This window comes from Arthrobacter sp. 01T414 (assembly GCF_056398965.1).
Genome location: NZ_JBFTQK010000004.1, coordinates 227,213 through 338,740 on the forward strand (window position 1 = coordinate 227,213; position 111,528 = coordinate 338,740).

Consider the following 111,528-nt stretch of genomic DNA (forward strand, 5'->3'; position numbering starts at 1 on the left):
AGTCGCCGCCGGGGACACCCGCGGCACCGGAAGCTGCGCCCGAAGCAGCACCCGACATAGCGCCTGGCGCTGGGCCGGGCGCTGGGCACGAGGCACCGCAATGACCGGGCCCATGGCGGCGGCCCCAGGCCCGCTGGACCCTGCGCACGGACGGCACCTGCTGCGGCAGATGCTGCGCGTGCGCCGGCTCGAGGAGAAGTGCGTCGAGCTGTACAGCGCCGCCAAGATCCGCGGCTTCCTGCACGTCTACATCGGTGAGGAAGCGGTGGCGGCCGGGGTGCTGGAAACCCTCGCGCCGGAGGACGCCGTCGTCGCCACCTACCGGGAACACGGCCACGCGCTGTTGCGGGGCGTGTCTGCCGGGGCGATCCTGGCCGAGATGTACGGCTTCGTGGAGGGTTGCTGCCGCGGCCGCGGCGGCTCGATGCACCTGTTCGACGCTGCCACGCGTTTCTACGGCGGGAACGCGATCGTCGCCGGCGGCCTGCCGCTCGCCGTCGGGCTGGCCCTGGCGGACAAGATGGCCGGGCGTCCCCGCGTCACCGTGTGCTTCTTCGGCGAGGGCGCCGTCGCGGAGGGCGAGTTCCACGAAAGCCTCAACCTCGCCGCTCTCTGGCAGCTGCCGGTGCTGTTCTGCTGCGAAAACAACCTCTACGCGATGGGCACGGCGCTGGGCCGCTCCGAGTCGCAGACCGACATTGCGCTCAAGGCCGCCGGCTACGAGATCTCCGCCTGGGCCGTGGACGGGATGGACGTCCTCGCCGTTGAGGAGACTGCCCGCCGCGCCGTCGACGCCGTCCGGGCCGGCGGCGGCCCGCACTTCCTGGAACTGCGCACGTACCGCTTCCGGGCGCACTCGATGTTCGACCCGGAACGGTATCGGGACAAGGCCGAGGTGGCGCGGTGGCTGGAACGGGACCCGATCGCGCTGCTGCGCTCCGCGATGGAGGCCGCCGGCCAGCTCACCGAGGCGGACTGGGAGCGGCTGCAGGCGGACGCCGAGGCGGAAGTCGCGGCCGGCGTCGAGTTTGCGGAGGCCGGCACACCGGAGCCGCTGGAGGACCTCACCCGCTATGTCTACAGCGAGCCCGGCGCCCGGCAGGAAGGCGGCGGGGCATGAAATCCAGCTACCGGGAAGCGCTCCGGGCCGGGATCCGCGACGCGCTGCAACGTGACGAACGGGTTTTCCTGATGGGCGAGGATGTGGGCGCCTACGGCGGCTCCTTCGCCGTGAGCCTGGGCTTGCTGGAAGAGTTCGGACCGGAACGGATCCGCGACACTCCGCTGTCCGAGTCCGGGTTCGTCGGCGCCGGGATTGGCGCTGCGCTCGGCGGGTTGCGACCCATCGTGGAGATCATGACCGTTAATTTCAGCCTCCTCGCCCTCGACCAGCTGGTGAACAACGCCGCGTCCCTGCTGCACATGTCCGGCGGCCAGTTCCACGTGCCGTTGGTGGTCCGGATGACCACCGGGGCGGGACGCCAGCTTGGCGCCCAGCACTCGCACAGCCTCGAGGGCTGGTACGCGCACATCCCCGGGCTGCGGATCCTCACCCCTGCCACCCTGGAGGACGCCCGCGGAATGCTGTGGACCGCGCTGGAAGACCCGGACCCGGTGCTGATCTTCGAGCACGGCTCGCTCTACAACGTCCCGGGCGAGCTCGCCGAGGACGCCGACGCGGTGGACATCACCAGCGCCGCCATCCGCAGGCCCGGCACCGACGTCACGCTCATCACCTACGGCGGGACGCTTCCCCTCACGCTTGAGGCCGCGGAACAGCTCGCCGGCGCGGGGATCGACGCCGAGGTGCTGGACCTGCGCACCCTCCGGCCGCTCGACGACGCCGCCATCCTCGCCTCGGTGGCTAAGACGCACCGTGCCGTGGTGGTGGATGAAGGCTGGCGCAGCGGCAGCATCTCGGCCGAAATCAGCGCCCGGATCAGCGAACACGCGTTTTTCGAGCTCGACGCCCCCGTGGGCCGGGTCTGCAGCGCCGAGGTGCCAATCCCCTACTCCAAGCACCTGGAACTGGCCGCGCTGCCCTCCGCGGAGCGCGTGGTCGCGGCGGCGCGGGAGGCGGTCGGCGCGCGTGGGTGACTTCCTGATGCCCTCGCTCGGGGCCGACATGGAGCACGGCAAGATCGTCGAATGGCTGGTCAAGCCCGGCGACTACGTCCGGCGCGGGGACCTCGTGGCGGTGGTGGACACGGACAAGACGGTGATGGACGTCGAGTCCTTCCAGGAGGGTGTGGTCGCGGACCTCCTCGTCGAGATCGGCCAGACCGTGCCGGTGGGTACGCCGCTGGCAAGGATCACGCAGACCCCTGCCGAGGCTGGGGCACCGACGCCCGAGAAACCCCCGTCCCCGCCCGTTGCCGCGGAGCCTGCGGCTCCCCGGAAAGCCCCGCCGGTCACGCCGCCTGTACCGCGCGTGGAGGCCCCGCCGATCGCGCCGCCCGTACCGCGCGTGGAGGCGCCGCCGGTCACGCCGCCCGTCCGGCACCTCGCGCACCGGCTGGGCGTGGACACGGGACGGATCCGCGGCACCGGCAAGGACGGAGCGGTCACCCGGGCGGATGTGGAGCACGCGGTCGCCGCCCGGCCTGCGGGTACGGGACGGGTGCGGTCCTCGCCCCGGGCCAGGCGGCTCGCCGCCGAACTCGGCGTCGAGCTGCCCACCGTTCCGGGCACCGGACCGGACGGCGCCGTGACCGTCGGCGACGTGCAGGACGCCGCCGCCCGCCGGACGGAGGCCGGGCCGCGGGAGGGGGAGGCTGCGGCCGGAGCGCCCGCCGTCGGCCCCGTCGAACCGCCCGTTGAAGCCGCTGCGGTGCCGGCACAGGAGGAACGGGTCCCGGAGAAGCAGGCTGCGGAGAAGCCGTCTGAGGCCCGGGAGCGGGTGGCCGCGCTGCGCCGGGCCATCGGGGCGCTGATGACTCGCTCCAAGCAGACCATCCCGCACTACTACCTGAGCACCACGCTGGACCTGCGCGCCGCCGTCGGCTGGATGCAGGCCGTCAACGCGCAGCGGCCGGTGGCATCCCGGCTGGTGCCCTCCGCCCTGCTGCTCAAGGCGGCGGCGCTCGCGGCCAAGGAGTTTCCGGAGGTCAACGGCTTCTATCTGGACGGCTCCTTCCGGCCCAGCGATGCGGTCCATCTGGGCGTCGCCGTCGCCCTCCGCCAGGGCGGTCTGGTGGCACCCGCGATCCATGACGCCGACACCCTGGCGCTCGACGAACTGATGGAGCAGCTGCGGGACGTGGTCGTCCGCGCACGGGCCGGGCGGCTGCAACGGGCCGAGATGGCCGACCCCACCATCACCGTGACGAACCTCGGCGACCTCGGCGTGGACAGCGTCTACGGGGTGATCTACCCGCCGCAGGTGGCCATGGTGGGCTTTGGCCGCGTGCTGGAGCAGCCCTGGGCGGAAAACGGGATGCTCGGCGTCCGGTTCGCGGCCACCGCCACCCTCTCCGCCGACCACAGGGTCAGCGACGGTCTGCGCGGCGCACGCTTCCTGGCCCGGATCGAGGAACTGCTGCAGAAACCGGACGAGCTGTGAACACCAGAAGAACCGTAACGACGGAGAGACCATGAATGAACAGGATGCCCGGGCTGCGGTGCGGGCCGCGCTCGGCAAAGTCGCACCGGATGTGGAACTGGACGACGTCGGCGGCGACGCCCGGCTCCGCCAGGACCTGGAGCTGGACTCACTGGATTTCCTGCGGCTCGTCGAAACCATCGACACGGCGACCGGAGTGGACATCCCGGAGCGGGACTATCCCGCCGTCGCCACGGTCGACGGCCTGATCAGCTACCTCGCCGCGCACGGCTGAGCCCCATCCGCTGCTCCATAACTGCCGTTATGGGCGTCCAAAAGGGCCGTTTCGGAGCAATCGACGAATTCGGAGTGCTAGGGGTGGGGCTGGGGCCGGGCTTCGGAACGGCGCGCGAACGCGGGGGCGTGTTCGGGACGGGGTCCGAAGCCAATGAGCCTGGGAATGATTCTCCTCAGCGCCGGAACGTGACGCACCACGAAGAGCGCCGCGGCCGGAACTTTGGTCCGCTTTCCGGCCATGATCGGGCCAAAGACCGCGCGGTGCATGAGCCTTTGCGCGGTTTGCACCACCACGGTGGGCGGGCGCCTGCGCCGTTCAACGCGTCCGAGGTCCGCCGTCGTGACCCGGCCCCTCAGCAGCGCCGGAGCCAGGATCTCCGCCGTCGCCACCGCGTCCTGGATGGCGAGGTTGATGCCGACGCCGCCGGCGGGCGACATCGCGTGGGCGGCGTCCCCGATGCACAGCAGTCCGTTGATGTGCCAGGTCTGCAGCCGGTCCAGCCGGACGTCGAGCCAGTGCAGATCATCGAGGGACCGGATGGCGTCGACGCGGTCGGCGAGGTCCGGGCGGAGCGCCGCGATCCGGCGTCGGAAGTTTTCCACGCCTTCCGCGCGGATCCGGACGTCGGCTCCCTTCGCGGCGAGGTAGCCCATTTGGTAGTAGTCGTTGCGGGTCAGTGCCACCAGCGCTTCCCCGGGGCCGAACGCCGGCACAAGCCCCGCCACCTCGCCGCTCTCAGCGGCGTGGCGCGGCAACCGGAACCACCACGTGTCGAACGGCACCGGAAACTCCTTCGGCGCGAGCCCGGCGGCCGCTCGCAGCACGGAGTGCCGGCCGTCGGTCGCGACCACCAGGTCCGCCCGGAGTTCGTCCTGCCTGCCGTCCGGGGTGCGGAACCGGACCCCGCGGACACGGCCGCCGTCGCGGACCAGGCCGGTGGCCGTATGGCTCATCAGCAGGGTGAATCCAGGCTCCTCGGCCGCCGCCGCGGCAAGGAAGTTCAGGAAATCCCACTGCGGCATCATCGCGATGTAGTTGTACGGCGGCTTGAGGGAATCAAAGTCGCCCATGGTTACCGGCGGCCCGCCGGGGACGGGGAACACGACGCTCTTGAGGCGGCTTTGCGGCAGGCGGCGGAACTCCCGGCCGAGGCCGAGTTCGTCAATCAGCCGGATGGTGGACGGGTGCACGGTGTCGCCGCGGAAGTCGCGCAGGAAGTCCGCGTGCTTTTCCAGGACCGTCACCCGCACGCCGGCCCGGGCCAGCAGCAGGCCAAGCATCATCCCGGCCGGACCGCCGCCGGCCACCACGCATCCCGTCGTCTCCATGGCCATACGCTACGCCTGCCAGGGTGCCCGCGGGAGGGGTTTTGGCGGCACTTCCGGATTCGGGCGGCGGCACCGGAGCGGCAGCAACAGTTGAGCCCGATTGACACGGCTGGCTAGGCTTTGAGGCATGCGTGAACTCCAGGCGAAGATCATCGAAGAAATGGGCGTGCAGCCCCGGATCGACCCCGCCGGGGAGGTGCGTAAGCGCGTCACGTTCCTCAAGGACTACCTCAAGGCGAGCCACACCAAGGGCTTCGTCCTGGGCATCTCCGGCGGCCTCGACTCGTCGCTCGCCGGCCGGCTGGCCCAGCTGGCGGTCGAGGAGCTCGACGCCGAGGGCGTGGAGGCGAACTTCGTCGCGGTGCGGCTCCCGTACGGTGTGCAGCACGACGAGGACGACGCCCAGGCGGCCCTCGACTTCGTGCGCGCCAAGACGGAGTGGACCTTCAACATCTCCGCCGCGGTGGACGGCTTCGAGGACGAGTTCGAGAAGACAGTCGGCAACGGGATCTCCGATTTCCACAAGGGCAACACCAAGGCCCGGACCCGCATGATCGCGCAGTATGCCCTGGCCGGGGAGCACAACTACCTAGTGATCGGCACCGACCACGGCGCGGAATCCGTGACCGGTTTCTTCACCAAGTTCGGCGACGGCGGCGCGGACATCCTGCCGCTGTTCGGCCTGAACAAGCGGCAGAACCGTGCGCTGCTGGCCGAGCTCGGCGCCCCGGCGCGCATCTGGGAGAAGGTCCCGACGGCTGACCTGCTGGATCACAAGCCAGGCCGCACGGACGAGGAAGAACTCGGCCTGAGCTACGACACCATCGATGACTACCTCGAGGGCCGGGACGTCCCCGAGGCGGCGGCCGAGCTGATCGAGCAGAAATACCTGCGGACCCGGCACAAGCGCACCGTTCCAGTCACCATTTTCGACACCTGGTGGAAGCAGTAGCGCGCCGAGGACGCAGCCGGCCGCGGTGCCGGTTCAGGGGCCCTGCAATTGCAGGGAGATCCGGTGCGCCTCGTCCATCAGCAGGCGTCCCAGCTGTTCGCGGCGGTCTTCGCGGAAACGCGGTTCAATCCCGGTCAGGGACAGGGCCCAGGCCGGGCGGCCGCGCTGGTCGAAAACGGCGGCACCCATCCCCCAGCTGCCCTCCAGCACCAGGCCGGGGTTGACCGAGTAGCCTGCCTGCCGCGTCGCTTCCAGGTTGGCGCGGACCACCTCCTCGCTGTGCGCTGCGGCAAAGCTCCCGGCGTGGGTCGTCCAGCCGGCCAGCAGCTCTTCCTGCTCGGCCGCGGGCAGGAACGCCATGATGGCAGTGCCGGCGGAAGCGACCCCCAGCGGGAACCGGACACCCTCATGCAGCACGAAGGAGCGCACCGGGAAGCTGCCCTCCTCCCGGAGCAGGCACACCGTCTCGGCACCGCGGCGGATCGAGAAGAAGGCGCTCTCGCCGGTCTCCTCGGCCAGCCGGCGCAGGCTGGGCCGGGCAATGTCTTCCAGTGGAAAGCGTGCGGACGCGACGGATCCCATCAGCAGGATTTCCGGGCCCAGCACCCAGTTGCCGGTGTGCGGATCCTGGTCCAGCAGGCCCTCGGCGGCCAGCGAGGTGAGCAGCCGGTGGGCGGTGGGGCGCGTCAGCCCGGATTCGCGGACCAGTTCCACGAGCGGTGAGCCTTCCGGCCTCCGGCCCACGATCCTCAGCAGGGCCGCGACACGGCTTACCACCTGGGCTCCCTGAACCGGGGCAGACGTCATGCGGGCTCTCCTTGCAGCTAACTTTCCTAGCGATGTATCCACATTGTGGACAAGATCAAGCCTAGCGTCCACACTCTAGAAATGCGCCAATTTTCCCTGATTTTCTGCGTTGACAGTGCTCCACGCCACACCATAGGCTCCTTCATCAGGCAGACAGTCCACAAAGTGGATGCCGGCACCGCGGCTCAGGCCATGGCAGCCGGAGACTTCACGGCTCAATGAGGAGATCCATATGTCAAAGGTGAAATCCGGCGCGGCAGCAGCGCTGCAGGACGTGTTGCGGGACGGTCTGACGCTCGCGGTAGGCGGCTTCGGCCTCAGCGGCATCCCCGCAGACCTGATCGAGGCCGTGCGGGATTCCGGCGTCAAGGACCTGACGGTGGTCTCCAACAACATGGGCGTGGACGGCAAGGGACTGGGCGTCCTCATCGAGGCGGGCCAGGTCCGCAAGGTCATCGCATCCTATGTGGGTGAAAACAAGCTTTTCGCGGAGCAGTACCTCGCCGGCAAGCTCGAGGTCGAGTTCACCCCGCAGGGCACCCTCGCCGAGCGCCTGCGCGCCGGCGGCGCCGGCATCCCGGCTTTCTACACCAAGACCGGCGTCGGCACCCTCGTCGCCGAAGGCAAGCCGCTGGCGGAGTTCGACGGCGAGACGTATGTCCAGGAGCGTGCGATCAAGGCCGACGTCGCCCTGGTCCACGCGCACACCGCCGACACGGACGGCAACCTGATCTACCGCTACACGGCGCAGAACTTCAACCCGGTGGTCGCCACGGCCGGGGCCGTCACCGTCGCCGAAGCCGAAGTGATCGTCGAACCGGGGCAACTGGACCCGAACCACATCGTCACCCCCGGCGTCTTCGTCCAGCGGCTGGTCCAGGCCAGCGACAGGGTCAAGGACATCGAACAGCGCACAGTCCGGCCCCGCGCCGAAGCGTCCGGGACGGACAACGCCGCCGTCGCCGTCGCCGTCTAACCAGGCCTGAGCGCCGCCACCCACACTTTTCAGGAGAATCATCATGGCTTGGACCCGCAATGAAATGGCCGCCATCGCGGCCGAAGAACTCAACGACGGCGATTACGTCAACCTCGGCATCGGCATCCCCACGCTCGTCGCCAACAACCTGCGTGAGGGCGTGCGCGTGGTGCTGCAGAGCGAAAACGGCCTGCTCGGCATGGGCCCCTTCCCCTACGAGGGCGAGGAGGACGCGGACCTGATCAACGCCGGCAAGCAGACCGTTACGGTCCTGCCCGGCGGCAGCATCTTCGACTCCGCCACCTCCTTCGGCATGATCCGCGGCGGCCACGTCAAGGTCGCGATCCTCGGTGCCATGCAGGTCTCCGGCGCCGGCGACCTGGCCAACTGGACCATCCCGGGCAAGATGGTCAAGGGCATGGGCGGCGCCATGGACCTCGTGGCCGGCACCCCGCGCGTGGTGGTCCTCACCGAACACAACGCCAAGGACGGCACCGCGAAGATCGTCAAGGAATGCACCCTGCCGCTGACCGGGCTGAGCTGCGTGGACCGCATCATCAGCGACCTGGCGGTGTTCGACCTGGTGAAGCCGGAAGACGGAACGGGCAGCCGACGGCTCACCCTCACCCGGCTCGCGCCCGGCGTCAGCGTGGCGGAAATCCGCGAAAAGACCGAGGCGGAGTTCGACGTCGCCCCCTCCCTCGAAGCCGCCGGCACCGCCGACGACAGCACCGCCCGTGACGCCAGCACCCTGGAAGGGGCAACGGCATGAGCCTCAAGGACCAGTTCGGCAAGGACGTCCTGCTCACCGGCTGGGGCCACAGCCGCTTCGGCAAGCTCACGGACGAGACCCTCGAGTCCTTGATCGTGCAGGTCGCCACCGAGGCGATCGGCAACGCCGGGATCGAGCCCGGCCAGATCGACGAGATCTACGTAGGCCAGTTCAACTCGGGGATGATGCCGCTGGCGTTCCCGTCCTCGCTGGCCCTGCAGGTCTCGGAGCAACTCGCCAACGTGCCCTCGACCCGGGTCGAGAATGCGTGCGCCTCCGGATCCGCCGCGTTCCAGCAGGGCACCAAGTCGCTGCTGGCGGGGACGGCCAAGACGGTGCTGGTGATCGGCGCCGAAAAGATGACCCAGGCCGGCGCCGACGTCGTGGGCGCGGCCCTGCTCGGCGCCGACTACGACATGGCCGGCAAGCCCTCCAGCACCGGCTTCACCGGGCTGTTCGCCGAGGTGGCCAAGCACTACGAGAAGCGCTACGGCGCCGTATCGGACGTGCTCGGCACGATCGCCGCGAAGAACCACCGCAATGGCGTGGACAACCCCTACGCCCAGCTGCGCAAGGATCTCGGCGAGGAGTTCTGCCAGACGGTCTCGGACAAGAACCCGATGGTCGCCGACCCGCTGCGCCGCACCGACTGCTCCCCCGTCTCCGACGGCGCCGCCGCCGTCGTGCTGAGCGTCGGCCCCACCGGCGGCGCCACCGCCCCGGTCCGGCTCGCCGGCTTCGGCCAGGCGAACGACTTCTTCCCGACCGACCGCCGCGACCCCACCGCCTTCGCCGCGACCCGCGCCTCCTGGCAGCGCGCCATGGGCATGGCCGGCGTCGACCTGGCGGATCTGGACTTCGCGGAGGTCCACGACTGCTTCACGATCGCCGAACTGCTGATGTACGAGGCCATCGGCCTGACCGAACCGGGCCAGGGCGCCCGCGCGGTCAAGGAGGGCTGGGTCTTCAAGGACGGCAAGCTGCCCATCAACGTCTCGGGCGGCCTCAAGGCCAAGGGCCACCCAGTCGGGGCCACCGGCGTCTCACAGCACGTCATCGCGGCCATGCAGCTCACCGGCACCGCCGGGGACATGCAGCTGGCCGCGCCGCGCCGGGCCGCGGTGCAGAACATGGGTGGCGTGGGCATTGCGAACTACGTCAGCGTGCTTGAAGCAGTCTGAGGCGCCGCCCGCGGAGATGGTGTGGGTCACCAACTGGCTGGGCCTGGCGGCCGGCGCCCCCGTGATGGTGTGCCGGCCCGGCCATGTTCCCGCCCCCGCAACGGTGGAACTCGCGACCCCGGACGGAAAGATCCTCTGGGTCCGGTACTGGACCTCGGCAGAGCGCGCCATGCTGCACAAGGCCGACGGGACGCAAGTGTGGTGCGAGGCAATCCTTGGCTGAGACGAGCATCGAAAACGTGGCCGATCGCGGTATTTCGCTGGGCTTCTAAGGCAGCGTGTAGGGCACCGCGGGGTCAGGAGTAGTCGTTGTAGAAGCCGCGGCCGCTCTTGACCCCCAGCCAGCCCTTTCCGATGTAGTCCTGGAGCAGCGGGGCGGACTTGTTTTCCGTCCCGGCCAGCTCGCAGTAGTGGTTTTCGATGTCGAGGACCACGTCCAGGCCCACCTCGTCCATGAAACGGAACGGGGTGGTTTCGGACTTGAAGACGTCGGCGAACAAGGCGTCCACGTCCTGCGGCTCGGCGACGCCCTCGGCCACCACCAGGAGGGACTCCCGCTTAATCGCGGCCCAAATCCGGTTGAAGATGAAGCCGGTGCTCTGCTTGCGGACCCGGTGCGGCACCAGCGCATACTTGGGCAGCTCGGCCATCAGCAGTTCGATGAGCGCAGGGTCGGTGTGCCCGCTGGACATCAGCTCCACGGACCGGACCGCCGGGGGCATGTAGAAGTGCATGTTCAGGACCCGTTCCGGGTGCGTCACGCCGCCAATGAATTCGCCGGAGGCAAAGGACGACGAGTTGCTCGCCAGCACGGCATCCGGGTCCGCCAGCTGGTCGAGATCGGCGAAGATCGCCTGCTTCAGGCCCAGTTTCTCCGGGACCGCCTCGACCACAAGCCACGAATCCCTGAGGGCTTCGGCAAGATTATCCTTCGCCGCGAGCCGGACAGCCGATGTGCCCCCGAGCTCTTCCACGGTGCGGTGGCGCTGCGTTGCGATGTATTCGACAGCTGCCCTTGCCACGGCAAGGTCTGTGTCGTAGACGCGCACCTCTGCGCCTTGGAGCGAGAGCATCAGGCCAATGCGCCTGCCCAGCGCGCCTCCTCCGATGACGGTAATGGGCCGGTCCGCGGTGTTGGCTGGGAGCGTGTACGTCATGTCAGTTCCTTTCGGGCGGCCGCCGCTTACGCAGCAGCCACATTGATGCGATTCATACGGGGGCCCCTGGCGATCAATACAAGGGCAGGGACGGCGGCCAGCACAAGGGCTGAACCGTAAACCAATGTGGTGTTCTTCATCCCCGCAACCGGGACCAGCAGACCCGCGGCCACGGCGGGGACGCTGAAGCCGAGGTAGCAGATCAGGTAGATGCTGGAGAGCATCCCAATGCGTTCATGCGGCCCGCACAGCGGCAGCGTCATCCGCATCGCCCCGAAGTAGCCGCTGCCGAAGCCGACGCCTGCCACCATGGTGCCGGTGAAGTAGAGCGGTGCGGATCCCAGCTGGACGGCGAGCACGGTCAGGGATATTCCGGCGATGAGGGCGAGGACGCCGGTCAGGAGGGTGTTCCGGTCGGACCAGCGGCGGACGACGAGGATCGCCAAGGCACCCGGGACGAAGAGTGCGAACAGCGCCAGCCCGCCCACCAGCACGGAGCTGTCCTTCGTAATCGAATGCGCAAGGCTCGGACCGAGGGAAAGGTAGAAGCCGGCGAGCGCCCAGGTGGCGGCCGCTACGGGCATGGTCGCGGCCATCGTCTTGCGCGCGGCACCGGGAACCCTCGCCTCGGGCACCAGGGAACGGAGCCAGCCGGGGGCAATCCGGCCCGCGCTTGGCAGCCAGAGCAGGGCGGTTCCAAGCACCAGGAGCAGGGCCGCGAGGAAAAAGTACACGGTCTTGGTAGGTTCCGGCAGGAAGCGGACCAGGGATGCCGAGCCGAGCGCACCGATGGAGAGCCCCACGGGCGAGGCCGCACTGTTCACCAGGGAGCCCCGGCCGCTGCGGACGGTTCCCTCGAAGGCCAGCAGTGCCGCCCCGGCGGCGCCCATGGCCGCACCGGTAGCGACGCCCTGCAGGGCCCTCGCCGCGAGGAGCATTTCCGGACCGGGCGCGAACGCGAAGGTCATCATCGCTCCGATCTGCAGCGCCACGGCCCCGAGCAGCACGGGCCGCGTACCGAGATGGTCCGCCAGCGAGCCGACCACCAGCAGGGTCAGCAGCACGGCCACCGCGTAGACGGCAAAGATGACCGTTACGGCGGCGGAGCCGAGGCCCCATTCCCTGGCGTAGAACTCGTACAACGGCGACGGCGCCGACGAAGCCCCGATGAAGACCGTTAGGAGCGCCGCATGCAGCCAGAACGCGGTACCGGTGTTCTTCAATGCTTTCCCTGCCTACTCATGGAACGACTAAAGCACAATCTATGCATTAAGAGGTTAGCACCGGAAACTGGCGCTAAAGCAGAATTTTTGCCTTAGTATGGTGTGATGATGGCTACAGCGACTCCGCGGCCGGGCGGCCGCAGCGCACGCGTCCAGCAGGCGGTGCACCAGGCGGTCCGCACGCTGCTGGAGGAGAACGACGGCGACCGTTCGGTCCTGTCGGTGCCGCAGGTGGCGGAGCGGGCGGGGGTGAATTCCTCGACCATCTACCGGCGGTGGGGTGACCTGCCGCGGCTGCTCGCCGCCGTCGCGTCCAACCGGATGTTGCCCGAACAGGTGGAGGACACCGGTTCGCTCAGAGGCGATATGGAGGCGTGGTTCATCCCCTACGTCGAGGAATTCTCGTCGCCTCTGGGGCGGCAGGTACTGCGTGACATGCTGGCGGACGGCGCCGTGACGCGGGACTATTTCGCGCTCATGCACGGCCATCTCGAGGAGATTCGGGCGCTGGCCGAAGCCCGCGGCGAGACCGCGCCGGCCGCCCGTGAAATTGTCGACACGGTGGTGGCGCCCGTCATTTACCGCATCCTGTTCAACCACGAATCCGCCCCGGAGTTGAGGGTCCAGGACCGGATCGGCCAGTTGCTCCGCCCGGGAGCGGCTTCCACCGTCCAGGACTAGACTCTTTTCCAGCCTTTATCCACTAGACCCTTTATCCACCAAACCCTTATCCACTAAACCAGGAGCCCCCAATGCGCGCCACGATCATCCACGGCCCCGGCGACATCCGGGTAGAAGACCGCGAGTACCCCACCATCCAGCAGCCCACGGACGCGGTCGTCAAAGTCACCGCCTCCTGCGTCTGCGGTTCCGACCTCTGGCCGTACCGCGGCGTCCGGCCCACCAACGAGCCGCGCGCGATCGGCCACGAGTTCATCGGCCTGGTCGAAAGCATCGGCGACGCGGTGACGGAACTGGCCGTGGGGGACTTGGTGATCGCACCTTTCGTGGTTAGCTGCGGCAAGTGCCCGCAGTGCCTGAACGGGGTCACGGTCGCCTGCGACCACCTGGCCGGCTGGGGCGGCAAAGACGACGCCGGGTTCGCCATCGACGGAGGCCAGGGCCAGGCGGTCCGGGTTCCGCTCGCCGACGCCACCCTGGTCAAGGTTCCGGGCATCACCGAGCCGGACGAAGCGCTGCGCGCCAGCCTGCTAACCCTCTCGGACGTCATGGCGACCGGACACCACGCCGCCCTCGCGGCGCAGGTGGGCCCCGGCCGGACGGTCGTCGTGGTGGGCGACGGCGCCGTCGGCCTGTGCGGCGTCCTGGCCGCCAAGCGGCTCGGCGCCGAGCGGATCATCGCGATGTCCCGGCATGCAGACAGGCAGGCCATCGCCCGCGAGTTCGGAGCCACGGACATCGTGGCCGAACGCGGCGAGGACGGCGTGGCCAAGGTCCGCGAGCTGCTCGGCGGGGTGCTGGCCGATTCCGTACTGGAATGCGTCGGCACCAAGGAATCCATGGAGCAGGCGCTGCACAGCGTCCGCCCCGGCGGCGGCCTCGGATTCGTCGGCGTGCCGACCGGCGGCGCCGAGATCCCGCTGCGCTACCTCTTCGACACCAACATCTCGATTGGCGGGGGCATGGCTCCGGCCCGGACCTACATTCCCGAACTGCTCGCCGACGTACTCGCCGGCACCATCAACCCGGGCCGCGTGTTCGACGTCGTCATGCCGCTCGAGGAGGCTCCCGAGGCCTACCGGGCGATGGACGAGCGGCGCGCCATCAAGGTCCTGCTGACTCCCTAGCCGGACCGGCCGGGTGGAGGCCAGGACTCCTGCCTTGCCGCTCTTGCACTGCCGGGACGGCAGGTCTACCGTGAGGCGCATCAGCACCCGCACCGTCAAGGAGCCGTCATGGCCAGGTTTGTGCAGATCATCGAATACCAGTCGTCCCGGATCGAGGAAATCGAAGCCCTGGGACGGCCCTCCCGAACCGAGGGGGAAACCGCCCCGACCTTCCGCCGGATCCTGAACACCGCAGACCGCGACCGGCCCGGGACTTATCTCACCATCGTCGAGTTCGATTCCTACGAGTCGGCCATGGAGAATTCCCGGCGGCCGGAGACCTCCGATTTCGCGGCGCGGATGGCGGCCCTGTGCGACTCTCCGCCGGTGTTCCGCAACCTGGACGTCCAGTGGGAGGACACCGGCGACGCGGCTGCAGACTAGGCGCGCGTGCCATGCGTTCCGAAGCTGGCGTCGACGGGCCGGATGACGCTGCACCGGAGGGCCATGTGCTGGACGATGCGGTGCCGGACGGCTTTGTGCTGGATCTGGTCCGGGCCGGCACCGCTCCCCTGCGGCTTGTCGGCGGCAAGGCCCTCAACCTGGGGAAGCTGACCGAGGCCGGTTTTCCGGTGCCGCGTGGCTTCTGCCTGACCACCGACGCCTACCGGCAGGCGGTGCCGTCCGCGCTTGCGGCCGTGGCCGCCTTGCTGGACGGCGCCCCCGCGGGGACCGCCGACGGCGGTACCACAGGATCCGCCCCAGCGACGGGCGCGGGATCCGGCCGAATGGCCGCCCTGGAACCAGCGGACCTGGACCGCCTGGCGGCCAGCGCCCGCGAACTGATCCTTGCGGCGGCGGTCCCGGCCGGCGTCGAGGCCGCGCTGCGGACGGCCTACGCCGCCCTGGGTGCGGAGCCCGCCGTGGCGGTCCGCTCCTCGGCCACCGCCGAGGACCTGCCCTTCGCGAGCTTCGCCGGCCAGCAGGACTCGTTCACCGGCATCACCGGCGCCGAGGCCGTCATCGATGCCGTCCGGCGCTGCTGGGCCTCGCTCTGGAGCGACCGTGCCGTGGCCTACCGCTCCGCGAACGGCATCAGCCACCGCGAGGTGGGGCTCGCCGTCGTCGTCCAGATCATGGTCGACGCCGCCACCGCCGGCGTGCTGTTCACCGCCAACCCGGTAACCGGAACCCGGACCGAGACCGTCATCAACGCCAGCGTCGGAGCCGGCCAGGCAGTGGTGTCCGGTGCGGTGAATCCGGACCAGTTCACGATGGAAACCGCGACGGCGGCCGTCCTGCGCCGCGCGCGGGGAAGCGGCGATCCGGCGCCCGGGTTCAGCTTGACCGATGCAGAGCTCGGCGAACTCACCAGGCTGGGCGAGGCCGCCCAACGCCTCCTCGGCTCGCCGCAGGATGCGGAATGGGTCATCGACGCCGCGGGCAAGGCATGGCTGACGCAGTCCCGTCCCATCACCACGCTGTATCCGCTGGAGGATCCGTTCTCCGGTGACCGGACTGCCATTGCCCCGGATCCGGCCGGCGGAACGCGGGTCTACCTGTGCGGCACCCTGCTCCAGGGACTCACGCGTCCCATCACGCCAATCGGCCTCGCGGCCCTCGGCGTGATGCGGAACCGCAAAGGGCCTTGGCGCTACGTCAACCCCGGGCTGCGCATGTACGTGGATCTGACCGCAGTGGTGCAGAACAAATGGGGACGACGCTACCTGACGCGGATGCTCCCCCTGGCGGACGGCAGGTCAGCTGCGATCTTCCCCGAACTGCTGGCCGACCCGCGCTTCGCGGTCAGCGGCCGCCTGAAAATTCCGTCCAAGGCACGCTCCTCCGGAGGCGGTTCCCGGCGCCGCGTCACGGAGGCCGGAGATAGCCTCGGCCTGATCCTGGGCCTGGTCCCGGCGCTGGTCCGCGCCGCGCTTCGGCCCGCGGCGGAGCTCCGCCGCGCGGAGGCTTACGGTAAACGACTCGAAGCCGCGCTGGTGCTGCCCGAACCTGCCACCGCCCTGCAGCGGCTCGACTACGCCGAACAGATCACCAACCGGACCATTGACGGCCTCATTAGCGCAACCTTGCCGGCACCTTCCGTGGGCTACATCATGTTGGCGGTAGCCCGACGGCTGCTGCGTGGCATCGCCCAGCCCCGCGAGCTGGAAGCGGTGCTGCGCGGGCTGCCGCACAATGTGACTACGGAGATGGACCTTGAACTCTGGCAGCTGGCGGTACGTATCGGGGCCGACACCGCCTCGCGGGAGCCCTTCCTGGCGGAACCTCCGGACCGGCTGGCCGCGGCCTACCGCTCTGGGTCCCTTCCTGCGCCGGCACAGGAAGGCGTTCGGAATTTCCTGGCCCGTTACGGCCACCGCGCCGTGGCGGAGATCGATCTTGGCATGCCGCGCTGGTCGGAGGAGCCGGACCACATCCTGGGCATGATCTCCAACTACCTCCGGGTGGAGGACCCTGAGCAGGCACCGGACCGGCAGTTCCGCCGGGCCGCCGAGCACGCCGAGGAGAGAATCCGCAGCCTGGTGGAGCGCGCGGGCGCCCACGGCAAGTGGCGCGCCCGGCTGCTGGAGCTTTCCCTGCACCAGGTCCGGGAGCTGTCCGGCCTGCGGGAGCTGCCGAAATTCCACATCGTGAAGATCCTCGGCGAAATGCACCGCCAGCTGCTGCTGGTCGGAACGGAACTGGTGCGGGCAGGCGCCCTCGCCGCGGAGGACGACGTGTTCTTCCTGGACTTCGACGAACTCCACGTGGCCCTGCGGGGCGCGTCCATGCAGTCCCTTGTCGCCGAGCGCCGCCGGCTGTACGACGTCGAGCTCCGGCGCCGCCACATCCCGCGCCTGCTGCTCTCGGACGGAACGGACGTGGAGGCCGCCGTGATGGCGAAGACGCCGGCAGCCGGAGCCCTGTCCGGGACCCCTGCGTCCGCAGGAACCGCCACCGGGATGGTCCGGGTCATCCTGGATCCGGTGGGCGCCCGCCTTGAGCCCGGCGAAATCCTGGTGGCCCCCTCGACCGACCCCGGATGGACCCCGCTCTTCATGACGGCGGGCGCATTGGTCATGGAGATGGGCGGCGTCATCTCGCACGGCGCCGTGGTGGCCCGGGAATACGGGATTCCCGCGGTGGTGGGCGTGCCGGACGCGACCACACGGCTGCGGACCGGCCAGCGCGTCACCGTCGACGGCGCCTCCGGCACGGTCCGCGAACTGCCGGACTGAGCGCCACCCCGGGTCCGGGGCATGGCGTCCGGGGCACGGACCCGGCCGATGCGCCCGGGGGGGTGATAGCACAGCCGTGCCAGTTAGAATTGAGGCATGACTCCGGCGGTCCGGCCACCCCAGCAGCAGCCCGCACTGCCGCCCTCCGCGGCCCCGCGGTCGCAGTCGGCCGGGGGCGCCTTCGGACTCGCACGCCGCGCACGCAGCGTGCTGCGCCGGGTGCCGGTGTGGGCCTGGCGGGTCCTGATGCACTCGCTGGGCCCGAGCGAAAACGCCCGCTTCAACGCCGACCCCGTCACCGGCGTCGACTATTTCCATGACATCGACTTCGTGGGCGACGGCATCCGGGCGCACCGCCTTGACGTGATCAGCCCCGCCGCCGGGCGCGACGGCGGCCCGTTGCCGGTCTACGTCTACTTTCACGGCGGGGGCTGGACCTCCGGCGACAAGACCTCGCTGACGAAGTACTGCGCAAGCCAGGCCGAGGGCGGGATGGTCGCGGTCAACGTGAACTACCGTCGGGCCCCGCGCTTCCACATGGCCCACGTCCTCCAGGACGCCAACGCGGCGCTGGGCTGGGTCCGCGACAACATCGTCGGCTACGGCGGCGACCCCGCCAGGATTGTCCTCGGCGGCGACTCGGCCGGCGGCCAGATCGCAGCCCTCCTCGCCGCGGCCAGCATCCGCCCGGAACTCGCCCGACACTACGCCCTGACGCCGGCGGCCCCCGCCGCAAGCCTCCGCGGGCTGGTCCAGCACTGCAGCGTGGTGGACTTCTCCGTGTTCTTCGAAAAGGGGTTCGTCCTCAGCCTGGACTTCGTCCGGATGCTCCTGCCCCGGTCAACACGCAGCAAGGGCCGCCGCCGGATCTCGGAGCTGCGCAGCGCGGCCGGCTTCCTGTCCCCGATCGAGTGGCTCGACGCCCGGTTCCCGCCGGTCTTCGTGACCACCTCGGAACGCGACTTCTTCTACGCCGCCAACCTGAACTTCATCCAACGCTTGCGGGAGCACGAGGTGCACGTCGACACGCTGATTTACGGTTGGGACGCCCCAAACACCGAACACACCTGGCAGCAGGACTTCCGTTATCCGGAGTCGCAGGAGGTCTACCGCCGCCTGCACGCCTTCGTGCACAAGGTGGCCGGCCGCTAAGACCCGGGGCCGACGTCGGGGGCTATGTTTAGTCCATGGCGTCAACAGGCCGCAGCATTCCGGGCGCACCGGAACCGGACCCCGGAGTCTTCGGCTCGGGGCTGGTTGACGAGGCGGCCCGGCTGGACGCTGCCCTGCCCGACGTCGACTGGTTCGTCCCGCCGCCGGGCGCCGTCCGCGGCGAATTCCAGGCACCGAGCGGGGCGCTGGCGACCTTGTCCATGGGCGACCCGGCCCATCCGCGGGTCCTGCTGGTCCCGGGCGCCACCGGGTCCAAGGAAGACTTCTCGCTGATGCTGCCCCAGCTCGCGGCCGCCGGCTACTTTGTGCTTAGCTGCGACATCGCCGGCCAGTACGAGTCCGCCGACGCCGGGCCCGAGCACCTCCACCCGCCGCGGGAGCACTACGACTACCAGCTCTTCACCGACGATCTCATTGCCCTGATCGAGGCCGGGGAAGGCGCCGCCCACGTCGTCGGGTACTCCTTTGCCGCGATCGTCGCGCAGCTGGCGTTCGCGCAACGGCCCGAGCTGTTCCGCAGCCTCACACTGCTCAGCTGCCCGCCCGAGCCCGGCAACAGCTTCCGCGGCGTCCAGCGGATCGGCCGGTTCAGCGGCTGGGCCAGCGCCCGGGTGGGTGCGGCGCTGATGATCTGGGGCATCCGCAGCAACGTGGTCCGGGTTGCACCCAACCGCATCCGCTTTGTGCGGTCCCGGTTCCGCCTCACCCGTCGGAAAGCCGTGCGGGACATCTTCGGGCTGATGCAGCATGCCCCGGACCTCAGGCCGGTCCTGGCCGCGGCGGAGCTGCCGAAGTTCGTCGCCGTCGGGGAACACGACCTCTGGCCGCTGGCGCTGCACCGCCGCTTCGCGCAGGCCATCGGCGCGAAGATCGCCGTCTACCGGGGCGGCCACAGCCCCAGCGAAACGTCGCCGCACCAGATGAGCCGGGACTTGGTAGCGCTCTACGCCGGCGCGGGCCGAACGCCGCCTGCCGGCTAGCGGCGGTGGGTCCGTTCCCACCGCTTACGACGGCGGCGCCGGCGCAACGGAGGCTCGCCCCTGAACTCGACGGCGAACGTCGTCCACGCCATCCGCAGCCTGCGCCCGACGGCGTGCCGGCTCTCGAACGGCCGGGCCGAGACCCCCACCCGCAGCGCAGGCTCCCAGGTCACGGACACCTCCGGCGGGATCTGGTAGGAAATGTCGAGGTCGTCGTGGACCGCGGGCTGTCCACGGTGGACCGTTCCCCGGATCTTTTCCCAGACGGCGGCACGCAGCGCGAAATTGGAGCCAAACAGCGGCGGATGCCCCAGCAGGAGTCCGATCGCCCATGCATATCCGGGAATCCAGACGCGTCCGCCCACCCAGCGGGTAAACCATGTGCCGCCGTAGAAGTTTCCTGGTCCGCTCACCGCGGAGAGCGGCCCGGCCCGGTCCAGGATGGCTTCGACGCGTTCCAGCCAGTCGACGGGCGGGACGGAATCGGTGTCCAGGCGCGCGATGATCCCCGTGTCCGCCGCATCGAACCCGCAGGCGGTGGCCGCCGCGATCCCGGGCAGCTCCACGGCAATCCGCCGCGCTCCGGCGGCCGCGCAGACCACGGCGGTGTTGTCCGTGCTGCCGTTGTCCACCACGATCACCTCGTCGGCGCGGCGGCTCTGCCGGCTGAGTGCCTCCAGGCACACGGCGAGCAGCTGCGCATCGTTCCGGGTGGGAATTACCACCGAGATTGTTGACATGGTGAGCTGACTATAGCCTCAGCCCGGGATTAACTCCCGCACTCAGACCCTTGCACCGCGGCCCCGCGCCCCGTACGTTGGGGACAGCGGACGAATGTCTCCGCAGCCGTTGGCCTTGCGTGGCCGCCGGAGATCAGCAGCGTTTCAGAAGGATAAAGGCATGGCTACAGGCACAGTTAAATGGTTCAACGCCGAAAAGGGTTTTGGCTTCATTGCCCCGGATGACGGGTCGGCCGACGTTTTCGCCCACTACTCGGCAATCGCTTCCAGCGGCTACCGCTCGCTGGACGAGAACCAGAAGGTCGAGTTCGACGTCACCCAGGGTCCGAAGGGCCCGCAGGCCGAGAACATCCGCCCGCTCTAAGCTTTCAGGAAGGCCCGGCCTGCCGGAATACTTCTCCTAGAAGACCGCTCAGCCCCTCCGGAGTAACTCTCCGGAGGGGCTGTTTATGTTCTCGCGGCTACACTGTGATGGCACCGAAAACGGGCCGAAGATCCATTCCACCGGAAGCAGTCCTTGATCCTCGAACAGCTGATGGCCTTTGCGCTGACGTGCGTTGTTGTGGTCGTCGTCCCCGGCCCCGATTTTGCCCTGGTGCTGAAGAACGCCCACCGCTCGCCCGGATCGGCGGCGTCGACGGCGGCCGGGATCATGGTGGGCAACACGATCCTCGCCCTCCTCGCCGTCCTCGGCGTCACGGCGCTCCTCGCGGCCTCAGAAGTTCTTGGCACCGCCATCAGGGTTGCCGGTGCCGCGTATTTGCTGTTCCTGGGGATCAGCGCCCTACGTGAAGCCTTCGGCCGGCACCGCAGCCAGGGACCGGCGCCGGAACCCAGGCTGCGGTTCAAGGGCAGCTCGCCCTTCCTGCAGGGGGTGGTGAGCAACTTGCTGAACCCCAAGGTCGCCGTTTTCTACCTGTCCCTCTTCCCCCAGTTCAACCTCGGCCCGCTCCCGCCGCTGGGCCAGCACGCCCTGATGGCCTGCATCTTCCTGCTCACCGCGCTGGCGTGGTACGTCGTGCTGGTGCAGTCGCTCAAGAAGGTCTCCGCGGTCCTGGCCCGGCCCCGGGTCCACCGGGTAGTCACCGGCGGATCCGGTGCCGTCCTTGCGGGCGTGGGCGGGACCATCCTGACGAGGTCCCTAGTGTCCGCGTAACTGGCCGGCCGCCGGGTCGTGTCGCGTTAAGAGGCCGTGAATTTACCGGCCGCCGACGTATGGAACGTGTTAAGACTATTCCGCGGACGGGGCGTTAGTGGTGTGCTGGGAAGCGAGGGCCGCGGCGGACTGCCGGGCCGGAGCTGCGGAAGGACTGGACCCCATGGCCGGGAGCGCACAGACGATTCACGGATCGTCCGGAGTGGTTGCCGCGCCCGTGCGGGATTTCATCGCTGTCGATGACAGCGGGGACTTTTCGTACCACCCCACCGAGAGTGATCTGCTGAACGCCTTCGAATACACCGCTGAGGCCGCCTGCATCCTGGACCGCGAGGGAACCGCTTACCGACTGATGCTGAATCCGGATCGCCGCCTGGTGCTTGGCCACGCGCTCGGTCCGGTTGAATACCACTGGCTCAAAAAGGCGTGGTTGAGCGCCCAGACGGTGCATTCCGACGAGCACCGGATGCGAAGGTTCCCGGCCGCGTCCGTGGATGAACTGATCGCCGACCTGTTCGAGGTCGTGGCCTTGGACCAAGGGATTGCACCTGCCCACCAAAGGTGGTCCCTCCTGGTTGAGGGCTCTGCGTCCCATCCCTCCGACCTGGAAGAGATAAACCGCCGGCTTTCCCACCACAGGGCCCTCGACCAGGTTCGGGTTCAGGACCCCTTCGGACACGTCTACCGGGCAGCCCGGCACCGCAGGTATCGTCTGCTGCCTGCAGCCCCGGGTCCAATCCTGTACCTCGAGATCCATGGCTCCCTGATGCCGGACCCAGACGGTCCTCACGGTGCAACAGCCGCGGGCCGCGAACCGCCCGCGAGGCGTTAAGGAACCGTCAAGATTGGTGCAACAGACCCGGAACGACTACGGTCCGGGGCTACAGTCGACCGTGGACACGATTGCGGACATCGCGCGGAAAGGCCCTAATGACGACGATGAGCAGGCCGCCCGCGGACCCCTCGGTGCGGCCCGGAACTGCTGACAACTTCCGGCAGTGGCTGCTGTTCGGCCTGCAGGACGCCAAGGGAGTCCACCAGGGGCCCGGTGCCGCCAGCGATGCGCATTTGAAAAAGCATCCGTGGTGGCAGGTGATGTGCCTGACCGGCGTCGACTACTTCTCAACCCTTGGCTACCAGCCGGCCATTGCCGCGCTGGCCGCTGGGGCGATCTCGCCGCTGGCCACCATGGTGCTGGTGGCCGTCACGCTGCTCGGCGCCCTGCCCGTCTACCGCCGCGTTGCCGGCGAGAGCCACCGCGGCGAGGGCTCCATTGCCATGCTGGAGCGGCTGATGCCACGCTGGGGCGGAAAGCTCTTCGTGCTGGTGCTGCTCGGCTTCGCGGCCACGGACTTCATGATCACCATGACACTCTCGGCCGCAGATGCCACCGCCCACGCCATCCAAAACCCCTTCGCGCCTTCCTGGATCCAAGGCCAAAACGTCCTCGTCACCCTGTTCCTGCTGGCCATGCTGGCGGCGGTGTTTCTTCGCGGATTCAAAGAGGCAATCGGCGTGGCGGTTCTCCTTGTCGCCGTCTACCTTGGCTTGAACGTCATCGTGGTGGTCGTGAGCGTGTTTGCAACGCTGACGCACCCTGTTGCGGTCAGTGACTGGTGGCAAACCTTGACCACGTCGCATGGAAACCCGTTGCTGGCGGTCGGGATCGCTCTGCTGGTCTTCCCGAAGCTCGCCCTCGGCCTGTCCGGTTTCGAGACCGGCGTGGCTGTGATGCCCCAGATCAAGGGACGCCCCGGCGACACCGAAGAGAACCCCGTCGGCCGGATCGAGGGGGCGCGCAGACTGCTGACCACCGCCGCCGTCATTATGAGCGCTTTCCTGATCACGACCAGCTTCACTACGGTGGTTTTGATCCCGGCCCAGGAATTCCAGCCCGGGGGCCAAGCCAACGGCCGCGCTCTTGCATTCCTGGCCCACGAATACCTCGGCGCAGGCTTCGGCACCGTTTATGACATCTCCACAATCGCCATCCTCTGGTTCGCCGGCGCCTCGGCCATGGCCGGGCTGCTAAACCTCGTGCCCCGCTACCTGCCGCGCTACGGCATGGCCCCCGGCTGGGCCCGGGCGGTGCGACCCCTCGTCCTGGTCTTTACCCTCATCGGGTTCCTGATCACCTGGCTGTTCGACGCCGACGTCGACGCCCAAGGCGGCGCCTACGCCACCGGCGTACTGGTGCTGATGACTTCGGCGGCGATCGCTGTGGCACTCTCTGCCCGCCGACAAAGGCAGCACAAACGCACCATCGGGTTCGGCGTGATCGCCGTCGTCTTCATCTACACCACGGTTACCAACATCATCGAGCGGCCCGAAGGCATTCGTATTGCCGGGTTCTTCATCCTCGGCATCATCGTGATTTCGCTCCTCTCCCGGGTACGGCGCTCCTTCGAGTTGCACGCCACCCACGTCCATCTCGACCGGCAGGCGCTGGAATTCATGTCCGATGAGCTGGACGGGCCGCTGCGGATCATCGCCCACGAACCGATGCGCCTCAGCGCCGAGGCCTATCGGCAGAAGCTGGAGTCCGCCATCGAGGTCAGCCATCTGCCGCTGGACTACCAGGCCCTGTTCCTGGAGGTGGTCGTGGACGATTCCTCGGACTTCGAAACCGAACTCGAGGTCCGTGGCATCACCCGGCACGGCTACCGGATCCTGGAGGTGCACGGCCCCGTGGTCCCCAACACGATCGCCTCGGTGCTGCTGCATATCCGGGACGTAACCGGGCTGATGCCGCACATTTACTTCCGCTGGACCGAGGGAAACCCGGTCACCAACCTACTGCGTTTCCTCGCATTCGGCGAAGGGGAAATTGCGCCTGTCACCCGCGAGGTCCTACGCGAGGCCGAACCCGATGTCACCAAGCGACCGTGGGTTCACGTCGGCTAGCACCCCCGCCATCAAGCCCCACCCCCGCGACGGCGTGACCGCCGCCATTCCGCCACCCGCCGCGTAACTGGTCGCACAAACGACCGTTCGTCCGTGACCGCCTCGACCGGCTGCGTTCTGGCGGCGCTTCTCTGCTTTGGGGGCCCGCACGGCCCAGGGGTCGGCCCCACCGTTAAACCGCCGTCAAGATGAGCCGTGAAGTCGTTAAGGAATCATCAGGAACCGGAAAAATCGAACCTGAGGGGAGTTGACTGTCACTAACCCCGCAAACGGGGTGTAGATGAAAGGAAACTGCGATGGCCGACTTGGCTGTTATCGGAATCCTCATGGTGTCCATGGGGTTCGTCATGTGGATCGGCCACGTTCTGGCCGGGATGGTCGGCGGTCCCGGGGACCAGCCGGAGGGTGAACGATGAGCGCCGACGCGGTCATGTGGTTCGTGCTGTTGATCGCGGGGCTGTGTCTGTTCGGCTACCTGCTGGCTGTTCTGATTCATCCGGAAAAGTGGTGAGCGGAACATGACTTTCAACACCGCATCCTTCGTTGTCCAGGTGGCGGCTCTTCTCCTTGTCCTGGCTGCCCTGCACAAGCCTTTGGGCGCCTACCTGGTCCGGGTTTTCGAGGGCACTACCTCCAGCCGGCCAGAGCGCCTGTTCTACCGGCTTGCCGGGGTAGACGCCGGCACCGAGCAGACTTGGCCGGTCTACCTGCGCGGCGTGCTGGCGTTTTCCGCTGTCTCCATCCTGGCCGTGTTCGGCCTGCAGCGGCTGCAGGGCGTCCTGCCCGGCAACGGCTCGCTGCCCGGGGTGGACCCGTGGATCGCCATGAACACCGCCATTTCCTTTGTGACCAACACGAACTGGCAGGCATACGCACCGGAGACCACAGTTGGCATCTTCGTGCAGATGTGCCTTCTCGCGGTGCAGAACTTCCTCTCCGCCGCCGTCGGCATCGTCGTCGTCGTCGCCCTCATCCGCGGCATCGCCCGCACGAAGACGAACCGGCTGGGGAACTTCTGGGTGGACCTGGCCCGGACATCATTCCGGGTCCTGCTGCCGATTGCGTTCGTCGCGGCCGTGGTGATGGTCCTGGGCGGCGTCGTGCAGAACTTCTGGCCCACCGACGTCACCAACCAGGCCGCCGGGATCAGCCAGAACATTCCCGGCGGGCCGGTCGCTTCCCAGGAAGCCATCAAAGAGCTCGGGACCAACGGCGGCGGCTACTTCAACGCCAACTCCGCCCACCCGTTCGAGAACCCCAACGCCTTCATCAGCTTCTTCGAGGTCTTCCTGATCCTGCTCATCCCTTCCGCCCTCCCCTACGCCTTCGGCAGGATGGTCGGGGACCAGAAGCAGGGTTATACGGTCGCCGCGGTGATGGGCGCCCTTTGGCTGGCTTCGATTTCGCTGATGGGCTGGGCCGTGGCTTCCGGCCAGGGCACCGCGACGGCCGCCGCCGGAGGCCTCGGCGAAGGCTTCGAACAGCGCTTTGGTCCGGTGCCCAGCGCGATCTTCGCCACGTCCACCACCCTGACCTCCACCGGCGCCGTCAACGTCGCCCATGATTCCCTGCCTCCGCTGGCCGGCGGCGTCGCCATGGTGAATATGATGCTCGGCGAAGTCGCCCCCGGCGGAACCGGGTCCGGCCTGTACGGCATGCTGATGCTCTCCATCATTTCCGTCTTCATCGCAGGCCTCATGGTCGGGCGCACCCCGGAGTACCTGGGCAAGAAGATCGGTCCGACGGAAATGAAGTTGGCCGCGCTGCACATCCTCGTCACCCCGGCCCTGGTCCTGGCCCTGGCCGGCATTACCGTCCTGCTCCCGGACGCTATGGCCAACGCCCCCGCCACCGGCCCGCACCAGTTCAGCGAAGTGCTCTACGCCTTCACCTCCGGGGCCAACAACAACGGCTCCGCGTTCGGCGGCATCACCACCGCCGGCCCATTCCTGTCGGTCATGATGGGCCTGGCAATGCTGCTGGGCCGCTTCCTCCCGATCGTTCTGGTCCTTGCCCTGGCCGGCTCCCTCGCCCGTCAGGGCAAGGTTCCTGCCTCCGCCGGCACCGTCCCCACCCATGGCCCCCTCTTCGGCGGCCTGCTGCTCGGCGTGACAGTGATCCTGACCGCGCTGAGCTACTTCCCGGCCCTTGCCCTGGGCCCCCTCGCAGAAGGACTCCTGAAATGACACCGTCCCAGACGGACCTCGCCGCCCAGACCTACGCCGACGGCAACCCCMTCGGCACCCCCGGCGAGCACAAGCACCACACCAAGGCCCCTGCCAAACTGACCCTCAGGTCCGTCGTCGCCGCGCTGCCGCTTGCGTTCCGGAAACTCGCCCCGCGGCAGATGGTCCATTCCCCGGTTATGTTCACCGTGCTGGTGGGGGCAGCCCTGTGCACGGCGATCTCGCTGTACCGGCCGTCCGTGTTCGGCATCGCGGTCACGGTTTGGCTCTGGCTCACGGTCCTCTTCGGGACCCTGTCCGAATCCATCGCCGAGGGCCGTGGGAAAGCCCAGGCCGACAGCCTCCGCGCCAGCCGCCAGGGCGTCCAGGCCCGGCTCCGGCAGCCAGACGGCACCACCCGGGACGTCCCCGGAACGGAGCTGCGGCTGAATGACGTCGTCATCTGCGAAGCCGGGGACGTCATCCCCTCCGACGGCGAAATCATCGAAGGCCTCGCCAGCGTCGACGAATCGACCATCACCGGCGAGTCAGCACCCGTCATCCGCGAATCCGGCGGAGACCGGTCCTCCGTCACCGGCGGCACGAGGGTTCTTTCGGACCGGATCGTCATCCGCATCACCGCCGAGCCCGGACAGACATTCATCGACCGGATGATCAAGCTCGTCGAGGGCGCCGTGCGGCAGAAGACGCCCAATGAAATCGCCCTTCACGTACTGCTGGTGTCCCTGACGATCGTCTTCCTCGCCGTGACTATGACCTTGGCCCCGTTCGCGGCCCTGGCCGGCGCCACCCCATCGCCGATTGTGCTGGTCGCGCTGCTGGTCTGCCTGATCCCCACCACCATCGGGGCGCTGGTTCCCGCGATCGGCATCGCCGGCATGGACCGTCTGGTTCAGCACAACGTGTTGGCCACCTCCGGCCGCGCCGTAGAGACCGCCGGGGACATCACCACCCTTCTGCTGGACAAGACCGGCACCATCACCTTCGGCAACCGCCGCGCCGTCAACTTCTTCCCCGCCAACCACGTTGAACGGGCCCAGCTCATCGAAGCGGCCCGGGTCTGCAGCCTGGCCGACGAAACCCCCGAGGGACGTTCCATTGTGGACCTCGCCGCGGACAAGGGCGTGACCGGGTCCGATCTGGCCACCCTTGAACGCAGCTCCGGCGATTTTGCCGTGGTCCCCTTCAGCGCCACCACGCGCATGAGCGGACTTGACCTGGACGGCCGGCAAATCCGCAAAGGCGCTGCCTCCACTGTGGCGGCCTTCGTTGCCGAATACGGCGGGCACACGCCGGCGGAGGTCGACCACCGGGTCAATGAAATCTCGGCCCAGGGCGGCACTCCCCTACTTGTCGCCCAGATCGGCACAGACGGAAGCGCCGAGGTCCTGGGGACCATCCACCTCGCCGACGTCGTCAAACCCGGCATGCACGCCCGCTTCGCCGAGCTGCGGCAAATGGGCATCCGGACCGTGATGATCACAGGCGACAACCCCATCACCGCCAAGGCGATCGCCGCCGAGGCCGGAGTCGATGATTTCCTGGCCGAAGCAACCCCCGAGGACAAACTTGCCGTCATCAAGAAAGAGCAGGCCCAGGGCCGGCTTGTCGCCATGACCGGGGACGGCACCAACGACGCCCCGGCATTGGCCGCGGCAGACGTCGGCGTCGCCATGAACTCCGGCACCCCGGCCGCAAAGGACGCCGCCAACATGGTGGACCTCGATTCCGACCCCACCAAACTGATCAACATCGTTGGCATCGGCAAACAGCTGCTCATCACCCGCGGCGCTCTGACCACCTTCTCGGTAGCCAATGACGTCGCCAAGTACTTCGCCATCGTCCCGGCCCTGTTCACAGCCGCCTTCCCAGGGCTCGGACTGCTGAACATCATGGGACTCTCAACCCCGTCCTCAGCCATCCTCTCCGCGGTGATCTTCAACGCCCTGATCATCATCGCCCTCGTCCCCTTGGCCCTCCGCGGCGTCAAATACCGTGCCGTCTCCGCCAACCAAGCGCTGTCCCGGAACCTGCTGATCTTCGGGCTCGGCGGACTCATCGCCCCGTTCATCGGCATCAAAATCATCGACCTGATCATCTCCCTCATCCCCGGAATCGGCTAGGAGCACGCCCCCATGAACTCACTCACTGGCTATCTTCGCCAGGCCGGAACGGCCCTGCGCTTCCTGTTCTTCGCCACTTTGGTCCTCGGCGTGGCCTACCCCTTGGCCGTCTTCGGCATCGGACAGCTCATCGCCCCCTCCCAGGCCAATGGCTCGATCATCCGGGACGCCGGCGGCGCCCCGGCCGCGTCGGCCCTGATCGTCCAGGCTGGCGCCGACAAAGACGGCGTCCAGGATCCGCGCTGGTTCCATGCCCGGCCCTCGGCCGTGAGCTGGGACCCGACGACGTCGTCGGCCAGCAACCTCGGCCCCAATGATCCCAAGCTCCTGGCGGCTGTGAAGGCCAACCGGACCGCCGTTGCCTCTGCCGAAGGCGTCAGCGAATCCGCGGTCCCGCCCGACGCTGTCACCGCCAGCGGCTCCGGACTGGACCCGGACATTTCCCCGGAATACGCCAGGCTGCAGGTGCGACGCGTGGCGGCGGCACACGCCCTGAGCCCTGACGCTGTGGCATTGCTCGTGGAGCAGCACACCAGCAGCGGTTTAGCCGCTTTCCTTGGCCAGCCGTCGGTCAATGTGACGGCCTTGAACTTGGCAGTTACTGCCGCCTCGCCGACATCGCCGGCACAGCCCAAATGAGAGAATGACGGCATGGCACGTGGAACGCTGCGTATTTTCCTAGGGGCAGCGCCTGGGGTTGGCAAGACCTACGAGATGCTCGAAGAAGCGCACCGGCTCAGCAAGCGCGGGGCGGACGTCGTCGTTGCGTTTGCCATGGACCACGGACGCAGCGAGACCCGCGCACTGCTCCAGGGCCTCGAGGTTATTCCGCCCAGGCGGCTGCCCTACCGGGGTACAGAATTTGAGGAAATGGACCTTGACGCCGTTCTGGCCCGGGCGCCCGAAACAGCAATCGTGGATGAGTACGCCCACTCCAATGTGCCCGGCAGCCGCAACTCCAAGCGGTGGCAGGACGTGGACGAGCTGCTGGACGCGGGAATCGATGTCCTTTCCACCGTCAACATCCAGCATCTCGCGTCGCTGGGCGATGTTGTCAGCGCGATCACGGATGTCCACCAGGCGGAGACTGTGCCCGACGACGTCGTCCGCCGGGCCGATCAGATCCACCTCGTAGATATCTCCCCTGAGTTGCTGCGGCAGCGCCTGGGCGACGGCAAGATCTACGCTCCCGAAAAGATCGACGCGGCTCTCTCGAACTACTTCCGTTTGGGAAACCTCACCGCGCTGCGGGAACTGGCGCTGCTGTGGCTGGCCGATCGTGTGGATGAAGGCCTGGCCAAATACCGGGCAGAACAGGGCATAGAGGAGAGTTGGCCGGCAAGGGAAAGGATTGTGGTGGGGCTGACCGGCGGTCCTGAAGGAGAGGTCCTGATTCGCCGCGGTGCCAGGATCCTCAACCGCGTGAACGGTGGTGACCTGCTCGCGGTGCACGTCCGAGTGGCAGACGGGGTGGCCAATGAGTCCCCGCAGGCGCTCGAAGCCCAACGCCATCTGATCCAGGACCTCGGTGGAAGCTACCACATTGTGACGGGCGAGGACCCTGCAGGGGCGTTGCTGGATTTCGCCCGGAGCGTCAATGCCACCCAGATCGTCGTTGGCATCTCCCGTCGCAAGAAGGTGTCCGCCCTGCTGGAGAACCTGCTTGGCGGAGGCGTCGGCACGCGGGTGGTTCGGGATTCCGGCGACATCGACGTGCACATGGTCTCGCACCCGCTCGGCGGGCGTGGCACATTGCCGTCCCGCCAGCGCGATCTGGGCCGCGTCCGGGTGACGGTGGGATTCGTCCTAGCCGTCGCGCTGCCGGCCGTACTGCAGCTCATCCTGCTCTTCCTCAACCCGGAACGGAACGTGGCCACCGTGATGCTGGTCCAGCTGAGCGGGTCGATCGCTGTGGCCCTAGTCGGGGGTCTCTGGCCGGCCATCCTCGCCGCGCTTTGGAGCAGCCTCCTGGTGAACTACTTCTCAACCCCGCCGGTAGGGAACCTCACCATCAGCGATCCGCAGAACCTCTTGGCCCTGCTGGTGTTTGTGGGTGTTTCGGCGGCGGTGGCCGTCGTCGTCGACCTGTCCGCCCGGCGCTCCAAGGAGGCCGCGCGTGCCCGCGCGGAAGCCACCACCCTAAGCGACCTTGCCCGGAGTGCGGCCGGTTCAGATGACATGCTCCATGCCCTCCTGGCGCAATCGCTGGGCGTCTTCCAGGTCCGCGGGGCCGCCGTCTTCAGCCTCGACGATTCGGGAGGAGATGCCGGCCCGGCTGGCGCAGCTGATCGGCGGTGGCGCCTCACGGGCGCGGCCGGGGAACTTTCCGACGCCGACACCGAACGCGGCGGTGTCAACGGCGAGAACATCGAGGAGATTGATGCGTCCACACGCCTCGTACTGTACGGCCGGATCCTGCCGGCAAGCGATCGGCGCCTCCTTGGGGCCTTCGGAGTCCATCTTGCCGCCCAGCTGGAGCGCCAGCAGCTCGTCGCTAGCCGCCGGCAGATGCTTCGCCTCGCCGAAAGCAACACCATCCGCACGTCCCTTCTTCGCGCAGTTTCCCACGATCTCCGGACGCCCTTGGCCGGCATTAAACTTGCCGTGGGCGGCCTGCGACATGACGGCGCACGGTACACGCCGGACGAGCGGCAAGAGCTGCTGGCAACTATCGAGGAGTGCTCGGACCGCTTGGATGCCCTCGTCGGCAACCTCCTCGATATGTCCCGGATCAGTGCCGATGCCGCCACCCCCCAGCTCCGGCCGGTGCGCTGGTACGAGGTGATTCCGGACGCACTGCGTGCCGTGCCGAAGGGGCGCGTCCGCGTCGAATTGCCTGCCAACATGCCCGAGGTGGATGCGGACGCCGGCATGCTGGAGCGCGTCATAGCGAATATTGTCGAAAACGCAGTGAAGTATGCCCCGGATTCGGACATTGTGCTGGTTGGGGCCGGAGGCGGCCTCAGCCCAGTTGCCCTTGATGGACGTCCTGCCGGGGAACTACGCATTATTGATCACGGCCGGGGAGTCCCGGCAGAAAAGGTCGTGGAAATGTTCCGGCCGTTCCAGCGTCTGGACGACGCACCGCAGACAACAGGTATCGGCCTCGGCCTGGCCGTTGCGAAGGGCTTCACGGACGCCATGGGCGGAAGCCTGACCGCCGAGGCGACGCCGGGCGGGGGCCTGACCATGGTCATTCGGCTTCCGCTCTCCACCGGCGCGCCGTTCGAACTACGCCACCAGCAGTCGCCGCTGGAACCCCAGTCGGCCGTGTCGCGCCGGAGTCGTTCACTGCCGGCTGCGGCGTCCCGACCGGACGCCGGGTGACCGCCGTCCTGGTCGTCGACGACGACCCGCATCTGCTCAGGGCCCTGCGGATCACGCTGCAGGCGCACGGCTACGACGTGACGACTGCGGCGGACGGCCACTCGGCACTCCTGGCGGCCAGCCAGCAGCCGTTGGCACTTGTCATCCTGGACCTCGGCCTCCCGGACGTGGACGGAACCGCCGTGATCCGGGAACTGCGCACCTGGAGCCAGGTTCCGGTGCTGGTACTGTCGGCCCGCCATGGCTCGGACGACAAAGTCCAGGCGCTGGACGCCGGCGCGGACGATTACATCACGAAGCCCTTCGGGCTGGACGAAATGCTGGCCCGGATGCGCGCACTGCTGCGCCGAAGCGCCGACCCGGACCACGAGCCGGTAGTCACCACCGATGCCTTCACCGTGGACCTCGGCAAGCGGCGGGTCACGCGCGACGGCGAGGACATCCGCCTGACCCCGACGGAATGGAACATCCTGGCGGTGCTGGTCCGGAACCCGGAGAAGCTCATCACCCAGCAGCAGCTGCTCTCCGAGGTGTGGGGCCCCGCCTACGCCAAAGAAACCAACTACCTCCGCGTGTACATGGCACAGCTGCGCCGCAAGCTCGAACCAGACACCGGCAATCCCCGGCACCTGCTCACGGAAGCCGGGATCGGCTACCGTTTCCTGCCCTGACCGCGCGGGCCGGCCGGTAGGATGCCGGGCATGGACCAGAAGGAAATTCTGCACCGCTACCTGCGCCTGCGCCGAGCCGAGCTGCTGGCCAAGCTGGAYGGACTGGATGAGTACGACGTCCGCCGGCCGATGACGCCCACCGGCACCAACCTCCTGGGCCTGGTCAAGCACGTCGCCAGCGTCGAAATCGGCTACTTCGGCGAAGTGTTCGGCCGGCCCCACGGCCAGTCACTGCCCTGGCTGGAGGAGGACGCAGAAGCGGATGCCGATCTGTGGGTGGCCCCGGGCGAGACACGGGAGCAGATTGTGGAACTGCACCACGCCGCGGCTGCCCACAGCGATGCCACCATCGCGGCCCTTCCGCTGGACGCACCGGGCGAAGTTCCCTGGTGGGCCGCAGACCGCCGGCACGTCACGCTGCAGCAGATCCTGGTCCACATGTGTGTCGAAACAGCGCAGCATCTGGGCCATGCCGACATCCTCCGGGAACTCATCGACGGGGCGGCCGGAAAGGGGCCCGGGGATCCAAACCTGACGCGGCGCAATGCCGCGGATTGGGCTTCGCACCGGGCCCGCATCGAGGCGGCCGCCAAAGCAGCCTCCCCGGTTTCTCGTGAGGCGCCGCCGCAATAGATACTGGGGCAATGAATATTCACAGCGCTCTCGCCCGGGAGAACGCACGGCAGCTCCCGCTGCCTGAGGTGCCGGCGCAGATGCGCGCGGTCCTCAACGGCATTCCGGCGATGGTGGCCTACTGGGACTCCGAGCTGCGCAACCGGCTGGCCAACGACGCCTACCGTAACTATTTCGGAGTAACCCCGGAGCAATTGCACGGAATCCACATCCGCGATTTGCTCAGCCCCACCGTCCTTGAGGCCAATTCACCGTTCATTTCCAAGGTCCTCGACGGGGAGCCGCAGCTCTTTAAGCGCACGCTGACGGACGATGCCGGCGCGACGCGTTTCGCCGAGGTCTCCTACATGCCGGATGTGCGCGAGGACGGCACCGGCGACGTCCAGGGTTTCTTCGTGATGATCACGGACATCACCGAGCGGGTGCTCGCCGAACGCCGCCAGCAGCAGGACACGGACCGGTACCGGGCCCTGGCCCGCAGCGTCCCCGGCGTCTTTGTGCTGCTCTTTGATTCCGAGCTGCGCTACCTGATCGCCGAAGGCCAGGAGCTCGAATCCTTCGGCTACCGTTCCGCGGAGCTGGAGGGCCGGAACATCCACGAGGTGCTCGACGGCGCTCTCGCCAACGAGCTGGAGCCCCGCTACCGCGCCGCCCTCGCCGGCCAGGAGGTCTCCTGGCACCGGCGGATCGGCCCGCGGACGTACCGGCTGAAGGCAGGGCCCGTCCACTCCGACGACGGCACCAACGCCGGCATGGTGGTGGCCGTGGACATCACCCACCGGCTCCAGCAGGAGCAGACGTGGGCGGCGCTGCACGAGATCGCCACCGCCGTCGCCCGCAACGCCGCCCCCGCGGACATCTCGGAGCAGGTCGCCTTCATTGTGCGGGATCTGTTCAGCGTCGATTCCGCCGCCGTCGTCCGTTTCACCGGCGCTCTGTCGGCGGAAATCGTGGCAATGGCGCCGGCGCTGCCGCCCACCCTGAGCCGCGAGCATGTCTTTTCCCCCACGGACAACTCTGCCACCGTCCGCGTCGCGGTCACCGGAAAACCGGCCCTGGTGGTTTACGGCCCGGAAGGCGGTCCCGCCGCCGAGCAGATGCAGGCCGGAGGCTTCCAGTCCGCGGCTGCCGCCCCGGTCAGGGTCCACGGCAGCCTGTGGGGCGTCGTCACCCTGACCTCGAAGACCCGCACGGGCGTCAACGAGGAAATGCTGGAACGGCTGGCTCAATTCGCGGAACTAGTGGAGATCGCCATCGGCAACACCGAGGCCCGGGCGAGCCTTGAGCTGCAGGCCACCACGGACCAACTCAGCGGCCTGCCCAACCGGCGCGCCCTCGAGCAGCACCTCTCGCACGAGATCGAACTGGCGGTCTCACGCGGCACGAGCTTGAGCGCCGTCGTCCTGGACATCGACCACTTCAAGAAGGTCAATGACACCTTCGGCCATCTCATGGGCGACGAGGTGCTTGCGGATGTCGCGGCACGGCTCCGCGGCGTCGCCCGCCAGGACGAGATCGTGGCCCGCTTTGGCGGGGAGGAATTCGTCTGGCTGCTGCCGGGGACGGACGGCGCGGAGGCGCTGCTCGCGGCGGAGCGGGCGCGCAACGCCATTGAGGCGGAGCCGTTCGGCGAGGCCGGCTTCATCACGGTCTCCGCCGGCGTCTGCGAACTGCGGGACGCCGGCAGCCACAGCCTGCTGGCCTGCGCGGACCGGGCGCTGTACGCAGCCAAGCACGCCGGACGCAACCGCAGCGAGCGCTACGGCGCGGCCGGCTGAGGGATGGCGCGTCGTTAGACGAAGGCGGACTTCCCCGTCACGGCCCGGGCCACGATCAAGGAGTTAATCTCGTAGCTGCCTTCGTAGGTGTAAAGGATCTCGGCGTCGCCGAAGAGCTTGCCCATCTCGAAGTCGGTGCTGATCCCGTTTCCGCCCAGCAGCGAGCGCCCCATCGCCACGGAGGCCCGGGCCAGCCGGGTGGTGGTGGACTTCGCCATGGCTGCCTGCACCATCTCCAGCCTGCCCTCCTGCTGGATATGGGCCAGCTGCGCCATCAGCGCCAGCGAGACGCTGGCGTTGCCCAGGATCTCGGCCAGCTGCTGCTGGACGAGCTGGAAGCGGGCCAGTTCCTTGCCGAACTGCCTGCGTTCCAGCGAATACGCCCGGGCGACGTCGAAGGCGGCCAGCTGGATGCCCGCGGCCTGCCAGCCCACCCAGGCGCGCGAGTCGCGGAGCAGTTCGTTGGCACGGGAGAAGTCGGTGGCGCCGGGCAGCAGGTTGGACTCCGGGATGCGGACCTCATCCAGGACGATGTCGGCGTTCTGCATGATCCGCAGGCCGATCTTGTTCGCGATCTTGGTGGCGGTGTAGCCGGGCCGGTCGGTCTCCACGATGAAGCCCTTGATCTGCTGGTCCGCGACGTCGCGGGCCCAGACCAGGGCGAAGTCGGCGATGGTGCCGGCGCCGATCCAGCGCTTGGCCCCGTTGATCACCCATTCGCCGTCCTCCAGCCGGGCCGTGGTGGACAGCCCTCCGGCGATGTCCGAGCCGTGGTCCGGCTCAGTCAGGGCGAAGGCTCCGAGCTGGGTGAAGGCGGTGAGTCCGGGCAGCCAGCGGGCCTTCTGTTCCGCCGAACCGAGCTCATCGATCATGCCGACAATCAGCTCGTTGTGGATCCCCACGAGGGCCGAGAGGGACACATCGGCGCGGGCCACCTCGACATACATCAGCCCCTTGAAGAGCTTGGAACTGCCATCCGTCTGCAACCCGCCCAGGCCGTGCTTGCCCAGCTCGGCCAGCAGCCCGAAGGGGAACTCCTCGCGGTTCCAGAAGTCGATCGACGCTTCGCGGATCCGGGCCTGCAGGAACTCCCGGATCTCCTGGTAGCGCGCCCGCTCATCCGCGGGCAACAGGTCCACGATATGCATCAGGTCCGCATCCGGAAACGGCGGCAGTGCCGACGCCGGAGCTGAGGCACGGACAGGGCGTTCCCCGACGCTGTCCGCAGAGCCTTGCGCAGCGCCTTCCACGGCAATATCGGGGCTTGCCGCTGCCTGGGCGGCGGTCTGGCTGGCGGCACTTCCTTGTGACTGCACGGGCACGTATCCCTTCGTAATGTGCCGCGCATCGGCGGCAACATCGACTCTTCCAAACCCTTGGATGTCCTAGTATATTGCACAGTGATATTGATCACTAGGGATGTGGATCACTTGGCCAGTGGCGGCCGGCACCCGGCCGCCCGGCCGCGACCGGCTGCGAAAGGTGCACAATGACCGTCACTGAAGAATTCCGTGCCGCGAGGGACAGGCTGCTGGCGCTGCGGGGAGACTACGCCGCCGCCCGGCAGGAATTCGAATGGCCGCGCTTCAAGGAATTCAACTTCGCCTTGGACTGGTTCGACCAGATCGCGGCCGACCCCGCCAAAGCGGACAAGCCGGCCCTGGTGATCGTGGAGCAGGACGGCACAGCCACGCGGCGCAGCTTCGCCGACCTCTCCGCGCGGTCCGCCCAGGTGGCCAACTGGCTCCGGGCCCAGGGCGTGCGGCGCGGGGACCGGATGATCATCATGCTCGGCAACCAGGTGGAGCTATGGGAGCTGATGCTGGCCGGCATCAAGCTGGGCATCGTGATGATCCCCACCACCACGCTGATGGGACCCGCCGACCTGCAGGACCGGGTGGAACGCGGCGGGGCCAACTGGGCCGCCGTCGGGAGCGCCAACATCGACAAGTTCAGCGGCGTTCCGGGCGACTACACCCTGATCGAAATCGGCGCGGACGCCGACGGCGGCACCTCCGCCCTGCGCTACGCCGACGCGGCCGGGGCCCCCGCGGAGTTCACCCCGGACGCACCCACCCTGGCCGATGAAACCCTGCTGCTGTACTTCACGTCCGGCACCACGTCCAAGGCCAAGCTCGTGGAGCACACCCACACCTCCTACCCCGTGGGCCATCTGTCCACCATGTACTGGATCGGGATCGAACCGGGAGACGTGCACCTGAACGTGGCCTCGCCCGGCTGGGCCAAGCACGCCTGGTCCAACGTGTTCACGCCGTGGATCGCCGAGGCCTGCGTCTTCATCTATAACTACGAGCGCTTTGACGCGAAGGCGCTGATGGAGCAGATGGACCGCGAGCGGGTCACGAGTTTCTGCGCCCCGCCGACGGTCTGGCGGATGCTGATCCAGGCCGACCTGACACTGCTGACGAACCCGCCCACCAAGGTGGTGTCCGCCGGCGAACCGCTCAACGCCGAGGTGATCGACCAGGTCAACCGTGCCTGGGGCCAGACCATCCGGGATGGCTTCGGCCAGACCGAGTCCACGGTGCAGATCGCCAACACCCCGGGCCAGCCGATCAAGATCGGCGCGATGGGCAAGCCGCTGCCCGGCTACGACGTCGTCCTCGTGGACCCGGCCACCGGCGAGGAGGGGGACGACGGCGAGCTCTGCCTGCGCCTGGACCCTCGGCCGGTCGGACTTATGAAGGCCTACTACGGCGATCCGGACAAGACCGCCGAAGCTTTCCGCGACGGCTACTACCACACCGGCGACATGGCCAGCCGGGACGAACGCGGCATCATCACCTACGTGGGCCGGGGCGACGACGTCTTCAAGTCCTCCGACTACCGGCTCTCCCCGTTCGAGCTGGAAAGCGTGTTGATCGAGCATCCGGCGGTGGCGGAAGCCGCCGTCGTCCCCTCCCCCGACGCGCTCAAGCTGTCCGTCCCCAAGGCCTTCGTGGTCCTGGCCGCCGGCCACGAACCGGGGCCGGAGCTGGCCGAGGACATCCTTCGCTATTGCCGCGAGCACCTGGCGCCCTTCAAGCGGATCCGCCGGCTGGAGTTCGCCGAGCTGCCCAAGACCATTTCCGGCAAGATACGGCGGGTGGAACTGCGGCACAACGAAGAGCTGCGCCACGGGGCCGGCGGCGTTCCGGAGGGACTCGGCACGGAGTATTCGGAGGCGGACTTTCCCGGCCTGAAGGGGCAGGGCTAGGCATGGGCACCCCGCTGCCGCGTGATCCGATTGCCGACGCCCAGCGGAACTGGGAACGGCACGGCTGGGCCGACGTGGCCGCCCCGATGGCTGCCATCACGGCCATCATGCGGACCCAGCAGATCCTGCTGGCCCGGATCGAAACAGCGCTCAAGCCGTTCGGGCTGACGTTCGCGCGCTATGAGCTGCTGGCGTTGCTCAGCTTTGCCCGCAGCGGGGCGCTGCCGATGAACAAGGCGAGCGCACTGCTCCAAGTGCACCCGACGTCGGTGACCAACGCCGTCGACAGGCTGCAGGAGGCCGGGCTGGTGCTCCGCTCCCCGCATCCCACCGACGGGCGCACCACGCTGATCGAGCTCACCTCGGAAGGGCGGACGCTTGCCAAGCGGGCGACGGCGGTACTCAACACGGAGGTCTTCGGCCAATCCGGCTTCGAAGACCAGGAGGTGGAGCAGCTGATCCGCATCCTCGGCAACTTCCGGCGCAATGCCGGGGACTTCAGCGGCTAAGCCGTACACTTCGTTTGCGGGGCCGTCGGCCGGACGGTCCCGGAGCTGAGGAGAGTCCCATGATTCCGGAGATCAACATCTGGGCGGTACTGCTGGCCACGCTGTCCAGCATGGTGGTGGGGTCCGTCTGGTACACGCCCAGGGTGTTCGGCAACTACTGGATGCGCGTCGCCGGCGTCACCCCGAGCGGAGACGCCAAGGACGCGGTCAAGCCCATCCTGATCACCTTGTTGGTCAGCCTGGTCAGCGCCTGGGTACTGGCCGGCTCCGCCGCCATCTCGCAGCACTTCTACGGCGGGAACTTCCTCGCCAACACCCTGGTCACCGCCCTCATCCTGTGGGCCGGCTTCACTGCCTCCCGCTTCATCACGCACGACGCCTTTGAGGGCCGCCCCGCGGGCCTGACCGTGCTGAACTGCGCGCACGAACTGGTAACCCTGATGGTGATGGCCGTGATCATCGGCCTGTTCGGGATCAGCGCCGCCTAACTGCTCCCGTTCCGGGCCCCGCTCCGGCCGTGCTCCGGCCCCGGGCGCAGGGCAGAAAGGCTTGCACGTCGCCACATGCTTAAACTGGATTGGCGGCCAGGACCTCTGCCGTGACGACCCGCCCGCGAGGAGAGCCGCATGGATTTCGACGAATCGTTCTGGGACGAGCGGTACCGCCAACACGGCGAGCACGGTGCGGTGTGGAGCGGACAGCCCAACGCCCAGCTGGTCGCCGAAGCCGCCGACCTCGTGCCCGGTTCCGCGCTCGACGTCGGGGCCGGCGAAGGGGCGGACGCCGTCTGGCTCGCCCGGCACGGCTGGCGGGTAACCGCGGTGGACATCTCCTCGGTGGCGTTGGCCCGGGCAGCCGCCGCGGTCGAGGACGATCCGGCGGCCGCAGCGCGGATCACCTGGCAGCACCAGGACCTGACGGCCTCGCCGCCGCCTGCCGGAACGTTCGACTTGGTCTCCGCCCAGTACCTGCACCTGCCCGCCCCGCAGCGCGACGGCGTCTACAGCCGGCTCGCTGCATCCGTGGCGCCTGGCGGGATGCTGCTGATTGTGGGCCACCACCCCTCGGACCTGGAAACCACCGTGCGGCGGCCCTCGGCGCCGGGGCTGTTGTTCACGGCCGAACAGATCGCAGCGGAGCTGGACCCGGACGAATGGGAGATCGTCACCTGTGCCTCCAGGCCGCGGGAGACCAGTGATTCCGACGGCGCCCCGGTAACCGTCCACGATTCAGTGCTCCGCGCCCGCCGCCGGGCCTGACCGCACCCCGCGCCTGACAGGACCGCGCCGGGCCTGACCCGACGGCGGCATCACCGGCCGCCTTACCGCCGGGCTCGCAGCCGTTCGCGCAGCCCGGCGGCGAGACCGGCAATGGTCAGCAGATCGAACAGGCCCCCGCCGATCGCGACAAGCCGCCGGTGCTTTACGCCGGCGAGCCGGAGCCGCAGGTGCACCCGGGTCCCGGCCGCCGTGTCCCCGGCGTTCCCGTTCGCGCCGTTCCCGTTCGCCGGAGCCGGCCGGAGCACGATCGCCCAGATGATGGCCAACGCGCCGCGCTGCGAGCGGTGGACGAGTGCCCGTGGCGGGTCCACCTCGACGATCTCAAACGTGGCATCACGGCCGCCCCAATCCGCAATGACGTCCCCGGCGGCAAGGCCCTGAAGCGCCGGGTCAACGTGCCGGAGGGCCCGGCGGCGGGCCGGAATGAGGGCTTCCGCCCAGCCCGGCAGGTACCAGCCGGACCGTTCCTTGCCGAGCTGAACGATCCACGGCCAAACGTCGCCGGGCGGGGCGGGCAGGCCGAAGCCGCGGTCCATCACCACGTCCGGAGCCGGGACCAGCCCGTCGCCAGGGAGAACGGCCCGGACCTCCTCGGAGGTTGCGTCGACGCCGAGGAAACCCGTGCGCATGGTCGCTTTCCCGCCGGAATCGTGACGCCGCGGCACGCGGGGCCGCCTAGCGGTGGGTGAAGTCGGGCTGCCGCTTCTCGCTGAAGGCGGCCATGCCTTCCTTCTGGTCTTCGGTGGCGAAGAGCGAGTGGAAGACCCGGCGTTCGAACAGCACGCCCTGGGCCAGCCCGGTTTCAAAGGCGGCGTTGACTGCTTCCTTCGCCACCATGGCCACCGGCTTGGACTTGGAGGCGATCACCTCGGCGGCCTTGACGGCTTCCTCGATGACGTCGGCGGCCGGCACCACGCGGGACACCAGTCCGGCGCGCTCGGCTTCGGCGGCGTCCATGAAGCGGCCGGTGAGGATCATGTCCATCGCCTTTGCTTTGCCGACCGCGCGGGTGAGCCGCTGCGAGCCGCCCATGCCGGGCAGCACGCCGAGGTTGATCTCGGGCTGGCCGAACTTGGCGTTGTCCCCGGCGATGATGAAGTCGCACATCATCGCCAGTTCGCAGCCGCCGCCCAGGGCGAAGCCGGAGACTGCGGCGATCACCGGGACGCGCAGCCGGGTGAAGTCTTCCCAGCCGCGGAACCAGTCGGAGGAGTACATGTCCATGTAGCCCTTGGACTGCATTTCCTTGATGTCGGCTCCGGCGGCGAACGCCTTGGCCGAACCGGTCAGCACGACGGCGCCGACCTCCGGGTCGGTATCCATCGCGGTCACGGCGGCAACGACGTCGTCCATGGTGGCCTTGTTCAGGGCGTTCAGCGCCTCCGGCCGGTTGAGCGTCACCACGCCCACACGGCCGCGGCGCTCCACCAGAATGTTTGCGTACTCGGTCATGCCTGTCCCCTCGGCTGGTGCTCGGATTTGTCCCGGATGTCGGTGATGATGCCGGAGAAGTCCCGGCCGGCACCGCCCTCCGCGGCAAAGGTATCGTAAATTTCGGAGGCCAGCGGACCGAGCCGGGCGGCGACGCCCGTGCTCTCGAGCGCGTTCAGGGCCAGCTTTAGGTCCTTGGCCATCAGGGCGCCGGCGAATCCGGGCTGGTAGTCGCGGTTGGCCGGGCTGGTCGGAACCGGGCCGGGCACCGGGCAGTTGGTGGTCAGCGCCCAGCACTGGCCGGACGCGGCCGAGGCGACGTCGAAGAGCGCCTGGTGGGTCAGGCCGAGCTTCTCGCCGAGCACGAAGGCCTCGCTGACGGCGATCATGGAGACGCCCAGGATCATGTTGTTGCAGATCTTGGCGGCCTGGCCGGCGCCGTGGCCACCGCAGTGGACCACGCGCTTGCCCATCACTTCCAGCATTGGTTTGACGGCTTCGAAGTCCTCCTCCGTCGCGCCGACCATGAAGGTCAGCGTGCCCGCTTCGGCGCCCACTACGCCGCCGGAAACCGGAGCGTCCACGGCCTGGTGGCCGGCCGCGACGGCCAGCGCCGAGGCCTCGCGGGCCTCGTCCACGTTGATCGTCGAGCAGTCCAGGAACATGGTTCCCGGTGCCGCGACGGCGAGCAGACCCGGCTGCCCGGCGACGCCTTGGTAAGCGTCCAGCAGGTGCTTGCCGCTGGGCAGCATGGTCAGCACGACGGCGGCTCCCTCGACAGCTTCTGCTGCGGTCTCCGCGGTGGCGATCCCGTGGGCCCGCGCCGCGTCCAGGGCCGCCGGAACCACGTCGAAGCCGGTCACGGTGTAGCCGGCCTTGACCAGGTTCACGGCCATCGGGCCGCCCATGTGGCCCAGCCCGAGGAAAGCGATCGGGCCCAGCTGCGTTCCGGGCTGCGCCGGTTCAGTCGATGCTTCAGACATTGTCGCGCTCCTTCGAAAGTTTCAATTCACGCTCGCCCAGCGGGGCGAAGTAGGCCTCGACGTCCTCGCGGCTGACCTCCGCCAGGCTGGCCGGCTGCCAGTGCGGGGTGCGGTCCTTGTCCACCACCTGGGCGCGGATGCCCTCGCGGAAGTCCGGTCCGTCCAGGAACCGCAGGCCCACCCGGTACTCCTGTTCCAGGGCCTCGGCCAGGCTCAACCCGTGCGCGCGGCGCAGCGAGGCGAGCGCGACCTTCACGGCGGTCGGGGACTTGGCCGCGATGGTCTCGGCGACGTCGACGGCCTCGCCGCCCACGGTCCGCAGACGCTCCACGATTTCCTCGGCGTCATCGCTGGAGTAGCAGGCGTCGATCCACTCCTGCTGCGCGGCGAGGACGGATTGCGGGGCCGCTTCGGTGAAGCGCGCGACGGCGGCGTCCACCGGCTCGGTTTCCAGCGCCTCCGCCAGTTCGGCGAGCTGCCCGGAGGGCAGGAAAGTGTCCGCGAGGCCCAGGAACAGCGCGTCGGCGCCGCTCAGGTGTGCCCCGGTCAGGGCCGCGTGGGTGCCGGTCTCGCCGGGCGAGCGGGAGAGCAGGAGCGTCCCGCCGACGTCGGGCACGAACCCGATGGTGGTTTCCGGCATGCCCATCCGGGTGCGTTCGGTGACGATCCGGACCGAACCGTGCGCGGAGATTCCCACGCCGCCGCCCAGCACCAGCCCGTCCATGAACGCGACGTAGGGCTTGGGGTACTCGGAGATGAGCAGGTTCAGCCGGTACTCGACCGCCCAGAAGTCCGCGGTGGCGTCGCCGCCCCCGAGCATGTCCCGGTAGATGGCCACGATGTCCCCACCGGCGCACAGCCCGCGGTCGCCGGCGCCTCGGACCAGCACGGCAGCCACGGCGTCGTCGTCGGCCCAGAGCGTCAGCTGCTCCAGCATGGCGGCGGCCATGCCGGCGGTCAGTGCGTTGACGGCCTTGGGCCGGTTCAGCGTGACGACGCCGAGCCGGCCGCGGCGCTCAAACAGGACCTCAGCGGCTTCACTGGCCGCCTGCTCCGTCATCAGCTGCCTTCCGGCATCACGAAGCTGGCGCCCTGGCGGATGCCGGAGGGCCAGCGGGTGGTGACCGTCTTGGTCTTGGTGTAGAAGCGGAACGCGTCGGCGCCGTGCTGGTTGAGGTCACCGAAGCCGGAGGCCTTCCAGCCGCCGAAGGTGTAGTACGCGATCGGCACCGGGATCGGGACGTTGATGCCCACCATGCCGACCTGGACGCGGCTGGCGAAGTCGCGGGCGGCGTCGCCGTCGCGGGTGAAGATGGCCACGCCGTTGCCGAACTCGTGCTCGCTGCACAGCCGGAGCGCCTCGTCGTAGTCCTCGGCGCGGAGCACGCTGAGGACCGGGCCGAAGATCTCTTCCTTGTAGATCGTCATGTCCTTGGTGACGTTGTCGAAGAGCGTCGGGCCCACCCAGAAGCCGCCGTCGTAGCCCTCCACTTTGAGGCCGCGGCCGTCCGTGAGGAGGCTGGCGCCTTCCTCGACGCCGGCGGCGATGTAGCCCTCGATCCGTTCCTTGGCGGAAGCGGCCACGACCGGGCCGAAGTCCGAATCCTTGGCCAGGCTGTGGCCCACCTTGAGGTCCGCGATGCGTTCCTGCAGCTTCGCCACGAGCGCGTCCCCGGTGGCCTTGCCGACCGGGACTGCCACCGAGATGGCCATGCAGCGTTCGCCGGCGGAGCCGAACCCGGCGCCGATCAGGGCGTCCGCGGCCATGTCCAGATCCGCGTCCGGCATGATCACCATGTGGTTCTTGGCGCCGCCGAAGCACTGGGCGCGCTTGCCGTGCGCCGCGGCGGTGGCGTAGATGTACTGCGCGATCGGGGTGGAGCCGACGAAGCCGATGGCCTGGACGCGGGGGTCCTCCAGCAGCGCGTCCACGGCTTCCTTGTCCCCGTTGACCACGTTGAACACCCCGTCCGGCAGGCCGGCCTCGGTGAACAGCTCGGCCAGGCGCAGCGGCACGGAGGGGTCCCGCTCGGAGGGCTTGAGGATGAAGGAGTTGCCCGCGGCGAGGGCGGGGCCGGACTTCCAGAGCGGGATCATCGCCGGGAAATTGAACGGGGTGATACCGGCGACGACGCCGAGCGGCTGGCGCATCGAGTGGACATCGACGCCGGTGCCGGCGCTGTCGGAGAATTCGCCCTTGAGCAGGTGCGGCGCGCCGGCGGCGAATTCGACCACCTCGATGCCGCGCTGGATGTCTCCCTTGGCGTCCAGGAAGGTCTTGCCGTGCTCAGAGGAGAGCAGGGCGGCGAGCTCGTCCATGTTTTCGTTGACCAGGTCCACGAACTTCAGCAGGATCCTGCCGCGGCGCTGCGGGTTCATCGCAGCCCATTCCAGCTGCCCCTTCTCCGCATTGGCGATGACGTTGCGGACCTCCTCCGCGGTGGCCAGCGGGAGCCGGGCCTGCACCTCACCGGTGCACGGGTCGTAGACGTCGCTGAAGCGCCCCGAGGTGCCCTCCACGTGCTGTCCGCCGACGTAATGGGAAAGCTCACGAACCATGATGGAATGCTCCTTTGCATGTGACCTAGATCATCTCTGCATCCGAATATACTCGGACTTCCTACTAATTTCCAGAGAAACCGACCGCGGCCGCTCCGGGCCCCGCGGCGCGGTCCGGCGCCCGGGGGCCGCCCCGCCGTGGGGCCAAGGAACGGTAAGTTAGGAACTGTGAAGATTGCTACCTGGAATGTGAACTCGCTCCGTGCCCGTGCCGACCGCGTGGAGGCCTGGCTTCAGCGCACCGACTGTGATGTCCTGGCCATCCAGGAAACCAAATGCAAGGACGACAACTTCCCCTGGGAACTGTTCGAGCGGATGGGCTACGAGGTGGCCCACTTCGGCCTGAGCCAGTGGAACGGGGTGGCCATCGCCTCGCGGGTGGGGCTTGAGGACGTCGAGCGCACTTTCATGGACCAGCCGGTCTTCGGCAAAGGCGGCAAGGACGAGGTGCAGGAGGCCCGTGCGATCGGCGCCACCTGCGGCGGGATCCGGGTCTGGAGCCTCTATGTCCCCAACGGCCGGGCGCTCGATGATGAGCACATGCCGTACAAGCTCAGCTGGCTGGACACGCTGCGTGCCCACGCCGAGGGTTGGGTGCAGGCCGACCCGGAGGCGCAGATCGCCCTGATGGGCGACTGGAACATTGCCCCGCGGGACGAGGACGTCTGGGACATCGATTACTTCCGCGCCGAGGGCCTGACGCACGTGAGCGAACCGGAACGTGCCGCGTTCCACGCCTTCGAGGACGCCGGCTTCACCGACGTCGTCCGCCCGCACGCGCCGGGCCCGGGCGTCTACACCTATTGGGACTACACCCAGCTGCGTTTTCCGAAGAAGGAGGGCATGCGGATCGACTTCGTCCTCGCCTCCCCCGCACTCGCCTCCCGCGTCTCGGGCGCCTCAATCGACCGCGAGGAGCGCAAGGGCAAGGGCGCCTCGGACCACGCACCGGTCATCGTGGAGCTGGCCGACTGATGGCCGTCCGCCGGGGAAGCACGGTTCCGCGATGACAGGCAACCTCTACCGCGGCCAGGCCGGATTGCCGTTTTCCTCCACGCTCCGGGTCTACGAGCCGCTGGAGGCCTTCCCGGCAGAGCAACAGGAGGCCCTGCGCGCCGCAGGTGCCCGCTCGGAGTCCCGCGCTGCCGTGGAAAATGCCGAGCTGCTGGCTTCCCTGGGCCGCATCACCCGGCCCGGCGGGGATCCCTTCCCCACCGGACAGACCGACCTGGTGCGCGTGCTGGCCGTCAGCGGTTCCGCGGGCAGCATCCCCGGCGCCCGCCCCGGCACCGATGACGGCGACGGCGACGCCGGGGCCGAATCCGTGCCGGCCACGCTGCTGTACTGCCCCAGCCAGCTGGTGCTCCGCGCCGGGCTGGCCGCCAACGCCTTGATGGAGGGCATCCACGGCCCGCTGGCCCAGCTGCTGATCCCCGAGGAACAGCGGGACCGGCACCAGGAACGCATCGACCAGGTGAAGGCGCACGGGGGGATCGGCCGGGTCCACACCCGCGCGTCGACCTGGGGCATCCCGTTCAGCTGGTTTTGCCTGTTCCAGGAATCCGACCCCACGGATGTAGTGGAATCCGGCGGCCGGATTGTCACGGTGCGCATCCGCGCGACGATCGGCACGGCGCTGGGACGGGTCCGGCACGCTGTCGCCCATTTGGCCCTCGCGGCCCCGGACCTGGACATGCTGGAGGACCTGACCCAGCTCACCGAGTGGTTGGAGCTCTTCCACCCCGAGTCGGTCGTAGAGCTTGATTACGGCGCGGTGGCGGACAAGGTCTACCCGGACGATTCCCCGCTGGACGTGCGGCTCGGGATCGAGTGCCTGGCCGAGGGTGACATGACCGGAGCGGCAGCCGCCTACCGCCGGCTTGCCTCCCGCTGGATTCCGATCCGGCAGCTGGCCCGCGCTTCCTGAGCCAACGTTCCGTGAGCCCTCGTTTCCTGAGCCCTCGTTTCCTGGCCCGTCCGCTGCGCCGGCCGGCCTGCGGCAGTGTGCCCGCTGGCAGGCGGTTCCGCTAGGCCAGCCCGGCTCCCGTGCCGGAGGAGGGGGCGAGCGGCGCGGCAAGCTGCGGGGCCGCCGTCGTGTTCCGGACGATCAGCCGGTGCGGGGCCACGGTGGAGCGCACCGCTCCGGCAATTCCGTCGAGTTCGTCCAGCAGCATCTTGGTGCCCAGCTCGGCCTGCTCGTCGGGGCGCTGGCCGACGGTGGTCAGGCCGACGGCGGCGGAGAATTCGTGGTCGTCAATCCCCACCACGGACAGATCCTCCGGAACCCGGACGCCCGCTCGGCGCGCCTCGAAAAGGACCCCCATCGCCATCTCGTCCGAAGCACAGAAGATCGCGGAGGGCTTGGGCCCTGGCCTGCTCCACAGCCGCCGGAACGCGTCCTGGCCGCTGCGGACGGTAAAGTCGCCCCACTCGTCCCATTCGGGCCTGACGTCCAGCCCTGACTGGGCCATCACGTCCTGGAACGCCTTGATCCGCACCCGCGGAACGTCGAAATTCAGGTCGGTTTCGTCGTCGCCGTGCAGCAGCGCGATATCCCGATGGCCCAGGCCGATCAGGTGGCGCACCGCGGTGGAGGCGGCTTCGTAGTCGTCGATCCCGATGTAGGCGCAGCCCTCGACGTGGCCTCCCACGACGACCAGCGGGATGTCGATCTTTTGCAGGTGCTCGAGCTCCTCGCGGCTCAGGGCCATGCAGAGGACCAGGAGCGCATCGATCTGCTTGTAGACCATGGTCTTACTGAACAGCCGCTCCCGGTGGCTGCCATGGCCGCCCAGGTTGAAGAGGGAGAGGTTGTACTGGCGGCCGTGCAGTTCACGATCCGCCCCTTCGATGGCCTTGGAGAAGAACCAGCGGCTGACGAAGGGGGCCAGCACCCCGATGGTGCGGGTGCGGCCGGTGGCCAGGCCCGACGCCGAGGAGGAGGCCACGTAACCCAGCGCCTCCGCGATGACGAGGATCTTTTCCCGGGTCGCGGGCGAGACCCGGGGCAAGCCGCGGACGGCGCGGGAGACGGTGGCGGTGGAGACGCCCGCGGCGGCTGCGACGTCCTCGATGCTGACGCCGGAGTGGCCGCCGCGTTGCGCCCTGTCAGTTGTCCGTGCCACCGTTTCCCCTTGTCGGCTATCCGCAGAAGCGCGGCTAGCATGCCGCCCCCACGGCGCCGGTCCTTCCTAGTTTCCGATCCGTTTTTCGCTCCGCACCGCAGCGGCCGCGGTCCCCCGGCTCACCCGGCGGGCGCCCTCAGCGCCGCCGGGTGGCCGTCCGGCCAGGCAAACGACGCCGGAGCCGGATCATTCCGTACAGGGCAAGCAGCGTGCCCAGCAGCCCGAGCGCCCATCCGACGGCTGGCTGGGCGGTCACCTCCATCCAGACGGTGACCACCAGCAGGACCAGCGCCCAGAAGCCTAGGAACCCGATGATGATGTCGAAGTCCTCGCCCGAGCGGACCCTGCGGTGCGTCGGGTGGATTTCGCCCTGGTTCTGTCCGCGTGCCATCAGGAAGCTGCCATCAGGAAACCGTCACTTGACGGCGCCGGCCGTTAGCCCGGCGACGATCTTGCGCTGGAAGACCAGCACGAGGATCACCAGCGGGATGGTCACGATGGTTCCAGCCGCCATGATCGCCGTGTAGGGGATCTGGTTGGGCTGGGCGCCGGCGAAGCTCGCGATCGCGACGGTGACCGGCTGGGTCGCGTCGGACGAGAGCTGGCTGGCGATCAGGAATTCATTCCAGGAGGAGATGAACGCCAGGATCGCCGTCGTGAAGATCGCCGGAGCCGCGAGCGGCATGATCACCTTGCGGAAGGCCTGGCCCTGCGTGCAACCGTCCACCCGCGCCGATTCCTCGAGCTCCCACGGCATTTCGCGGAAGAACGACGTCATCGTGTAGACGGTCAGCGGCAGCACGAACGAAATGTTCGGAATGATCAGGGCCTGGTAGGTGCCCATCCAGCCGATGTTGGTGAACAGCTGGAACAGCGGGGTGATCAGGGCGACGCCCGGGAACATCGAGGCTCCCAGGATGAAGCCCAGGACCAGGAACTTGAACCGGAAATTCAGCCGGGCCAGGGCGTACGCGGCGAACACGCCGATCAGCAGCGAGACCACGGTCACGACGACGCCGATGAACACGCTGTTGAGCAGCGCCTGGCCGAAGTGGTTTCCGAACGATGTGTCGAAGGCGGTCTTGAAGTTGTCCAGCGTGACGTGCGTCGGCAGGATCGAGGTGTCGTAGGTGAACCCCACGTCGCGGAAGGCGGTCACCACCATCCAGTAGGCCGGGGCGAGGCACCAGATGAGGATCACCACGGCACTGATGTAGGTCCGGCCCTGGGCCCACTTTTCCCGGTTCTGGGCGACCTTGCGCCCCCGGTCCTGCTGCGCGCGCAGCTCGGTCGCGGCGGTGGTCATTTCTTCCCCTTACTAGCGCCGGTCTGCTGCTCCACCACATTCGCGCCAAGGAAGCGCACGAAGATGAAGGCGACAAGGAAAATGATGATGAACGTGATGGTCGATAGCGCCGCCGCCACGTTGAAGCCCTGCCTGATCTGGTTGATCACCAGGATGGACAGCGTGGTGGTGTTGTTCGCACCGCCGGTCAGGATGTACGGCAGGTCGAACATGCGCAGCGCGTCGAGGGTGCGGAAGAGGATGGCCACCATAAGCGCCGGCTTCACCAGCGGCAGGGTGATCATCCGGAACCGCTGCCAAGCCGTGGCGCCGTCGACCTTGGCGGCCTCGTACACCTCGGCGGGGATCATCTGCAGGCCGGCCAGGATCAGCAGCGCCATGAACGGCGTCGTTTTCCAGACGTCGGCGATGATGACCGCCCACTTGGCCGGCCATTCGCTGCCGGTCCACAGGATGGTGGTGTTGAAGAGCTTGTTGGCGATGCCCTCGAAGGCGAAGATGAACAGCCACAGCTTGGCGGTGACGGCGGTGGGGATAGCCCACGGCACCAGCACGGCGGCACGAACCAGGCTGCGTCCCTTGAAGGTGCGCGCCATGATCATGGCCATCCAGAAGCCGAGCACGGTCTCAAATGCCACGGTCACCACGGTGAAGAAGAAGGTGGTGGCGGTCGCGGACCAGAACTGGGAGCCCAGGGTACCCGGCGGGCAGGCCACCGTGCCGCCGTCGGGCGAGGTGCACTGCTGGGCGAGCCAGTTGACGTAGTTCGAGAAGCCGGCCGGGCCGCCCTCGGTGAAGAGGCCGGTGGCCGGGTCCAGGCCGGCGTCGGCCTGGAAGGACATCACGATGGCGCTGACAATCGGGTAAACGATGACGACGGCCAGCGCGATGATGGTGGGGGCCAGCAGCCACGAGGCCCACTTGCCCTGGCTGGCGATCACATTGTCCTCACCCACACCCTTGGGTGCGTGGTGGGGCTCGGTCCCGCCCGACGCCGGCTTCTTAACCGGCGTCGGGCCCAATTCAGTTGCCATTTGTGACTACTTTGACTGGGTTTCGATGGACTTCTGCATATCCGACAGCGCTGCGTCCACTGCCTTCTCGCCCTTGATGGCGGGGTATGCGTTGTCCTGGATGGCCTTGGTAACGGCCGGGTAGAACGGGGTCACCGGACGCGGGACAGCGTTCTCAATCGAGGTCTTCAGCACCGGCAGGTAAGGCAGCTTGGCGACCAGTTCCTTGTCGTCATAGAGCTTGCCGAGCACCGGAGCAAGCGAGCCCTGGGTGGCGAAGAACTTCTGCGTTTCTTCCGTGGTGAGGAACTTCAGGAAGTCCAGCGCGGTGGCCTTGTTCTTGGAGTAGACGCTCATGCCGGCGCTGTGGCCGCCGAGGGAGGAGGCGCCGGGGCCGTCCTTGCCCGGGAGTGCGGTCATGCCGAGCACGTTCTTGACCTTGGAAGAGCCTTCCGTGGTGGCCAGGTTGTAGACGTACGGCCAGTTGCGCAGGAACAGGAGCTTGCCGTCCTGGAATGCCTGACGGGATTCCTCTTCCTTGTAGGTGATGGCTTCCTTGGGGATGTTGCCGTCAGCGTAGGCCTTGGCGAGGTTGTTCAGGCCGGTCTTGGCTTCTTCGGTGTTCAGGCTCGGCTTGCCGTCCTTGTCCAGCACGGAACCGCCGAAGGAGTTGATCGCCTCGGAGGCGTTGACCGTCAGGCCCTCGTACTTCGAGAACTGGCCGGCGTAGCAGCCGATGTTCTTGGCCTTGGCGATGGAGCACATGCCCATCATTTCGTCCCAGGTCTTGGGGGCCGTGGGGACCAGGTCCTTGCGGTAGTACAGGATGCCGCCGTCGGAAGATTCCGGAGCGGCGTACAGGGTGCCCTTGTAGGAGGCGGCTTCGACCGTCGGCTTCAGCATTCCGGTGGTGTCCAGCGCCATCTTGTCCTTGAGCGGCTGGAGCCAGCCCTTCGCCGCGAACTCGGCGGTCCAGACAACGTCAACGCTGACGACGTCGTAGTTGGCATTCTTGGCCTGGAAGTTCTGCACGAGGTCATCGTGCTGCTGGTCGGCCTGGTCCGTCTGCTCCTTGAACGTCACCTTCTCGTTCGGGTGCGCGGCGTTCCACTTTTCGATCAGCGGGCGGACCACGTTGCTGTTGTCCTTGCCCTGTACGTAGGTGATGGGACCGCGCCCGTCCAGGTTGGCTGCCGCGTCGCCGCCACCACCACCCGTGGTGCCACCGCCGCCACCTCCGCCTGCACAGGCCGACAGGGAGAGGGCCAAGACACCGGCCGCGGCTACGGGAAGTAGGTATTTACGGGTTTTCATACAGGTGCTCCTCGCTGAGTACCGGCTGGACCGGTGGTGCAGTTGGTGTGGTGACCATCACACTAGCGACACGACAGCCGAGAATGCAAGCGCTTACATCAAAGCTTTACGCAATAAAAAGGTCCGACGACGGCATTCAATCCGGGTTAGGCCGCGCCCGTACGGGCAATGCAGCCGGGCTGGGACCTGAGTTTCGGGTGGGGCAAATGTGTCCCCGCTGCGGGACGCCGGCGCCCCGTCGGCTCAACGGACGCGCTCTGCCCGGCCAAACCTGGACCGTGCGCCGGAGCCGATGTGGACCAGCACGGGGGTGCGTTTGCCGATCACCGCGTCCAGCGCTTCCACGAGGGCAGAAACCTCGGCAGCCAGGATGTGCGGAGCCACGCCCTGGCGCGGCTGTACCCGGATCCGCAAGGCGGGCTCGCCGGCAAACTCGTAGGTGGCCACGGTGGCCCCCGCGAGGTCCGGCCGGTCGGCCAGCGCCGCCCGGAGGGCTTGTTCCGCCACGCCGCCGCCGATCCGCACGTTCCCGGCCACTTCGCCGGCGTCGTCTTCGGCAACCAGCAGGTTCGCCCGGCCCTTGCCCTGCTGCGCCAGCCACGCCACCATGACGCCGATGACGGCCAGCAGCAGGACCACGATGACAAACCAGAGCCAACTCTCCTGCCCGCCGGGGAAGCGCGTCCGGTCAAAGAGTCCGCGGGCGGCGTTCCATAGTCCCGCCGACCAGGATTGCCACCAGCGGCCGACGGACGGGACGGTGGCCAGCAGGATCAGCAGGGCCCCGATCACCAGGAGCTTCGCGCCGAGGATGCCGATCAGGATCCGGTTCAGTACCCGGGGGGTGCCGTTCACGCGCCGATCACCCCCGAGGACGCCAGGTTGACCCGGACCTCCGGCATCGGCGAGGGAGCCATGTCCCGGAGCTCTGCTTCAACGGCGGCCTGCACGTCCGCCGCGCGGAGCGGCACTCCGGAGGTGGGCCGGACGTTGACCAGCACCTGGCGCCGGGACACCACCACCATCACCTGTTCCTGCGTCACATTGGCGGCCAGCCGGGCACGCCGCGCCAGCGCCGAGGCGATCACCTCGTCATCGACCACGACGGCGGCGCGCGGGTCCGCGAGCACGTGCCGGGCGCGCCGCCCGGGCAGGACCGCGTTGAGGAAGAAGAAGAGCCCGGCCGCGAACAGCACCGCGCCAATGACGCCGAGGAGCAGCGGGGGGAATCCGGCCGGCAGTGCGATGACCCTCTCCGCGGCGGTCTGCGGATCAATCAGCCACGGCGGCTGCCCGACAGCCCGCACCGCCGTTTCCAGCAGGGCGTAGACGCACAACCCGATCACCAGGACGGCCGCGATGACGGCGGCGGTTGCCCGGGAGGCGGTGGTCTCGCGGGCAACGACCCGGTCCAGCACGGCGTCCCGTGACGCCGCCCGGGGAATGGCGTCACCCTCGTAACGTTCGGCAGCCTGGTTCACCGCACCCGCCCTCCGTCACGGACGCTCGCCCCGCTGATGCGGATGTCCACCCGGCTCAACTGCGCGCCGCTGAGCTCCGTGACGCGGCGAAGAATCTCGGCTTTTGCGGCCACTGCCCGGTCCCAGATAGGGCCGCCGAAGGAGGCCACCCGCGCCGGATCACGGAGCACGGCGGTGAGCGAGGGAATTGCGATCGGTGTCACGAGTGAGAGCGCCAGCAGGCCGTCGTCGTCGGCCCAGTCGGCCCGGACGTCCTGCGGCGGCACTCCGAGCGCTTCCGCGGCCGCAGCGCGCGCGACGCTGTTGAGGGCCTGGGTGCTGATCCGGTTGTGCCCGGCCAGCAGCCGCGCGGCGGGGGCGCTCATGAGGAAGAACGCCGGCCCGTGAGGGCGTCGACGACGCTGCGCAGGTCCAGTTTCCCTTCCGCGGCGCGGCCCAGCAGGGCTCCGACGGCCATGAAGAGCAGGGACCCGAGGAAGCCCCAGAGTCCGAAGGCGAACGACATGAAGGCCAGGAAGGCGCCAGCGGCAAGGCCCACCACGGTCAGGTTCATTGCAGGGCCTCCCTCACGGGCCGCGCCTCGCCGGAGACCGCGGGCTTGGCCGGGCCGAGGACGAAGACGTCATGGATTTCTATGTTGACTTCGATGACCTGCAGGCCGACAAGTTCTTCGACCGCGGCGTAGACGGCGGCGCGGATCTGGTCCGCCAAGGGATGAAGCGGGGTGCCGTAGAGGGCCACCAGATCGATGTCGACCGCCACCTGGGTCTCGCCCACCTCGGCGCGCACGCCCGCGGCGTGGTCCGAACTCCCGACCGCGTCGCGGATGGCACCGAGGGCCCGGGACGGCCCGGTGCCCAGGGAATAAACGCCGGGGACCGCCCGGGCGGCAATGCCGGCAACCTTGGCGACCGCGGCTTCAGAAATCACGGTGCGGCCGGTCGCGGCCGGGGCGGCCGCCGGCAGGCCAACTTCGGGAACCGCGGATTGAGGATTCTGGTACTCCATGTGGCACTCCCCCTTCTCTTTGACACCACCCTAGCCCTTAGGGCCGACGCTGGGGCCGCATCCCCGGATTTCCGAGGCCACGCCTGGCGTTCGGGGCAATCGCCCCGGCCCTACTGGCAGTTCGCGGCAATCCAAGCGGTCACGGGAGCCATGGCCTCCTGGAACTTGCCGCTCGAGTAGACAGTCTGGTCACTCAGGCCCGCGACGGCGACCTGATTGAGCTTGGCGAAGGCGGCCTTGAGGCTGTCCGGGACGCGTTCGGCCGTGCGGCTGAGTTCAGCCTTGTGCTGCTCCAGTTCGGCGGTTTTGCCCTGCGCCGCCGAGAGCGGGAAGAGCGAGGCCCCCGTGGCCTGCTCCGAGATCGTCTTGCAGGCCTCGGCCGCCGTGGGGAAGTCGCCATAGGGGCCGGAGGACTTGGTGGGACTGGGCGTCGCGGTAGCGGTGGCGCTGGCCGCCGGGGCCGACGACGACGGCGGTGCCGCGGCTTCCGGCGCCGAGCAGGCGGTCAGCGCCACGGCGGCGAGGAGGGCGGTTACGGTCAGCTGGCGTGCAGTCTTCTTCAAAATCACTCTTCTGGTCGGGCTTGCGCCGCGGACCGTCCAGGGACCGTCCGCGGCAATGGCGTTCTTCCCCAGCGTGCGAGTCTAGCCCGGACTGTCGGGGTGTCCCCAAACGCGAGTGCCGCCGTCGAACACCTCATCGATTGCTCCGTAACCGCCGTTTTGACGGGGCAAAAGGGCCGTTACGGAGCAATCGATGGGTTCAGGCAGCCTTCCCGGCCGGGCCTAAGGCGGGAATAGGAGCCTCCGCGGCCATGTTGGCTTTTGGTGTGAAGAAGATCGGGTTCCTGTCCTTCGGCCATTGGACCGACCACCCTGAATCCGGCACGCGCTCCCCGTCGGACGCGCTGCTGCAGGCGATCGACCTCGCCGTCGCGGCCGAGGAACTGGGGGCGGACGGCGCATACTTCCGCGTGCACCACTTCGCCCAGCAATACGCGTCCCCGTTCCCGCTGCTTGCTGCGATCGGGGCAAAAACCAGCCGCATTGAGATCGGTACCGGCGTGATCGACATGCGCTACGAGAACCCGCTCTACATGGCGGAGGATGCCGGCGCGGCAGACCTGATCTCCGGAGGCCGGCTGCAGCTGGGCATCAGCAGGGGGTCACCCGAGCAGGTCATCGAGGGCTGGCGCCACTTTGGCTTCGCTCCCGCTGCGGGCGAGTCCGACGCCGACATGGGCCGCCGGCACACCGAGCGCCTGCTCGAGGTGCTCACTGGGGAGGGATTCGCGGCCCCGAACCCGCGCCCGATGTTCCCGAACCCACCCGGCCTGCTGCGCGTGGAGCCGCACTCGGAGGGTCTGCGCGAGCGCATCTGGTGGGGTTCCGGCTCGAACGCCACCGCCGCCTGGGCCGCAAAGCTCGGCATGAACCTGCAGAGCTCCACGCTCAAAGACGACGAGAGCGGCAAGCCGTTCCACATCCAGCAGGCGGAGCAGATCGAGCTCTACCGGCAGGCCTGGAAGGAAGCCGGGCACGAGCGGGAACCCCGCGTCTCGGTCAGCCGCAGCATCTTCGCACTCACGGACGAACGCGATTGGCATTACTTTGGCCGAGACCGCCGCAGTTCGGACCAGGTGGGCAACATCGACGAGAAGACCCGTGCAATTTTTGGCCGCTCCTACGCGGGTGCACCGGACGAACTGGCGGCGAAGCTGGCCGAGGACGAGGCGATCGCAGCGGCAGACACGCTGCTGCTCACTGTCCCGAACCAGCTTGGCGTCGACTACAACGCCCACGTGATCGAATCGATCCTCCAGCACGTGGCGCCGCAGCTCGGCTGGCGCTGACCCGCTCACCCAAAGCCTGGCGAGAGTCCTGGCAGATGCAGGCAGTCGTCCTGTAGGGGATCCCTATTCTCTAGCCGGCGTTTAGGGTGTAGCGGGCCAGCCGGCGGCCACGCTGCCGGGCGCTTGCAATAACGTCCCCCACTGTCAGAATTTTCCGCGGGCTCATCCAGCCTTGGGACGGTTTGTGGAGGGCATATCCGCCCCCGATTGTTACAGCGGCGTGCTCTACTAAGCCTTCCGGGGAGCGCCAGACGAGCACCGTTCCCGGGTCGTCATCGGCCCCGCCTGGTACGGCGGATGACGACAGCCACTCCTCGAACGGCTCCCGCAGCATCCAAACCTCAGCCGCTTCGGATCGGCCCGCTGCCGCCATGACGGTCCCGAAGCAGTTGGGGCCGCTGGCATTAGGGAAGGTGCCCGCCAACGCCCTCGCTCCCGGCAGCGTCGCGTGGGCGTTCTCCCAGAGGTCTTCAGGTACCTCCAAGTGCCGACTGGGTCGGCGTCCGAAGCGAAGATATTCGCCCAGGACCGGCTCCCGGTGTCCCTGCAGCAACGAGGGCCACCACACGAAGCGGTGCCCGTCAGCTTGGGCCGATACCTGTGCGCGCACCTCCGCCGGGGCACTTCGAACCGAGGGAATAACTTCCCGTCCGAGCTTGACCTGATTTCGCACGAGATCCGCCCGGGCCTTTCGCCCGAGGTCATTGAACTCTTCTTCGCTCACCAGCACGCAAACCAGCTCGTCAGGAACGTTGTAGATTTCGAAGGTATCTCTGAGTTCAGCGGAGAGTTCACCGCCCGGAGGTGCCATGCCGATCGAGTCCGCACTGCTCCTCGGGACAAGGAACGGCTGGTGCGTCGGTGCGAACCAAGCAGCCTGCCGGGCCAGCAGTTCGGGCCCTATCCCAATCCCTAGTGAGAACATCGCCTGTCACCTTCCCCGCCATGAGACCGGCGTGGCTTCCCCGAACCAGGCTGCCGCTCAGGACATCCTATTGCCCGCATCGCGCGATGCTCCGTCCACGTGGTCTTTACAGAACGACCGTGCCGATCACCGACGGAGCTTGCGTCTGGGCCGGCCGCGGCCGGGGAGGTGGCGCCAGGTGGATGCCGGATGTGGGCATCGCATTTGCGGGGTAGATGCGGGAGGAGAGCTGGGCTCTCTAGCGGGCGAGCCTGCCCAAGAGCGCGGATGCGATGCAGATCATGACAAGTGACGAATCCTGGTGCCACATCCCCCTCTCCTTCGGTCGATGGCGTCTTTCGACTCTATTTCGCGAACTGCAAGTCAGAGGGACCCCGGTACCCGGTAAATGGTCCTCCTATGGGACAGCGCGGCCGCAACGCCTCGACGACAACGCTGCCGCGAGAAGATCGCCAGCAGATTGATTCACGCGCAGAAGGCACCTCCGGCTCCTGAATCCGTGGTCGTCGCCGTCAGCGTGTCGACCAATCCCGCGATACGGCAGACTAGTAAGTGCCACGGGGCGGTCCGGTCTGAAGATCAGGCTATGCCGTGGCACCACTCCGGTGCAGCCGACGTGGCTTGCTCGGGGAACCACTACGCCGACAGAAGGATGCCAGGTGCCCAGATCGCTTGAAGAGGGTCCCTTTTTCCACGGCACGGTCGCGGATTTGCAGATCGGCGATCTGCTCACAGCGGGCAATCGATCGAATTACCGTCCCGAGATCGTGATCGGGAGGTGCGGCAGTTCCGCGGGTTTATGTGGTCGAGCCCACCGGGGCGTTCGAGGACGACCCGAACGTTACCGACAAGAAGTTCCCTGGCAACCCCACCCGCTCGTACCGGAGCAGGGACCCGTTGCGCGTTTTGCGGCGAGCTTTCCGAGTGGGCCCGGCTGACACCCGAAGAACTCCAGGCCTGGCGTGAACGCCTGTCAGTTCTTTTGTCCAGCGAGCACGGCGAAATCATCAACTGACGAAAAAACCCCGCCGTTCCCGTGTAAACACATGGAACTGCGGGGTTTTAGCTGGTGGCTCCGACCGGCGTCGATCCGGTGACCTTTCGATTTTCAGTCGAACGCTCTACCAACTGAGCTACAGAGCCTAGGTGACTTGTCACCATGACGGCCGGAATTTCTTCTGGCAATCAGAGCGACCCTGACGGGACTTGAACCCGCGACCTCCGCCGTGACAGGGCGGCGCGCTAACCAACTGCGCTACAGGGCCTTGCTTGTACTGCTTTACTGCTGTTTCTTGCTGCTTGCAGTATCGCTACCGCAATTTTTCAAGGCCTTTAGCCTACCAGACTTTTTCATCCGGCTTGACCAGTTCCTTGCGTACCCCCAACGGGATTCGAACCCGTGCCGCCGCCGTGAAAGGGCGGTGTCCTAGGCCGCTAGACGATGGGGGCCAGGACGCCATCCGGTAAAACCCACTGCACAAGGGCAAAAATTAAGGGCCGAAGCCTTCCGTTTTTGTTCCCTTCGGGTTCCTCCGAACTGGACCTATAAAACTATAGGGCCAACTTCCGGAATCTCCAAAATCCCATCCACAACCCGGGAATAAGCTCTGGACAGGGCCCGGGCGGCTGTGCGGATGATGGTCAGATGGACGCCACCGCTGCCCTCACTGAGATCGCTTTCTGGCTCGAGCGCGAACGCGCCACCACCTTCAAGGTGCAGGCGTTCCGGAAGGCAGCCGAACTCATCAGCGGCTTCTCCCCCGGGGAGCTGGCGGCGCGGCGAGCAGACGGCAGGCTGAAGCGGATGAAGGGGATCGGGGACCGCACCTTCGAGGTAATTGCGCAGGCGGTCGACGGCGGCGTCCCCGACTACCTTGCCGATCTGCGGGAGCGCGGCGCCGAGCCCCTCGCCAGCGGCGGCCACGAGCTGCTGGCGAGCCTGCGCGGCGACCTGCACACGCACAGCAACTGGTCCGATGGCGGTTCGTCGATCGAGTCCATGCTGGATGCGGCCCGGATGCTGGGCCGGGACTACCTTGCCTTGACCGACCACTCCCCCAATCTCAGGATCGCGAACGGCCTCAGCGCCGAGCGGCTCACCGAGCAGCTCGGAGTGATCGAGCGGATCAAGACCGCCGGGGCGGCAGCAGCCAAGTCCGACGGCGCGGGCCACCAGCCCCGGCTGCTCGCCGGCATCGAAGTCGACATCCTCGAGGACGGGACGTTGGACCAGGCCCCGGAACTGCTGGACAGGTTGGACGTCGTGGTGGCAAGCGTGCACTCGAAGCTCCGCGCGGATAGCCGGACCATGACCCGGCGGATGCTGGCCGGGATCGAGGACCCGCGCACCAGGGTGCTGGGCCACTGCACCGGCCGGCTCTTGAACGGATCGCGGGGCACGCGGCCGCCGTCGGAGTTTGACGCGAAACGGGTGTTCGCAGCCTGCGCAGAACGCGGCGTCGCCGTCGAAATTAACGCCCGGCCGGAGCGGCAGGATCCCCCGGATGAGCTGATCCAGCTCGCGCTCGACGCCGGGTGCCTCTTCAGCATCGACAGCGACGCGCACGCGCCCGGGCAGCTGGACTTCCTGCAGTACGGCGCGGAGCGGGCCGCCCGGAACAACGTTCCCGCGGAGCGCATCATCACGACGTGGCCGGTGGAGCGGCTGCTGGAGTGGTCCCGCCGCGAAACCTAGCGGTGATGGAACTTAGCACCGCCGCGCGCGGCAAATAGAGACTCAGACAAGCAGCAGCACAGCCAGGGTGAACATCACGGCGGCAATCACGGCGTCGAGCACCCGCCAGGCCGCCCGGCGCTGGAACAGGGTGGTCAGGTACCGCGCCCCCGCGCCCAGGGCGGTGAACCAAACGATGCTTCCAAGCCCGGCGCCGGCGGCGAACCACCAGCGTCCGGACTCGCCGTGGGTGGCCGCAAGCGACCCGAGCAGCAGGACGGTGTCCAGGTAGACGTGGGGGTTCAGCCAGGTGAAGGTAAGGCAAGTGGCCAGCACCACCGCCCGGCTGCTGGTCGGCTTGTCTCCGGGCAGCACCAGCTGTTCGCCCCGGACCGCGCGCCGGGCGGCAAGGGCACCGTAGACGAGCAGGAACGCGGCACCCGCCCACCGGATCACCACAAGCGCGGCGGGGGCCCGGTCCAACAGGACGCCGATACCCGCGACGCCCAGCACAATCAGCACCAGGTCCGACACGGCACAGACGGCCACCACCAGGGCCACGTGGGAGCGCTGTATGCCTTGGCGAAGAACGAACGCATTCTGCGCGCCGATGGCGACGATGAGCGACAAGCCGGCGGAGAGCCCGGAAAACAGGGGAAGGATCACTCTTCGACGGTAAGGGCAACAGGAAGTTGAAACCAGCTAATCCTTCTGGGGTTACATAAGATTGGCTAATGTTGGATATCTCCCCCGAACAGGCCCGGACACTGGCGGCCATCGTCGCGCACGGCAGCTTTGACGCCGCAGCCGCCCACTTATCCGTGACGCCGTCGGCCATCAGCCAGCGGATCCGAGCCCTTGAGGCCGCCGTCGGCCGCCCGGTATTGACGCGGGCCCGGCCGGCAGGACTCACGGAATCCGGGCAGGCGGTGGTGCGGTTCGCCCGCCAGCTGGACCTGCTAGCGGCCGGCCTCGCCGCGGAGCTGCACCCGGAGGAACCGCACGGACGCACGCGCCTGACCCTGGTGATTAACAGCGACTCACTGCATACCTGGGCGCTGGCCGGGCTGGCCGCGGTCGCGGGAAGGGTCCAGCTCGAGATTCTCCGCGAGGACCAGGACTATTCGCTCGAACTCCTGCGCAGCGGCGCCGCGGCCGCCGCCATCACCACAACGGCCGCGGCGGCGCCCGGCTGCTCCTCCCGGAGGCTGGGCGTCATGCGCTACCTGCCGGTCTGCACCCCCGGCTTTGCCGCCCGCTGGTTCCCCGCCGGCGCCACGGCGGAATCGCTCGCCGCCGCGCCGGTCATCGTTTTCGACCGCAAGGACGACTTGCAGGACCGGTACCTTCGGTCGGTGAGCCGTACTGCCCTGCAGCCGCCCCGGCACTACATTCCAGCCGCCCACGAGTTCGGCGACGCCATCCGCTGGGGAATGGGGTGGGGGCTGCTCCCGGAAATCGAAGTGGCTGAGGAGCTGAAGCACGGCACCGCGGTGGCTCTTGACCCCGGCGCGCACGTGGATGTCCCGCTCCACTGGCAGCAGTGGCGGCACGGATCGGCCGTCCTCGAGGAGGTCGCGGCGGCCATCCAGGCGGCTGCCCGGCCGCTCCGGTAGGCCAAGGCGGAGCATCGCACCGGGCGGGCAGTAAGTTTGGCGGGAAACCGACTAGACCTGACCGATTTCCGCCAGCTGCCGGGCCACCGCACGGGCTAGATTGGCAATATGGCAACAACGGCCCAGACAGGCTCCCCCTCCCCGGACAGCACGCATCCGGAAGATACCCATCCGGGCAGCACCCATGAAGCGGCCTCGCATGCCGCGCCGCCGGTCGCAGCGCGGGCAACGCTTCGGCCCGGGCAGATCAGCGGGCTCGGAATTGCCGCCGTCGTGGTCACCGTGGTGCTCTGGGCGTCGGCCTTCGTGGGCATCCGCGCCGTCGGACCCAGCTTCTCCCCCGGCGCGCTGACCCTCGGACGGTTGGCTGTGGCCGCCGTCGTACTGGGCCTCGTCGTGTTGCCGAAGTTCCGCAAGGCCGCGGTGTTGCCCCGGGGCCGCGAGTGGTGGCCGATCCTGGCCTACGGCGTGATGTGGTTCGGCGGCTACAACGTTGCGCTGAACGCCGCCGAGCACATGCTCGACGCCGGCACGGCCGCCCTGCTGATCAACGTCAACCCCATCCTCGTGGCGGTGATGGCCGGGATCATCCTGAAGGAAGGCTTCCCGCGCTGGCTGATCATCGGCAGCCTGGTCGCGTTCGGCGGTGTGGCGGTGATCGCGCTCGGCTCGGGCCAGCGCTCGACGGCGGACGTCGCCGGAGTGCTGCTCTGCCTGCTCGCCGCCGCCCTGGCCGCGGTGAGCGTGATCGTGCAGAAGCCGGTGCTCCGGAAGATCCCCGCGGCCCAGGCCACCTGGTTCGGCATCATGGTGGGCGCCCTGTGCTGCCTGCCCTTCAGCGGCCAGCTGATCGCCGAGCTGCAGGCGGCGCCGCTGCCCGCCACCCTGGGGCTGGTGTACCTCGGCGTCTTCCCGACGGCGATCGCCTTCACCACCTGGGCCTATGCGCTCTCGCTCATCGACGCCGGACGGCTTGCCGCCACCACCTACCTGGTGCCAGGCACCACCATCCTGATTTCCTGGCTGGTGCTGGGCGAAATCCCCACCATCTGGGGCCTGGTAGGCGGCGTGATCTGCCTCGCCGGGGTCTCGCTGACCCGCCGCCGTTCGCGCCGGCCCGCAGGCTCACAGGCCAAGGCATAGGGTTCGGGGTATGCCCGCTTCCCTTCCTCCCGGCCTGCCCATTGTGCCCGGCGGGAACGACGACGGCGACGCGGCCTCGCCCGGCCCGTTCCCGATGTCCGAGGACGAGTTCGAGGCGGCCGTGGGTGACGCCCTGGACCGCATCCCGCCGGAACTGGCCAAGACCATGAACAATGTGGCGGTCTTCATCGAGGACGATTACGCCCCGCAACCGGACGAGGACCCGGACACGGTGCTGCTGGGCCTCTACGAGGGCGTGCCGCTGACCGAACGGGATTCCTGGTGGGACGCCGGCTCGCTGCCGGACCGGATCACCATCTACCGCCGGCCGATCCTGGAGCTCTGCACTTCCCGCGAGGACGTCGTCGAGGAAGTGACGGTCACCGTCGTCCACGAGATCGCGCACCACTTCGGCATCAGCGATGACCGGCTGCACGAGCTCGGCTGGGGCTAGCCGCCTCCGGTGGGACTAGCCTTGGAAGCATGGGACACGACCACAGCCACTCACACGGAATAACGGCTACCGGAAAGCACCGGAAGCGCCTGATCGCCGTGCTCGGCATTACCCTTTCCGTGGTCCTGATCCAGGTGGTGGGCGCGCTGGTTTCCGGCTCGCTGGCCCTGCTGGCCGACGCCGGGCACATGCTCTCCGACGCCGCCGGGGTCTTCATCGCGCTGCTGGCCGCCTGGATAGCAGCGCGGCCGGCGAGCGACGCGAGGACCTACGGCTATCAGCGGGCGGAGGTCCTCGCCGCCCTGGCCAACGCGCTGGTCCTGATCGTCATCTCCGTGGTCATCTTCACCGAGGCCATCCGGCGGCTCGGCACGGCCCCCGAGGTCCACACCGACGTCATGCTTTTTGCCGCCATCCTGGGCGCGGCTGCCAACCTGGCCTCGCTGATGATCCTCCGCGGCGCCCAGAAGGAAAGCCTCAACGTCCGCGGCGCCTACCTCGAGGTCCTGGGCGACCTGCTGGGCTCCTTCGCGGTCATTGCCGCCGCGATCATCATCATGGCCACCGGCTACCAGGCCGCGGACACCATCGCCTCGATCCTGATCGCCCTGATGATCCTGCCGCGGGCCTGGCACCTGCTCCGTGACGTCGTCGATGTGCTCCTGGAAGCCACCCCCAAGGGCGTGGACGTGCAGATGATCCGGGAGCACATCCTGGCCGTGGACGGAGTGGTGTCCGTGCACGACATCCACATCTGGACCATCACCTCCGGGGTGCCGGTGTTTTCGGCCCATGTGGTGGTGGAGGACGCGGCGCTGGGTGCCCGCGGAGCAGACAGGGTGCTGGACAAGCTGGTCACCTGCCTGGGCTCGCACTTCGACACCGAGCACTGCACGTTCCAGCTGGAACCGGCCACCCACGCAGAGCACGAGGCCCACCAGCACGCCTGACCGTCCGATGCGACCGTCCGCCGGGACCCGCCCCGGGGGCGCGTGAGCCCACGCAGAGCGCGACACGCCGGTGCCAATGCCACCTAATGACATCATTGTTGTTTATGTTATTGATGTGACTCTTGTTGCCAAAGTGGTATTTGGCACGTAGCCTCGTCCCTGCTGGGTGATCCGCAGAGGGGCTCTTTTATGCGCCAATTTCCGACCTCGCTCACGCCAGCCTGATAGCAGCGAGGTTTTCCATGAGTTGGACCGCATCCGGCACGAGGGCCGCCGCCCTCGGCGCCGCCGTCGTACTGCTTGGAACGCTGGCGATCCCCGCCCAGGCCTCCCCGGCCCCCGCGAACACCGTCCACGCCCAGCGGGTGCCGGCCAAGCCGGATCTTCCCACCCCCGGGGACATCGCCGCAGCGAAAGCCAGCGAAAGCGCGACGGCAGACCAGGTCAACCGGATCGACAAGATCCTGGCGGACGCGTCAGCTGCCAAGGAGGCCGGCCTGGCCGCCTCGCTCGCCGCTAACAACGCCTACGCCGATGCCCTGGTGGAACTCCAGGTCCGGCGGGATGCCGCGCAATTGGCGGAAGCCAAGGCCGCCGCCGCCGAATCGGAGCAGGAAAAAGCGCGCAAGCTGATTGGCCAACTCGCCGGCGATCTCTACCGCAACGGCGGCATGACTCCGGCTCTCGGCAACCTGATGGGCGGCGACGGCGAGGCGCTCCAGCAGGCCGCCACGCTTGAGGCCATGGCCGCCGGACGCACGCGCGCCTACCAGACGGCGGAGACCGCTGCCGCCGCCGCCCAGTCCTCGAAGGACGCCGCCGCCGAGGCCGACCGCGCCGCCGACGATGCTGCCCGGACCGCGGAATCCCGCAAGCTCGACGCCGAACGCGCCGATGCGGACCGCCAAAAAGCGGTGTCCGACGCCGCGGCGCAGCGGACGATACTCGTCGGCCAGCTCGCCACCCTGCGCGATACCACCGTGGCCCTGGAGTCAGCCCGGGTGGATGCCCTGGACCGGCAGCGCCAGCAGGCACGGCTCGCGGCATTGATGCGGGAGGCGGCGCCCACCGGCCAGCCTGCCCAGGCAGCGCAGCCGGTGCCGGCAACACCGGACCGCCCGGCCGGCACCTCACCCAGGCCGGCCCCGGCCCCAGCCGCGCCGCGTCCGGCCCCCAGCGTTCCCGCTCCTGTCGACCCGGCCCCGGTTCCGCCGTCGCCGGTTCTTCCCCCGGCCCCCGCGCCTGCCCCTCCGCCGCCTCCGGCCCCCGCCCCCGCCCCAGCCCCGGCCCCCGGCGGTTCCAACCAGGCAGCCCTGTCCTCGGCCCTCGGCAAAATGGGCTCGCCGTACTTCTACCAATACGGCGGAACTGGCGCCTACGGTTTTGACTGTTCCGGCCTGGTCCAGAACGCGTTCGCCGCCGCCGGCAAGCGCCTGCCGCGCACCGCCGCCGAGCAGTTCGCGCAGGCGCCGGTCCGGGTGCCCTTGGCCGCGGCACAGCCCGGAGACCTGCTGGTCTGGGGTTCGGCGCCGGGGTTCTACCACGTGGCCATCTACCTGGGCGGCGGCCGCGTCGTCCAGGCGCTGAACCAGGAGAGCGGGATTACCGTGACGGATCTCGCGTCCATGTCCGGGATGCAGCTCTATCCCTACGCCGCCCGGTACTGACGGCAGTTCCTGACGGTCCAGGAACCCTAGGAGAGCACGTCCTTCGTGGTGAACCGGGCATAGGCGAGGGCACCGAAAACGGCCAGATAGCCGCCCTGCAGCAGGGCGTTGGCCGCGAAGGAGTCCCAGACTATGGGCTGGCGCAGCAGGTCGGCGAAGTCGAGCCAGCGGTGGCTCAAAAGCCAAGGGTGCAGCCAGTCCAGCTGCGGCAGCGCGTCTGCGACCTGGGAGACCACGGCAACCACCACCGTCGCCGCCATCGCGCCGACGGGCGCGTCCGTGAGGGTGGACATGAACAGGCCGACGGCGGACAGCCCCACGAGCGATACCGCCAGGTAAGCGGCAATCAGCAGCAGCCGCCCGAAGGCCTGATCGGCGCCGATCGAGTCCCCGGACAGCAGGGTCACCGGACCGACCGGGAAGAGTGCCGCACCGATCCCTGCCCCCACCAGTGCCACCATGAACGGGGCCGCGACGGCAAACACCACGGCGCCCGCAAACTTGACCATCAGCAGCCGGGCCCGTCCGGCCGGGGCCGCCAGCAGGTAGCGCAGGGTTCCCAGGCCCGCCTCCCCGGCAACGGTGTCGCCCGTGACCACCCCGACAGTGAGCGGCAGGAATAGCGGGACGGCCACCAGCATGCCCGTCACGCCAGCGAAGAGGCCGTTCTGGCTGATCCGGTCCAGGAACGCCGGCCCGCGCCCGGGCGGCACCGCGGAGGACAGCCTAACGGCCACGGCGATCAGCACCGGAATGGCGGCCAGCGCGAGCAACATGGCCCAGGTCCGGCGGCGCCGGAACAAGACGCCCAGTTCGGAACCGAGCAGCCGCAGGCCGGGTGATCCGCGCTGCCTCCTGCGCGGATGCGGACCGGGGCGCGGGCCGGGGGCGCGGGCCTCACTGGGCAACGTCGAACCCCTCCCCCGTCAACTCGACGAAGCGGTCCTCGAGGGTGGCCTGTTCCACGGCGAAGCCGCGCACCCGCACCTCGGCCGCCACCAGGGCCGCCACCAGTTGTTCGGGCGACGGGGCACCGGCGGCGGATCCCGCCGGCAACGGCGCGTACAGCACCTCGCCCCGGCTCACGGAGCTCCCGTCGGCGGACGCGCTCCCGCTCGCGGAGGCGCCGACGTCGGTGGAGGAGCCGGCGTCGGGCCTTCCGTTGCCGAAGCGAGCGCCGTCGACGGTCAGCCCCAGGCCGGACAGAACGCGGGCCGCAGCGCCGGGGTCCGGCGTTAGCAGCCGTACCCGGGCCTGCCCGGCCTGCCGCAGCTCCGCCAAGGGACCCTGAGCCACCAGGCGGCCGGCACTCATGATGGCGGCGTGCGTGCAGATTTGTTCCACCTCGGCGAGCAGGTGGCTGGAGACGAACACCGTGGCGCCGTCCGCGGCCAGGGACCGGACGAGGTGCCGCACCTCCCGCGTGCCCTGCGGGTCCAGGCCGTTGGTCGGCTCATCCAGCACCAGCAGCTCCCGTGGCGCCAGCAGGGCATTGGCGATCCCCAGCCGCTGTTTCATGCCCAGCGAATAGGCCCGGACCTTCTTGTCCGCGGCGTGTGCAAGGCCCACCCGTTCCAGCGCGGTATTTACCCGTTCCCGCCGCGTCCCGGCCGGCGCCTCCGGGTCCGCGGCGTCGAAGCGCAGCAGGTTCGCGGCTCCGGAGAGGAAGGGATAGAAGGCCGGCCCCTCGACCAGGGCGCCTACCCGCGGCAGCACGCTGCGCAGTTGCCGCGGCATCTCCTCGCCCAGCACGCGGACCGAGCCGCTGGATGCCGCTGCGAGGCCCAGCATGATCCGGATGGTGGTGGTCTTGCCGGAGCCGTTGGGGCCCAGGAATCCGAAGACCGAGCCCCGGGGCACGGCGAGATCCACGCCGTCGACCGCCAATTGCCGGCCGAAGCGCTTGCTCAAGCCCCGTGTCTCGATGCTCAGTTCGGCGGACGGGGATTCAGCCGATGGCCGCTCTGCGGACGGGGCGGGGGCGGTCACCGGGCGGCAGCCGCAGCCTGGAGCCGCTCCAGTGGGACCGACCCCGCGAAGATGCGGCCGTCGTCGAGGATCAGCACATTCAGCAGGGTGGTCGATAGGAGCCTGCCACCGGGCACCGGCACCGTCGCCTGCGCCAGCAGCGAGGCAATGTTTCCGGCGCCGCCCCGCCGCTCCGGCGCACCGCTGGACGGCATTCCGCTGGACGGTGTTCCGCTGGACTGGGATCCCTTATCCGGCGCCGCCTTGTCCCGCGACCCAATCTTGCCCAGGGCGCCGGCCGGCAGTTCGACGACGGATTCCCAGCCGGTCCCGCTGACCTTGACCTTGTCCTTCGACGCCGAGCCGGGGGCCTTGCTGGCCGTGCCATGCTTTTCCTTGGCGGCGCCTGCCTTGTGGTCCGGGGCCGGGAGTTCCTTGACGGTGGCACCCGGTGGCGGGCTGAACTGGAAGATCGCGGCGTCCGGGGCCGTCAGCGACAGCTTCGTGAAGGCGACGCTGAAGGCCGGATCGGACTGGCCACGTGCCTTCACCTGCACGCCGAGCGGCATCCCGCTCTGGCCGTCCACCGAAATCGAGACCGAGGCCAGCAGGGTGACGGAGGACTTGGGCGTGAGGACCAGTTGGTAGGCGGCGTGGCCTGCGACCTGGACGTCCCTCCCGACGCTCACGTTGCTGCTCCGGTCGAGTGCGGCGAGCAGCTTCGCGGCCAGGCGGTCCGGGGAGGGCACGGATTCCCGGGCGGACGGGTGATGGCCGCCGGACGGAAGGACGGCGTGCGCGGCGGTGTTGTCCTTGGAGTTGTAGAGCCAGAGCTGGTCGCCGTGCCGGATGACATCACGCTCGGCGAGCCGGTCCAGCACCTGGACGCGGGCATTGTCCGCCCCGTCCCGGTAGATCCGGGCGGTGTGGGGGCCCGTCAGCAACTCCAGCCAGGCGGTGTCGCCGGGCCCGGTTCCCGAACCGTTTTGGGGAAGGTCCGGCAAGCCCAGGTTCGAGGTTTGTTCGAGGGTCCCGGAGAAGGACGGGTCGCGGTGCTGGGCGATCAGCGCCAGCACCTGCTCGGGTGACTTGGCCGGCAGCGGGTCTCCCGCGCTGGCCGGCACGGATCCCGCCAGCACCCCGGCGGCGATCACGGCAGGAACGGTTGCGGCCGGCAGCCAGCGCAACCAGGTACGGGTCATTGTGACCGCGCTCCATCATGGCAGCTCATGCTTCAACATTACGCCCGGATGCGGCCGGCATCACCGTTGGCCGGCAGATTCCTCCGGGGCCCGGCCTGCTGTCGGCCCGCCGGTTCCCAGCGGCCGGTCAGGGACCACGGTGCCGGCGGCGCCGTCGACCTGGACGGCCTGCCCGGTGCGGATCAGCGAGGTGGCGTCCGGGACCCCGACCACCGCGGGAATGCCGTACTCCCGGGCGACGACGGCGCCGTGCGAGTTGGGACCGCCCATTTCCATCACCAGCCCGCCGGCGGTCAGGAACAACGGTGTCCAGCCCGGGTCCGTGGAGGGGGCGACGAGGATCTCGCCGGGTTCAAGGTGCGCGCCAAGCGGTTCAAGGATGACGCGTGCCGTGCCGGTGACCGTGCCGGCCGACGCCGGTGTGCCCGTCAGTACACCGGGGGCACGTCCCTCCGTCCCGGCCGCCTGCAGCGCCTCCGGTTCCGTCCCGTCCGAGAGCAGCACCCGCGGGATGTGGCGGCGGCCAAGTTCACGGACATAGGCTTCCCGGCGCTCCGCGGCAAGGTGATGCAGCGGACTCCCGGCGAGGCCGGCACGGAGCTCCACCAGGTCCAGGAAGAAGACGTCATCCGCGTCCGCAATAGTGCCCGCCGCGGCGAGCCCGGCCCCGATCACCTGCAACTGGCTCCGTACCGCGGCGAGAGCCTCGACGATGTGATACTTCGGCAGCTCCCGGAGCCCGGCAAACATCCGGGTGCGCCGCAGTGCCGCCCGCACCAGAGCCGCCCGCAGCCTGCCCCGTTCCCCCGCAGCAGCGACAAGGCGGTCCACCTGGGACTCGGCGTCGCGCGCCGCCCTGGCGAACTGCCGGTCCGGAGCCTGGTCCGGGTCCGCCAGCCGCAGGTAATTGGCGAGGACCCCGAGGATGTGGGCCGGGTCGTCGGCCCAGCGGGGCATCCCGAGGTCTATCTCCGCCACCGCCCGGTGCCCATAGCGGGCCAGGAAGTCCGCGACCCCGGACTGCACCGCGGCGGGCAGGGTCCGGGACCGGTAGCGCTGGGCGAGATCCGGCACCGCGGCTTCAGCGAAGACGGCGGCAGCGCCGGCGTCGGACCGGATGGCCGACGCGAGCCGCCAGAGTGCCAGGTCCATTTCGGTGGTGACATTGTTGGGCAGCCCGCGCAGCACCGGCTGCAGCGCACCGGGGCCGACGCCGGGTGCCGAGAGCCTGCCGGCCGCCGCAAGGAGGGCGAAACCCAGGGCCGGAAGCGGCAGGATGTTGGGCACCACCGGAAAGAGCTCCTGGCCCAGGATGCGCTCCACATGGTCGAGCCGCTGCACCGCGGTGGACCCGGCGGGGACCACCAGGGCCGCGCGGAAGCGTTCACCGAAGCGCTCCGCCCGGCGGAGCGCGGCCTCAGGCCGGAACAAGGCACGGAGCAACGCCTCAGGAATCCTGGCCCGCGCCGCCACGGGACCGACGTGCCGCAGCAGCCGCCACGGAGTCCTGCTGGTGACGGAATAGCGGGGGTCCTCGAACAACCGGCGCATCACGGCCGCGGAGCGGGTTTCCATCACGTCGAAGACCCGCGGGACCACGGCCCGCCCGACGGCGCTGCGGAGCACCGGGGTCAGGTCGAAGAACAGCCGCTGGCCGGCCTCAACCAATGGCGCCGGCCCGTCGTGCGGCACTGGAACGTCGAAGTGCGCCGCGCGGGCCACGGACGAGGCGATCAGCCGGAAGCCCGCCAACCCCATCGGGGTCAGCGGCCGGGTCAGGCCCTGGGCCAGGCTGAAACACAGGTAGACGCGGGATCCGTCGCGGACGGCCTGCCGTTCCGGGCCGCCCCGGCGTTCCGGCCGTTCCGGCAGCGGGTAGAGCGTGGTGATGGGCCGCGACTGTGTCAGCCAGGCCGCGCCGCCGCCGTCGATCGCCCATTCGAGGTCCTGTGGCACGCCGAAGTGGACCTCCGCGCGGCGGCCGAGCAGTTCCAGGTCCAGGAGTTGCGCATCGTCGAGGCAGGCCTGCGGGCCGGCGCCGTGCTGGACGATCCGTTCGGTTCCGCCGCCCGGCAAGGGCCGCACGGCCACCGCCTTGCTGCCGATCCGGCGCCCCAGAATCCTTCGGGTGGCGCTGTCGATGACGAAGTGGTCCGGGTTGACGGCCCCGGAGACTACGGCCTCGCCGAGGCCGGGACTGGCGTCGATGACCGCTTCGTGCCGCCGGCCGGTAACGGGATTGGCGGTGAACAGGACGCCGGCGACGGCTGCGTCCACCATCTGCTGGACGACGACGGCCAGCGACACGGCGGTGGGACTGATCCCGTGGGTGGCGCGGTAACTGACCGCGCGGTCGGTCCAGAGCGAGGCCCAGCACTCCCGGACGGCGGCCAGGACCGCGTCGACGCCCACGACGTTCAGGAAGGTGTCCTGCTGGCCGGCGAAGCTGGCGAAGGGCAGGTCCTCGGCGGTGGCGGAGGAGCGGACCGCCACCGGGGTGTCCGTTCCCAGTGCCGCGTAGGCCTCCCGCACGGCCTCCGCGACGTCGGCCGGTATGTCTGCGGCCAGGATCAGGCGGCGCGCGCCGGCGGCTAGCCGCGCCAGTCCGGGGAGGTCCGCCGGGGAGGCAGCCGCCAGCTCCGCATGCACGGCATCGAGACCGGCGCTCGAGGTGGCGCGGCGGTAGGCCTGCGTGGTCAGGCAGAAGCCGGCCGGAACCGGCAGCCGTGCCCGCAGCAGCTCGCCGAGGTTGGCGGCTTTGCCGCCGACGGCGGACAGCAACTCCGCGCCGGCCGACTCCAGGCCGAGCGCCAGCGCCGGTTGTTGTCCCGGCCGCGGGACATCTGGACTGGGCGCCTGCCCCATCTGCCGGTCGGGCTTACGAGTCGCCGAGCATCGGTCCGAAGCTGGGCCGGTCGGCCAGCCTCGGGTCCTCCCGGTCGGGCACCACCATGACCGGACCCTTCGCGTGGTGCAGGATGCCGTCCGAGGTCGATCCCAGCAGCATTCCGGCGAAGCCTCCGCGGCCGCGGGTGCCCACCACCACCAGTTCCACGTGCCGGCTCGCCTCGACCAGGATGTCGATCGGGGACCCGTCGACCAGCTGGGTTTCGACGTCGACCCGGGGGAAGTGGCTCTTGACCCAAGCCACCCCGGCGTCGAGCTGGACCCGGATATCGGCAAAGAGGGCCTCGCGGTCCATCGGGGCCGGGACCCAGGCCAGCGAACCGCTGTACTGCGGCACGGCGCAGACCAGGCGCAGCGGCGCGGAGAGGCGTTCAGCCTGGGCGGCCGCTTCGAGGACAGCCACCCGGGCCTGTTCGGAGCCGTCCACGCCCACCACCACGACGTTTTCAATCGGCTGGTGGCCGGACTTTTCCCGTTCGGCCCGGACGTGCTTGTCCTCCGTGGTCACGCCGAGCCGGTCGCCGCAGATCAGGGGCACCGTGACAGTGGCGCATTTGGCGTGGGCGGGCAGCGCGCTGCTGACCGAGCCGAGAAGCCGGCCCACGAAGCCGCCGCGGCCGCGGGTTCCGAAGACCAGCAGCTCGGCGGTTTCCGACATCTCCAGCAGGACACCGGAGGCGTCCCCGTTCTCCACCGAGGCGTCAACGTCAATGTTGTAGCCGGCCACCTTGTCCAGTGCCTGCTTCAGGATGGCCTCCGCGCCCTCGCGGATCACCGAATCGTCCACCGTGGCGTACCCGCCGTCCAGCCCGGAGGCGGCGAAAACGGGCACCGAGTAGGCGGTCACGATGTGCAGCGGACGACGCCGGCGCTCGGCTTCCCGGGCTGCCCACACCAGAGCGCAGTGGCTGTGGTCTGAGCCGTCCACTCCCACCACGATGCCCCGGGGAGCGGAACCGCGGCCGGCGGCGTCCCCCGCCGGATCCGGATGCACTTGTTCTGCGGCCATGGGGTCCGCCTCCTCGCGTGTCGTGGCTGTGTTGCGGCTATTCTGCCAGAAGAGTGAGGCCATGGCGTCCACCCGGAGGCGGGCAAGTTTTACCCAGTGTTTACACCGCCGCCGGCCGCCCCGGAACGCCGCGGGCCGCCGGTTAACGGCAACCCCGCGGCCCGCGGAAACCAGCGCAGGTTCGTGGAAATTCAAAGTCGGACCGGCCCTGTTCACAACCGGAAATCTTGGGTATCCTCTGAGTCGTTGCTGAACCGAGACTCGTCTTTCAGATCGCAGCCTCCCGTGCGGGGCGCGTCAGGACGGATCGACGGAAAAGCGTTCCGGGCACAGGCCCGGGACCCGCGTTATTCGAGGAGGGACCCCGCAGTGTCGAGCATGCCTGAGTACGGCGGAATCGAACGGACCAGCACTGTGGTGATCGGCACGGGGCTGTCCGGACTGGCGGTCGCCAGCGAACTGCAGCGCCGGGGAGTCGGCGCCATTGTGGTGGACGGCCTCGATCTGCTCGGCGCCGGGAACCCGGCCAACACCTCCTCGCTGCAGCGCTGCGACGCGGCGGACGCGGCCACCCTCCGGGAGCGCAACGAGATCTTGCGGCACCTGCGGAACTACGCCGCCAGCCATCACCTCGATGTCCGCAACAACGTGCGGGCACTGCAGCTGGACCATCTCAACGCGGACGCGCCGGCAGACGCCAGCCTGGACTTCCACGGAACCGGGCAGCCGGCACAGCAGTGGGCCGTCAGCACCCCCAACGGGATCCTCTACGCCGACCATCTGGTCCTCACCCGCTGCGCGCACAGCCAGCTGCGCCGCATGCTGGCCGAACTGGGCGTGGCCGCGGGGCAAAATCTCATGGCGGCCATGCACGCGCTCGGCATGTACCTCGTCGGCGTCGGCGAGTTGATTACCCCGACGCCGAAGGAAGTCCTGCGCCAAGCCAAGCTCGTGGGCCAGGCGATTTCCGCCAAGGTCCACCCGGAGGGCATGCCCTCGCTGCTGTCCGCGGGGCTGGCTCTCCCGGCCTAGGAGCCGGCTTCGTCCTCGTCGCCGCCGTTGAGCCGCCGCTTCGCCATCAGGCCCAGGGCCACCAGGATGCCTACGGCCACCGCCACGAAGATGACGATGCTCCACGGAAAGGGCTGCGAGGCATCCGGCACCGGCGAGGGCGCGAACGTGGTCCCCGGCTGGGCGGTTCCCAGCGTCGGTACTGAGCCCGACGCCGGTGCGGTGCCCGACGCCGGCGCGGTGCCGGCCGTCGCCGTACCCGCACTAGAGGCGGTGAAGGTGAAAGTTCCCTCGATCGGGTGGCCGTCCGAGCTGGCGACCCGCCACTGCACCGTATAGAGCCCGGCCGGCGCACCCGCCTTGAGCTTCTGCGACGCCACGTTGTCGACGATCTCCACCGCACCATCGGCCCAGTCGGTACCGGCGGCGTCGCTGACCTTGATCTGCGTGCCGAGCGTCAGCGGATGATTACTGAGGGTAATCGAGACCGCTGCCGGGGGTTTGGGCACGGTGGCGCCGGCGGCGGGGCTGGTCGACTCCACGGCGTCGTGGGCCGACGCGGGGCCGGCGCCCAGGAGTGCTGTGCCCAGCAGGACCGCGGCCACGGCGATCAGGCCCAGCAGGGCACCCGGAAGTTGTCTGACGAAACGCATTGCTGGCCTGCTCCTAGTGTTGGCTTCCTTACAGACTAGGCGAGTTTGGCGGGTGGGCGCCGTCACGCCTAATAGGATTTAGCTAACACCCCTTTTTCCCTCCCGGAGGACCAATGCTTAAGCAGGGCTCTGCACTCGACCGGTATTTCAAGATTTCCGAGCGGGGGTCGAACTTCTCGCGCGAGATCCGTGGCGGGTTCGCCACGTTCTTCGCCATGAGCTACATCGTGGTGCTGAACCCGCTGATCCTCTCCGGCCCGGACTCGTCCGGGGGAACGCTTGGCTTCCCGGCTGTTGCCGCGGTGACCGCTTTCGTGGCCGGCATCCTGACCATCCTGATGGGCGCCTGGGCCAAGCATCCCTTCGCACTGGCCACCGGCCTCGGCGTGAACGCCTTCGTGGCCGTCACCGTCGCCACCAACCCCGGCCTGACCTGGCCGGACATGATGGGCCTGGTGGTCCTCTCCGGCGTCACCATGCTGATCCTGGTGCTGACCGGTTTCCGGACCGCTGTGTTCAAGGCCGTCCCGGAAGGGCTGAAGACCGCGATTGTCGTCGGCATCGGCCTCTTCATCGCCCTGATCGGCCTGGTCAACGCCGGCTTCGTCCGCCGCATCCCGGACGTCGCGGGAACCACCGTCCCGGTGGGCCTCGGCTTCGACGGCAAGCTCCTCGGCTGGCCCACGCTCGTGTTCGTGATCGGCCTGGTCCTGACCATCGCCCTAGTGGTGCGCAAGGTCAAGGGTGCCATCCTGATCGGCATCATCACCTCGACCATCCTGTCCGTGATCCTGGAATTCACCCTGCACATCGGGCCCAGCTTCGACGGCAAGAACTTCAACCCGCAGGGCTGGTCCCTCGTGGCGCCGAAGTTCACCGAGTGGGCCGCCCCGGACCTGTCCCTGATCGGCAAGGCCAACCCGTTCGGCGCCTTTGAGCACCTCGGCGTCGTCGCCGCGACCCTGCTGGCGTTCGTGATCCTGCTGAGCATCTTCTTCGACGCCATGGGCACCATGGTGGGCTTGGCCACCGAGGCCGGCACCATCGACAAGGACGGCAACATCCCGAACGTGGACCGCGTGCTGCAGATTGACGCCCTGGGCGCGATCGTGGGCGGCGGCGCGTCCGTCTCCTCCAACCAGATCTACGTCGAATCCGGCGCGGGCATCGGCGAAGGCGCCCGCACGGGCCTGGCCTCGATCGTCACCGGCCTGCTGTTCCTCGTCGCCATGTTCTTCACCCCGCTGATCAACCTGGTGCCGTTCGAGGCCGTGGCTCCGGCGCTCGTCGTCGTCGGCTTCATGATGGTCTCCCAGGTCGGCAAGATCGACTGGCAGGACTGGGGCATCGCGATCCCGGCGTTCCTGACCTTCACGCTGATGCCGTTCACCTACTCGATCGCCAACGGCCTCGGCGCCGGCTTCATCTCCTTCGTGCTGATCCGCCTGGTCCAGGGCCGTGCCCGCGAAGTCCACCCGCTGATGTGGGCCGTGGCCGCAGCGTTCCTGCTCTTCTTCGGGATCGGCCCGATCGAGGCCGCCCTCGGCATCCACTAGGGACTCCGCACCGTCCCCTCCGCCGAGATGACAGTTCGCGGCAGTGTTTCTGAAAAACATTGCGGTGAAATGTCATCTCGGTGGCGTTTAAGGGGAGTTTCCGGGATTTCGGACACCCCGACGGCGGCGCTGCTGGTTTTCGGGGCCGGCCTGCGGTGAGCTTGGGGCATGCCTTCTTCCGCCAGCACCGTTGATGTCCCGCCGCAGCCCTGGACCGGCAGGTTCGACGGCGACGGCGCCGAGCACCGCCGCTGGTGGCAGGCCGTAACGCGCTACTCCGTGCACCCAGCGCACCCGGCGAAGCAGCTACAGCAGGCAAGCGCCGCCCTTGTGCGGCCCGCCGTCATCCTCGGTTTCGGCAGCGACGCCGGCGTGCGTCGCAACAAGGGTCGGGCCGGGGCAKCGGCGGCCCCGGCGGCCATCCGCGCGGCCCTCGGCCCGCTCGCCTTCCACCTGGACCGGGACGTCCACGACGCCGGCGACGTCACCGTCACCGGGGACGCGCTGGAGGCCGGGCAGGCGCGGGCCGGGCTCGCGATCACCGGGCTGCTCGACGCCGGCGCCCTGCCAGTGGTCCTCGGCGGAGGCCACGAGACGGCCTTCGCCAGCTACCTGGGCGTGGCCGGGTCCGCCGCCGTCCGCGAGGGACTCCGTGTCGGCGTGCTGAACCTGGACGCCCACTTCGACCTCCGCGACGAGCCTGTGCCGAGCTCCGGCACCCCGTTCCTGCAGATGGCGCGGGCGGAGGCCGCCGCGGGACGGGAACTGGCGTACGCCGTCCTCGGAATCTCCGAGCCGAACAACACCCCGGCACTGTTCCGCACCGCGGCGGAGCTCGGCGTGGACTACCTGCTGGACGAAGACTGCTCCGCGGACGCCGCGCAGGCCTTCGTGGCGGCGTTCCTCGCGCAGGTGGACGCGCTGTACCTGACCATCGACCTGGATGTGCTGCCGGCGTCGGTGGCGCCCGGCGTGAGTGCGCCGGCCGCCTACGGCGTCCCACTGCCGGTCATCAGCGCCGTCTGCCGGCAGGTCGCCGCGAGCGGGAAGCTGCTGCACCTGGACGTCGCGGAACTGAACCCCGAGTTTGACGTCGACGGCCGCACCGCCAAGGTGGCCGCACGGCTGATCAACACACTGCTGCGGTAGCGGGCGCGCCACGGTCTGCGGGCGCGCCAGGATCTGCGGGCACGCCGCGTCCCTGAGCCGAGTCGCGTCCCGGCGCCGGGGCCTCAGATGGGCGTGTGCGGAGCCTGGCCCTCGTCGCCGTGCCGTTCCACCGCGCGGCGTTCACGCAGCCGGTCCAGCCGGTTCATCACCGGCGCCGTCGTCGCGCCGTGCAGCACGATCGACATCGCCACGACCAGTCCCACGAACGCCCAAAGTTCCTGCGCCTGCGCGCCGAAGTTGCCGTGGCCGAGGGCGAAGCCGAGGTAGTAGAGCGAGCCGATGCCGCGGATGCCGAAGAAGGAGATGGCGATGCGTTCCCGCGGCCCGGTCTTGCCGCGGGCCAGCCCGAGCCAGCCCGCCAGCGGCCGGACCAGCAGCAGGAAGGCCAGCGCCACGAGCACCTCGGCCCAGCCGATCCCGGCCAGCAGGCCACGTGCGATGGCGCCGCCCAACAGGACCAGGATCACCACGGTCAGCAGCCGCTCGAGCTGCTCCACGTAGGAGTGCATCACCCGGTGGAATCCGTGGGTGCGTTCCGCGGCCCGGATGGTGACGGCGCAAACGAACACGGCGACAAAGCCGTAACCGTCGATCATCTGCGTGACGCCGTAGGCCAGGAAGGTGGCTGCCAGCGCCACGAAGCCCTCGGAGTGGTTGGATAGCCGGACACTCTCATGCCGGGCCGTGAAGAAGAGCCGTCCCAGCAGCTTGCCCGTCCCAAGGCCCAGCAGCACGCCGATGCCGATCCGCCAGAGCACGTCCACGGCCAGCCAGTGGCCCAGCCAGCCGGACGGGGAGGCGCCGACGAAGCTGATGGCGATGGCCAGGTACACAAAGGGGAACGCCAGCCCGTCGTTCAAGCCGGCTTCGGAGGTCAGCCCGAAGCGGATCTCGTCCTCACGTTCGGTCTCCCCTTCCTCGTCCGCGGGCTCCCCCACCTGCACTTCGGAGGCCAGGACGGGGTCGGTCGGGGCCAGGGCGGCCGCGACCAGGAGTGCTGCCCCCAGGCCCAACCCCAGGAACCAGAGCCCCAGCAGGGTCAGCCCGATGATGCACAACGGCATGGCCAGGCCCAGCATCCGCCACGTCGTCGACCACCGCCGGCGCCCTATCGGCCGGTCGAGGGCCAGTCCGGCGCCCATCAGCGAGATGATGACGCAGACTTCGGTCAGGTGGGTTACGAACTCCCCGTGCTGCAGGGGATCCGGGTTCGGCAGGGCCGGCATCAGCGTGAACGCCAGGATGCCTGCGCCAAGGAACACCATCGGCATCGAGAGGGGCGCATTGCGCAGCAGCTTGGGCAGCACCGCCGCGATGAACACGGCGATTCCGGCCGCGACGAAGGCAACACTGGAAGCTTCGAACATGCGCACGCCCTCCTGCCACAGCCGGGTGCAGGCCCGGAATGGGTCGGGGCGCCGTTCCAACAGAACGGCGCCCCTCGCCTAAAAGATATACCGCCACCTGCACACTATCGGCTCCGGACCGGGACGCCACGCCGGACAGACTAGAATAGAGGGCGGCCAACCGGCCGGATTCTAGGAAAGACCGACTAATGAACACACACACCATGCGGACGCAGGCCTCTGACGCCACGTCCATCAAGCTCTCGTTTGCCAGCGCGCACGAGGTCCACCATGGCCTCGAAAACGCCGTCAACACCCTCATCGCCTCGGCCATCCAGGACCGACGCTGCGGGATCCGGGTCACCCGCCACGAGCCGGGCGCCTACACCGTGGCGCTCGATGAGACCGTGCCGTTCGGCGAGACCCACGAGGACGTCGCCGCGTAGGCGCGCGTGCCGCGAACAGGCGAAGGGCCGGTGAGGAATTTATCCTCACCGGCCCTTTTCCGTACGCTAGCTCCGACGCACCTGCACGCCGTCGGACTTCAGGAACAGTTGCGCTTCCGACGGAGTGCCCGGCACCAGCCAGAGCACGTTCCCGCTGGACGACACTTCCTCCACCTCGCCGGCAGTCAGCAGTTGTGCATGCTTGAGGATTTCAACTTGGTCCCCCGCCTTGAGGCTGCTCCAGTCGGAGACCGTGGCTGCGAACGCCGTGCGCCTGGACATGACCGTCCCGCGTGATTTCATGAACTTCTACCCCTTTGTAGGTTCGTCTTCTTAGCTTTGCTCCACAACGTCATTGGTGTGGGCTATCTCATATTTCTACTACACTTCCGGCGCCCCCGAGGGCCGTGTTGCCGAACATTTCGGGGACGCCGGAAAATGCCCGGCCGCCGAGTATTTTCTTTGCCGTCAGGCCAGATTTCCGGCGGCGGATTCGGCGGCCGCACGCACCTTGCCGGACGCCACGAGCACGTCCGCCGCTTCCAGCTCCGGCGAGAGGAACCGGTCGGTGCCCGGCCCCTGGACGACGTCGCGCAGTGCGGCGATCACTGCAGTGCCCGCGGGCCCCGGCGTCAGTTCGCCGCCGGAGAGCTGCGTGCGGATATCCAGCGCCCGGGCCGAGGTCACGAGCTCGATCGCCAGGACCCTGCGCAGGTTCTCCACCGCGCGGCGCAGCTTCCGGGCCGCGTGCCAGCCCATCGAAACGTGGTCCTCCTGCATCGCCGAGCTCGGGATCGAGTCCACCGACGCCGGGACGGCCAGCCGCTTGTTGTCCGAGACGAGCCCGGCCTGGGTGTACTGGGCGATCATGAGGCCCGAGTCGACCCCGGGGTCCGAGGCGAGGAATGCCGGCAGCCCGTGCGAGCGGGCCGGGTCCAGCATCCGGTCGGTCCGGCGCTCGGCGATGGAGGCAAGGTCCGCGACGGCGATGGCCAGGAAGTCCAGCACGTAGGCCACCGGGGCGCCGTGGAAGTTGCCGTTGGAGCTGACCCGGCCGTCCGGCAGCACCACCGGATTGTCGATTGCTGCGGCGAGTTCGCGGGAAGCGACCAGCGCGGCGTGGTCCACGGTGTCGCGGACAGCGCCGGCCACCTGGGGCGCGCAGCGCAGCGAGTAGGCGTCCTGGACCTTGGTGTCGTTGATCCGGTGCGAGGCCACGATCGGGGAGTTGGACAGCACGCGCAGCATGTTGTCCGCTGAGGCGGCCTGGCCCGGGTGCGGCCGGAGCGCGGCGTGCAGTTCGGGCAGGAACACCTGGTCCGTGCCGAGCAGGGCCTCGACGCTGAGCGCGGCGGTGATGTCCGCCGTCGTGAGCAGCTGGCGGATGTCCGCGATGGCCATCAGCAGCATGCCCAGCATGCCTTCGGTGCCGTTGACGAGGGCGAGGCCCTCCTTCTCCGCCAGCGTGACGGGTTCAATCCCGTGCGCCGCGAGGAGTTCCGAGACCGGCCGGGTGCCCTTCGCGCCGTACAGTTCGCCGTCGGGGCCGGTGGCTTCGCCTTCGCCCATCAGCACCAGGGCCACGTGGGAGAGCGGGGCGAGATCGCCCGAGCAGCCGAGCGAACCGAACTCGCGGACCACCGGGGTGATGCCGGCGTTCAGCACGTCCACCATGGTCTGCAGCACCACGGGCCGCACGCCGGTGCGGCCGGAGGCGAGGGTCTTGGCGCGCAGGAACATGATGCCGCGGACCACTTCGCGTTCCACAGCCGGGCCCATGCCGGCGGCGTGGCTGCGGATCAGCGACTTCTGCAGCTGGGTGCGCAGTTCGGTCGGGATGTGCCGGTTGGCCAGGGCGCCGAAGCCGGTGGAGATGCCGTAGGCGGGGGTCTCGCTGTGCGCGAGGCCGTCGATGTGGGCGCGGACCTTCGCGACGGCGTCGAGCGCGTCCTGGGCGATGGTCACCTGGGCGTCGTGGCGGGCGACGGCGACGACGTCCTCCGGGGTGACGCCGCTGGAGCCAAGGGTGACGGTCAGCGGTTCGTGGGTGGTGAGAGTCATTGCGGTGTTCCTAAATCTGGGGTCTGAGCCGGGCTCCCCCGTCGATTGCTCCGTAGCGGCCCTTTTCAGGGCTCAAAAAGGCGTTTACGGAGCAATCGACGGGGATTTCGGGGTCTTGGCTAGCGGGTTTCCGTCATGGGGATGCGGACGCCGCGTTCCTTGGCGACCTCGACGGCGCGTTCGTAGCCGGCGTCGGCGTGGCGGATGACGCCCATGCCGGGGTCGTTGGTGAGCAGGCGTTCGAGCTTCTGCGCCGCAAGGTCCGTGCCGTCCGCGACCGAGACCTGGCCGGCGTGGATGGAGCGGCCGATGCCGACGCCGCCGCCGTGGTGCAGGGAGACCCAGGTGGCGCCGGAGGCGGTGTTGAGCAGGGCGTTGAGCAGCGGCCAGTCGGCGATCGCGTCGGAGCCGTCGGCCATCGCCTCGGTCTCGCGGTACGGGGAGGCGACGGAGCCGGAATCGAGGTGGTCGCGGCCGATCACGATGGGCGCCTTGACCTTGCCCTCCTTGACGAGCTGGTTGAACAGCAGGCCGGCCTTGGCGCGTTCGCCGTAGCCCAGCCAGCAGATCCGCGCCGGCAGGCCCTCGAATTCGACGCGCTCGGCGGCGGCGTCGATCCAGCGGTGCAGGTGCTTGTTCTCCGGGAAGAGCTCCTTGATGGCCGCATCCGTGACCGCGATGTCCTCCGGGTCACCGGACAGGGCCACCCAGCGGAACGGGCCCAGGCCCTCGCAGAACAGCGGCCGGATGTACGCCGGGACGAAGCCGGGGAACTCGAAGGCGCGCTCGTAACCGCCCTTGCGGGCCTCGTCGCGGATGGAGTTGCCGTAGTCGAAGACCTCGGCGCCCGCGTCCTGGAACTCGACCATGGCCTGGACGTGCTTGGCCATCGAGGCCTGGGCCTTCTTGGTGAAGCCTTCCGGGTCGGCCTCGGCTTCGCGGTGCCATTCCTGCACCGTGATGCCCTCCGGCAGGTAGCTCAGGGGGTCGTGGGCGGAGGTCTGGTCCGTGACGATGTCCACGGTGAGCTCGCCGGCGTTGTGGCGGCGGAGGATCTCCGGGAAGACCTCGGCGGCGTTGCCGACGTAGCCCACGGACCAGCCGCGGCGCTCCTCCTTGGCCTTCAGGACCTTGGCGATGGCGGCGTCGAGGTCGGTCTCGACCTCGTCGAGGTAGCGCTTGCCGGCGCGGCGGCGCAGCCGGGTCTCGTCGACGTCGACGATCAGGCAGGCGCCGTCGTTGAGGGTCACGGCGAGCGGCTGAGCGCCGCCCATGCCGCCGCAGCCGCCGGTGAGGGTCAGGGTGCCGGCGAGGGTGCCGTTCTCGTCCCCGGTGAGCTTGCGGGCGATCGCGGCGAAGGTCTCGAAGGTGCCCTGCAGGATGCCCTGGGTGCCGATGTAGATCCAGGACCCGGCGGTCATCTGGCCGTACATCATCAGGCCCTCGGCCTCGAGCCGGCGGAATTCGGGCCAGTTGGCCCAGTCACCGACGAGGTTGGAGTTGGCCAGCAGCACGCGCGGCGCCCACTCGTTGGTGCGGAAGACGCCCACCGGCTTGCCGGACTGGACCAGCAGGGTTTCGTCCTTTTCCATGGTTTCCAGGGTGCGGGTGATGGCGTCAAACGCGGCCCAGGACCGGACGGCGCGGCCGGTGCCGCCGTAGACCACCAGGTCGTCCGGGCGTTCGGCGACCTCGGGATCCAGATTGTTCATCAGCATGCGCAGCGGGGCTTCGGTCTGCCAGCTCTTGGCGGTGAGCTCGGTGCCGCGGGCTGCTTTGACCGGGCGGGCACCGGTGGTGAAATCGGCGGGTGCCATGGTGGCTCCTTCGTTGTCTTGGATGGTTCGCGGGAAGAGGTTCTGTATCAACTAAAGCCTGTCCGGAGCCCCGGATACAGAGGGTTTTGGAGGGCACTGTCCGGGATGCCAGACCCAACTGACTGGCAATTGTTGTCTTTTTGGAGCCTCCAAACGACAACTAGTGCTAGCTAGTTGGGCTGGGGCGTCCGTGGATCCGGACCGAGAGATCGTCGGCGACCTTTTTGACCCGCGCGGCCAGCACCGGCCACTGGTCCGCGGGCAGTTTGTCCTCCAGGAACGTCACGGCGACGGCGGCCGTCGGCCAGCCCGCGTGGTCCGTGACGGCGGCCGCGATCGAGCCGAAACCCGGCGTCACCTCGCCGTGTTCGGTGGCGTAGCCGCGCTGCCGGACCTGGTCCAGATGCGCAGAGAGCGTGGAGTACTTGCTGATCGGCGATTCCGTCTCATGCCGGGCGCTGAAGGCCGCGGCGTTCGGGTACAGGGCCCGGACCTGGGACTTCGGCAGCGCCGCCAGGATCGCGCGTCCACTCGCCGTGAGGTGGCTGGGCAGCCGGACGCCGACGTCGGTCACGAGCGAGGGGCGGTTCTTGGCCCGCTCCTCGACGATGTAGAGCACGTCCCGGCCGTGCAGCACGGCCAGGTGGGCGCTCTCGCCGATCACGTCCACGAGCGTGGCGAGCATCGGCCGGCCGAGCCGGGACAGCGGTTCCTGGCGGGAATAGGCGGAGCTGAGCTCGAAGGCGCTGATGCCGAGGCCGTAGCGCTGCTCCTCATGCAGGTGCAGCACAAAGCCGTTCGCTTCCATGACGCCGAGCAGGTGGTAGACGCTGGAGCGCGGCAGGCCAAGCGAGGTGGCAATGTTCGACGCCGCCATCGGCCCGCGCTTGGACGCCAGCAGTTTCAGGATGCGCAGCGTGTTCTCGGCCGCCGGCACCTTGGAGGCCGGCCTGGCGGAGGCGGGTTTGGCCGCGGATGCCGGCTTGGCCGCGGCGGAGGGTTTGCCGGCGGCGGCCGGAGCCGCCTGCGGGACGGCAGGGCTGGCTCCCGCGGGCGGGGTGATGGTGCTGGCGGCTGGCATGTGTTCCTCTTCGTGTCGGGGGTGTCCGGTATCCCGTACTTAAGCATGCGCCCGGCGTCCGGCTTCCGGGTCCGCCGCTCAATGCTCCATGTCTGGAATACCAGACATTGTCTCGGCGTGCCGCGCGGGACTTCCGCCCCTAGCCCGGCCGTAGCGGCGGTGCTTCGCTGAATGAAGCCGCCGGAACACCAGGAGGGCCGCCGTGCGCTGGATCGCAGGACTGTTCTTGATCGCCCACGGCCTGGTGCACCTCGCGATCTGGCTGCCGCGGCCGGACGCCAAGGCACCGTTCGACGTCGGCCGGTCCCCCTTCGCCGGGGAGGTGCGCCGGCTGGCTGTTGGGCTGGCCCTCGCCGCCGCCGCGGTGCTGGGGCTGGCCGGCCTGGGACTCTTGGTGGCGGCGCCGTGGTGGGTGCCGGTAGCCGTCGCCGGTGCAGGGATCTCGGCCGCCCTGCTGGTGCTCACCTTCAACCCGTGGTGGCTGATCGGGCTGGGCATCAACGCAGCCATCATCATCCTCGCCGTGCAGCAGACCGGGTGAGGGGCATGGATACCCGGCGTCCGCACCTTCAGGGGGCGGGCCTGAAAGCGGTCAAGGCGGTCCATACCCTGGCGTGGTTCACGATCGAGGCGGCCATGGTCTACGTCCTCTACTCCGGCCTCCGGGGTCGTTCGGACCGGAGGGCGGCCGCCGCCGGGGCCGTGGTCTTCGCCGAAACCGCGGTCTTCGCGGGCAACGGCTTCCATTGCCCCCTGACGGCGGTGGCTCAACGGCTGGGAGACAGCACCGGCTCCGTCACGGACATCTACTTGCCGAAGTGGTTTGCCCACAACCTCCCGGCAATCCACGTCCCTCTGATTGTGCTGGCGGTGGCAGTCCACTGGCGAAACCTGCGCGGCCACTTCCGGCGCAGCCAGGCGGGTGCAGCCGGGCAGGCGCCGGCCGAGTATCCCGTCAGCCATCCAAGTGGTTCCCGGCGAGGATGGGGTAAGTGTTACTCGTGTTGCTGGTGGGATGAGTTCATAGAGTGGGCGGACGGGGGCGCCGGAACGAAGACGGTAAGGCTGGGGAGGCCGTCTACCGCGTTCCGGTCCCCCGCGAATAATCGTCGTTCGTAGGCAAGGATTCGCAGGCAAGGAGCAGCCCGATGCGCATTTCCCCAGCACAACCCATCGGCGCAGCACAGCCCGCGCACCAACAGCCGGCGCACCGAATTGCCCGGGTTTTGCGGCAGGCCGCACATCGCATCTACGAGGGACGCGTCCCGTTCCGGATCGGCCAGCTTGTGGTGGGCGACGACCCGTTCAACGGGCGGCGGGAGGGGACGGTCGAAGTCATCCGGGCCCCGTTCGTCGGGCTGCGCATCCCGGGAACGCCCGCCGGGACGTTGATGTTCTTCGACCACCGGAACGTACGGCACCCCGAATAGATCCGGGTTCGGACGGCCGGCAACAGGCGCCGGAACGCCGGCCCGAGCCCCGGCGCGGCTCATGCCTCCCGTTCGTCCCTCGGCCGGAAGTCGCCCGGCCAGTCGGACCTCCGGATCCGGCCGAGCTCCTGAACCGGCCCCAGATGCCCCCACTCGTCCCGGCCGAGCCGGGCCAGCGGCCCCAGCAGGTCAACCCGCGGGTGGCTGCCCTCCAGGACCTCGGCAGAGATTGCGGCGTGGGTGACTTCGCCGAACACCAGGACGCAGTCGCCGATCTCCAGCACGGAATGCAGCCGGCACTCCAGGGCCGCCGGCGACTCCGCCACCCGCGGCACGCTGACCGTCAGTCCGGCCTCCCGGGTGACGTGGGCGGCGTCGAACTCGCTGACGTCCGGCGGGAAATTGGTGCCGGTGGCGTTGACCTCGGAGAGGAAATCGGCTGGCGCAAGATTGACCACAAATTCGCCCCGCTCCGAGATGTTCCGCAACGTGTCCTTCCGGCCCACGGAGGTGAACTGGATGATCGGCGGGGTCACCGACGCGACTGTGAAGAAGGAATGCGGGGCGAGGTTGTCCACCCCGTCGGCGGAAGTGCTGGACACCCAGGCAATGGGACGGGGGACGACGACGGCGGTCAGCAGCCGATAAAACTCTGCGGAGGGCAATTCGGCGGGGCTGAAATCCTTGCGCATGCCCCCAGCCTAGTGGCACGCTCGGGCGGCCTCCCGGCGGCGCTAACGACTGACCCGCCCCGGACAGTCGAGTCCGGGGCGGGTCAGTCGTCTGACGCTTAGTCGTCAGCAAGCGGGCCAGCGGCCTAGCGGGCGGACCAGCCGCCATCCATGGTGTAGCTGGCGCCGGTGACCATGCCGGCGTCGTTCGAGGCGAGCCACGCCACCAGCGAGGCCACCTCCTCGGGCTCGACGAGGCGCTTCACAGCCGCCTCGGTGAGCATGATCTTCGCCAGCACCTCGGACTCCGGGATGCCGTGCACCTTGGCCTGGTCCGCAATCTGCGATTCGACCAGCGGGGTGCGCACATAGCCGGGGTTGATGCAGTTGGACGTGACACCGTGGGCACCGCCCTCCAGCGCCGTCACCTTGCTCAGCCCTTCCAGGCCGTGCTTGGCGGAGACGTAGGCGCTCTTGAACGGCGAGGCGCGGAGCCCGTGAACCGAGGACAGGTTGATGATCCGGCCGAAGCCGTTGGCGTACATGTGCGGCAGCGCGGCCCGGATCAGCAGGAACGGGGCCTCCAGCATGAGCGTGACGATGCGCCGGAAATCGGCCGGATCAAAGTCCTCGATCGGGCTGATGCGCTGGATCCCGGCGTTGTTGACCAGGATGTCGCAATCCAGGCTGAGCGTCTGCAGCGCCTCGACGTCGAGCAGGTTCACCGCCCACGCGGTGCCCCCGACCTCGTCGGCCAGGGCGGTGGCGGCGGCTTCGTCGACGTCGGCAACCACCACCTTCGCACCCCGCGCGGCGAGGGCGCGGACGCTGGCTGCGCCGATCCCGCCCGCACCGCCGGTGACCAGTGCCTTGCGGCCGTTGAGCGTATTTTCCATTTCCCAGCCCTCCAGTTCAGAAATTCACGGTGATCAGATTCAAGCAGGTCAGAGTCGGGCTGTTCAGCGCCCGGCCACAACCAGGCCCTCACGCTCGGCGTCGGCCCGGTCCACTTCCTCGAGGGCGATGCCCTTGGTTTCCTTGAGGCTGAGCACTGCCACCGTGGTGATGGCGCAGGCCACCACGAGGTAGATGGCGGTGGGCAGCCAGGAACCGGTGTCCTTGAGCCAGGCGGTGGCGAGCAGGGGCGCGAGGGAGCCGGCGAAAATCGAGGTGACCTGCGAGCCCAGCGAGACACCGGCGTAACGCATCCGGGTCGGGAACAGCTCCGACATCAGGGCCGGCTGGCCGGCGTACATGAACGCGTGCAGGCACAGGCCGATCGTCACGGCGAGCACGATGACCACCGGGTTGCGGGTGTCGAACATCGGGAAGGCGAAGAACGGCCAGGTGGCGCCGGTGATGGCGCCGACCAGGTAGACCGGCTTGCGGCCCCAGCTGTCCACGAGCCGACCCACCTGCGGGATGACCAGGAAGTGGATGAGGTGCGCGATCAGCAGGGCCAGCAGCAGGGAGGACGTGTCGTACTTCTGGACGCTCTTGAGGTAGACAATCGCGAAGCTCACCACGAGGTAGTACATGATGTTTTCGGCGAAGCGGAGGCCCATTGCCTGCAGGATGCCCTTGGGGTACTTGCGGATGACTTCGCGGACGCCGTAGCTGGCGGCCTGCTCCTGCTCCAGCTGTGCCTTGGCTTCGAGGAAGATCGGGGACTCGGAGACGTTGGTGCGGATGTAGTAGCCGACGAACACGATCACGGCGGAGAGCCAGAACGCCACCCGCCAGCCCCAGCCGAGGAAATCCGCGGCGCTGAGCACGTTGGACATGATGAACAGGACCAGGGTGGCCAGCAGGTTGCCGACCGGAACGGCGGCCTGGGGCCAGCTGGACCAGAAGCCGCGGGACTCGTTCGGGCTGTGTTCGGCAACGAGCAGCACGGCGCCGCCCCATTCACCGCCCAGCGCGAAGCCCTGGATGAAGCGCAGCGCAACCAGCAGGGCCGGCGCGAGGTAGCCGAGATCGGCGAAGCCCGGGAGGCAGCCCATCAGGAAGGTGGACACGCCGATGATGACGATGGTCAGCTGCAGCGTGGGCTTGCGGCCCAGCTTGTCGCCGATCTGGCCGAAGACGATGCCGCCGAGCGGGCGGGCGACGAAGCCCACGGCGTAGGTCAGGAACGCCTGGATGATGCCATCCAGCTCGTTGCCGGTGGCGGGGAAGAAGTACTTGCCGAACACCAAGGTGGCGGCGGTGGCGTAGAGGAAAAATTCGTACCACTCCACGACGGTGCCGACCATTGAAGCGGCGACGATTTTCTTGAGGCCTRCACCCTTGGTGGCTGCGGCGGCGGGTGTTGCGGAGCGTTGGTCTACGCTCATTTAGATCTCCTTAGTGTCCACGATGACACGCGCTGTGATGCACGGCACTGAAAATGGGCCTCATCGAGTATTGCCGCACATTTTGCGGGGTTCAATGGCCAAAGCGGCACGATGTATGTGCAGAATTGCAGATATGAATGCAAACCCCGATGACCTTCTAGTGCTGCTGGCGGTCTCGCGCTCGGCCAAATTCACGACGGCGGCCCAGGTCCTGGGCTTGAACCACACCACGGTTTCCCGCCGGATCGCAGCCCTGGAGAAAGCCCTAGGCGGCCGCGTGCTGTCCCGGGCCTCGGGCGGCTGGGAACTGACGGAACTTGGCGCCGCGGCGGTCGCCGTCGCCGAGCAGGTGGAGGGTGCGGTGCGCTCGCTCGAAAAGCCCGGAACGACGCCGGACCCAGTCACCGGCGTCGTACGGATGACGGCCACCGACGGCTTCAGCGCCTACATCGCGGCCCCTGCGGTAGCCCGGCTGCGCCGCGACCACCCCGGGCTCAGCGTGGAGATCATCACGGTGACCCGGCGGGCTCTGCAGCAGCGCTCGGGGCTGGACATCGAGGTGGTGGTGGGCGAGCCGCAGGTCCACCGGGCCGAGGCGGCACGGCTCGGCGACTACATGCTGGGCATGTACGCCTCCCGGAGCTACCTGGCCGAGTACGGGACCCCGCAGTCGGTGGATGAACTGAAGGAGCATCCGCTGGTCTACTTCGTGGACTCCATGCTCCAGGTTGATGACCTCGACGCGCCCCGCCGGCTGGTTCCGACCATGCGGGACGGGCTGAGCTCCACCAACGTCTTTGTGCACGTGGAGGCCACCCGCGCGGGGGCCGGAATCGGCTTCCTGCCCTGCTTCGCCGCGGACCTGCATCCGGACCTGGTCAGGCTGCTGCCGGGTGAGTTTGCCGAACTGCTCCCCTACTGGATGGTCCTGCGGCCGGACTCGATGCGCCGGCCCGCCGTCGCCGCCGTCGTACAGGCCCTGCGTGAGCAGACCGACGCGCACCGCGAGGCACTCATGGGCCGAGCCGGCTACGCATCGGTTGCTCCGTAGACGCCGTTTTGGGCCCGCAAAAGGGCGTCTACGGAGCAGTCGGCGGCGCCGGGGCGTCCGGAACGGACGGCGCTGGCGCGGGCGGGTCGTGGCGGACCGCGGCGCCGGCCGCGAAGGCCCGCACCTTGGCGTCGTGCCAGATGTGGGCCGGCACCGCGCCGCCCAGCAGGCGCCGCGCAAGGCCGGGGTCGTCCTCGAACGGAACGTCGCTGCCGGCGATGATCATGTTGCCGTAGCGGCGGCCTTTGAGCATGGCCGGGTCGGCGATGATCACGGTGTGCGCGAAGGCCGCCGCAATGGTGGCTGCGTCCTCGCGCGCGTTGGCCAGGGCGGGGGCGTCGCCGGAGTTCACCAGGTAGATCCCGCCGGGCGCCAGGACCCGCTTGGCGTGGGCGGTGAACTCTGTGGTGGTCAGCGGCCGCGGGGTGACGGATCCGGCGAAGACGTCCCGGATGATGAGGTCCCGCGTCTGCGGCGTGAGGCTCTCGGTGACCTCGCGGGCCTCCCCCACCCGCAGGCGCAGCAGCGGCGCCTTGGGCAGGTCGAACCAGCCGCGGACGTAATCGGCGAGTTTGCCGTCCAGCTCCACCACCACCTGGCGGGCGTCCGGATAGGCAGCGTGGAAGTAGCGCGCCAGTGAGCAGGCGCCGCCGCCAAGGTGCAGGGCGCGCAGCTTGGTTCCGGCCCCGGGCGGCCAGCGGGACTCCACCAGCGCGGCGATCCAGCGCATGTACTCGAAGTCGAGGAAGAGCGGGTCTGCGAGGTCGATGTGGGAGCTCATGACGCCGTTGATCCGCAGCAGCCAGCCGGTCGAATTGTCCTGGTCAGGGATCAGCTCGCAGTCGCCGGTGTCGATGTAATACACGCCTGCGGCAGGGCCGTCGGGGCGGCTGCCCTTCGGCACTTCCACCACTCCGGGCGCTGCATTCGCCGCGTTTCGGCCTGCCGCCCTGCCCCGCTTTGCCATCAGCCGTCCGCCGTTCCGCTCATGCTTCAACCCTAACGGGGCGCCGGCAATCGGAATTCAGAATCCTCTTGTAATCGAATTGGAAGCGTGCTTAGTATCGGATAGTAATCATGCTTACTATTCGCGTTCGGCGCGGCTGGTTTTACTTACCGGCCGCAGATCTACAAGGAAAGAGAGCGACGATGACAGAGAACCAGTGGCCCCAGGACGGCAGCTACGGCGCCCCGACAGCGACGCAGCGCACCGCGTACGACGCAGAGCCTGAACTGCGCCAGAGCTCGACGTTCCCGCCCGCGTCCACGGAGGCTCCCTCGAAGACGGATACCGCCAAGGGCGAAGCCGGCGAAGTCAAGCAGCAGGCCGCGGATTCGGCCCAGCACGTAACCGAGACCGCGAAGGCCGAAGCGGCCAACGTTGCCGGCGAGGTCAAGAGCAACGCCAGGGATCTCCTGCACCAGGCACGCACCGACCTCACCGCGCAGGCCGGCACACAGCAGCAGAAGGCTGCCGAAGGCCTGCGTTCGATCTCCAGCGAGCTGCACACCATGGCGGCCGCCTCGGATCAGCCGGGCGTCGCGACGGATCTGATCCGGCAGGCCGCCGAGCGCTCCTCCTCCGTGGCGACCTGGCTCGATAACCGCGACCCCGGATCCCTGCTCAACGAGGTCAAGTCCTTCGCCCGCCAGCGCCCCGGCACCTTCCTGCTGGCCGCTGCCGGCGCCGGCATCCTGGCCGGACGCCTTAGCCGCAGCCTCAGCGCCGGGGCTCCGGAAACAAGCTCCGCCCCCACCGCCGGGACGCCCGCGCAGTACACGCCCCCGGTGACCCGGGTGCCTGATGCCGGCGTCGCGGTCCCCCCGCCGCCGGTGACCTACCCGGAGACCACGACGGCGGGTGTTGCGGACACGTACCCGCCCAGCCCCCTGGAGGGTTCCGGCGTCCAGGCCGACCCGTGGTCCAACGATCCGCTCGCAGCCGGCTCATTTACGGACGAGCCGGCAGCCAACGACCCGCTCGCAGCCGACCCGTACCGCATTGACCCGGCCATCGACCCCGACCGTAAGGATCCGTTCGACGGAGGCCGTCGATGAGCAACGAGATGCCCATGGGCGCCCCGATGCCTCCCACCGAGGCCCATGTGAAAGCCGAGACCAACTCCCTGGGCGACCTGCTCGGTGACGTCACGCGGGACATGTCCACCCTGATGCGTCAGGAAGTGGAGCTCGCCAAGGCCGAACTGAAGCAGACCGCCGGACGGGCCGGCAAGGGCAGCGGAATGTTCGCTGGCGCCGGCGTCGCAGGCCACTTTGTCCTGCTGTTCCTCTCCCTCGCCCTTTGGTGGGGCCTGGGAACCCTGATGGGGCTGGGTTGGTCCGGCGTCGTGGTCGCGATCATCTGGGGCATCATCGGCGCCGTCCTGGCCTCGATGGGCCGCAAGGAACTCAAGGCGATCAAGGGCATGCCGCAGACCGCGGAAACCCTTCAGGAAATCCCCCCGACCCTCAAGCCCAGCCACTAGAGCGAGGAAAACACAATGAGTGAAAACCCGGATGCCATCCGCGCCGACATTGAAGCAACCCGCGCCAGGCTCGGCACGAACGTCGACGCCGTGGCCGACAAGGTGACCCCGTCGCACATCGTCCAGCGCCAGACTGACAAAGTGAAAGACGCCGTCTTCGGAGTGAAGGAGAAAGTTATGGGAGCAGCCGACCACACCGCCGGCAACGTCCATTCCGCCGGCGGCAGCGCCGCCTCGCACCTGAACGACGCCGGCTCCGCCGTCGCCGACGCACCGCACCTGGCCAAGACCAAAACGCAGGGCAACCCGCTCGCCGCGGGCCTGATCGCCTTCGGCGCGGGCCTGCTGGTGTCCTCGCTGATCCCGGCGAGCACCAAGGAACGGGAAGCAGCGGACGCCCTGAAGTCAGCTGCCGAGCCGCTCACCACCGAGCTCACCGACGCCGCCAAGCACGTGGCCGAGGGGCTCAAGGAGCCGGCCCAGGAAGCCATGGAGAACGTCAAGGCCACGGCCACCGACGCCGCCCAGAACGTCAAGGGCGAAGGCCAGAGCGCCGTCGCCGATGTGAAGGACCGTGCGGCCGACGCCAAGGACAACGTCCAGCAGGCCTAGCCCCACCCGCAAGACGGCCGGTTGCCCTCGCTGACGCGCTGGGCGGCCGGCCGCTGCGCTTAACCACGAAAGAAGATTCCGATGGCCAAGAACCTCACCCGGGCGGAAACTGGCTCCATGGACGACGCCGAAACCCCCGAGAGCAGCACTGCCAAGGCCCGCACCGCGCCCGCCCCTGACGACGCACGCAAGCCGGACCGCCCCACCGATGTCACCAAACCTTCCTGGAAATACATCGCCAAGAAGACCGTGCGGGAATTCACCAAGGACCAGTGCCCCGACCTCGCCGCGTCGCTGACCTACTACGCCGTGCTCTCAATCTTCCCCGCACTGCTGGCGCTGGTGTCCCTGCTGGGTATCTTCGGGGACGCCCAAAAGACCACCTCCGCCCTGCTCGACGTCGTCAAGGGGTTCGCCCCGGGCGACACCGTCAAGACCATCGGCCCGGTGGTTAGTGAACTGGCGAGCTCTTCGGCTGCCGGCCTCACGCTGGTCATCGGCCTCCTCACCGCCCTCTGGTCGGCATCCGGCTACGTGGGCGCCTTCGGCCGGGCCATGAACCGGGTGTACGAGATCGACGAAGGCAGGCCCTTCCTCAAGCTCCGCGGCACCATGCTCGGCGTTACGGTCGTTAACCTGCTGATCGTCGTCGTGCTGGCCGCGATGCTCGTGCTGAGTGGCCCGGTAGCGGAGTCGGTCGGAAACATCATCGGTCTCGGCGGGGCGTTCCTGGCGGTCTGGAACATCGCCAAGTGGCCGGTCATGCTGGCGCTCGTCATTGTGGCAATTGCGGTCCTCTACTACGCCACCCCCAACGTCAAGCAGCCCAAGTTCCGCTGGATGAGCATGGGATCGGCCATCGCCCTGGTGGTCTTCCTGCTGGCTTCCCTCGCCTTCGGCTTCTATGTGGCCAACTACAGCAGCTACAACAAGACCTACGGTGCGATCGGCGGCGTCATCATCGCGCTGCTCTGGCTGTGGATCCTGAACATGTCGCTGCTGTTCGGCGCCGAGTTCGACGCCGAGACCGAGCGCGGACGCCAGCTCCAGGCCGGCATCGAGGCCGAGGAAACCATCCAGCTGCCGCCGCGCGACACGAAGAAAAGCGACAAGCTGCAGGCCAAGGAGGAAGAGGACATCCGCCGCGGACGGGAGCTGCGGGAAGAACACGCCGCAGCCGAGCAGGCAGGGGACCAAAGCCCCTAGCCGTCCAGCCCCCGACCGGTTCTACTGGGGGGACGCACCGCTGGGGGGGTGCTACGTCCGCCTAACCGGGAGGATCCATGCCGGCACCCGCAGCAGGTTCCGGGAGCGCCGCAGTCGCAGTGGGCTACGACGGCTCCGAATCCTCTCAACTCGCCGTCCGCTGGGCCGCCGACCACGCCGCCATCCGGGGCCTCCCCCTGCGGGTGGTCCACGCCTGGGTCTGGCCGATGTTCACCAAGGACCTGGGCCCGGTCAGGGGTGTGGCAGGCAGCGGGCTGCGGCATTCCGCCGAGACCATCCTCGCCGAGGGCGTGGGGCTGGTGCACGGCGTCGACCCCGGACTCGCCGTCGACGGCGTCATGGAGGCAGGCCTGCCCGCACAGGTCCTGCGCCAGGCCGCCGCGGGCGCCTCCCTGCTCGTGGTGGGGAGCCGCGGCGTCGGCGGCGTGCTCGGGCATCTGGCCGGGTCGGTCTGCCTGGACCTGGCCGGCGCCGCCCCCTGCCCGTTCATGGTGGTCCGCCGCCCGCACCTGCCCGGCCGGCCCGTCGTCGTCGGCGTCGACGCCGCAACCCCCAACTCGTCGCTGCTCGCGGACGCCGCCCGCCTCGCCGCCGCGGTGGAGGCGGAGCTGCAACTGGTCCATGTGGATCCGGACCCCGGCGGGAGCCCGGCGGAGCATGGACGGCACGCACCGCTCCACGGCGCGGAACTGTTGGAATACCTCCTCGGCGAGGCAGCCAGGCTCGCGCCCGGACTGGCAGTCTCCGGCACCTTGAAGGAGGGCCGGGCAGCGGCCAAGGAACTGGTGGAAGCCGCCGAAGACGCGGATGTGTTGGTGCTCGGCACCCACAACCGCGGCGGAGGCATCGGCAATACCGTCTCCGCGGTGCTGCATAAGGCGGCCTGCAACGTCATGATCACGCGCTGATTCCGGCCCGGGGATCGCTGCCGCCACGGCCCGGTCCGGAAGAGCAGCCAGAAAGGGGGCTCCGTGCGAGCCTGGTGGGTAGCGCAGCCGGGACCAATCGCGTCAGGCCCGCTGGAGTCCGGCGAGCGCCCGGACCCAGTCCCCGGCCGCGGCGAAATCCTGCTCCGCGTGCGGGTGTGCGGGGTATGCCGCACGGACCTGCACCTGGCCGAAGGAGAGCTGGCACCCCGGCGGTCCGGCGTCGTTCCCGGGCACGAAGTGATCGGCGAGGTGATCAGCGCGGGCCAGGGCGCGGACCGCTTCCGCCCCGGCGAGCGGGCCGGGGTGGCGTGGCTCGGCGGCACCTGCCGCTCCTGCCGGTTCTGCCTGCGCGGGCAGGAAAACCTGTGCCTGTCGCCCACCTTCACTGGCTGGGACCGCGACGGCGGCTATGCCGAACTCATTACCGTCGCCGAGGACTTCGCCTACCGGGTTCCCGAGGTCTTCTCGGATGAGCAGGCGGCACCGCTGCTGTGCGCCGGCATCATCGGCTACCGGGCACTCCTTCGAGCGGAACTGCCCATCGGCGGCCGGCTGGGCATCTACGGCTTCGGCGCCTCGGCCCACCTCGCCGCGCAACTTGCGCTCTACCAGGGCGCCCGGGTCTACGTCATGACGCGGTCGCCGGAAGCACGGCGCCTCGCCCTGGACCTCGGGGCCACCTTTGCCGGCGGGGCAGACGAGGAGCCCCCGGACCCGCTCGACGCCGCCATCCTTTTCGCCCCCGCCGGGGAGCTGGTTCCGCCGGCACTGCGGGCCCTGGACCGGGGCGGGACCCTCGCCGTCGCCGGCATCCACCTCAGCAACATCCCGCCCCTGAACTACGCCGCCGAGCTTTTCCAGGAACGCCAGCTGCGCAGCGTCACCGCCAACACCAGGGCCGACGGGGAGGAATTCTTCCGCCTCGCCGCGGAGATCCCCCTCCGCCCGACCACCGTGGCCTACCCCTTCGACGCCGCTGACCAGGCGCTGCGGGACCTGGCCGGGGACCGGGTGACCGGCGCCGCCGTCATCCGCGTGGCCCCCTAGGCAGTCCCCGCCCAACTGGCTCGCAGTTGTTGTCGTTTTGAGGGCGCAAAACGACAACAAGTGCCAGCTAGTTGGGTGCGGAATCGGCGCGGCGGAACTCGTGCTGCTCCCCGGCCCGCAGCAGCACCTTCCGGGTGCCCACCCGAACCAGCACGGGGGCCGCGTCCCCGGGGGCCGCGGAGACCAGCAACCGGTCCGTCTCCAGGTGCACCGCCAGCAGCTGGTCGCGGTAGCGGACCTGGAAGGCGACCCGCCGGAGTTCGGCCGGGAGCCTGGGCGTGAAGTCGAGGGCGTCCCGGGTGATCCTGAGTCCGGCGAAGCTGCGCTGGACGACGTCGATCGAACCGGCCATGGCGCCGAGGTGGATGCCCGAGCTCGTGGTGCCGCCCTGGGTGTCGTCCAGGTCCGCGTCCAGGGCTTCGCGGAACGTGGCCCAGGCCTGCTCCGGGTCCCGCTGCGCGAGCACCGAAGCGTGCGCCACCCGGCTGAGCGTGGAGCCGTGTGCTGTCCGGGCCAGGTAGAAGTCCACGGTCGCGGCCATCTGGGCTGCGCTGACGGTGTAGCCCATCCGGCCCAGGAACCCCAGGAGCTGGTCCTCGCCCAGGACGTAGAGCAGCATCAGGACGTCGGCCTGTTTGGCCAGCCGGTAGTGGTTGGTGCTGTCGCCTTCGGCTTCCAGGATGAGGTCCAGCCGCTCGATGTTGCGGTAGCTGCGGCGGTAGTGGTTCCAGTCCAGTTCCCGGAGCGCGCCGTAGCCGGCGAACTGGCTGATGATCCCGTCCCCGTGGAAGGGCACGAACATGCGCCGGCTCAGCCGCGCCCAGCCGGCGATCTCCGCGGCCGTGATGCCGAGCCGGGCCCGGAGATCCTCCATGTCGAACCCCTGGACGGACTGCATGATCCATTCCGCCTGGTCGAACACCCAGGCGGCCATGATGTTGGTGTAGGCGTTGTCGTCCAGGCCGCCGCCCGGGTTGGCCTGGGTTCCGGTGTGGTACTCGTCCGGGCCCATGACGCCCCTGAGGTGGAACCGGTCGTCGGTGGGGTCGTAGTCCGCCATCGAGGCGAACAGGCGCGCGACGTCGACAATGAGTTCCGCGCCGTGCTGGGTCAGCCAGCCGCGGTCCTGGGTGGCCTCGAAGTACTGCCAGGCGTTGTACGCCACGGCCAGGCCGACGTGGCGCTGGAGGTGGGAGTAGTCCGGCATCCAGTGGCCGGAGAGCTTGTTGTAAAGCAGTTTGGGCGTCTGCTCCGTGCCGTCGCTGCCGCTCTGCCAGGGGAACAGCGCGCCCCGCAGACCTGCAGCCCGCGCGGCGTCGCGGTCGGTGCCGAGCCTTCGCCAGCGGTAGTCGATCAGCTCCCGGGCCAGCGAGGGCAGCCGTGAGTTCAGCACCGGCAGCACGAACAGCTCGTCCCAGAAGACGTGCCCCCGGTAGCCCTCCCCGTGCAGTCCGCGGGCCGGCACGCCCGCGTCCAGCTCCGCGGTGTGCGTGGTCAGTGTCTGCAGCAGGTGGAAGACGTGCAGGTTCAGGATCAGCTGCGCCTGCGACGGCGCGTCGGATTCGATGATGAACGGTGCCAGCAGCAAGGCCCAGGCCTTCTCGTGCCCCGCCAGCAGCGTCTCGAAGCTGCCCGCACGCGCTAGCACCGCTTCCGCCCCCGTCAGCGGGGAGGAGACGGCGTGGTCACGCGAGCTGGCGACCCCCACGGTCTTGGTCACGGTGATCGCCGTCCCGTCCGCCGCCGGCAGGTCGAAGCGGTGCGTGTACAGGCCGCCGAGCTGCTCGAAGACGGAGTTGGCCGGGCCGGAGACGTCGGTGCGCAGCGCCAGGGCGATGCCGATCCGGCTCTGGCTGGTCTGCACCTGGACCTTGAGCACGACGGCGTCTTGGCTACCGGCGGACTCCGTCACCCGCACCGCCGTCAGGTGCCGGCTGGATAACTGTGCGTCCTCCGGGACGTTGGAATTGGTCACGTCGGTGTCGCAGCCGCTGCGGACGCTGATGCTGCCGCTCCAACCGTCGGCGGTGAGCACCGTTTCCAGCGCGGCGAGGTGCGGCTCCGCCATCGAAACGAGCCGGCGCTGCACCAGCTTCAGCCGCCGCCCGGCGTCGTCCTCCAGCAAGGCCTCCCGGGTGAGCAGGGCGCGTTTGAGGTCCAGCGTGCGGCGTTCCTGCCGGAGCGCCAGGCCGCCGTCGGACCACCAGGCGCCGTCCTCGATCCGCAAGTCCAGGTGCAGCCAGTCCGGGATATTGACCATGTGCTCGTCCACCGTCGCTTGCCCCTCGACAACGCTGGCCAGCCTGTTGTAGACCCCCGCCAGGTAGCTTCCGGGATAGTGGATTTCGCCGCCGCGGTGTTCCGGAGCCGCACCCCGGGTGGCCATGTATCCATTGCCCAGCGTGGTGAGGGCTTCGCGGTGGCCTTCATGGGCCGGGTCGAAACCCTCGTAGACGAGCAGCCAGGGGTGGGTGATGACTAGGCCGATGTCCAGTTCGCTGACGTCTTCGACCACAATGTCCGCGCCGGCAGCCTCCAATTCGGCCCGCCGGCCGGTCCGGTCGATCCCGACGACCAGCCCGAAGCCGCCACGGCTGCCCGCTTCCACCCCGGCGACCGTCCCTTCGATGACCATGGCCCGGCCGGGCGGGATGTCCAGCCGCCGGACCGCTTCCAAGGCCAGGGCCGGTGAAGGCTTACCGGGAATGGCCTGCCGCAGTGCCGCCTGCCCGTCCGCGACATGGTCGAAAAAGTCTTCCAGTCCGACGGTGGCGAGCAGCGCGGCCGCGTTTGGGGCGGACGTAGCCAGCAGCACCGGAATCCGGCCGGCCCGGAGCCGTTCCAGCAGGGCCAGGGTGCCGGGGAAGGCCCGCGGCGGCTGATCACGCAGCAGTTGCCTGAACCGTTCGTCCTGGCGTTTCCCGAGGCCGAACGCCGTCCAGTCGTCCGGACCGTCGGCGGGCGAACCGGGCGGAAGCGGCACGCCTCGCGAGGCCAGGAACGCCGAGGCACCGTCGTCGGCTGTCCGGCCTTCGATGTACCGCCGGTAGTCGGCGTCGGTGAGCGGGGCCCGGCGGGCGCGCGGCGGCAGCCGGTGGTCCCGGAAGACATCATCGAGGAGCTGCTTCCAGGCGGCGGCGCGGAGCTCGGCGGTATCGAGCACCACCCCGTCCAGTTCGAAGACCACCGCGTCGACGGGCGCCAGCGCAGCTGCAACCGTGGGCGACTCCGTCATGCGTCATTCGTACCAGTCATCCCTGTCCCGGAACAGTGGCGCCGGGCCCGGTTTGCGGCGATCAGCGAAGGAGCGCGTCGAGGGTCGTGAAGCCGTAGCCAGCCTGGCGGATCCGGTTGATGAGTTGCGGCAGCGCGTCGGCGTCCAGGGTGCTGCCGTCGTCGGGGTTGGAGCCGATATGCATCAGGACGATCTCCCCCGGTTGCAGCCCGGCGAGCGTGCGGTTGATGACGAGCTGTGCCGTGACGCCGCCGCTGGTGCCTTTCCAGCCGAGCGTGTCCACGGTCCAGCGGACCGCCAGGTAGCCCCGCGCGTTCACGGCCGCGATGGTCCGTGCGTCGCGTTCGCCGAACGGGAAGCGGAACAGCGGCCGGGAATCCGCTCCCCCGGCAGCGATGGCGGCCTGCGCTCCGGAGAGTTGCTGGGCGATCTGGGCATCGCTGAGGGTGGTGAATCCCGGATGCGTCATCGAGTGGTTGCCCACCCGGTGGCCCGCCGCCACGATCGAGGCGACGCCCGCGGGGTTGGCGCTGGCCCAGTTGCCGGTGAGGAAGAAGGTTGCCCACACTCCGGTGTTGCCGAGGGTGCGCAGGATGCTGGGCAGGCCCGCCGAGTTGGCCCCGGCGTCGAAGGTCAGGGCAACCACGGGTCCGGCGCCGGGGATGAGCTCGACGTCGGCGCCCCTCAGGGAGGCGGGGAATGGGGCAGGTGGCGGCACGGGTCGCGGGGCTGGCGGCGGCACCGGGGCCACGGGCGCCGTCGTGGCCGGCGGCGGGACGGGAGCCGCGCTCGACGGCGGGAGCGGCGTGGATGGCCTGGCGGGCGTGGTGCTGCGCGTAGCGCTGGGCGAGGGACGCGGCGTGGTGCGTGGTGCCGTTGTTGCCGTAGCTGAGGTGGAGGCGCTGGCAGCGGGAGTCGTAGGCGGAGCGGCGGCCGGCGGTTCCCGGGACAGGAGCAGCGCGGTCACGACGGCGGCGGCCAGCAGTAGCACCGCCGCCAGCAGCACCGCCAGCCGGCGCCGGTCACCGGCGAAGATCGACCACATGCTTCACCGTGGCACCACCGGTCCCAGCGGGGTAGGGCTGAAAGACCCCGCGGGCTGCCCTCCCTGGTGCGAACGGACTTGGCGCCGTAGTTCCGCGAGGCGGGACTTGCATGGGTCCGTTCGGCCCCGGGGAGCGGTGGGCTGCGCAGTAGGATGCAAGTAGTCGCAGACGACAGGTCCTGCGCGAGGAACGAGGCGGGACAGCCGTGAAAATTGCGCTCCGGTATCCGCTTGTCGCGGGCACGGTGGTTGCCCTCCTGGCGGTGGTATTGCTGCTGGCGGCCGGTCAGGAAGATGTCGCGCGGATCGCCGCCAGCATCTATGCGCTGGCTGTGGCGGCGTACCTCGCCGTCGGCATGGTCCGCCGGCTGCTCGGCGGCCAGTGGGGCATCGACATCCTTGCCGTCACCGCCATTGTCAGCACCGTGCTGGTGGGCGAATTTGTCGCCTCCATGATCATCGTGCTCATGATGGCCGGTGGCACCGCCCTCGAGGACTACGCCGCCGGCCGGGCCAAGAAGGAACTGACGTCCCTGCTGGAACGAGTCCCGCAGACGGCCCACCGGGAACGCAACGGCGACGCCGCCGGGGCCCGCGCCGCCGACACCGATGGCCAGCACGAGGACGTGGCGGCCACCGACGTCGAGGTCGGAGACATCCTGCTGGTGCGCCCCGGCGAGGTAGTGCCGCTGGACGGCATCCTGCTCTCCGAGTCCGGAACCTTCGACGAATCCTCACTCACCGGGGAGAGCCTGCCGGTGGAGCGCGCCGCCGGGGAGGGGCTGATGAGCGGGGCCCTGAACGGCGAAGCGGCCATCCGGATGCAGGTCACAGCGCGGATGGAGGACTCGCAGTACAGCCGGATCGTCGCACTGGTGAAGGAGGCGGCCGAGAGCAAGGCTCCGATGGTCCGGCTGGCCGACCGCTATGCCGTCCCGTTCACCGCCCTCGCTTACCTGCTGGGAGCCTTGGGCTGGATCATCAGCGGCAGCCCGGTCCGCTTCGCCGAGGTGCTGGTGGTGGCCACGCCCTGCCCGCTGCTGATCGCCGCGCCGGTTGCCTTCCTCGGCGGCATGAGCCGCGCCGCGCGTGGCGGCATCATCGTCAAGTACGCCGGCGTCCTGGAGCAGCTGAGCCGGATCAAAACGGTCGCCTTCGACAAGACCGGCACCCTGACCTACGGCCGGCCCTCCCTCGTGGGGGTCCGGACCGCGGGGTCCTTCACCGAGGCCGGCGTCCTTGGGCTGGCCGCGTCCGCCGAACAATATTCCTCCCACGTGCTCGCCGCCTCCGTGATGGACGCGGCGCGGTCCCGCGGGCTGGCCTTCGAGACCGCCACGGAGGCGAACGAATTCGCCACGCATGGGGTCCGGGCACGCTTCGACGGCCGGGACGTCGTGGTCGGGAAACCCAATTTCGTGGCGGAGTCGGCCCCGGGCGTCCTGGAAACCGAGCTGGCCAGCGGCGAACTCGCCATCTACGTGGGCGTCGCCGGGGAGTTCGCGGGGGCCCTCGTGATGAGCGATCCCATCCGCGGCGAAACCCGCCGCACCCTGGCCGAGCTCCGGGAACTCGGCGTCACCGAGACGGTAATGCTGACCGGCGACGCCCTCGCCACCGCCGAGCACATCGCGGCGGAAGCCGGGCTGACCGATGTCCGGGCCGAGTGCCTGCCACCGGACAAGGTCGAGGCGGTGCGCGCCCTCCCCCTCCGTCCGGTCATGATGGTGGGCGACGGCGTCAACGACGCCCCCGTCCTGGCCGTCGCCGACGTCGGGATCGCGATGGGCGCGCGGGGGTCGACGGCGGCCGGCGAGTCAGCCGACATCGTGATCATCCTGGACGACCTGTCCAAGGTGGCGTCGGCCGTGCGGATCGGCCAGCGAACGGTGAAGGTGGCGCTGCAGAGCATCTGGATCGGCATCGCACTGAGCGTGGCGCTGATGCTGGCGGCCGCCGCGGGGTATGTCCCCGCCATCGCCGGGGCCCTCTCCCAGGAGGTGGTGGACCTCGCCACCATCCTGAATGCGCTCCGTGCCCTGCGCTCCGGGACGCCAAGGGGCGCGGGCCGGGCAGCCGGGACTACTGCCCGGACGCCAGCCTCTCGGCTTCCGCGATCCGAGGGACGGTCCTGAGGTAGCTGTCCGGGTTCAGCGAGATCGAATCGATGCCCTCGCCTACCAGGAACGCCGCGAACTCCGGATGGTTGCTGGGACCCTGGCCGCAGATGCCAATCTTGATCCCGGCCGCGTGCGCCTTCCGGATCGCCTCGCTGATCATCGCCATCACGGCCTCGTCGCGTTCGTCGAACAACGCTGCCAGTTGCGCCGAATCCCGGTCCACGCCAAGGACCAGCTGGGTGAGGTCGTTTGAGCCGATCGAGAAGCCATCGAAGCGGGTAGCGAATTTTTCGGCCAGGACCACGTTGGAGGGGATCTCGCACATCATGTAGACCTGTAGGCCGTTTTCGCCGCGGACCAGGCCGTTTTCCGCCATCACGGCCAGCACCTTGTCCGCCTCCTGCGGTGTCCGGCAGAACGGGACCATCACGATGATGTTGCTGAAGCCGAGCCGCTCCCGGACCCGTTTCAGAGCCAGGCATTCGAGCGCGAAGCCCTCCCGGTACCGCTCGTCGTAGTACCGGGAGGCGCCGCGGAAGCCGAGCATCGGGTTCTCCTCAGCTTCCTCGAAGGCGGCGCCGCCGATCAGGTGCGCGTACTCGTTGGTCTTGAAGTCGCTGAGCCGCACGATCACCGGGTGCGGGTGGTAGGGCGCGGCGATCTTCGCAATGCCCAGTGCCAGGGTGTCCACGAAATAGTCCTTCGGATCGGCGTAGCCGGCCGTGAGTTCGCTGATCTGCGCGGCCTCCTGCGGATCCGTGACACGGTCCGGGTGCACGAGTGCCATCGGATGGACCCGAATCAGGGCGCTGATAATGAATTCCATCCGGGCCAGCCCGACGCCGTCCGCCGGCAGCCGCCACCACTGGAAGGCGGCCGCGGGGCTGGCGATGTTGACCATGACTTTGGTGCGCGTCTCCGGCAGGTTCCCCAGGTCCACGTCCTCGGTTTCGAACGCGAGGCTGCCGGCATAGACGCGGCCCGTATCGCCCTCGGCGCAGGACAGGGTGACGGCCTGGTCCTCGGCCAGGACACCGGTGGCGTTGCCCGTCCCGACGACGGCGGGCACCCCCAGTTCCCGGCTCACGATTGCCGCGTGGCTGGTGGGGCCGCCGTGGTCGGTGACGATCCCGGCCGCCCGCTTCATGATGGGCACCCAGTCCGGATCAGTCATTTCGGTGACCAGGATGGCGCCGTCACGGAACTTGTCGATGTCGGCGGCGCTGCGGATCACGCAGGCGCTCCCCTGCGCGATCGAGTCGCCGATCGCCGCCCCGCTCACCAGCACCGTTCCGGTTTCTAGCAGGTGGTGCAGGGTGAAGCGGGAACCGGTCTTCTGCGACTGCACCGTCTCCGGCCGCGCCTGGACCATGAAGAGTTCGCCGGTCTCGCCGTCCTTTGCCCATTCCATGTCCATCGGACGGCGGTAGTGCTCCTCGACGCTCACGGCCCAGCGCGCCAGGGTGAGAATCTCGGCGTCGGCGAGGACGAAGGCCCGGCGTTCCGCGTCCGAGGTGTCGACGGTGCGGGTGCGGGCGTGGCCGCCGCGGCTGTAGACCATCTTCTGTGCCTTGGAGCCAAGGGTCTTTTCGATGATCGGGCTGACTTCCGCCGCTGGTGCCGTCGCTTCCGTCGCCTCAGCCGTCGCTCCAGCCAGGAGCGGTTTGAAGACGAGGTATTTGTCCGGGTTGATCGTGCCTTGGACCACGGTTTCGCCGAGGCCCCAGGCGGCGCTGATCACGGCCGCGCGCGGGAAGCCGGAGTCCGTGTCAATCGAGAACATCACCCCGGAGGCGCCGACGTCGGAGCGCACCATCCGCTGGACCCCGATGGAGAGCGCGACGTCGAGGTGGTCGAAGCCCTTGACCTCCCGGTAGCTGATGGCCCGGTCCGTGAACAGCGAGGCGTAGCAGCGCCGGCAGGCGTCCAGCAGTTCCCGCTCGCCGGCGACGTTCAAGAAAGTCTCCTGCTGCCCGGCGAAGCTGGCATCGGGCAGGTCCTCGGCGGTGGCGCTGCTGCGTACCGCGACGGACAGCCGCTCCAGCCCGGCGCGCTGGCCCAGCTCGCGGTAGTGCGAACGGATGGAGTCGGCGATGTCCTGGGGAAAATCGCTGGCCAGGAACAGTTCCCGGATGGCCTCCCCGGTTTCGCGCAGCGTCGCGTCGCCGGAGCGGTAGGCCAGGATCCGCGAGCGCATCGCCGGTTCAATCCCGTTCGCCGCGACAAAGGTGCGGTAGGCCGCGGCAGTGGTGGCGAAGCCGTCCGGAACCCGCACGCCGCCGGCCTTGAGGGACTGGATGAGTTCGCCCAGGGAGGCGTTCTTGCCGCCCACCTGCGGGACGTCGCCCATGCCGATCTCTTCAAACCACTTCACGTGTACGGGCATGCGGGGCTCCTTGGTCGTTTGTCTACCAATGCCCTGATCCTGCGTCCCGGCGGGGTGCTGGGTCAGAGGCTTTGGACCTTTAGGCGGTGCGTTGGGCGGAAGGGGCGGACTTGCGGTGCCGGGCCAGCTTGTAGAGCCAGTCGGCGAGCAGCACCGCCGGGATGGCGGCAAGGGCCACGGCCAGTCCCCCCGGCGTCGGCGGGGCATGGCCCAGCAGGGCGGCGAGCGGGCCGAGGAACAGGAAGACGGAAAGCAGTCCCAGCTCTGCCAGCACGGCCCAGAGCAGCAGCCGGTTGGTGAACCAGCCCAGCCGCCAGGGCGGGGAGGTGGCACTGCGGCAGGCGAAGGCGTTGGCGAGTTGGGCCAGGACCACGGTGCTGAACGCGGCGCCCGAGGCTGCCATCAGCGCATCCGACGGCGGCAGTTCGGCTCCGGGGGTCCAGCCGGCGCCCAGGAGCACGGCCGTGTAGGCGGTCATCTCCATCAGCGCCTCCACCGGGCCCAGCAGCCCGAAGACCCGGAACATCAGGGCCCGGTCCATCAGGTGCCGGCGCTCCGGCGGACGTTTCAGGGCCCCCTTGCTGGGCGCTTCGCTGCCGAGCGCCAGCGCCGGCAGGAGGTCGGTGCCAATATCGAGGGCGAGGATCTGCAGCACGCTCAACGCCAGCGGGAACCGGCCGCCGGAGAGGGCCCAGAACACGAACGGGGTCAGTTCTGCGACGTTGTCCGTGAGGTGGTAGGTCAGGAAGCGGCGGATGTTCGCGTAGGTGGCGCGGCCCTGCTCCACGGCCGCGATGATCGTGGCGAAGTCGTCGTCGAGCAGGACCAGGTCCGCCGCCTCGCGGGCCACATCCGTGCCGCTGAGGCCCATCGCGACGCCGATGTCCGCCTGCTGCAGCGCCGGCCCGTCGTTCACGCCATCACCGGTCATGGCCAGCACGTGGCCGCGGTGCTGCAGCAACCGGGCCACCCGGAGCTTTTGTTCGGGCGTCACCCGGCTGACGACGACGCCGTCGCGGTCCAGCAGGGCGGCCAGGACCTCGTCGTCCTCCGGCAGGGTGTGGCCTTCCAGGACCAGTTCGGGGGATCCGATCAGGCCGGTTTCCCGGGCTATGGCGGTGGCTGTGAAGGCGTGGTCGCCGGTGACCATACCGACCTTGATGCCGGCGTCGCGGGCCGCCTGCAGCGAGAGCCGCACCTCGGCGCGGGGCGGATCGTGCAGGCCGATCAGCCCCAGCAGCGTCAGCCCGGTCTCAACCTCCTCGAGCTTAAAGCGGGCGCCGGGCAGTCCCGGCAGGCTCCGCTGCGCGACCGCGAGGACCCTGAGCCCGTGCGAGGCCATCTCGTCCACCATCTGCAGGGCACGGTCGTCGCCGTCCTCGCCGCTGCCGTCGCCTTCCTCGCCGCCGCCCCGGCATAAGGGGATCACGGACTCCGGGGCGCCTTTGACGAAGAGCGTGGTGCCGACGATGGCGGACTCGCGCAGCCGGCGGGGATCGAAGGCAAACCGGTGCGACGGCGTCGACTCCTCCGGCCGGCCGCCGGGGCCGGCCAGCCGGGTGGCCAGCGCGTCGATGGCGGCTTCCATCGGGTCTCCCTCGGCGATCCACTGCCCGTCGTGCGGCACCGCCCGGCCCACCGAGGCGGCACGGGCGGCGGCGCTGAGCCGCTGCCCCGCCCGGAAAGCCTCTGCCCCGGCGTCCGCGCCGCCCTCACGGGTGACCTGAGCTTCCGGCCCATAGCCCGCGCCGGTGATGCCCAGCAGTCCGGAGGGCGTCCAGACCTCGACGGCGTTCATCCGGTTCTGCGTGAGGGTTCCTGTCTTGTCGGTGCAGATGAAAGTCGTTGAGCCGAGCGTCTCGACCGCCTGCAGGTTCCGCACCAGGGCGTTGCGCGCTGCCATCCGCTGGGCTCCGATGGCGAGCGAGAGGGTGACGGTGGGGAGCAGGCCCTCGGGCACCAGCGCCACCGCCACGCCGATCGCGAAGAGGAACGCGTCCCGCCACGAGATGCCCACCAGCAGCGAGAGGACGAAAAACAAGGCGCCGATGCCGAGGGCCACGCCGGCCACAATCCGGACAATCCGCTGCAACTCCAGGGCCAGCGGGCTCGGCGGTGCCTCGACCTTGCCGGTCAACGACGCGATCTCCGCCAGCCTGGTCTGTCCCCCGGTGCTGGCCACCACGCCTTCGGCCGTGCCGATGACCAGGAAGGTTCCGCCGAAGACGGTGTCGCCGGCGGCCTTGCTGACCGCCTCGCTTTCGCCGGTGAGCATCGATTCGTCCACCGTGCAGCCCGCAGCCCGCGCCAGCCGGAGATCCGCCGGGACCCGGTCGCCGGCCACCAGTACGACGGCGTCGCCGGGCACCAGCTCGGTGGTGTGCACCTTGACGATGCGGTTGTCCCGGCGGACGGAGACCATGGCGGGCAGCAGCTCCCGTAGCTTGGCGGCCGCGTGCTGAGCGCGCTCCTGCTGGATGTAGGCGAATACCCCGTTGACTACGATCACCACGACGATGGCGACGCCCAGTTGCGGCATGCCGGCGACGAAGGCGAGGGCGGCCGCCACCCAGAGCATGACGGCAAAAAAGTGGGTCAGCTCTGCCAGCAGCCGCCGCCAGCCCGGCACTGTGCGGGCCTCGGGCAGCCGGTTCGGCCCGGCACGCGCCAGCCGCAGGGCAGCCTCCGCCGAGCTCAGTCCGGAGAGCACGGACAGCGGCCCGGCCGCGGCAGGGTTCACCCTCCGCCGCCCGTCATGCGCAGCACCTAACCCCGGCACTGCCCAGGTCCATCATGCTTCCGAGGATGCTCCGGCGCGGCACCCCGGGTTAGGGCCAAAGGTCACCCGGGGTTGCGCGCGGCTACGTCGCTCCGGGGCTTCGAGGGTCGCGGCCTGGAGGCATCGCCTCGGCGAACGCGCCGGCCCCTTAGCTGCCGGTTGCCGCGGGAGGCCGCTGCCGTCCCAGCGAGCGCAGGTAGGCGCCGAAGCCTTGCGGAGCGCGTGCATGGATCCGGCCGGAGGTCAGCACCCGCATGCTGTCCGTGGCGAGGACGGTGAAGGCGAGGCTGCGCAGGCTGTGCACCAGGGTGCGGTCCTCGTGCGTTTCCAGGTGGGAGAAGCCGCCCGCAGCCAGGTAGGCGGAGGCCCGGACGCCGAAGTTGGCGCCGTAGATGTGCGGGTGGTTTTCCTCGAAGGGGTGGCGGTCCAGCCAGCGGCGCAGCAGTTCCGGGTCCATCCCCACGGGGTCCGGTTCCACCGAGCCCAGTACCGCGTCGGCGCCGGCCTCGGCGAATTCGAGCTGCCGGACCAGCCAGTTCACCGGGACCTGCGAGTCGGCGTCGGTGTTCGCCAGCCAGGTCCGTCCCGGCCACGGCAGCGGAGTGGAGCGGTGGCCCGGGGCGCGCCGGTGCGGACCGAGCACCGCAGCGCGGACGCCTGCCGCCCGGCTCGCGCCGGCGCTGTGCAGCCTGACCTCCAGCGCACTGAAGCGCGGGTCGGCGTCAACGTACCCCGCGGCGATCTCGGCGGAGCGGTCGGTGCAGCTGTCCAGGACCACTTTCACCCGGACAGCGACGCCGGGCCTCTGCCGCTGGAGCTCGTCTGCGGCGCGCTGCACGGCCCGCAGGGCCCGGTCGAGGTGCTGGTCCTCGTTGTGGGCCGGCATCACGACGGCGATGGCGTCGATGCCGGGGCGTCCTTGCGGGGGCCGGGCGGGGGCTGCCGCAGTGCTCACGCGAGCGGCTCCGGGGCGCGGAGGATCTCCAGGACGAAGTCGCGCTCCCGGTAGAGGCCTGCGTCGGTCCAGCGGAGCTGGCTGCGGGCGGCGGCGTGGACGGCGTCGCCGTCGAGCTCCCAACCATCGATCGGGTGACGCCAGTGGCAGAGCGCCAGCGTGCCGCCGGGCAACAGCGTGGCCTCGACGCGTTCAAACAGTGCCGCCAGCTCCTCCGGCGAGAGGTAGTAGCCCACCTCCGACACCACGATCAGGTCGAAGGCGCCTTCCGGCCAGTCCTGCGGGACCGTGAGGTGGCGGGTCTGCGCGGCCGGCAGGTGCGAAAGCCGCCGGGCGGCGTGGGCCAGCGCCGCGCTGCTCGCATCGACGGCCAGGAAGGTGCCGCAGCGCTCCGCGAGTTCTACGCTCAGGGTTCCGATGGAACAGCCGATTTCCAGGCCGGCGGTGTAGTTCCGGCCGGGGAGCGCCGCGAGGGTCAGCGCGCGTTTGCGGTGTTCGTACCAGCTGCTGGTGTAATCCCACGGATCTTCGCTCCGGGCGTGGACGGTGTCGAAGAGCCCTTCCGCGTCCGCCGCGGCGTAGGGCGCGTCGGCGCCGGTTGCCGCCGCTCCGGCCGTTCCGGCCGGCGCGGCGGGCCGCTGCCACGCGAAGGTCTCCCAGTGCCGGGAGAAATGCTGCAGGAAGGCCGGCGGGAGCAGCACTTCGTCCCCCGGCTGCTCCGAGAGCGCCCGGACCTGCGAGGTGTGCGCCGCCATGGCCTGGGCCTTGGCCAGTTCCTCGGCCGGCGTCAACGGGAGGCGCAGCCAGGACTGCCAGGCCGGGTCCTCCGGGCCGGCCCAAAGCCAGTACCAGACCGGGTATTCCAGCAGCCCGTGGCCCGACGCGGCGGCCGCCTCGGCGGCGACAGAGCCGAGGGTGTCATGGTCGGTGTGGCCGTCGTTCCGGTAGGGCGCCACGAGCACGATGCGGTCGCCCGTCCGCCCGGTGGCGGCCGCGGCCTCGCCGATCGCGGCCAGGATTTGGTCCCGGTGGGCGGCGAGCTTCCCGTCCGGCAGCCCGAGATACCGCCAGCCTGCGGCCGGAACGAGCCGCCCGAGCGCGCCGGCAAACTCCCGCAGCCGCAGGCCGGCAAGCTGTTCCGGTGTGGTGCTGGGCGAGCCGGGGTGGGAGGCCTCCCCGGCCGTGCACAGCAGGACCTGGACCTGCGCGCCAAGTCCGTGCAGCCGGGCCATCAGGCCGCCGGCACCCAGCGATTCGTCGTCAGGGTGCGCGGCCAGGACGATGAACGCCGTGCCGGCCAGCGCCTCGGCGTCGAGCGGGAGTTCCGGCAGGGTGGCGACGCCGCTGCGCGCCCAGTCCTCTTCGCTGGTCCCGGCGTCGTTGTGCGTGAAGCTCACCATGGGTGGTCCCCCTTGAACGTCAGGGCGCCGAGTTGCGCGTCGTCGCGCATGGCGTGGTGCTGCCGGATATAGAGCGAGAGATCGGCCATCCGTTTGCCGTAGCGTGCGTCGAAAGCCAGCGGGGCGGGCCCCAGGTTTTGGCCTACCAGCGACTGGATGCGTTCCACGGCCGCGGCCACGCTGCCGCGGACGCGCAGCGCCTCGCTCCACGCGCCGGGTCCGGATAGCTCCCCGGCGTCGATCCGGGCCGCGGTCCGGGCGAGGTATTGGACGAGGCCGGTCAGGGTGCGGTCGATTTCGCCGAGGTGGGCGAGGGCCAGCTGGTCCGGTTCGCGGCCGCCGTCGGCCGCTTTCTGCAGGGAGTCCACGTAGCTGCGGGCCACGGCGACAGCGCCGCCGAACCAGCAGGCGGCAACCCCCATGCCGCCCCAGGCGAAGCCGGGGCGCTGGTAGTACCAGCCGGCTGCGCCCAGCGGCACGGCCGGAACAGCGTCGAAGTGCACGGTGCCGCTGGGAACTTCCCGCAGGCCCAGGCTGGTCCATTCCGGGTCCGCGAAGCTAACCCCGGCGGCGTGCAGGTCGACGGCGAACGCCGCGCGGCCGCCGCCCTCGAGATGCGCGGTCAGCACGGCGTGATCCAGTTGCGCGGCGATGGAGCACCAAGGCTTCGAGCCGTTCAGTACGACGCCGCCGCCGGCCGCGTCCTTGGCTTCCAGCCGCTGACCGGGGGCTTCTGCGGCGAAGACGCCCCAGGCGCCGTCGAAGGGGACGCCTGCCAGGGCGCCGGCGGGGTCGGCCGCGCCGGCCTGGCCGAGGATAGCGGCAGCGTCGAGGTGGGGTTCCAGGATGCGCCCGGCGGCGACGTCGACGGCGGTGACCGAGGCGAGGATCTCCCAGAGGAAGGCGGTGTTGCCCTCGCCGGGCCTCGGGGCGGCCTCCCCCAAGTCCTTGGCGAGTGACAGCAGGGCCGGGACGTCCCCGACGCCGGCCGCGGCGGCGTCCAACAGCGGTGCGATTCCGGCGAGTTCGCCCGGCGTGGAGCTGATCCGCACGGGCTGGGGAGGGCGGGCTTCCTGGGTCGCGTTCATTGCCTCGTCCGTGTCCTTTGCGATGTGCGCCTGCTGCTTTGCGTGCCGGCGGCTGTCGGCCGAAACCGCCGGCGGGTAAATCTAAGCATACTTAGTACTTCGCGGGCCCGCGTCAGGGACCTCGCCGGCGCCTTGCTACCGCCCAGCCCTGCACCCTTACCGCACGAGGGCCAGCGCGAAGCCGTCCCAGCCCTTCGACCCCACCGTCTGGATCACGGTGGCATCCAGCCGCGGATCCTCCCCCATCATCTGCAGCGCCGCGACGATGCCCGGGGCGTTGACGGGGTCCAAGGCCGGGTCCAGCACGGCCCCTTCCCACACCACGTTGTCCATCACCACCGTGGTGCCGGGCCGGCCGAGCCGGATGGCCCAGTCCAGGTAGTGCGGGTTGTTTTCCTTGTCCGCGTCGATGAAGACGAAGTCGAAGGGCCCTGCACCCTCGCTCTCCAGCGCGGGGAGCGTGTCCAGTGCCGCGCCCACCCGGATCTCGACGAGGTGGCCCAGCCCGGCCTGGTCGAGGTTGGCGCGCGCCAACTCGGCGTGCCGGGGCAGGTATTCGCAGGTGACAAGCGTGCCGCCCTCCGGCAGGCCTTGCGCCATCCAGATGGTGCTGAAACCGGCCAGGGTCCCGATCTCAAGGACCCTCCGGGCGCCGGACAACTGGACCAACAGCTTCAAGAGCTTGCCGGCGTTCGGTGCCACCTCGATGGCCGGCATCCCGGCGGCCGCGGCGGCTTCCACCGCATGCCGCAGTGATTGATCGGGCCGGACAACGAGCCCGGAGAGGTACTCCTCGACGGCGATCCAGCGGGACGTGGGCTGATGCTCGACCATGCGGCCCAGTCTTACAGCTTGGGACGGCCGGAGGGTAGGGCCGCCCGCCACCGCCCGCGCCGCCGGAGTCGCCCCGGGCTAGTCGCCCAGGGCCTGCTCCAGCCGTTCGAGTTTGCCCGTCAGTTCGCCGGTGTAGCCCGGGCGGATGTCGGCCTTGATCACGAGGGAGACGCGGCTGCCGTAGCGACCCACCGCCTCCGTGGCGCGCTTGACGACGTCGAACACCTCGTC

At 69.1% G+C, this 111,528-nt stretch carries 104 protein-coding genes, 3 tRNA genes and 1 pseudogene (2 of these 108 only partly in view); 57 read left to right on the forward strand and 51 right to left on the reverse strand.

Features of this window, described 5'->3' with window-relative positions; all coding sequences use genetic code 11:
• The 5 genes in view from acsA to AC1DK9_RS11150 are tightly spaced (at most 31 nt apart) and all read left to right on the forward strand, a layout consistent with a single transcriptional unit that may run on beyond the window.
• Positions 1–104, forward strand: partial view of an acetate--CoA ligase gene (gene acsA, locus AC1DK9_RS11130; protein WP_476915956.1) — the 3' portion only. It extends 1,792 nt beyond the left edge of the window; only the last 104 of its 1,896 coding nucleotides appear in the window; its start codon lies beyond the left edge, outside the window; the stop codon is at positions 102–104.
• 8 nt (positions 105–112) lie between these two features.
• The gene (gene pdhA / locus AC1DK9_RS11135; protein ID WP_476915957.1) at positions 113–1,120 is read left to right on the forward strand and encodes a pyruvate dehydrogenase (acetyl-transferring) E1 component subunit alpha; all 1,008 of its coding nucleotides are present in this window, start codon (positions 113–115) and stop codon (positions 1,118–1,120) included.
• Positions 1,117–2,097, forward strand: coding sequence for an alpha-ketoacid dehydrogenase subunit beta (locus AC1DK9_RS11140; RefSeq protein ID WP_476915958.1), 981 nt, complete (start codon positions 1,117–1,119; stop codon positions 2,095–2,097). Before pdhA ends, AC1DK9_RS11140 begins: the two co-directional genes overlap by 4 nt.
• Complete coding sequence (locus tag AC1DK9_RS11145) at positions 2,090–3,562, forward strand: dihydrolipoamide acetyltransferase family protein (protein ID WP_476915959.1); 1,473 nt, start codon at positions 2,090–2,092, stop codon at positions 3,560–3,562. Before AC1DK9_RS11140 ends, AC1DK9_RS11145 begins: the two co-directional genes overlap by 8 nt.
• Before the next feature lie 31 nt (positions 3,563–3,593).
• On the forward strand, positions 3,594–3,836 hold the full coding sequence (locus tag AC1DK9_RS11150; protein WP_175322176.1) for an acyl carrier protein: 243 nt from the start codon (positions 3,594–3,596) through the stop codon (positions 3,834–3,836).
• Positions 3,837–3,913: 77 nt separating this feature from the next.
• Here the strand turns inward: AC1DK9_RS11150 and AC1DK9_RS11155 are convergent, their stop codons facing one another.
• A complete protein-coding gene (locus AC1DK9_RS11155) occupies positions 3,914–5,167 on the reverse strand; it encodes an FAD-dependent oxidoreductase (protein ID WP_476915960.1) in 1,254 nt (417 codons plus the stop codon).
• 127 nt (positions 5,168–5,294) lie between these two features.
• Between AC1DK9_RS11155 and nadE the strand changes: the two genes are divergently transcribed.
• Complete coding sequence (gene nadE / locus AC1DK9_RS11160) at positions 5,295–6,119, forward strand: ammonia-dependent NAD(+) synthetase (RefSeq protein ID WP_476915961.1); 825 nt, start codon at positions 5,295–5,297, stop codon at positions 6,117–6,119.
• A 33-nt stretch (positions 6,120–6,152) separates the two neighbouring features.
• Here the strand turns inward: nadE and AC1DK9_RS11165 are convergent, their stop codons facing one another.
• The gene (locus AC1DK9_RS11165) at positions 6,153–6,926 is read right to left on the reverse strand and encodes an IclR family transcriptional regulator (protein ID WP_476861139.1); all 774 of its coding nucleotides are present in this window, start codon (positions 6,924–6,926) and stop codon (positions 6,153–6,155) included.
• Positions 6,927–7,158: 232 nt separating this feature from the next.
• Between AC1DK9_RS11165 and AC1DK9_RS11170 the strand changes: the two genes are divergently transcribed.
• From AC1DK9_RS11170 to AC1DK9_RS11185, 4 genes are read left to right on the forward strand one after another with little or no spacing between them, the layout of a single operon-like run.
• Positions 7,159–7,902, forward strand: a complete 744-nt coding sequence (locus AC1DK9_RS11170) for a CoA transferase subunit A (RefSeq protein WP_476861140.1) — start codon at positions 7,159–7,161, stop codon at positions 7,900–7,902.
• Positions 7,903–7,945: 43 nt separating this feature from the next.
• Entirely contained in the window at positions 7,946–8,674 is a 729-nt protein-coding gene (locus AC1DK9_RS11175; protein ID WP_476861141.1) for a CoA transferase subunit B, read from the forward strand.
• The gene (locus tag AC1DK9_RS11180; protein WP_476861142.1) at positions 8,671–9,855 is read left to right on the forward strand and encodes an acetyl-CoA acetyltransferase; all 1,185 of its coding nucleotides are present in this window, start codon (positions 8,671–8,673) and stop codon (positions 9,853–9,855) included. Before AC1DK9_RS11175 ends, AC1DK9_RS11180 begins: the two co-directional genes overlap by 4 nt.
• On the forward strand, positions 9,842–10,078 hold the full coding sequence (locus AC1DK9_RS11185) for a hypothetical protein (protein WP_476861143.1): 237 nt from the start codon (positions 9,842–9,844) through the stop codon (positions 10,076–10,078). Before AC1DK9_RS11180 ends, AC1DK9_RS11185 begins: the two co-directional genes overlap by 14 nt.
• Positions 10,079–10,151: 73 nt before the next feature.
• Here the strand turns inward: AC1DK9_RS11185 and AC1DK9_RS11190 are convergent, their stop codons facing one another.
• Together AC1DK9_RS11190 and AC1DK9_RS11195 are read right to left on the reverse strand one after the other, a co-directional pair.
• Positions 10,152–11,012 (reverse strand): 3-hydroxyacyl-CoA dehydrogenase family protein, encoded by an 861-nt coding sequence (locus tag AC1DK9_RS11190; RefSeq protein WP_476861144.1) that lies wholly within the window; start codon positions 11,010–11,012, stop codon positions 10,152–10,154.
• Positions 11,013–11,038: 26 nt separating this feature from the next.
• Positions 11,039–12,235 (reverse strand): MFS transporter, encoded by a 1,197-nt coding sequence (locus AC1DK9_RS11195; RefSeq protein ID WP_476915962.1) that lies wholly within the window; start codon positions 12,233–12,235, stop codon positions 11,039–11,041.
• Positions 12,236–12,343: 108 nt separating this feature from the next.
• Here AC1DK9_RS11195 and AC1DK9_RS11200 point away from each other — a divergent pair, with 108 nt between their 5' ends.
• From AC1DK9_RS11200 to AC1DK9_RS11225, 6 genes are all read left to right on the forward strand, one after another.
• Entirely contained in the window at positions 12,344–12,916 is a 573-nt protein-coding gene (locus tag AC1DK9_RS11200) for a TetR-like C-terminal domain-containing protein (RefSeq protein WP_476915963.1), read from the forward strand.
• 71 nt (positions 12,917–12,987) lie between these two features.
• On the forward strand, positions 12,988–14,043 hold the full coding sequence (locus tag AC1DK9_RS11205; RefSeq protein WP_476861147.1) for a zinc-dependent alcohol dehydrogenase family protein: 1,056 nt from the start codon (positions 12,988–12,990) through the stop codon (positions 14,041–14,043).
• A gap of 108 nt (positions 14,044–14,151) precedes the next feature.
• Entirely contained in the window at positions 14,152–14,466 is a 315-nt protein-coding gene (locus AC1DK9_RS11210) for a hypothetical protein (RefSeq protein ID WP_476915964.1), read from the forward strand.
• Between the two features lie 11 nt (positions 14,467–14,477).
• A complete protein-coding gene (locus AC1DK9_RS11215) occupies positions 14,478–17,261 on the forward strand; it encodes a PEP/pyruvate-binding domain-containing protein (protein ID WP_476915965.1) in 2,784 nt (927 codons plus the stop codon).
• A 96-nt stretch (positions 17,262–17,357) separates the two neighbouring features.
• Positions 17,358–18,413, forward strand: coding sequence for an alpha/beta hydrolase (locus tag AC1DK9_RS11220; RefSeq protein ID WP_476915966.1), 1,056 nt, complete (start codon positions 17,358–17,360; stop codon positions 18,411–18,413).
• A gap of 35 nt (positions 18,414–18,448) precedes the next feature.
• Positions 18,449–19,414: an alpha/beta fold hydrolase gene (locus tag AC1DK9_RS11225; protein WP_476915967.1), complete on the forward strand. Its 966-nt coding sequence runs from the start codon at positions 18,449–18,451 to the stop codon at positions 19,412–19,414.
• On the opposite strand, the gene AC1DK9_RS11230 is transcribed toward AC1DK9_RS11225, so the two are convergent.
• Complete coding sequence (locus AC1DK9_RS11230) at positions 19,411–20,154, reverse strand: glycosyltransferase family 2 protein (protein WP_476915968.1); 744 nt, start codon at positions 20,152–20,154, stop codon at positions 19,411–19,413. The genes AC1DK9_RS11225 and AC1DK9_RS11230 overlap by 4 nt on opposite strands.
• A 160-nt stretch (positions 20,155–20,314) precedes the next feature.
• Here AC1DK9_RS11230 and AC1DK9_RS11235 point away from each other — a divergent pair, with 160 nt between their 5' ends.
• The 12 genes from AC1DK9_RS11235 to AC1DK9_RS11290 all read left to right on the forward strand — a co-directional run bounded on the left by AC1DK9_RS11235 (position 20,315) and on the right by AC1DK9_RS11290 (position 34,932).
• Positions 20,315–20,518: a cold-shock protein gene (locus AC1DK9_RS11235; protein ID WP_013599688.1), complete on the forward strand. Its 204-nt coding sequence runs from the start codon at positions 20,315–20,317 to the stop codon at positions 20,516–20,518.
• Positions 20,519–20,671: 153 nt separating this feature from the next.
• A complete protein-coding gene (locus AC1DK9_RS11240; RefSeq protein WP_476915969.1) occupies positions 20,672–21,310 on the forward strand; it encodes a LysE family translocator in 639 nt (212 codons plus the stop codon).
• A gap of 163 nt (positions 21,311–21,473) precedes the next feature.
• A complete protein-coding gene (locus tag AC1DK9_RS11245; protein WP_476915970.1) occupies positions 21,474–22,142 on the forward strand; it encodes a hypothetical protein in 669 nt (222 codons plus the stop codon).
• Between the two features lie 98 nt (positions 22,143–22,240).
• The gene (locus AC1DK9_RS11250; RefSeq protein WP_476915971.1) at positions 22,241–24,214 is read left to right on the forward strand and encodes an APC family permease; all 1,974 of its coding nucleotides are present in this window, start codon (positions 22,241–22,243) and stop codon (positions 24,212–24,214) included.
• Between the two features lie 412 nt (positions 24,215–24,626).
• Positions 24,627–24,725: a potassium-transporting ATPase subunit F gene (locus tag AC1DK9_RS11255; protein WP_476915972.1), complete on the forward strand. Its 99-nt coding sequence runs from the start codon at positions 24,627–24,629 to the stop codon at positions 24,723–24,725.
• 7 nt (positions 24,726–24,732) lie between these two features.
• Positions 24,733–26,400, forward strand: coding sequence for a potassium-transporting ATPase subunit KdpA (kdpA, locus tag AC1DK9_RS11260; RefSeq protein ID WP_476915973.1), 1,668 nt, complete (start codon positions 24,733–24,735; stop codon positions 26,398–26,400).
• The gene (gene kdpB, locus AC1DK9_RS11265) at positions 26,397–28,523 is read left to right on the forward strand and encodes a potassium-transporting ATPase subunit KdpB (RefSeq protein WP_476915974.1); all 2,127 of its coding nucleotides are present in this window, start codon (positions 26,397–26,399) and stop codon (positions 28,521–28,523) included. Before kdpA ends, kdpB begins: the two co-directional genes overlap by 4 nt.
• A gap of 12 nt (positions 28,524–28,535) precedes the next feature.
• Positions 28,536–29,162 (forward strand): K(+)-transporting ATPase subunit C, encoded by a 627-nt coding sequence (gene kdpC / locus AC1DK9_RS11270; RefSeq protein ID WP_476915975.1) that lies wholly within the window; start codon positions 28,536–28,538, stop codon positions 29,160–29,162.
• Positions 29,163–29,174: 12 nt separating this feature from the next.
• A complete protein-coding gene (locus AC1DK9_RS11275) occupies positions 29,175–31,850 on the forward strand; it encodes a DUF4118 domain-containing protein (RefSeq protein ID WP_476915976.1) in 2,676 nt (891 codons plus the stop codon).
• Positions 31,847–32,521, forward strand: a complete 675-nt coding sequence (locus AC1DK9_RS11280) for a response regulator (RefSeq protein WP_476915977.1) — start codon at positions 31,847–31,849, stop codon at positions 32,519–32,521. Before AC1DK9_RS11275 ends, AC1DK9_RS11280 begins: the two co-directional genes overlap by 4 nt.
• Before the next feature lie 30 nt (positions 32,522–32,551).
• Positions 32,552–33,154, forward strand: a complete 603-nt coding sequence (locus AC1DK9_RS11285; protein WP_476915978.1) for a DinB family protein — start codon at positions 32,552–32,554, stop codon at positions 33,152–33,154.
• An 11-nt stretch (positions 33,155–33,165) separates the two neighbouring features.
• Positions 33,166–34,932: a sensor domain-containing diguanylate cyclase gene (locus AC1DK9_RS11290; protein ID WP_476915979.1), complete on the forward strand. Its 1,767-nt coding sequence runs from the start codon at positions 33,166–33,168 to the stop codon at positions 34,930–34,932.
• A 14-nt stretch (positions 34,933–34,946) separates the two neighbouring features.
• Here AC1DK9_RS11290 and AC1DK9_RS11295 read toward each other — a convergent pair whose 3' ends face one another.
• On the reverse strand, positions 34,947–36,080 hold the full coding sequence (locus tag AC1DK9_RS11295; RefSeq protein ID WP_476916100.1) for an acyl-CoA dehydrogenase family protein: 1,134 nt from the start codon (positions 36,078–36,080) through the stop codon (positions 34,947–34,949).
• A gap of 341 nt (positions 36,081–36,421) precedes the next feature.
• Between AC1DK9_RS11295 and AC1DK9_RS11300 the strand changes: the two genes are divergently transcribed.
• The 4 genes from AC1DK9_RS11300 to AC1DK9_RS11315 all read left to right on the forward strand — a co-directional run bounded on the left by AC1DK9_RS11300 (position 36,422) and on the right by AC1DK9_RS11315 (position 39,917).
• Entirely contained in the window at positions 36,422–38,149 is a 1,728-nt protein-coding gene (locus tag AC1DK9_RS11300) for an AMP-binding protein (protein WP_476915980.1), read from the forward strand.
• Positions 38,150–38,151: 2 nt separating this feature from the next.
• The gene (locus tag AC1DK9_RS11305; RefSeq protein ID WP_476861160.1) at positions 38,152–38,658 is read left to right on the forward strand and encodes a MarR family winged helix-turn-helix transcriptional regulator; all 507 of its coding nucleotides are present in this window, start codon (positions 38,152–38,154) and stop codon (positions 38,656–38,658) included.
• A 59-nt stretch (positions 38,659–38,717) separates the two neighbouring features.
• Positions 38,718–39,146, forward strand: a complete 429-nt coding sequence (locus tag AC1DK9_RS11310; RefSeq protein WP_476915981.1) for a DUF1761 domain-containing protein — start codon at positions 38,718–38,720, stop codon at positions 39,144–39,146.
• Between the two features lie 138 nt (positions 39,147–39,284).
• Positions 39,285–39,917, forward strand: a complete 633-nt coding sequence (locus AC1DK9_RS11315; RefSeq protein ID WP_476861162.1) for a class I SAM-dependent methyltransferase — start codon at positions 39,285–39,287, stop codon at positions 39,915–39,917.
• Between the two features lie 62 nt (positions 39,918–39,979).
• Here AC1DK9_RS11315 and AC1DK9_RS11320 read toward each other — a convergent pair whose 3' ends face one another.
• From AC1DK9_RS11320 to AC1DK9_RS11340, 5 genes are read right to left on the reverse strand one after another with little or no spacing between them, the layout of a single operon-like run.
• Positions 39,980–40,567, reverse strand: coding sequence for a hypothetical protein (locus AC1DK9_RS11320; protein ID WP_476915982.1), 588 nt, complete (start codon positions 40,565–40,567; stop codon positions 39,980–39,982).
• A gap of 46 nt (positions 40,568–40,613) precedes the next feature.
• A complete protein-coding gene (locus tag AC1DK9_RS11325) occupies positions 40,614–41,390 on the reverse strand; it encodes an enoyl-CoA hydratase (protein WP_476915983.1) in 777 nt (258 codons plus the stop codon).
• Positions 41,387–42,352, reverse strand: coding sequence for a 3-hydroxyisobutyrate dehydrogenase (mmsB, locus tag AC1DK9_RS11330; protein ID WP_476915984.1), 966 nt, complete (start codon positions 42,350–42,352; stop codon positions 41,387–41,389). The genes AC1DK9_RS11325 and mmsB overlap by 4 nt, the downstream gene beginning before the upstream one ends.
• Positions 42,345–43,412 (reverse strand): enoyl-CoA hydratase/isomerase family protein, encoded by a 1,068-nt coding sequence (locus tag AC1DK9_RS11335; RefSeq protein ID WP_476915985.1) that lies wholly within the window; start codon positions 43,410–43,412, stop codon positions 42,345–42,347. Before AC1DK9_RS11335 ends, mmsB begins: the two co-directional genes overlap by 8 nt.
• Entirely contained in the window at positions 43,412–44,911 is a 1,500-nt protein-coding gene (locus AC1DK9_RS11340) for a CoA-acylating methylmalonate-semialdehyde dehydrogenase (RefSeq protein WP_476915986.1), read from the reverse strand. Before AC1DK9_RS11340 ends, AC1DK9_RS11335 begins: the two co-directional genes overlap by 1 nt.
• Positions 44,912–45,079: 168 nt before the next feature.
• On the opposite strand from AC1DK9_RS11340, the gene AC1DK9_RS11345 reads away from it, so the two are divergent.
• Both AC1DK9_RS11345 and AC1DK9_RS11350 read left to right on the forward strand, forming a co-directional pair.
• A complete protein-coding gene (locus AC1DK9_RS11345; RefSeq protein WP_476915987.1) occupies positions 45,080–45,886 on the forward strand; it encodes an exodeoxyribonuclease III in 807 nt (268 codons plus the stop codon).
• Positions 45,887–45,917: 31 nt separating this feature from the next.
• Positions 45,918–46,838, forward strand: coding sequence for a DUF8083 family protein (locus AC1DK9_RS11350; protein WP_476915988.1), 921 nt, complete (start codon positions 45,918–45,920; stop codon positions 46,836–46,838).
• A gap of 100 nt (positions 46,839–46,938) precedes the next feature.
• Here AC1DK9_RS11350 and AC1DK9_RS11355 read toward each other — a convergent pair whose 3' ends face one another.
• The 11 genes from AC1DK9_RS11355 to AC1DK9_RS11405 all read right to left on the reverse strand — a co-directional run bounded on the left by AC1DK9_RS11355 (position 46,939) and on the right by AC1DK9_RS11405 (position 54,721).
• Entirely contained in the window at positions 46,939–48,036 is a 1,098-nt protein-coding gene (locus AC1DK9_RS11355; protein WP_476915989.1) for a LacI family DNA-binding transcriptional regulator, read from the reverse strand.
• A 136-nt stretch (positions 48,037–48,172) separates the two neighbouring features.
• A complete protein-coding gene (locus AC1DK9_RS11360) occupies positions 48,173–48,427 on the reverse strand; it encodes a hypothetical protein (protein WP_476861171.1) in 255 nt (84 codons plus the stop codon).
• Positions 48,428–48,451: 24 nt separating this feature from the next.
• A complete protein-coding gene (locus tag AC1DK9_RS11365; protein WP_476861172.1) occupies positions 48,452–49,342 on the reverse strand; it encodes a carbohydrate ABC transporter permease in 891 nt (296 codons plus the stop codon).
• Positions 49,339–50,376, reverse strand: a complete 1,038-nt coding sequence (locus tag AC1DK9_RS11370) for a carbohydrate ABC transporter permease (RefSeq protein ID WP_476915990.1) — start codon at positions 50,374–50,376, stop codon at positions 49,339–49,341. The genes AC1DK9_RS11365 and AC1DK9_RS11370 overlap by 4 nt, the downstream gene beginning before the upstream one ends.
• Positions 50,377–50,382: 6 nt before the next feature.
• Entirely contained in the window at positions 50,383–51,669 is a 1,287-nt protein-coding gene (locus AC1DK9_RS11375; RefSeq protein WP_476861174.1) for an ABC transporter substrate-binding protein, read from the reverse strand.
• Positions 51,670–51,912: 243 nt separating this feature from the next.
• Positions 51,913–52,524: a hypothetical protein gene (locus tag AC1DK9_RS11380; protein WP_476861175.1), complete on the reverse strand. Its 612-nt coding sequence runs from the start codon at positions 52,522–52,524 to the stop codon at positions 51,913–51,915.
• On the reverse strand, positions 52,521–53,114 hold the full coding sequence (locus AC1DK9_RS11385; RefSeq protein ID WP_476916101.1) for a hypothetical protein: 594 nt from the start codon (positions 53,112–53,114) through the stop codon (positions 52,521–52,523). The genes AC1DK9_RS11380 and AC1DK9_RS11385 overlap by 4 nt, the downstream gene beginning before the upstream one ends.
• 32 nt (positions 53,115–53,146) lie before the next feature.
• Positions 53,147–53,515 carry a hypothetical protein gene (locus tag AC1DK9_RS11390; RefSeq protein WP_476915991.1) on the reverse strand — a complete coding sequence of 123 codons (369 nt, stop codon included), beginning with the start codon at positions 53,513–53,515 and terminating at the stop codon, positions 53,147–53,149.
• On the reverse strand, positions 53,512–53,703 hold the full coding sequence (locus AC1DK9_RS11395) for a hypothetical protein (protein WP_476915992.1): 192 nt from the start codon (positions 53,701–53,703) through the stop codon (positions 53,512–53,514). Before AC1DK9_RS11395 ends, AC1DK9_RS11390 begins: the two co-directional genes overlap by 4 nt.
• Positions 53,700–54,158 carry an Asp23/Gls24 family envelope stress response protein gene (locus AC1DK9_RS11400; protein ID WP_476915993.1) on the reverse strand — a complete coding sequence of 153 codons (459 nt, stop codon included), beginning with the start codon at positions 54,156–54,158 and terminating at the stop codon, positions 53,700–53,702. The genes AC1DK9_RS11395 and AC1DK9_RS11400 overlap by 4 nt, the downstream gene beginning before the upstream one ends.
• 110 nt (positions 54,159–54,268) lie before the next feature.
• Positions 54,269–54,721 carry a hypothetical protein gene (locus AC1DK9_RS11405; RefSeq protein ID WP_476915994.1) on the reverse strand — a complete coding sequence of 151 codons (453 nt, stop codon included), beginning with the start codon at positions 54,719–54,721 and terminating at the stop codon, positions 54,269–54,271.
• Between the two features lie 251 nt (positions 54,722–54,972).
• On the opposite strand from AC1DK9_RS11405, the gene AC1DK9_RS11410 reads away from it, so the two are divergent.
• Positions 54,973–56,010: an LLM class flavin-dependent oxidoreductase gene (locus AC1DK9_RS11410; RefSeq protein ID WP_476915995.1), complete on the forward strand. Its 1,038-nt coding sequence runs from the start codon at positions 54,973–54,975 to the stop codon at positions 56,008–56,010.
• Between the two features lie 70 nt (positions 56,011–56,080).
• On the opposite strand, the gene AC1DK9_RS11415 is transcribed toward AC1DK9_RS11410, so the two are convergent.
• The gene (locus AC1DK9_RS11415) at positions 56,081–56,935 is read right to left on the reverse strand and encodes a hypothetical protein (RefSeq protein ID WP_476861181.1); all 855 of its coding nucleotides are present in this window, start codon (positions 56,933–56,935) and stop codon (positions 56,081–56,083) included.
• 659 nt (positions 56,936–57,594) lie between these two features.
• Here AC1DK9_RS11415 and AC1DK9_RS11420 point away from each other — a divergent pair.
• Positions 57,595–57,950: pseudogene (locus tag AC1DK9_RS11420) on the forward strand (NAD(+)--rifampin ADP-ribosyltransferase).
• Positions 57,951–58,002: 52 nt separating this feature from the next.
• Here the strand turns inward: AC1DK9_RS11420 and AC1DK9_RS11425 are convergent.
• From AC1DK9_RS11425 to AC1DK9_RS11435, 3 genes are all read right to left on the reverse strand, one after another.
• Positions 58,003–58,078: transfer RNA gene (locus tag AC1DK9_RS11425), tRNA-Phe, on the reverse strand.
• A 48-nt stretch (positions 58,079–58,126) separates the two neighbouring features.
• Positions 58,127–58,200: transfer RNA gene (locus tag AC1DK9_RS11430), tRNA-Asp, on the reverse strand.
• Positions 58,201–58,311: 111 nt separating this feature from the next.
• Positions 58,312–58,384: transfer RNA gene (locus AC1DK9_RS11435), tRNA-Glu, on the reverse strand.
• Between the two features lie 196 nt (positions 58,385–58,580).
• Here AC1DK9_RS11435 and AC1DK9_RS11440 point away from each other — a divergent pair.
• Complete coding sequence (locus AC1DK9_RS11440) at positions 58,581–59,630, forward strand: PHP domain-containing protein (RefSeq protein ID WP_476915996.1); 1,050 nt, start codon at positions 58,581–58,583, stop codon at positions 59,628–59,630.
• A gap of 42 nt (positions 59,631–59,672) precedes the next feature.
• Here the strand turns inward: AC1DK9_RS11440 and AC1DK9_RS11445 are convergent, their stop codons facing one another.
• Entirely contained in the window at positions 59,673–60,275 is a 603-nt protein-coding gene (locus AC1DK9_RS11445) for a LysE/ArgO family amino acid transporter (protein WP_476915997.1), read from the reverse strand.
• A 68-nt stretch (positions 60,276–60,343) separates the two neighbouring features.
• On the opposite strand from AC1DK9_RS11445, the gene AC1DK9_RS11450 reads away from it, so the two are divergent.
• The 5 genes from AC1DK9_RS11450 to AC1DK9_RS11470 all read left to right on the forward strand — a co-directional run bounded on the left by AC1DK9_RS11450 (position 60,344) and on the right by AC1DK9_RS11470 (position 65,439).
• A complete protein-coding gene (locus AC1DK9_RS11450; protein WP_476915998.1) occupies positions 60,344–61,225 on the forward strand; it encodes an ArgP/LysG family DNA-binding transcriptional regulator in 882 nt (293 codons plus the stop codon).
• Between the two features lie 108 nt (positions 61,226–61,333).
• Positions 61,334–62,368: a DMT family transporter gene (locus AC1DK9_RS11455; protein WP_476915999.1), complete on the forward strand. Its 1,035-nt coding sequence runs from the start codon at positions 61,334–61,336 to the stop codon at positions 62,366–62,368.
• Between the two features lie 10 nt (positions 62,369–62,378).
• Positions 62,379–62,822: a metallopeptidase family protein gene (locus AC1DK9_RS11460; protein ID WP_476916000.1), complete on the forward strand. Its 444-nt coding sequence runs from the start codon at positions 62,379–62,381 to the stop codon at positions 62,820–62,822.
• A gap of 29 nt (positions 62,823–62,851) precedes the next feature.
• On the forward strand, positions 62,852–63,772 hold the full coding sequence (locus AC1DK9_RS11465; RefSeq protein WP_476916001.1) for a cation diffusion facilitator family transporter: 921 nt from the start codon (positions 62,852–62,854) through the stop codon (positions 63,770–63,772).
• 242 nt (positions 63,773–64,014) lie between these two features.
• The gene (locus AC1DK9_RS11470; RefSeq protein ID WP_476916002.1) at positions 64,015–65,439 is read left to right on the forward strand and encodes a C40 family peptidase; all 1,425 of its coding nucleotides are present in this window, start codon (positions 64,015–64,017) and stop codon (positions 65,437–65,439) included.
• A 26-nt stretch (positions 65,440–65,465) separates the two neighbouring features.
• Here AC1DK9_RS11470 and AC1DK9_RS11475 read toward each other — a convergent pair whose 3' ends face one another.
• The 5 genes from AC1DK9_RS11475 to AC1DK9_RS11495 form a co-directional block, all read right to left on the reverse strand.
• Positions 65,466–66,215: an ABC transporter permease gene (locus AC1DK9_RS11475; protein ID WP_476916102.1), complete on the reverse strand. Its 750-nt coding sequence runs from the start codon at positions 66,213–66,215 to the stop codon at positions 65,466–65,468.
• Positions 66,216–66,336: 121 nt separating this feature from the next.
• Complete coding sequence (locus AC1DK9_RS11480) at positions 66,337–67,428, reverse strand: ABC transporter ATP-binding protein (RefSeq protein ID WP_476916003.1); 1,092 nt, start codon at positions 67,426–67,428, stop codon at positions 66,337–66,339.
• Positions 67,425–68,609: a LolA family protein gene (locus AC1DK9_RS11485; RefSeq protein WP_476916004.1), complete on the reverse strand. Its 1,185-nt coding sequence runs from the start codon at positions 68,607–68,609 to the stop codon at positions 67,425–67,427. Before AC1DK9_RS11485 ends, AC1DK9_RS11480 begins: the two co-directional genes overlap by 4 nt.
• Positions 68,610–68,669: 60 nt before the next feature.
• On the reverse strand, positions 68,670–71,474 hold the full coding sequence (locus tag AC1DK9_RS11490; protein WP_476916005.1) for a PEP/pyruvate-binding domain-containing protein: 2,805 nt from the start codon (positions 71,472–71,474) through the stop codon (positions 68,670–68,672).
• A gap of 13 nt (positions 71,475–71,487) precedes the next feature.
• Positions 71,488–72,525, reverse strand: a complete 1,038-nt coding sequence (locus AC1DK9_RS11495) for a universal stress protein (RefSeq protein ID WP_476916006.1) — start codon at positions 72,523–72,525, stop codon at positions 71,488–71,490.
• Positions 72,526–72,903: 378 nt separating this feature from the next.
• On the opposite strand from AC1DK9_RS11495, the gene AC1DK9_RS11500 reads away from it, so the two are divergent.
• The gene (locus AC1DK9_RS11500) at positions 72,904–73,557 is read left to right on the forward strand and encodes an FAD-binding protein (RefSeq protein ID WP_476861583.1); all 654 of its coding nucleotides are present in this window, start codon (positions 72,904–72,906) and stop codon (positions 73,555–73,557) included.
• Here AC1DK9_RS11500 and AC1DK9_RS11505 read toward each other — a convergent pair.
• Positions 73,554–74,189, reverse strand: coding sequence for a copper resistance CopC family protein (locus tag AC1DK9_RS11505; protein ID WP_476916007.1), 636 nt, complete (start codon positions 74,187–74,189; stop codon positions 73,554–73,556). The two genes, AC1DK9_RS11500 and AC1DK9_RS11505, sit on opposite strands and share 4 nt — an antisense overlap.
• 113 nt (positions 74,190–74,302) lie before the next feature.
• Here AC1DK9_RS11505 and AC1DK9_RS11510 point away from each other — a divergent pair, with 113 nt between their 5' ends.
• Both AC1DK9_RS11510 and hutG read left to right on the forward strand, forming a co-directional pair.
• Complete coding sequence (locus AC1DK9_RS11510) at positions 74,303–75,745, forward strand: NCS2 family permease (RefSeq protein WP_476861200.1); 1,443 nt, start codon at positions 74,303–74,305, stop codon at positions 75,743–75,745.
• Between the two features lie 168 nt (positions 75,746–75,913).
• Positions 75,914–76,894, forward strand: coding sequence for a formimidoylglutamase (gene hutG / locus AC1DK9_RS11515; RefSeq protein ID WP_476916008.1), 981 nt, complete (start codon positions 75,914–75,916; stop codon positions 76,892–76,894).
• Positions 76,895–76,977: 83 nt separating this feature from the next.
• On the opposite strand, the gene AC1DK9_RS11520 is transcribed toward hutG, so the two are convergent.
• A complete protein-coding gene (locus AC1DK9_RS11520) occupies positions 76,978–78,282 on the reverse strand; it encodes a cation:proton antiporter (RefSeq protein WP_476916009.1) in 1,305 nt (434 codons plus the stop codon).
• A 188-nt stretch (positions 78,283–78,470) separates the two neighbouring features.
• On the opposite strand from AC1DK9_RS11520, the gene AC1DK9_RS11525 reads away from it, so the two are divergent.
• Complete coding sequence (locus AC1DK9_RS11525; RefSeq protein WP_476861203.1) at positions 78,471–78,707, forward strand: hypothetical protein; 237 nt, start codon at positions 78,471–78,473, stop codon at positions 78,705–78,707.
• Between the two features lie 66 nt (positions 78,708–78,773).
• Here the strand turns inward: AC1DK9_RS11525 and AC1DK9_RS11530 are convergent, their stop codons facing one another.
• The 4 genes from AC1DK9_RS11530 to AC1DK9_RS11545 all read right to left on the reverse strand — a co-directional run bounded on the left by AC1DK9_RS11530 (position 78,774) and on the right by AC1DK9_RS11545 (position 83,666).
• The gene (locus AC1DK9_RS11530) at positions 78,774–79,010 is read right to left on the reverse strand and encodes a hypothetical protein (RefSeq protein WP_476916010.1); all 237 of its coding nucleotides are present in this window, start codon (positions 79,008–79,010) and stop codon (positions 78,774–78,776) included.
• A 165-nt stretch (positions 79,011–79,175) separates the two neighbouring features.
• A complete protein-coding gene (gene hutH, locus AC1DK9_RS11535; protein ID WP_476916011.1) occupies positions 79,176–80,768 on the reverse strand; it encodes a histidine ammonia-lyase in 1,593 nt (530 codons plus the stop codon).
• Positions 80,769–80,887: 119 nt separating this feature from the next.
• Positions 80,888–82,585: a urocanate hydratase gene (locus AC1DK9_RS11540; RefSeq protein WP_476861206.1), complete on the reverse strand. Its 1,698-nt coding sequence runs from the start codon at positions 82,583–82,585 to the stop codon at positions 80,888–80,890.
• A 166-nt stretch (positions 82,586–82,751) separates the two neighbouring features.
• On the reverse strand, positions 82,752–83,666 hold the full coding sequence (locus AC1DK9_RS11545) for an IclR family transcriptional regulator (protein ID WP_476916012.1): 915 nt from the start codon (positions 83,664–83,666) through the stop codon (positions 82,752–82,754).
• A 202-nt stretch (positions 83,667–83,868) separates the two neighbouring features.
• On the opposite strand from AC1DK9_RS11545, the gene AC1DK9_RS11550 reads away from it, so the two are divergent.
• The 3 genes from AC1DK9_RS11550 to AC1DK9_RS11560 are packed head-to-tail and all read left to right on the forward strand — an operon-like array spanning position 83,869 to position 85,096.
• Positions 83,869–84,207 carry a hypothetical protein gene (locus AC1DK9_RS11550; protein ID WP_476916013.1) on the forward strand — a complete coding sequence of 113 codons (339 nt, stop codon included), beginning with the start codon at positions 83,869–83,871 and terminating at the stop codon, positions 84,205–84,207.
• A 5-nt stretch (positions 84,208–84,212) separates the two neighbouring features.
• Entirely contained in the window at positions 84,213–84,785 is a 573-nt protein-coding gene (locus tag AC1DK9_RS11555; protein WP_476916014.1) for a hypothetical protein, read from the forward strand.
• A 29-nt stretch (positions 84,786–84,814) separates the two neighbouring features.
• Positions 84,815–85,096: a hypothetical protein gene (locus tag AC1DK9_RS11560; protein WP_476916015.1), complete on the forward strand. Its 282-nt coding sequence runs from the start codon at positions 84,815–84,817 to the stop codon at positions 85,094–85,096.
• 59 nt (positions 85,097–85,155) lie between these two features.
• Here AC1DK9_RS11560 and AC1DK9_RS11565 read toward each other — a convergent pair whose 3' ends face one another.
• The 3 genes from AC1DK9_RS11565 to AC1DK9_RS11575 all read right to left on the reverse strand — a co-directional run bounded on the left by AC1DK9_RS11565 (position 85,156) and on the right by AC1DK9_RS11575 (position 88,103).
• Positions 85,156–85,788, reverse strand: a complete 633-nt coding sequence (locus tag AC1DK9_RS11565) for a flavin reductase family protein (RefSeq protein ID WP_476861211.1) — start codon at positions 85,786–85,788, stop codon at positions 85,156–85,158.
• 125 nt (positions 85,789–85,913) lie between these two features.
• Positions 85,914–86,663 (reverse strand): 3-hydroxybutyrate dehydrogenase, encoded by a 750-nt coding sequence (locus AC1DK9_RS11570; protein WP_175322546.1) that lies wholly within the window; start codon positions 86,661–86,663, stop codon positions 85,914–85,916.
• A gap of 63 nt (positions 86,664–86,726) precedes the next feature.
• Positions 86,727–88,103: an MFS transporter gene (locus tag AC1DK9_RS11575; protein ID WP_476916016.1), complete on the reverse strand. Its 1,377-nt coding sequence runs from the start codon at positions 88,101–88,103 to the stop codon at positions 86,727–86,729.
• A gap of 133 nt (positions 88,104–88,236) precedes the next feature.
• Between AC1DK9_RS11575 and AC1DK9_RS11580 the strand changes: the two genes are divergently transcribed.
• Positions 88,237–89,154: a LysR family transcriptional regulator gene (locus AC1DK9_RS11580; RefSeq protein ID WP_476861213.1), complete on the forward strand. Its 918-nt coding sequence runs from the start codon at positions 88,237–88,239 to the stop codon at positions 89,152–89,154.
• Positions 89,155–89,182: 28 nt separating this feature from the next.
• Here AC1DK9_RS11580 and AC1DK9_RS11585 read toward each other — a convergent pair whose 3' ends face one another.
• Positions 89,183–90,121 carry a spermidine synthase gene (locus tag AC1DK9_RS11585; protein WP_476916017.1) on the reverse strand — a complete coding sequence of 313 codons (939 nt, stop codon included), beginning with the start codon at positions 90,119–90,121 and terminating at the stop codon, positions 89,183–89,185.
• Between the two features lie 182 nt (positions 90,122–90,303).
• On the opposite strand from AC1DK9_RS11585, the gene AC1DK9_RS11590 reads away from it, so the two are divergent.
• The 6 genes from AC1DK9_RS11590 to AC1DK9_RS11615 all read left to right on the forward strand — a co-directional run bounded on the left by AC1DK9_RS11590 (position 90,304) and on the right by AC1DK9_RS11615 (position 95,455).
• Entirely contained in the window at positions 90,304–91,212 is a 909-nt protein-coding gene (locus AC1DK9_RS11590; protein WP_476916018.1) for an ATP synthase subunit B family protein, read from the forward strand.
• Positions 91,209–91,640 carry a phage holin family protein gene (locus AC1DK9_RS11595; RefSeq protein WP_476916019.1) on the forward strand — a complete coding sequence of 144 codons (432 nt, stop codon included), beginning with the start codon at positions 91,209–91,211 and terminating at the stop codon, positions 91,638–91,640. The genes AC1DK9_RS11590 and AC1DK9_RS11595 overlap by 4 nt, the downstream gene beginning before the upstream one ends.
• Positions 91,641–91,655: 15 nt before the next feature.
• A complete protein-coding gene (locus AC1DK9_RS11600) occupies positions 91,656–92,252 on the forward strand; it encodes a DUF3618 domain-containing protein (protein ID WP_476861217.1) in 597 nt (198 codons plus the stop codon).
• 81 nt (positions 92,253–92,333) lie between these two features.
• On the forward strand, positions 92,334–93,458 hold the full coding sequence (locus AC1DK9_RS11605; protein WP_476916020.1) for a YihY/virulence factor BrkB family protein: 1,125 nt from the start codon (positions 92,334–92,336) through the stop codon (positions 93,456–93,458).
• 77 nt (positions 93,459–93,535) lie between these two features.
• A complete protein-coding gene (locus AC1DK9_RS11610) occupies positions 93,536–94,387 on the forward strand; it encodes a universal stress protein (RefSeq protein WP_476916021.1) in 852 nt (283 codons plus the stop codon).
• 63 nt (positions 94,388–94,450) lie between these two features.
• Entirely contained in the window at positions 94,451–95,455 is a 1,005-nt protein-coding gene (locus AC1DK9_RS11615; RefSeq protein WP_476916022.1) for a zinc-dependent alcohol dehydrogenase family protein, read from the forward strand.
• Between the two features lie 67 nt (positions 95,456–95,522).
• On the opposite strand, the gene AC1DK9_RS11620 is transcribed toward AC1DK9_RS11615, so the two are convergent.
• Positions 95,523–98,690 (reverse strand): HAD family hydrolase, encoded by a 3,168-nt coding sequence (locus AC1DK9_RS11620; protein ID WP_476916023.1) that lies wholly within the window; start codon positions 98,688–98,690, stop codon positions 95,523–95,525.
• A 61-nt stretch (positions 98,691–98,751) separates the two neighbouring features.
• Positions 98,752–99,735, reverse strand: coding sequence for a polysaccharide deacetylase family protein (locus tag AC1DK9_RS11625; RefSeq protein WP_476916024.1), 984 nt, complete (start codon positions 99,733–99,735; stop codon positions 98,752–98,754).
• Between the two features lie 206 nt (positions 99,736–99,941).
• On the opposite strand from AC1DK9_RS11625, the gene AC1DK9_RS11630 reads away from it, so the two are divergent.
• Complete coding sequence (locus AC1DK9_RS11630; RefSeq protein ID WP_476916025.1) at positions 99,942–101,870, forward strand: heavy metal translocating P-type ATPase; 1,929 nt, start codon at positions 99,942–99,944, stop codon at positions 101,868–101,870.
• On the opposite strand, the gene ppsA is transcribed toward AC1DK9_RS11630, so the two are convergent.
• The 7 genes from ppsA to AC1DK9_RS11665 form a co-directional block, all read right to left on the reverse strand.
• Positions 101,818–104,241: a phosphoenolpyruvate synthase gene (ppsA, locus tag AC1DK9_RS11635; RefSeq protein WP_476916026.1), complete on the reverse strand. Its 2,424-nt coding sequence runs from the start codon at positions 104,239–104,241 to the stop codon at positions 101,818–101,820. The genes AC1DK9_RS11630 and ppsA overlap by 53 nt on opposite strands.
• A gap of 79 nt (positions 104,242–104,320) precedes the next feature.
• Positions 104,321–106,981: a cation-translocating P-type ATPase gene (locus AC1DK9_RS11640; RefSeq protein WP_476916027.1), complete on the reverse strand. Its 2,661-nt coding sequence runs from the start codon at positions 106,979–106,981 to the stop codon at positions 104,321–104,323.
• A gap of 187 nt (positions 106,982–107,168) precedes the next feature.
• Entirely contained in the window at positions 107,169–107,906 is a 738-nt protein-coding gene (locus AC1DK9_RS11645; RefSeq protein WP_476861584.1) for a glycosyltransferase family 2 protein, read from the reverse strand.
• A gap of 65 nt (positions 107,907–107,971) precedes the next feature.
• Positions 107,972–109,375 carry a PIG-L family deacetylase gene (locus AC1DK9_RS11650; protein ID WP_476861226.1) on the reverse strand — a complete coding sequence of 468 codons (1,404 nt, stop codon included), beginning with the start codon at positions 109,373–109,375 and terminating at the stop codon, positions 107,972–107,974.
• Positions 109,369–110,463, reverse strand: a complete 1,095-nt coding sequence (locus AC1DK9_RS11655) for an acyl-CoA dehydrogenase family protein (RefSeq protein ID WP_476861227.1) — start codon at positions 110,461–110,463, stop codon at positions 109,369–109,371. Before AC1DK9_RS11655 ends, AC1DK9_RS11650 begins: the two co-directional genes overlap by 7 nt.
• Positions 110,464–110,619: 156 nt before the next feature.
• A complete protein-coding gene (locus AC1DK9_RS11660; protein ID WP_476916028.1) occupies positions 110,620–111,297 on the reverse strand; it encodes an O-methyltransferase in 678 nt (225 codons plus the stop codon).
• A 78-nt stretch (positions 111,298–111,375) separates the two neighbouring features.
• Positions 111,376–111,528, reverse strand: partial view of a thiamine-binding protein gene (locus tag AC1DK9_RS11665; RefSeq protein ID WP_476861229.1) — the 3' portion only. It continues 174 nt past the right edge of the window; the window shows 153 of its 327 coding nt (coding positions 175–327); the start codon falls outside the window, past its right edge; it ends in the stop codon at positions 111,376–111,378.

Bases quoted from the DNA above. Each gene is read 5' to 3' on its own strand.
- pdhA (WP_476915957.1), top strand. From the start codon at position 113: ATGGCGGCGGCCCCAGGCCCGCTGGACCCTGCGCACGGACGGCACCTG.
- AC1DK9_RS11140 (WP_476915958.1), top strand. From the start codon at position 1,117: ATGAAATCCAGCTACCGGGAAGCGCTCCGGGCCGGGATCCGCGACGCG.
- AC1DK9_RS11150 (WP_175322176.1), top strand. From the start codon at position 3,594: ATGAATGAACAGGATGCCCGGGCTGCGGTGCGGGCCGCGCTCGGCAAA.
- AC1DK9_RS11155 (WP_476915960.1), bottom strand. From the start codon at position 5,167: ATGGAGACGACGGGATGCGTGGTGGCCGGCGGCGGTCCGGCCGGGATG.
- nadE (WP_476915961.1), top strand. From the start codon at position 5,295: ATGCGTGAACTCCAGGCGAAGATCATCGAAGAAATGGGCGTGCAGCCC.
- AC1DK9_RS11165 (WP_476861139.1), bottom strand. From the start codon at position 6,926: ATGACGTCTGCCCCGGTTCAGGGAGCCCAGGTGGTAAGCCGTGTCGCG.
- AC1DK9_RS11170 (WP_476861140.1), top strand. From the start codon at position 7,159: ATGTCAAAGGTGAAATCCGGCGCGGCAGCAGCGCTGCAGGACGTGTTG.
- AC1DK9_RS11175 (WP_476861141.1), top strand. From the start codon at position 7,946: ATGGCTTGGACCCGCAATGAAATGGCCGCCATCGCGGCCGAAGAACTC.
- AC1DK9_RS11180 (WP_476861142.1), top strand. From the start codon at position 8,671: ATGAGCCTCAAGGACCAGTTCGGCAAGGACGTCCTGCTCACCGGCTGG.
- AC1DK9_RS11190 (WP_476861144.1), bottom strand. From the start codon at position 11,012: ATGACGTACACGCTCCCAGCCAACACCGCGGACCGGCCCATTACCGTC.
- AC1DK9_RS11200 (WP_476915963.1), top strand. From the start codon at position 12,344: ATGGCTACAGCGACTCCGCGGCCGGGCGGCCGCAGCGCACGCGTCCAG.
- AC1DK9_RS11205 (WP_476861147.1), top strand. From the start codon at position 12,988: ATGCGCGCCACGATCATCCACGGCCCCGGCGACATCCGGGTAGAAGAC.
- AC1DK9_RS11210 (WP_476915964.1), top strand. From the start codon at position 14,152: ATGGCCAGGTTTGTGCAGATCATCGAATACCAGTCGTCCCGGATCGAG.
- AC1DK9_RS11215 (WP_476915965.1), top strand. From the start codon at position 14,478: ATGCGTTCCGAAGCTGGCGTCGACGGGCCGGATGACGCTGCACCGGAG.
- AC1DK9_RS11220 (WP_476915966.1), top strand. From the start codon at position 17,358: ATGACTCCGGCGGTCCGGCCACCCCAGCAGCAGCCCGCACTGCCGCCC.
- AC1DK9_RS11225 (WP_476915967.1), top strand. From the start codon at position 18,449: ATGGCGTCAACAGGCCGCAGCATTCCGGGCGCACCGGAACCGGACCCC.
- AC1DK9_RS11230 (WP_476915968.1), bottom strand. From the start codon at position 20,154: ATGTCAACAATCTCGGTGGTAATTCCCACCCGGAACGATGCGCAGCTG.
- AC1DK9_RS11235 (WP_013599688.1), top strand. From the start codon at position 20,315: ATGGCTACAGGCACAGTTAAATGGTTCAACGCCGAAAAGGGTTTTGGC.
- AC1DK9_RS11245 (WP_476915970.1), top strand. From the start codon at position 21,474: ATGGCCGGGAGCGCACAGACGATTCACGGATCGTCCGGAGTGGTTGCC.
- AC1DK9_RS11250 (WP_476915971.1), top strand. From the start codon at position 22,241: ATGACGACGATGAGCAGGCCGCCCGCGGACCCCTCGGTGCGGCCCGGA.
- AC1DK9_RS11255 (WP_476915972.1), top strand. From the start codon at position 24,627: ATGAGCGCCGACGCGGTCATGTGGTTCGTGCTGTTGATCGCGGGGCTG.
- kdpA (WP_476915973.1), top strand. From the start codon at position 24,733: ATGACTTTCAACACCGCATCCTTCGTTGTCCAGGTGGCGGCTCTTCTC.
- kdpC (WP_476915975.1), top strand. From the start codon at position 28,536: ATGAACTCACTCACTGGCTATCTTCGCCAGGCCGGAACGGCCCTGCGC.
- AC1DK9_RS11275 (WP_476915976.1), top strand. From the start codon at position 29,175: ATGGCACGTGGAACGCTGCGTATTTTCCTAGGGGCAGCGCCTGGGGTT.
- AC1DK9_RS11290 (WP_476915979.1), top strand. From the start codon at position 33,166: ATGAATATTCACAGCGCTCTCGCCCGGGAGAACGCACGGCAGCTCCCG.
- AC1DK9_RS11295 (WP_476916100.1), bottom strand. From the start codon at position 36,080: ATGCATATCGTGGACCTGTTGCCCGCGGATGAGCGGGCGCGCTACCAG.
- AC1DK9_RS11300 (WP_476915980.1), top strand. From the start codon at position 36,422: ATGACCGTCACTGAAGAATTCCGTGCCGCGAGGGACAGGCTGCTGGCG.
- AC1DK9_RS11305 (WP_476861160.1), top strand. From the start codon at position 38,152: ATGGGCACCCCGCTGCCGCGTGATCCGATTGCCGACGCCCAGCGGAAC.
- AC1DK9_RS11310 (WP_476915981.1), top strand. From the start codon at position 38,718: ATGATTCCGGAGATCAACATCTGGGCGGTACTGCTGGCCACGCTGTCC.
- AC1DK9_RS11315 (WP_476861162.1), top strand. From the start codon at position 39,285: ATGGATTTCGACGAATCGTTCTGGGACGAGCGGTACCGCCAACACGGC.
- AC1DK9_RS11320 (WP_476915982.1), bottom strand. From the start codon at position 40,567: ATGCGCACGGGTTTCCTCGGCGTCGACGCAACCTCCGAGGAGGTCCGG.
- AC1DK9_RS11325 (WP_476915983.1), bottom strand. From the start codon at position 41,390: ATGACCGAGTACGCAAACATTCTGGTGGAGCGCCGCGGCCGTGTGGGC.
- mmsB (WP_476915984.1), bottom strand. From the start codon at position 42,352: ATGTCTGAAGCATCGACTGAACCGGCGCAGCCCGGAACGCAGCTGGGC.
- AC1DK9_RS11335 (WP_476915985.1), bottom strand. From the start codon at position 43,412: ATGACGGAGCAGGCGGCCAGTGAAGCCGCTGAGGTCCTGTTTGAGCGC.
- AC1DK9_RS11340 (WP_476915986.1), bottom strand. From the start codon at position 44,911: ATGGTTCGTGAGCTTTCCCATTACGTCGGCGGACAGCACGTGGAGGGC.
- AC1DK9_RS11350 (WP_476915988.1), top strand. From the start codon at position 45,918: ATGACAGGCAACCTCTACCGCGGCCAGGCCGGATTGCCGTTTTCCTCC.
- AC1DK9_RS11360 (WP_476861171.1), bottom strand. From the start codon at position 48,427: ATGGCACGCGGACAGAACCAGGGCGAAATCCACCCGACGCACCGCAGG.
- AC1DK9_RS11365 (WP_476861172.1), bottom strand. From the start codon at position 49,342: ATGACCACCGCCGCGACCGAGCTGCGCGCGCAGCAGGACCGGGGGCGC.
- AC1DK9_RS11370 (WP_476915990.1), bottom strand. From the start codon at position 50,376: ATGGCAACTGAATTGGGCCCGACGCCGGTTAAGAAGCCGGCGTCGGGC.
- AC1DK9_RS11375 (WP_476861174.1), bottom strand. From the start codon at position 51,669: ATGAAAACCCGTAAATACCTACTTCCCGTAGCCGCGGCCGGTGTCTTG.
- AC1DK9_RS11390 (WP_476915991.1), bottom strand. From the start codon at position 53,515: ATGAGCGCCCCCGCCGCGCGGCTGCTGGCCGGGCACAACCGGATCAGC.
- AC1DK9_RS11395 (WP_476915992.1), bottom strand. From the start codon at position 53,703: ATGAACCTGACCGTGGTGGGCCTTGCCGCTGGCGCCTTCCTGGCCTTC.
- AC1DK9_RS11400 (WP_476915993.1), bottom strand. From the start codon at position 54,158: ATGGAGTACCAGAATCCTCAATCCGCGGTTCCCGAAGTTGGCCTGCCG.
- AC1DK9_RS11410 (WP_476915995.1), top strand. From the start codon at position 54,973: ATGTTGGCTTTTGGTGTGAAGAAGATCGGGTTCCTGTCCTTCGGCCAT.
- AC1DK9_RS11415 (WP_476861181.1), bottom strand. From the start codon at position 56,935: ATGTTCTCACTAGGGATTGGGATAGGGCCCGAACTGCTGGCCCGGCAG.
- AC1DK9_RS11440 (WP_476915996.1), top strand. From the start codon at position 58,581: ATGGACGCCACCGCTGCCCTCACTGAGATCGCTTTCTGGCTCGAGCGC.
- AC1DK9_RS11450 (WP_476915998.1), top strand. From the start codon at position 60,344: ATGTTGGATATCTCCCCCGAACAGGCCCGGACACTGGCGGCCATCGTC.
- AC1DK9_RS11455 (WP_476915999.1), top strand. From the start codon at position 61,334: ATGGCAACAACGGCCCAGACAGGCTCCCCCTCCCCGGACAGCACGCAT.
- AC1DK9_RS11460 (WP_476916000.1), top strand. From the start codon at position 62,379: ATGCCCGCTTCCCTTCCTCCCGGCCTGCCCATTGTGCCCGGCGGGAAC.
- AC1DK9_RS11465 (WP_476916001.1), top strand. From the start codon at position 62,852: ATGGGACACGACCACAGCCACTCACACGGAATAACGGCTACCGGAAAG.
- AC1DK9_RS11470 (WP_476916002.1), top strand. From the start codon at position 64,015: ATGAGTTGGACCGCATCCGGCACGAGGGCCGCCGCCCTCGGCGCCGCC.
- AC1DK9_RS11475 (WP_476916102.1), bottom strand. From the start codon at position 66,215: ATGTTGCTCGCGCTGGCCGCCATTCCGGTGCTGATCGCCGTGGCCGTT.
- AC1DK9_RS11485 (WP_476916004.1), bottom strand. From the start codon at position 68,609: ATGACCCGTACCTGGTTGCGCTGGCTGCCGGCCGCAACCGTTCCTGCC.
- AC1DK9_RS11490 (WP_476916005.1), bottom strand. From the start codon at position 71,474: ATGGGGCAGGCGCCCAGTCCAGATGTCCCGCGGCCGGGACAACAACCG.
- AC1DK9_RS11495 (WP_476916006.1), bottom strand. From the start codon at position 72,525: ATGGCCGCAGAACAAGTGCATCCGGATCCGGCGGGGGACGCCGCCGGC.
- AC1DK9_RS11500 (WP_476861583.1), top strand. From the start codon at position 72,904: ATGCCTGAGTACGGCGGAATCGAACGGACCAGCACTGTGGTGATCGGC.
- AC1DK9_RS11505 (WP_476916007.1), bottom strand. From the start codon at position 74,189: ATGCGTTTCGTCAGACAACTTCCGGGTGCCCTGCTGGGCCTGATCGCC.
- AC1DK9_RS11510 (WP_476861200.1), top strand. From the start codon at position 74,303: ATGCTTAAGCAGGGCTCTGCACTCGACCGGTATTTCAAGATTTCCGAG.
- AC1DK9_RS11520 (WP_476916009.1), bottom strand. From the start codon at position 78,282: ATGTTCGAAGCTTCCAGTGTTGCCTTCGTCGCGGCCGGAATCGCCGTG.
- AC1DK9_RS11525 (WP_476861203.1), top strand. From the start codon at position 78,471: ATGAACACACACACCATGCGGACGCAGGCCTCTGACGCCACGTCCATC.
- AC1DK9_RS11530 (WP_476916010.1), bottom strand. From the start codon at position 79,010: ATGAAATCACGCGGGACGGTCATGTCCAGGCGCACGGCGTTCGCAGCC.
- hutH (WP_476916011.1), bottom strand. From the start codon at position 80,768: ATGACTCTCACCACCCACGAACCGCTGACCGTCACCCTTGGCTCCAGC.
- AC1DK9_RS11540 (WP_476861206.1), bottom strand. From the start codon at position 82,585: ATGGCACCCGCCGATTTCACCACCGGTGCCCGCCCGGTCAAAGCAGCC.
- AC1DK9_RS11545 (WP_476916012.1), bottom strand. From the start codon at position 83,666: ATGCCAGCCGCCAGCACCATCACCCCGCCCGCGGGAGCCAGCCCTGCC.
- AC1DK9_RS11555 (WP_476916014.1), top strand. From the start codon at position 84,213: ATGGATACCCGGCGTCCGCACCTTCAGGGGGCGGGCCTGAAAGCGGTC.
- AC1DK9_RS11560 (WP_476916015.1), top strand. From the start codon at position 84,815: ATGCGCATTTCCCCAGCACAACCCATCGGCGCAGCACAGCCCGCGCAC.
- AC1DK9_RS11565 (WP_476861211.1), bottom strand. From the start codon at position 85,788: ATGCGCAAGGATTTCAGCCCCGCCGAATTGCCCTCCGCAGAGTTTTAT.
- AC1DK9_RS11570 (WP_175322546.1), bottom strand. From the start codon at position 86,663: ATGGAAAATACGCTCAACGGCCGCAAGGCACTGGTCACCGGCGGTGCG.
- AC1DK9_RS11580 (WP_476861213.1), top strand. From the start codon at position 88,237: ATGAATGCAAACCCCGATGACCTTCTAGTGCTGCTGGCGGTCTCGCGC.
- AC1DK9_RS11585 (WP_476916017.1), bottom strand. From the start codon at position 90,121: ATGGCAAAGCGGGGCAGGGCGGCAGGCCGAAACGCGGCGAATGCAGCG.
- AC1DK9_RS11590 (WP_476916018.1), top strand. From the start codon at position 90,304: ATGACAGAGAACCAGTGGCCCCAGGACGGCAGCTACGGCGCCCCGACA.
- AC1DK9_RS11595 (WP_476916019.1), top strand. From the start codon at position 91,209: ATGAGCAACGAGATGCCCATGGGCGCCCCGATGCCTCCCACCGAGGCC.
- AC1DK9_RS11600 (WP_476861217.1), top strand. From the start codon at position 91,656: ATGAGTGAAAACCCGGATGCCATCCGCGCCGACATTGAAGCAACCCGC.
- AC1DK9_RS11605 (WP_476916020.1), top strand. From the start codon at position 92,334: ATGGCCAAGAACCTCACCCGGGCGGAAACTGGCTCCATGGACGACGCC.
- AC1DK9_RS11610 (WP_476916021.1), top strand. From the start codon at position 93,536: ATGCCGGCACCCGCAGCAGGTTCCGGGAGCGCCGCAGTCGCAGTGGGC.
- AC1DK9_RS11620 (WP_476916023.1), bottom strand. From the start codon at position 98,690: ATGACGGAGTCGCCCACGGTTGCAGCTGCGCTGGCGCCCGTCGACGCG.
- AC1DK9_RS11625 (WP_476916024.1), bottom strand. From the start codon at position 99,735: ATGTGGTCGATCTTCGCCGGTGACCGGCGCCGGCTGGCGGTGCTGCTG.
- ppsA (WP_476916026.1), bottom strand. From the start codon at position 104,241: ATGCCCGTACACGTGAAGTGGTTTGAAGAGATCGGCATGGGCGACGTC.
- AC1DK9_RS11645 (WP_476861584.1), bottom strand. From the start codon at position 107,906: ATGCCGGCCCACAACGAGGACCAGCACCTCGACCGGGCCCTGCGGGCC.
- AC1DK9_RS11650 (WP_476861226.1), bottom strand. From the start codon at position 109,375: ATGGTGAGCTTCACGCACAACGACGCCGGGACCAGCGAAGAGGACTGG.
- AC1DK9_RS11655 (WP_476861227.1), bottom strand. From the start codon at position 110,463: ATGAACGCGACCCAGGAAGCCCGCCCTCCCCAGCCCGTGCGGATCAGC.
- AC1DK9_RS11660 (WP_476916028.1), bottom strand. From the start codon at position 111,297: ATGGTCGAGCATCAGCCCACGTCCCGCTGGATCGCCGTCGAGGAGTAC.